This window comes from Actinomadura opuntiae, assembly GCF_030283205.1.
Taxonomy (GTDB): Bacteria; Actinomycetota; Actinomycetes; order Streptosporangiales; family Streptosporangiaceae; genus Spirillospora.
The window spans coordinates 341,262-454,112 of record NZ_JASNWF010000003.1; the positions used below are offsets into that span (position 1 = coordinate 341,262).

The 112,851-nt window shown below is 71.8% G+C and carries 104 protein-coding genes and 3 pseudogenes (2 of these 107 running past the window's edge); 49 read left to right on the top strand and 58 right to left on the bottom strand.

Translation table 11 applies throughout. The features are described 5' to 3' along the window. The 5 genes from lanL to QP089_RS07915 form a co-directional block, all read left to right on the top strand. Positions 1-1,016: the 3' end of a class IV lanthionine synthetase LanL gene (gene lanL / locus QP089_RS07895; RefSeq protein WP_285910701.1), read on the top strand. It extends 1,789 nt beyond the left edge of the window; the window shows 1,016 of its 2,805 coding nt (coding positions 1,790-2,805); the start codon falls outside the window, past its left edge; its stop codon occupies positions 1,014-1,016. Next, positions 1,013-3,004 carry a S9 family peptidase gene (locus QP089_RS07900; protein ID WP_285910702.1) on the top strand — a complete coding sequence of 664 codons (1,992 nt, stop codon included), beginning with the start codon at positions 1,013-1,015 and terminating at the stop codon, positions 3,002-3,004. The genes lanL and QP089_RS07900 overlap by 4 nt, the downstream gene beginning before the upstream one ends. Next, the gene (locus QP089_RS07905; protein ID WP_285910703.1) at positions 2,982-3,140 is read left to right on the top strand and encodes a VenA family class IV lanthipeptide; all 159 of its coding nucleotides are present in this window, start codon (positions 2,982-2,984) and stop codon (positions 3,138-3,140) included. Before QP089_RS07900 ends, QP089_RS07905 begins: the two co-directional genes overlap by 23 nt. Before the next feature lie 146 nt (positions 3,141-3,286). Next, a complete protein-coding gene (locus QP089_RS07910; RefSeq protein ID WP_285910704.1) occupies positions 3,287-5,113 on the top strand; it encodes an ATP-binding cassette domain-containing protein in 1,827 nt (608 codons plus the stop codon). Further along, positions 5,110-6,837 carry an ATP-binding cassette domain-containing protein gene (locus QP089_RS07915; RefSeq protein ID WP_285910705.1) on the top strand — a complete coding sequence of 576 codons (1,728 nt, stop codon included), beginning with the start codon at positions 5,110-5,112 and terminating at the stop codon, positions 6,835-6,837. The genes QP089_RS07910 and QP089_RS07915 overlap by 4 nt, the downstream gene beginning before the upstream one ends. 93 nt (positions 6,838-6,930) lie before the next feature. Here the strand turns inward: QP089_RS07915 and QP089_RS07920 are convergent, their stop codons facing one another. Next, positions 6,931-7,542, bottom strand: coding sequence for an ROK family protein (locus tag QP089_RS07920; RefSeq protein WP_285910706.1), 612 nt, complete (start codon positions 7,540-7,542; stop codon positions 6,931-6,933). On the opposite strand from QP089_RS07920, the gene QP089_RS07925 reads away from it, so the two are divergent. Continuing rightward, the gene (locus QP089_RS07925; protein ID WP_285910707.1) at positions 7,543-7,728 is read left to right on the top strand and encodes a hypothetical protein; all 186 of its coding nucleotides are present in this window, start codon (positions 7,543-7,545) and stop codon (positions 7,726-7,728) included. A gap of 214 nt (positions 7,729-7,942) precedes the next feature. Here QP089_RS07925 and QP089_RS07930 read toward each other — a convergent pair whose 3' ends face one another. The 3 genes from QP089_RS07930 to QP089_RS07940 all read right to left on the bottom strand — a co-directional run bounded on the left by QP089_RS07930 (position 7,943) and on the right by QP089_RS07940 (position 12,153). Continuing rightward, complete coding sequence (locus QP089_RS07930; RefSeq protein ID WP_285910709.1) at positions 7,943-8,797, bottom strand: SDR family oxidoreductase; 855 nt, start codon at positions 8,795-8,797, stop codon at positions 7,943-7,945. A gap of 98 nt (positions 8,798-8,895) precedes the next feature. Further along, positions 8,896-10,776 carry a class I SAM-dependent methyltransferase gene (locus tag QP089_RS07935; RefSeq protein ID WP_285910710.1) on the bottom strand — a complete coding sequence of 627 codons (1,881 nt, stop codon included), beginning with the start codon at positions 10,774-10,776 and terminating at the stop codon, positions 8,896-8,898. 171 nt (positions 10,777-10,947) lie between these two features. Continuing rightward, entirely contained in the window at positions 10,948-12,153 is a 1,206-nt protein-coding gene (locus QP089_RS07940; protein WP_512699675.1) for a PucR family transcriptional regulator, read from the bottom strand. A gap of 395 nt (positions 12,154-12,548) precedes the next feature. On the opposite strand from QP089_RS07940, the gene QP089_RS07945 reads away from it, so the two are divergent. Together QP089_RS07945 and QP089_RS07950 are read left to right on the top strand one after the other, a co-directional pair. Continuing rightward, on the top strand, positions 12,549-13,526 hold the full coding sequence (locus tag QP089_RS07945) for an alpha/beta hydrolase (RefSeq protein ID WP_285910712.1): 978 nt from the start codon (positions 12,549-12,551) through the stop codon (positions 13,524-13,526). Between the two features lie 12 nt (positions 13,527-13,538). Beyond that, on the top strand, positions 13,539-14,807 hold the full coding sequence (locus QP089_RS07950) for a PucR family transcriptional regulator (protein ID WP_285910713.1): 1,269 nt from the start codon (positions 13,539-13,541) through the stop codon (positions 14,805-14,807). 75 nt (positions 14,808-14,882) lie between these two features. Here the strand turns inward: QP089_RS07950 and QP089_RS07955 are convergent, their stop codons facing one another. The 3 genes from QP089_RS07955 to QP089_RS07965 form a co-directional block, all read right to left on the bottom strand. After that, on the bottom strand, positions 14,883-15,551 hold the full coding sequence (locus QP089_RS07955; protein ID WP_285910714.1) for a cutinase family protein: 669 nt from the start codon (positions 15,549-15,551) through the stop codon (positions 14,883-14,885). Between the two features lie 153 nt (positions 15,552-15,704). Then, positions 15,705-15,878, bottom strand: coding sequence for a hypothetical protein (locus QP089_RS07960; RefSeq protein ID WP_285910715.1), 174 nt, complete (start codon positions 15,876-15,878; stop codon positions 15,705-15,707). A gap of 1 nt (position 15,879) precedes the next feature. Next, a complete protein-coding gene (locus tag QP089_RS07965; protein WP_285910716.1) occupies positions 15,880-16,179 on the bottom strand; it encodes a hypothetical protein in 300 nt (99 codons plus the stop codon). Positions 16,180-16,349: 170 nt separating this feature from the next. Here QP089_RS07965 and QP089_RS07970 point away from each other — a divergent pair, with 170 nt between their 5' ends. Together QP089_RS07970 and QP089_RS48745 are read left to right on the top strand one after the other, a co-directional pair. Continuing rightward, a complete protein-coding gene (locus tag QP089_RS07970; RefSeq protein WP_285910717.1) occupies positions 16,350-16,490 on the top strand; it encodes a hypothetical protein in 141 nt (46 codons plus the stop codon). Continuing rightward, positions 16,490-17,305, top strand: a pseudogene (locus QP089_RS48745) (threonine synthase); the annotation flags it as partial. The gene QP089_RS07970 and the pseudogene QP089_RS48745, both read left to right, overlap by 1 nt. Positions 17,306-17,461: 156 nt before the next feature. Here QP089_RS48745 and QP089_RS48750 read toward each other — a convergent pair. The 4 genes and pseudogenes from QP089_RS48750 to QP089_RS07990 form a co-directional block, all read right to left on the bottom strand. After that, positions 17,462-18,444 (bottom strand): annotated as a pseudogene (locus QP089_RS48750) (amidohydrolase); the annotation flags it as partial. 187 nt (positions 18,445-18,631) lie between these two features. Next, complete coding sequence (locus QP089_RS07980) at positions 18,632-20,050, bottom strand: FAD/NAD(P)-binding protein (RefSeq protein ID WP_285910719.1); 1,419 nt, start codon at positions 20,048-20,050, stop codon at positions 18,632-18,634. Continuing rightward, positions 20,047-21,228, bottom strand: a complete 1,182-nt coding sequence (locus tag QP089_RS07985; protein WP_285910720.1) for an acyl-CoA dehydrogenase family protein — start codon at positions 21,226-21,228, stop codon at positions 20,047-20,049. Before QP089_RS07985 ends, QP089_RS07980 begins: the two co-directional genes overlap by 4 nt. 94 nt (positions 21,229-21,322) lie before the next feature. Further along, complete coding sequence (locus tag QP089_RS07990) at positions 21,323-22,120, bottom strand: IclR family transcriptional regulator (RefSeq protein WP_285910721.1); 798 nt, start codon at positions 22,118-22,120, stop codon at positions 21,323-21,325. A gap of 60 nt (positions 22,121-22,180) precedes the next feature. On the opposite strand from QP089_RS07990, the gene QP089_RS07995 reads away from it, so the two are divergent. From QP089_RS07995 to QP089_RS08025, 7 genes are read left to right on the top strand one after another with little or no spacing between them, the layout of a single operon-like run. Then, on the top strand, positions 22,181-23,197 hold the full coding sequence (locus QP089_RS07995; RefSeq protein WP_285910722.1) for an ABC transporter substrate-binding protein: 1,017 nt from the start codon (positions 22,181-22,183) through the stop codon (positions 23,195-23,197). Then, positions 23,194-24,195: an NrtA/SsuA/CpmA family ABC transporter substrate-binding protein gene (locus QP089_RS08000; RefSeq protein ID WP_285910723.1), complete on the top strand. Its 1,002-nt coding sequence runs from the start codon at positions 23,194-23,196 to the stop codon at positions 24,193-24,195. The genes QP089_RS07995 and QP089_RS08000 overlap by 4 nt, the downstream gene beginning before the upstream one ends. Then, positions 24,192-25,031: an ABC transporter permease gene (locus QP089_RS08005; RefSeq protein ID WP_285910724.1), complete on the top strand. Its 840-nt coding sequence runs from the start codon at positions 24,192-24,194 to the stop codon at positions 25,029-25,031. Before QP089_RS08000 ends, QP089_RS08005 begins: the two co-directional genes overlap by 4 nt. Further along, positions 25,028-25,804, top strand: a complete 777-nt coding sequence (locus QP089_RS08010; RefSeq protein ID WP_285910725.1) for an ABC transporter ATP-binding protein — start codon at positions 25,028-25,030, stop codon at positions 25,802-25,804. The genes QP089_RS08005 and QP089_RS08010 overlap by 4 nt, the downstream gene beginning before the upstream one ends. Further along, positions 25,801-26,619, top strand: coding sequence for an LLM class flavin-dependent oxidoreductase (locus QP089_RS08015; protein ID WP_285910726.1), 819 nt, complete (start codon positions 25,801-25,803; stop codon positions 26,617-26,619). Before QP089_RS08010 ends, QP089_RS08015 begins: the two co-directional genes overlap by 4 nt. Further along, positions 26,609-27,721, top strand: a complete 1,113-nt coding sequence (locus QP089_RS08020; RefSeq protein ID WP_285910727.1) for an LLM class flavin-dependent oxidoreductase — start codon at positions 26,609-26,611, stop codon at positions 27,719-27,721. The genes QP089_RS08015 and QP089_RS08020 overlap by 11 nt, the downstream gene beginning before the upstream one ends. Next, entirely contained in the window at positions 27,718-28,632 is a 915-nt protein-coding gene (locus QP089_RS08025) for an ABC transporter substrate-binding protein (protein WP_285910728.1), read from the top strand. Before QP089_RS08020 ends, QP089_RS08025 begins: the two co-directional genes overlap by 4 nt. A gap of 86 nt (positions 28,633-28,718) precedes the next feature. On the opposite strand, the gene QP089_RS08030 is transcribed toward QP089_RS08025, so the two are convergent. From QP089_RS08030 to QP089_RS08040, 3 genes are all read right to left on the bottom strand, one after another. Continuing rightward, the gene (locus QP089_RS08030; RefSeq protein ID WP_285910729.1) at positions 28,719-29,615 is read right to left on the bottom strand and encodes an RNA polymerase sigma-70 factor; all 897 of its coding nucleotides are present in this window, start codon (positions 29,613-29,615) and stop codon (positions 28,719-28,721) included. 49 nt (positions 29,616-29,664) lie between these two features. Continuing rightward, the gene (locus tag QP089_RS08035; protein WP_285910730.1) at positions 29,665-30,870 is read right to left on the bottom strand and encodes an NAD(P)/FAD-dependent oxidoreductase; all 1,206 of its coding nucleotides are present in this window, start codon (positions 30,868-30,870) and stop codon (positions 29,665-29,667) included. Between the two features lie 223 nt (positions 30,871-31,093). After that, positions 31,094-31,231, bottom strand: coding sequence for a hypothetical protein (locus QP089_RS08040; protein ID WP_285910731.1), 138 nt, complete (start codon positions 31,229-31,231; stop codon positions 31,094-31,096). Positions 31,232-31,417: 186 nt separating this feature from the next. On the opposite strand from QP089_RS08040, the gene QP089_RS08045 reads away from it, so the two are divergent. Further along, entirely contained in the window at positions 31,418-33,388 is a 1,971-nt protein-coding gene (locus QP089_RS08045; RefSeq protein WP_285910732.1) for a hypothetical protein, read from the top strand. A gap of 40 nt (positions 33,389-33,428) precedes the next feature. Here the strand turns inward: QP089_RS08045 and QP089_RS08050 are convergent, their stop codons facing one another. The 8 genes from QP089_RS08050 to QP089_RS08085 form a co-directional block, all read right to left on the bottom strand. Further along, a complete protein-coding gene (locus tag QP089_RS08050) occupies positions 33,429-34,343 on the bottom strand; it encodes an amidohydrolase family protein (RefSeq protein ID WP_285910733.1) in 915 nt (304 codons plus the stop codon). 154 nt (positions 34,344-34,497) lie between these two features. Next, positions 34,498-36,108, bottom strand: coding sequence for a beta-N-acetylhexosaminidase (locus QP089_RS08055; RefSeq protein ID WP_285910734.1), 1,611 nt, complete (start codon positions 36,106-36,108; stop codon positions 34,498-34,500). An 11-nt stretch (positions 36,109-36,119) separates the two neighbouring features. Then, on the bottom strand, positions 36,120-38,126 hold the full coding sequence (locus QP089_RS08060; RefSeq protein WP_285910735.1) for an NPCBM/NEW2 domain-containing protein: 2,007 nt from the start codon (positions 38,124-38,126) through the stop codon (positions 36,120-36,122). Between the two features lie 10 nt (positions 38,127-38,136). After that, entirely contained in the window at positions 38,137-39,684 is a 1,548-nt protein-coding gene (locus QP089_RS08065) for an alkaline phosphatase D family protein (protein ID WP_285910736.1), read from the bottom strand. A 12-nt stretch (positions 39,685-39,696) separates the two neighbouring features. Continuing rightward, entirely contained in the window at positions 39,697-41,007 is a 1,311-nt protein-coding gene (locus tag QP089_RS08070) for an ABC transporter substrate-binding protein (RefSeq protein ID WP_285910737.1), read from the bottom strand. 15 nt (positions 41,008-41,022) lie between these two features. Then, a complete protein-coding gene (locus QP089_RS08075; protein ID WP_285910738.1) occupies positions 41,023-41,832 on the bottom strand; it encodes a carbohydrate ABC transporter permease in 810 nt (269 codons plus the stop codon). A 9-nt stretch (positions 41,833-41,841) separates the two neighbouring features. Next, positions 41,842-42,897 (bottom strand): carbohydrate ABC transporter permease, encoded by a 1,056-nt coding sequence (locus tag QP089_RS08080; RefSeq protein WP_285910739.1) that lies wholly within the window; start codon positions 42,895-42,897, stop codon positions 41,842-41,844. Beyond that, positions 42,894-44,207: a glycoside hydrolase family 36 protein gene (locus QP089_RS08085; protein WP_285910740.1), complete on the bottom strand. Its 1,314-nt coding sequence runs from the start codon at positions 44,205-44,207 to the stop codon at positions 42,894-42,896. Before QP089_RS08085 ends, QP089_RS08080 begins: the two co-directional genes overlap by 4 nt. Positions 44,208-44,368: 161 nt before the next feature. On the opposite strand from QP089_RS08085, the gene QP089_RS08090 reads away from it, so the two are divergent. The 4 genes from QP089_RS08090 (at position 44,369) to QP089_RS08105 (ending at position 49,993) form a co-directional block, all read left to right on the top strand. Then, entirely contained in the window at positions 44,369-45,565 is a 1,197-nt protein-coding gene (locus QP089_RS08090) for an ROK family transcriptional regulator (protein ID WP_285910741.1), read from the top strand. Between the two features lie 252 nt (positions 45,566-45,817). After that, the gene (locus QP089_RS08095; protein WP_285910742.1) at positions 45,818-48,046 is read left to right on the top strand and encodes an MMPL family transporter; all 2,229 of its coding nucleotides are present in this window, start codon (positions 45,818-45,820) and stop codon (positions 48,044-48,046) included. Between the two features lie 7 nt (positions 48,047-48,053). Then, positions 48,054-49,304: a sensor histidine kinase gene (locus QP089_RS08100; protein WP_285910743.1), complete on the top strand. Its 1,251-nt coding sequence runs from the start codon at positions 48,054-48,056 to the stop codon at positions 49,302-49,304. Further along, entirely contained in the window at positions 49,301-49,993 is a 693-nt protein-coding gene (locus QP089_RS08105) for a response regulator transcription factor (protein ID WP_285910744.1), read from the top strand. The genes QP089_RS08100 and QP089_RS08105 overlap by 4 nt, the downstream gene beginning before the upstream one ends. Positions 49,994-50,046: 53 nt before the next feature. On the opposite strand, the gene QP089_RS08110 is transcribed toward QP089_RS08105, so the two are convergent. Continuing rightward, positions 50,047-51,789: an AfsR/SARP family transcriptional regulator gene (locus QP089_RS08110; protein WP_285910745.1), complete on the bottom strand. Its 1,743-nt coding sequence runs from the start codon at positions 51,787-51,789 to the stop codon at positions 50,047-50,049. A 173-nt stretch (positions 51,790-51,962) separates the two neighbouring features. On the opposite strand from QP089_RS08110, the gene QP089_RS08115 reads away from it, so the two are divergent. Further along, the gene (locus QP089_RS08115) at positions 51,963-52,730 is read left to right on the top strand and encodes a hypothetical protein (protein WP_285910746.1); all 768 of its coding nucleotides are present in this window, start codon (positions 51,963-51,965) and stop codon (positions 52,728-52,730) included. 70 nt (positions 52,731-52,800) lie between these two features. Here the strand turns inward: QP089_RS08115 and QP089_RS08120 are convergent, their stop codons facing one another. Next, positions 52,801-53,685, bottom strand: a complete 885-nt coding sequence (locus QP089_RS08120) for an alpha/beta fold hydrolase (RefSeq protein WP_285910747.1) — start codon at positions 53,683-53,685, stop codon at positions 52,801-52,803. Positions 53,686-53,787: 102 nt separating this feature from the next. Then, positions 53,788-54,336 (bottom strand): RBBP9/YdeN family alpha/beta hydrolase, encoded by a 549-nt coding sequence (locus tag QP089_RS08125; RefSeq protein WP_285910748.1) that lies wholly within the window; start codon positions 54,334-54,336, stop codon positions 53,788-53,790. Positions 54,337-54,459: 123 nt separating this feature from the next. Here QP089_RS08125 and QP089_RS08130 point away from each other — a divergent pair, with 123 nt between their 5' ends. Next, on the top strand, positions 54,460-54,915 hold the full coding sequence (locus tag QP089_RS08130; RefSeq protein WP_285910749.1) for an Lrp/AsnC family transcriptional regulator: 456 nt from the start codon (positions 54,460-54,462) through the stop codon (positions 54,913-54,915). 47 nt (positions 54,916-54,962) lie between these two features. Here QP089_RS08130 and QP089_RS08135 read toward each other — a convergent pair whose 3' ends face one another. Further along, positions 54,963-55,502, bottom strand: coding sequence for a TetR/AcrR family transcriptional regulator (locus tag QP089_RS08135; protein ID WP_285910750.1), 540 nt, complete (start codon positions 55,500-55,502; stop codon positions 54,963-54,965). 125 nt (positions 55,503-55,627) lie between these two features. On the opposite strand from QP089_RS08135, the gene QP089_RS08140 reads away from it, so the two are divergent. Together QP089_RS08140 and QP089_RS08145 are read left to right on the top strand one after the other, a co-directional pair. After that, a complete protein-coding gene (locus tag QP089_RS08140) occupies positions 55,628-56,509 on the top strand; it encodes an SDR family oxidoreductase (protein ID WP_285910751.1) in 882 nt (293 codons plus the stop codon). 157 nt (positions 56,510-56,666) lie between these two features. Beyond that, positions 56,667-56,879, top strand: a complete 213-nt coding sequence (locus tag QP089_RS08145) for a hypothetical protein (RefSeq protein WP_285910752.1) — start codon at positions 56,667-56,669, stop codon at positions 56,877-56,879. Positions 56,880-57,387: 508 nt separating this feature from the next. Here the strand turns inward: QP089_RS08145 and QP089_RS08150 are convergent. Next, a complete protein-coding gene (locus QP089_RS08150; protein ID WP_285910753.1) occupies positions 57,388-58,203 on the bottom strand; it encodes an alpha/beta fold hydrolase in 816 nt (271 codons plus the stop codon). Positions 58,204-58,298: 95 nt separating this feature from the next. Between QP089_RS08150 and QP089_RS08155 the strand changes: the two genes are divergently transcribed. After that, positions 58,299-59,252: a GlxA family transcriptional regulator gene (locus QP089_RS08155; protein WP_285910754.1), complete on the top strand. Its 954-nt coding sequence runs from the start codon at positions 58,299-58,301 to the stop codon at positions 59,250-59,252. 38 nt (positions 59,253-59,290) lie between these two features. Here QP089_RS08155 and QP089_RS08160 read toward each other — a convergent pair whose 3' ends face one another. From QP089_RS08160 to QP089_RS08205, 10 genes are all read right to left on the bottom strand, one after another. After that, positions 59,291-60,103: an adenylate/guanylate cyclase domain-containing protein gene (locus tag QP089_RS08160; protein ID WP_285910755.1), complete on the bottom strand. Its 813-nt coding sequence runs from the start codon at positions 60,101-60,103 to the stop codon at positions 59,291-59,293. Positions 60,104-60,230: 127 nt separating this feature from the next. Beyond that, on the bottom strand, positions 60,231-60,935 hold the full coding sequence (locus QP089_RS08165; protein WP_285910756.1) for a class I SAM-dependent methyltransferase: 705 nt from the start codon (positions 60,933-60,935) through the stop codon (positions 60,231-60,233). 66 nt (positions 60,936-61,001) lie between these two features. Then, entirely contained in the window at positions 61,002-62,051 is a 1,050-nt protein-coding gene (locus QP089_RS08170; protein ID WP_285910757.1) for an FAD-dependent monooxygenase, read from the bottom strand. Positions 62,052-62,100: 49 nt separating this feature from the next. Next, a complete protein-coding gene (locus QP089_RS08175; RefSeq protein WP_285910758.1) occupies positions 62,101-63,069 on the bottom strand; it encodes a fumarylacetoacetate hydrolase family protein in 969 nt (322 codons plus the stop codon). Between the two features lie 2 nt (positions 63,070-63,071). Further along, positions 63,072-64,001, bottom strand: coding sequence for a VOC family protein (locus tag QP089_RS08180; protein ID WP_285910759.1), 930 nt, complete (start codon positions 63,999-64,001; stop codon positions 63,072-63,074). A 4-nt stretch (positions 64,002-64,005) separates the two neighbouring features. Then, the gene (locus QP089_RS08185; RefSeq protein ID WP_285910760.1) at positions 64,006-64,278 is read right to left on the bottom strand and encodes a hypothetical protein; all 273 of its coding nucleotides are present in this window, start codon (positions 64,276-64,278) and stop codon (positions 64,006-64,008) included. 16 nt (positions 64,279-64,294) lie between these two features. Beyond that, positions 64,295-64,834 (bottom strand): aromatic-ring-hydroxylating dioxygenase subunit beta, encoded by a 540-nt coding sequence (locus QP089_RS08190; protein ID WP_285910761.1) that lies wholly within the window; start codon positions 64,832-64,834, stop codon positions 64,295-64,297. Further along, positions 64,831-66,213, bottom strand: coding sequence for an aromatic ring-hydroxylating oxygenase subunit alpha (locus QP089_RS08195; protein ID WP_285910762.1), 1,383 nt, complete (start codon positions 66,211-66,213; stop codon positions 64,831-64,833). Before QP089_RS08195 ends, QP089_RS08190 begins: the two co-directional genes overlap by 4 nt. Then, positions 66,210-67,478: an NAD(P)/FAD-dependent oxidoreductase gene (locus QP089_RS08200; RefSeq protein ID WP_285910763.1), complete on the bottom strand. Its 1,269-nt coding sequence runs from the start codon at positions 67,476-67,478 to the stop codon at positions 66,210-66,212. Before QP089_RS08200 ends, QP089_RS08195 begins: the two co-directional genes overlap by 4 nt. A gap of 13 nt (positions 67,479-67,491) precedes the next feature. Beyond that, positions 67,492-67,728 (bottom strand): ferredoxin, encoded by a 237-nt coding sequence (locus QP089_RS08205; RefSeq protein WP_285910764.1) that lies wholly within the window; start codon positions 67,726-67,728, stop codon positions 67,492-67,494. Between the two features lie 421 nt (positions 67,729-68,149). On the opposite strand from QP089_RS08205, the gene QP089_RS08210 reads away from it, so the two are divergent. From QP089_RS08210 to eno, 3 genes are read left to right on the top strand one after another with little or no spacing between them, the layout of a single operon-like run. Next, on the top strand, positions 68,150-69,082 hold the full coding sequence (locus tag QP089_RS08210) for a C-terminal binding protein (RefSeq protein ID WP_285910765.1): 933 nt from the start codon (positions 68,150-68,152) through the stop codon (positions 69,080-69,082). After that, a complete protein-coding gene (locus QP089_RS08215; RefSeq protein ID WP_285910766.1) occupies positions 69,079-70,077 on the top strand; it encodes a phosphotransferase in 999 nt (332 codons plus the stop codon). The genes QP089_RS08210 and QP089_RS08215 overlap by 4 nt, the downstream gene beginning before the upstream one ends. Then, entirely contained in the window at positions 70,074-71,414 is a 1,341-nt protein-coding gene (eno, locus tag QP089_RS08220) for a phosphopyruvate hydratase (RefSeq protein ID WP_285910767.1), read from the top strand. Before QP089_RS08215 ends, eno begins: the two co-directional genes overlap by 4 nt. Before the next feature lie 12 nt (positions 71,415-71,426). Here the strand turns inward: eno and QP089_RS08225 are convergent, their stop codons facing one another. Beyond that, a complete protein-coding gene (locus QP089_RS08225; protein ID WP_285910768.1) occupies positions 71,427-72,356 on the bottom strand; it encodes a LysR family transcriptional regulator in 930 nt (309 codons plus the stop codon). Between the two features lie 277 nt (positions 72,357-72,633). Between QP089_RS08225 and QP089_RS08230 the strand changes: the two genes are divergently transcribed. Next, the gene (locus tag QP089_RS08230) at positions 72,634-73,551 is read left to right on the top strand and encodes a PDR/VanB family oxidoreductase (RefSeq protein ID WP_285910769.1); all 918 of its coding nucleotides are present in this window, start codon (positions 72,634-72,636) and stop codon (positions 73,549-73,551) included. A 68-nt stretch (positions 73,552-73,619) separates the two neighbouring features. Then, on the top strand, positions 73,620-74,381 hold the full coding sequence (locus QP089_RS08235) for a S1 family peptidase (RefSeq protein WP_285910770.1): 762 nt from the start codon (positions 73,620-73,622) through the stop codon (positions 74,379-74,381). Positions 74,382-74,449: 68 nt separating this feature from the next. Here the strand turns inward: QP089_RS08235 and QP089_RS08240 are convergent, their stop codons facing one another. Together QP089_RS08240 and QP089_RS08245 are read right to left on the bottom strand one after the other, a co-directional pair. Then, positions 74,450-75,313, bottom strand: coding sequence for a thermonuclease family protein (locus QP089_RS08240; protein ID WP_285910771.1), 864 nt, complete (start codon positions 75,311-75,313; stop codon positions 74,450-74,452). A gap of 190 nt (positions 75,314-75,503) precedes the next feature. Then, positions 75,504-75,962: a winged helix-turn-helix transcriptional regulator gene (locus QP089_RS08245; RefSeq protein ID WP_285910772.1), complete on the bottom strand. Its 459-nt coding sequence runs from the start codon at positions 75,960-75,962 to the stop codon at positions 75,504-75,506. An 86-nt stretch (positions 75,963-76,048) separates the two neighbouring features. On the opposite strand from QP089_RS08245, the gene QP089_RS08250 reads away from it, so the two are divergent. Next, positions 76,049-77,317, top strand: a complete 1,269-nt coding sequence (locus QP089_RS08250) for an MFS transporter (RefSeq protein ID WP_285910773.1) — start codon at positions 76,049-76,051, stop codon at positions 77,315-77,317. A 139-nt stretch (positions 77,318-77,456) separates the two neighbouring features. Further along, on the top strand, positions 77,457-78,314 hold the full coding sequence (locus QP089_RS08255; protein WP_285910774.1) for an EamA family transporter: 858 nt from the start codon (positions 77,457-77,459) through the stop codon (positions 78,312-78,314). A 181-nt stretch (positions 78,315-78,495) separates the two neighbouring features. Here the strand turns inward: QP089_RS08255 and QP089_RS08260 are convergent, their stop codons facing one another. After that, complete coding sequence (locus QP089_RS08260; protein ID WP_285910775.1) at positions 78,496-78,966, bottom strand: SgcJ/EcaC family oxidoreductase; 471 nt, start codon at positions 78,964-78,966, stop codon at positions 78,496-78,498. Positions 78,967-79,427: 461 nt separating this feature from the next. Further along, positions 79,428-79,841, bottom strand: coding sequence for a winged helix-turn-helix transcriptional regulator (locus QP089_RS08265; protein ID WP_285910776.1), 414 nt, complete (start codon positions 79,839-79,841; stop codon positions 79,428-79,430). Positions 79,842-79,921: 80 nt separating this feature from the next. Here QP089_RS08265 and QP089_RS08270 point away from each other — a divergent pair, with 80 nt between their 5' ends. Both QP089_RS08270 and QP089_RS48755 read left to right on the top strand, forming a co-directional pair. Next, the gene (locus tag QP089_RS08270; RefSeq protein WP_285910778.1) at positions 79,922-80,383 is read left to right on the top strand and encodes a nuclear transport factor 2 family protein; all 462 of its coding nucleotides are present in this window, start codon (positions 79,922-79,924) and stop codon (positions 80,381-80,383) included. A 111-nt stretch (positions 80,384-80,494) separates the two neighbouring features. After that, positions 80,495-80,994, top strand: a pseudogene (locus tag QP089_RS48755) (DUF1349 domain-containing protein). A 21-nt stretch (positions 80,995-81,015) separates the two neighbouring features. Here QP089_RS48755 and QP089_RS08285 read toward each other — a convergent pair. Next, positions 81,016-81,384, bottom strand: a complete 369-nt coding sequence (locus QP089_RS08285; RefSeq protein WP_285910782.1) for an STAS domain-containing protein — start codon at positions 81,382-81,384, stop codon at positions 81,016-81,018. Positions 81,385-81,659: 275 nt separating this feature from the next. On the opposite strand from QP089_RS08285, the gene QP089_RS08290 reads away from it, so the two are divergent. Continuing rightward, complete coding sequence (locus QP089_RS08290) at positions 81,660-85,826, top strand: SpoIIE family protein phosphatase (RefSeq protein WP_285910784.1); 4,167 nt, start codon at positions 81,660-81,662, stop codon at positions 85,824-85,826. Further along, positions 85,823-86,137 (top strand): STAS domain-containing protein, encoded by a 315-nt coding sequence (locus QP089_RS08295; RefSeq protein ID WP_285910785.1) that lies wholly within the window; start codon positions 85,823-85,825, stop codon positions 86,135-86,137. Before QP089_RS08290 ends, QP089_RS08295 begins: the two co-directional genes overlap by 4 nt. A gap of 15 nt (positions 86,138-86,152) precedes the next feature. Here the strand turns inward: QP089_RS08295 and QP089_RS08300 are convergent, their stop codons facing one another. From QP089_RS08300 to QP089_RS08310, 3 genes are all read right to left on the bottom strand, one after another. Beyond that, the gene (locus tag QP089_RS08300) at positions 86,153-86,527 is read right to left on the bottom strand and encodes an STAS domain-containing protein (RefSeq protein WP_285910786.1); all 375 of its coding nucleotides are present in this window, start codon (positions 86,525-86,527) and stop codon (positions 86,153-86,155) included. Between the two features lie 66 nt (positions 86,528-86,593). Next, a complete protein-coding gene (locus QP089_RS08305) occupies positions 86,594-87,589 on the bottom strand; it encodes an anti-sigma factor RsbA family regulatory protein (RefSeq protein ID WP_285910787.1) in 996 nt (331 codons plus the stop codon). Continuing rightward, positions 87,586-87,915, bottom strand: a complete 330-nt coding sequence (locus QP089_RS08310) for an STAS domain-containing protein (RefSeq protein ID WP_285910788.1) — start codon at positions 87,913-87,915, stop codon at positions 87,586-87,588. The genes QP089_RS08305 and QP089_RS08310 overlap by 4 nt, the downstream gene beginning before the upstream one ends. 182 nt (positions 87,916-88,097) lie before the next feature. Between QP089_RS08310 and QP089_RS08315 the strand changes: the two genes are divergently transcribed. Then, on the top strand, positions 88,098-89,036 hold the full coding sequence (locus tag QP089_RS08315) for a sigma-70 family RNA polymerase sigma factor (RefSeq protein ID WP_285910789.1): 939 nt from the start codon (positions 88,098-88,100) through the stop codon (positions 89,034-89,036). 3 nt (positions 89,037-89,039) lie between these two features. Further along, positions 89,040-89,789 (top strand): alpha/beta fold hydrolase, encoded by a 750-nt coding sequence (locus tag QP089_RS08320; RefSeq protein ID WP_285910790.1) that lies wholly within the window; start codon positions 89,040-89,042, stop codon positions 89,787-89,789. Here the strand turns inward: QP089_RS08320 and QP089_RS08325 are convergent. Then, entirely contained in the window at positions 89,786-90,607 is an 822-nt protein-coding gene (locus tag QP089_RS08325; protein WP_285910791.1) for a hypothetical protein, read from the bottom strand. The genes QP089_RS08320 and QP089_RS08325 overlap by 4 nt on opposite strands. Before the next feature lie 183 nt (positions 90,608-90,790). On the opposite strand from QP089_RS08325, the gene QP089_RS08330 reads away from it, so the two are divergent. Together QP089_RS08330 and QP089_RS08335 are read left to right on the top strand one after the other, a co-directional pair. Beyond that, positions 90,791-91,588 (top strand): nuclease-related domain-containing protein, encoded by a 798-nt coding sequence (locus QP089_RS08330; protein ID WP_285910792.1) that lies wholly within the window; start codon positions 90,791-90,793, stop codon positions 91,586-91,588. A 99-nt stretch (positions 91,589-91,687) separates the two neighbouring features. Further along, positions 91,688-92,773: a lytic polysaccharide monooxygenase gene (locus QP089_RS08335; protein WP_285910793.1), complete on the top strand. Its 1,086-nt coding sequence runs from the start codon at positions 91,688-91,690 to the stop codon at positions 92,771-92,773. A gap of 14 nt (positions 92,774-92,787) precedes the next feature. On the opposite strand, the gene QP089_RS08340 is transcribed toward QP089_RS08335, so the two are convergent. The 3 genes from QP089_RS08340 to QP089_RS08350 form a co-directional block, all read right to left on the bottom strand. After that, positions 92,788-93,618, bottom strand: coding sequence for a hypothetical protein (locus QP089_RS08340; RefSeq protein ID WP_285910795.1), 831 nt, complete (start codon positions 93,616-93,618; stop codon positions 92,788-92,790). Then, the gene (locus tag QP089_RS08345) at positions 93,618-94,319 is read right to left on the bottom strand and encodes a SigE family RNA polymerase sigma factor (RefSeq protein ID WP_285910796.1); all 702 of its coding nucleotides are present in this window, start codon (positions 94,317-94,319) and stop codon (positions 93,618-93,620) included. The genes QP089_RS08340 and QP089_RS08345 overlap by 1 nt, the downstream gene beginning before the upstream one ends. Positions 94,320-94,694: 375 nt before the next feature. Next, entirely contained in the window at positions 94,695-97,349 is a 2,655-nt protein-coding gene (locus QP089_RS08350; protein ID WP_285910797.1) for a cellulose binding domain-containing protein, read from the bottom strand. A gap of 397 nt (positions 97,350-97,746) precedes the next feature. Here QP089_RS08350 and QP089_RS08355 point away from each other — a divergent pair, with 397 nt between their 5' ends. Continuing rightward, positions 97,747-99,177, top strand: coding sequence for a glycoside hydrolase family 10 protein (locus QP089_RS08355; RefSeq protein WP_285910798.1), 1,431 nt, complete (start codon positions 97,747-97,749; stop codon positions 99,175-99,177). 27 nt (positions 99,178-99,204) lie between these two features. On the opposite strand, the gene QP089_RS08360 is transcribed toward QP089_RS08355, so the two are convergent. Then, positions 99,205-100,599 carry an MFS transporter gene (locus QP089_RS08360; protein ID WP_285910799.1) on the bottom strand — a complete coding sequence of 465 codons (1,395 nt, stop codon included), beginning with the start codon at positions 100,597-100,599 and terminating at the stop codon, positions 99,205-99,207. A 90-nt stretch (positions 100,600-100,689) separates the two neighbouring features. Between QP089_RS08360 and QP089_RS08365 the strand changes: the two genes are divergently transcribed. After that, positions 100,690-101,268 (top strand): TetR/AcrR family transcriptional regulator, encoded by a 579-nt coding sequence (locus QP089_RS08365; RefSeq protein WP_285910800.1) that lies wholly within the window; start codon positions 100,690-100,692, stop codon positions 101,266-101,268. Between the two features lie 147 nt (positions 101,269-101,415). Beyond that, entirely contained in the window at positions 101,416-102,453 is a 1,038-nt protein-coding gene (locus QP089_RS08370; protein WP_285910801.1) for a hypothetical protein, read from the top strand. 206 nt (positions 102,454-102,659) lie between these two features. On the opposite strand, the gene QP089_RS08375 is transcribed toward QP089_RS08370, so the two are convergent. Beyond that, entirely contained in the window at positions 102,660-104,849 is a 2,190-nt protein-coding gene (locus QP089_RS08375) for an MMPL family transporter (RefSeq protein ID WP_285910802.1), read from the bottom strand. A gap of 10 nt (positions 104,850-104,859) precedes the next feature. Continuing rightward, complete coding sequence (locus tag QP089_RS08380) at positions 104,860-105,486, bottom strand: TetR/AcrR family transcriptional regulator (RefSeq protein WP_285910803.1); 627 nt, start codon at positions 105,484-105,486, stop codon at positions 104,860-104,862. 208 nt (positions 105,487-105,694) lie between these two features. On the opposite strand from QP089_RS08380, the gene QP089_RS08385 reads away from it, so the two are divergent. The 3 genes from QP089_RS08385 to QP089_RS08395 are packed head-to-tail and all read left to right on the top strand — an operon-like array spanning position 105,695 to position 108,079. Next, entirely contained in the window at positions 105,695-106,480 is a 786-nt protein-coding gene (locus tag QP089_RS08385) for an ABC transporter ATP-binding protein (protein ID WP_285910804.1), read from the top strand. A 9-nt stretch (positions 106,481-106,489) separates the two neighbouring features. Next, on the top strand, positions 106,490-107,251 hold the full coding sequence (locus QP089_RS08390; protein ID WP_285910805.1) for an ABC transporter permease: 762 nt from the start codon (positions 106,490-106,492) through the stop codon (positions 107,249-107,251). A 15-nt stretch (positions 107,252-107,266) separates the two neighbouring features. After that, entirely contained in the window at positions 107,267-108,079 is an 813-nt protein-coding gene (locus QP089_RS08395) for a helix-turn-helix domain-containing protein (RefSeq protein ID WP_285910806.1), read from the top strand. A 171-nt stretch (positions 108,080-108,250) separates the two neighbouring features. Here QP089_RS08395 and QP089_RS08400 read toward each other — a convergent pair whose 3' ends face one another. After that, positions 108,251-108,373, bottom strand: coding sequence for a hypothetical protein (locus QP089_RS08400; protein ID WP_285910807.1), 123 nt, complete (start codon positions 108,371-108,373; stop codon positions 108,251-108,253). Positions 108,374-108,551: 178 nt separating this feature from the next. Here QP089_RS08400 and QP089_RS08405 point away from each other — a divergent pair, with 178 nt between their 5' ends. Further along, on the top strand, positions 108,552-109,118 hold the full coding sequence (locus QP089_RS08405) for a G5 domain-containing protein (RefSeq protein WP_285910808.1): 567 nt from the start codon (positions 108,552-108,554) through the stop codon (positions 109,116-109,118). Positions 109,119-109,195: 77 nt separating this feature from the next. Here QP089_RS08405 and QP089_RS08410 read toward each other — a convergent pair whose 3' ends face one another. The 4 genes from QP089_RS08410 to ligA form a co-directional block, all read right to left on the bottom strand. Next, complete coding sequence (locus tag QP089_RS08410) at positions 109,196-109,942, bottom strand: hypothetical protein (RefSeq protein ID WP_285910809.1); 747 nt, start codon at positions 109,940-109,942, stop codon at positions 109,196-109,198. A gap of 11 nt (positions 109,943-109,953) precedes the next feature. Continuing rightward, positions 109,954-110,514, bottom strand: coding sequence for a papain-like cysteine protease family protein (locus QP089_RS08415; RefSeq protein ID WP_285910810.1), 561 nt, complete (start codon positions 110,512-110,514; stop codon positions 109,954-109,956). 163 nt (positions 110,515-110,677) lie between these two features. After that, positions 110,678-111,565 carry a helix-turn-helix domain-containing protein gene (locus QP089_RS08420; RefSeq protein ID WP_285910811.1) on the bottom strand — a complete coding sequence of 296 codons (888 nt, stop codon included), beginning with the start codon at positions 111,563-111,565 and terminating at the stop codon, positions 110,678-110,680. Between the two features lie 116 nt (positions 111,566-111,681). Further along, positions 111,682-112,851, bottom strand: partial view of an NAD-dependent DNA ligase LigA gene (gene ligA, locus QP089_RS08425; RefSeq protein ID WP_285910812.1) — the 3' portion only. 822 nt of this gene lie beyond the right edge of the window; the window shows 1,170 of its 1,992 coding nt (coding positions 823-1,992); its start codon lies beyond the right edge, outside the window — the gene reads right to left on this strand; the stop codon is at positions 111,682-111,684.

Consider the following 112,851-nt stretch of genomic DNA (forward strand, 5'->3'; position numbering starts at 1 on the left):
CCGCCACCGCGGCGCGCTGGATGCTGGACCGCCTGCGGGACGGCACCCGGCGGCCGTCCGGCCTGTACTTCGGGACGGCCGGAGCCGCGTGGGCGCTGCTCGACGCGGGCCTGGCGCTCGGCGACGACGGCCTGGTCGAGGACGCGGTCGCGGTGGCGGAGGCGCTCCCCGTCTCCGCTCCCGGACCCGACGTCACCCACGGCACCGCGGGCATCGGCCTGACCGCCCTGCACCTGTGGGCCCGGACGGGCCGGCCGCTGTTCGCCGAGCGCGCCCTGGCGGCCGCGGACGCGCTGGCCGCCTCGGTCGAGGAGGGCCCCGACGGGCTCGTCTGGCGGACGCCCGCGCACGTGGAGTCGAAGCTGGCGGGCAAGTCGTACTACGGGTTCGCGCACGGCATCGCGGGGGTCGGTTACTTCCTGCTCGCCTGCGCGGAGGCGACCGGGCGGGTCGAGCACCGCGAGTTGGCCGTCCGGGTCGGCGACAGCCTGCTGGACGCGGCGGTCGTCACGCCGCGGTCGGCGATGTGGGGCGCCGGGACCGGCGACCCGCCCACCGCGCCGTACTGGTGCCACGGCGCGTCCGGTATCGGGACGTTCCTGGTCCGGCTCGGCGCCGCCACCGGCGAAGCGCGGTTCCTGCAGGCGGCCGACCTGTCCGCCCGCGCGGTGACCGACCAGTCGTGGCGCGCGGTGCTCGGGCAGTGCCACGGCCTGGCGGGCAACGGCGACTTCCTGCTCGACATGGCCGACGTCATCGGCGACGCCCGGCACCGGGCCGCCGCCTGGCGGCTCGCCCGGATCATCGTCGCCAACCGCGCGCACCGCGACGGCCGGATCGTCCTGCCCGACGAGCGCGGGGACGTCTCGACGAGCTGGGGCGAGGGGCTGAGCGGGGTGCTGGCGTTCCTGGTCCGGCTGCGGTACGGCGCGGAGCGGCTCTGGATGGCCGACGGCGCGCCGGGGGCGGCCGAGGACGCGGTGGCCGGGACGGCCGTGCGGGGGTCCGCCCCGTGAACGGGACCGCGAACGGCACCGCGGGCGGCACCGCGGACAGCACTGCGGACGTGGCCGTGCCCGCCCTTCCGGGGATCCCGAGCCGGTTCGGGCTCGCCTTCTCCGCGAGCGGCCGGTGGGCCGCCTGCCTGAGCGCCGTCGACGACCACGTGACGCTGGAGCGGTGGAACCTCGCCCGCGCCGTGCCGTCCCGGCGGGTGTTCGGCGGCGGGAGCGTCGCCTCCGGACCCGGCCGCCGCGAGCCCGTCGACCGGCACAGCCGCCCGCTGCCGCTGGACGACGGCCGGCTCCTCGTCGTCCGTCCCGAGGTCGACGCCGACGGGACGCCCATCGGCCACGGGACGGTGGTGGCGGCGCAGGCCGGGCACGGCGGCACGACCGTCGGGCGGTCGTGGTGGGTCCCGTCGATGCTCTCCGGGTACGCGCTGGCGAGCCCGGGCAGCCCGCAGACCGTCGTCCTGGTGACCCTGGAGGACGAGCACCGGTCGCGGATCTGGGAGCTGTCGCTCGCGAGCGGGAGGCTCGAACCGGTCATGGCGGTCCCCGGCACGCTGTCGGGCGGCGTCTGGCTCGACGCCGGGCGCACGCTGTTCCTCGACCAGGCGGCCGCGGACCACCGCGCCGACGGGATCGCCGTCGACCTGCGCGAACGCTCCTGGCGGCGGGTCTGGTCGGTGGCGGCCACGACGGCGGACCGGATCGTCGCCTGCGACCGCCGCTCGGGGACGCTCGCGGTGACCACCGGCCTGCCCGGCGCCCAGTGGACCGGCTCACTGCGGATCGGGCTGTGGTCGCCCGGCGGCGGGCGCGTCCGGTTCCCCGCCGCGCTCAACCGGCCCGGCGGCGGCATGGTCCCGCTGACCTTCGACGGCACCGGCGCGCACCTGCTGGTGAGCGAGGTGTCGGGCGCGGTGTCCCGGCTCCTGGTGCACACCCGGGCGGACGACCGCGTCGCACCGGTGACCGTCCCGCCCGGGACGGTCGGACCGCCCGCCTCGTGGACGGGCGACCGCATCCACCTGCGGTTCTCGGCGCCGCACCTGCCGCCGACGCTGGCGACGGCGCACCGTCCGCCGCTCGCGGGCTGGGCGCCGGTGCGGCGGGCGCCCGACGTCGCGGCGGACTGGTGGCACGCCGAGCTGGTCGAGCTGCCGGGCCCGGCGGGGCCGATCGAGGCGATCGTCTACGGCGGCCCCCGCTGGCGCGAGCGGCGGCACCTGGTGCTGGCGCTGCACGGCGGCCCGCTGTCGGCATGGCGGTTCGAGTTCGACCCGCTCTTCCAGCACCTCGCCGCCGCCGGCATCGCGGTGGTGGCGCCCAACCAGCGCGGCAGCACCGGCTACGGCGAGCGGCACCTGCGCGCGGTCATCGGCGACTGGGGCGGCCCCGACCTGGAGGACGTCGTCCACCTGGCGCGCGGCATCGCCCTCCCCCGGCGGGACGCCGGGCTGCCGGAGCCGGTCGTGCTCGGCGGCAGCTACGGCGCCTACCTGGCGCTGCTGGCCGCCTGCCACAGCCCTGGCCTGTGGTCCGGCTGCGCGGCGCTCGCGCCGTTCACCTCCGCCGACGACCTGTACCGCGACGCGCCCGGCCCCGTCCGGGACCGGGTCGCACGGCTCACCCGGCCGGGCGGCGGCACGGAACCCGACGGCGGCACGGAACCCGGCGGCGGCACGCCGGACGCGGGACGCGACGTCCTGCGCGCGTGCGCCGCGCTCACGGCGCCGCTGCTGCTGGCGCACGGGACCCGCGACGAGGTCATCCCCGTCGCGCACTCCCGGGCGCTGCGGCGGCGCCTCCTCGAACTCGGCAGGACCGAAGGAGCCGGCCTCGACTACCTCGAGGTCGACGACGGGCACACCGCCGTCGTCCAGGCGTGCTCCCCGGTCCTCCGGACAGCGGTGGTCCGCTTCTGCCTCGCGGCGGGCGGACCGTGGGGGCGACCAGGGAAAGGAGGTGAATGGAATGGAGAACATCTTCGAGGGTGACCTCGTGGCGGAGCTTCAGGAGCTGCCCGAGACCGACCCGATCGAGATCGAGGGCGTTCAGCTGGGCGGCACGTGCGCGTGCGTCGGCCTGCTGACCCTTCTGAACTCCGTGTGCGTCGGCGTCTCGTGCGCGTGATGCCCGGCACCCACCGCGGGCCCGGGCGCCTGAGGTGACCCAGGTCCGCAGACACCGGTCACGGGCCGGCCGCAAGGCCGGTCCGTGACCGGACCCACTTGCCACTGTAACCCGGCGGCGGCCGAACGCGAACGGAGCCGACGAGCGTGCCCGATCCCGAGCCAGAGCCCGCCGGCGGCGGCGGTCCCCCGCTCCTCGCCGGAGCATCCGGCGCGCCCGCGGCGCTGCGTCGGGACGGCAGGCGGCTGCTGCGCGCGGCGGCCCGCCGCTTCCGCGCGCTCCTCGTCCTGCTGGCGGCGGCCACGGTCGTCCGCGTCGCGGCGATGCTCGCGACCCCGGTCATGCTCGGCCGGGCGATCGACGCCGTCCGCTCGGGCCGGGGCCTCGGCGCCGCCATCGCCGGCCTCGCCGTGGTCCTGCTCACCGCCGCCCTCGCCGACGCCGCCGAGGAGCTGGCGGGCACCTACTGCGGCAGCCGCATCACCGCGTGGCTCCGGCACTGCCTGATCGAGCGGGTTCTGGAGCTCGGCGCGCCCGGACGGCGCCGCTTCCCCGCCGGGGACGTGCTGTCCCGGCTCACCGAGAGCGCGGGCGGACCGGCCGCGTTCCCGACCCTGCTGCTGTCGAGCGCGGCGGCGCTGGCGACCACGGCCGGCGCGGTCGTCGCCCTCGGCCTGATCGACTGGACGCTCGCGCTGGTCTTCGCGCTCGGGACGCCCCCGGCCGTCCTCGCGCTGCGGATGTTCGTCGCCAAGGCCGGCGCGCCGTTCGCCGACTACCAGCGCCACCAGGCGGAGATCGGCACGCGGCTGCTCGACGCCCGGCAGGGCGCCCGCACCGTCCGGGCGTCCGGCACCAGCGCCCGCGAGGTCCGGCGGATCCTGCGGCCGCTGCCGCTGCTGGGCGCGGCCGGGCGCCTGACCTGGGACGCGCAGGGGCAGGTGGGCTGGCGGCTGTCGCTGCTCGCACCGCTGCTGCAGATCATGGTGGTCGGCGTCGCCGGGGTCCGCCTCGCGACCGGCGACGTCACCGCCGGTGAACTGGTCGCCGCCGCGTCCTACACGTCCATGGCGGTCGGCGCGGCGGCGCTCTTCGACACCTTCGTCGCGCTGCTGAACTGCGAGGTCGCCGCCGGACGCGTCGCGGAGATCCTCGACGCCGAGCCGGCCGTCCGGCGGCCGGCGCGGCCCGTCCCGCTGCCGGACGGCCCGGGCGCGCTGCGGCTGCGCGGGGTCACCGTCCGGGTCGACGGCCGGACGGTGCTCGACCGCCTCGACCTCGCGGTGCCGCCCCGGACCGCCGTCGCGGTCGTCGGGACGTCCGGGTCGGGCAAGAGCGTGCTGGTGGCGGCCATCGCACGGCTCGCCGACCCGGACGAGGGCCGCGTCGAGCTCGACGGCGTGGACGTCGCGGACGTCGCGCTCCCGGAGCTGCGGCGCGCCGTCGCCTACGCCTTCGAGCGTCCCGCGCTGCTCGGCGCGACCGTCCACGACATGATCGCCTACGCGCGGCCCGGCGCCACCCGCGCCGAGGTGCGCCGCGCCGCGCGGACCGCGGCGGCCGACCAGTTCGTCCGGGCGCTGCCCGCCGGGTACGACACCCCGCTCGCCGAGGCGCCGATGTCGGGCGGCGAGCTGCAGCGGCTCGGGCTGGCCCGCGCGGCGCTGGCGGACGCGCGGCTGCTCGTCCTCGACGACGCCACCAGCAGCCTCGACACCGCGACGGAGATGCGGGTGACGCGGGCGCTGCGGGAGGTCCTGGCGGGACGCACCAGCCTGGTGGTGGCGCGCCGTCCCGCGACCGCCGCCCGCGCGGACCTCGTCGCCTGGCTCGACGCCGGGCGGATCCGCGCGCTCGCGCCCCACGGCGAGCTGTGGGCCGACCCCCGGTACCGCGCGGTGTTCGCCGCCGAGCCCGGCGAGCCGCCCGGCGCCCCGGCGCCGTGCGCCGCCGCACCGGGGCCCGCCCGGTGACCGCCGCGCCCGCCGCCCGGCTCCTCCACCGCCACCTGCGCGGGCAGTGGCCCGCGATGCGGCGCCTGGCCCTGTGGTCGGCGGTCGAGAGCCTGCCGTCGTTCGCGTCCGGGCTGCTGCTCGCCCGCGCCATCGACGACGGCTTCCTCGCCCGGCGACCGCTCACCGGGCTGGGTTGGCTGGCCGCCCTCGCCGTCCTGCAGGCGCTCGGTGCGCTCGGCACGCGGCGGATCTACCCGTGGCTCGCCGCCACCGTCGAACCTCTCCGCGACTCCCTCGTCGGTGCCGTCGTCACCGGCGCGCTGCGCCGCACGATCGACCGTTCGGCCGACCCCGCGTCCGGCGCCGCCGGTGCCGGGATCTCGCAGGTCACCGAGCAGGCGGAGGCCGTCCGGGCGCTGCTGGGGACGGCGCTGCGCAACGTCCGGCAGATGCTCGCGGCCGGCATCGCCGCACTGCTCGGGTTGACCCTGCTCGCCCCGCTCCCTGCCCTCACCGCCGCGCTGTCGGTGGCGCTCGCGCTGGCGGTGTTCGGTGGCCTCCTCGGCGTACAGATTCGCCGCTACCGGACGGTCGTGCGGGACGCCGAACGCATCGGCGAGACGGCGACCGAGATCGTGGAGGGCGTCCGCGACGTCGTGGCGTGCGCCGCCGAGCCGCGCGCCGCGAAGACCGTCGGCGAGGCGATCGACGCGCAGGCCGGGGCCCTGCGGGCCTTCGCCCGGTCCCGGCTCGTCCGGCTGCCCGTGCTGGCGCTCGGGGTGCACCTGCCGCTGCTCGCGCTGCTCGCCCTGTCGCCGCGGCTCGTCGAGGACCACCGGCTCACGACCGGCCAGGTGGCGGGCGGGGTGAGTTACCTGGTCACCGGGCTCCAGCCGGCGATGGTGCTGCTGGTCGACGCGGGCGGGACGCTGCTGCTCAGCCTGGCCGTGGTCCTCGGCCGGCTCGCCGAGGTCTGCGCGGAACCGGTCCGCACGTCCCGCCGCGCGGCACCGGTCACCGCCACGTCCTATGACCTGGAGACCGAGCATGTGACGTTCGCGTACTCCGCCTCGGCCGCGCCCGTCCTCGCCGACCTGTCCCTGCACATCCCGGAGGGCACCCACCTGGCCGTGGTCGGGCCGAGCGGTACGGGCAAGTCGACGCTCGCCGACGTCCTCGCCGGACTCGTCCGGCCCCAGCGGGGCAGCGTCACGCTCGGCAAGGTGCCGCTGCCCGACCTGGACGAGGCGCAGCTCCGCTCGGCCGTCACGCTCGTCCCGCAGGAGAGCTACGTCTTCGCCGGAAGCCTGCGGGAGAACCTCACGTACCTGCGCCCGGACGCCGCCACCGCCGACATCGACGAGGCCGTGGACGCCATCGGCCTGACCGCGACGGTGGACCGGCTCGGCGGCTACGAGGCCGCCGTCCCACCCGGCGGCGGTTCGCTGTCGCAGGGCGAACGCCAGCTCGTGACGCTCGTCCGCGCCTACCTGTCCGCGGCGCCCGTGACGATCCTCGACGAGGCGACCTGCCACCTGCACCCCGCCGCCGAGGCCCGCGCGGAACGCGCGCTGGCCGGGCGCGGCGGCACGCTCATCGTCATCGCGCACCGCATCAGCTCCGCGCAGCGGGCCCAGCGCGTCCTCCTGCTGGACGGCTCGGCCCCGCAGCTCGGCACCCACGGCTCCCTGCTCGCCCTCAGCCCTCTGTACGCCGAACTGGTGGGCCACTGGCAGACCTGACGAGCCCGGCGGAACGGCGACGCCCGCGCGCAGCGCGCCACAGAGGGCGTTGCCGATCACCACCGCGGCGGAGCCATTGGCTTGGCCGATCCATCATTGGCTTTCATCACCCATGCCTATAGTTGGCGCATGTCCGTCGATCGCCTGCTGGTCAACCTCGACCTGAACCTGCTCGTCACGCTGGACGTGCTGCTGCGCGAGCGCAACGTCACGCGGGCGGCGGAGCAGCTCGGATGCAGGGGCCCCATAGCGGGCGGAGAAGCGGTCGCGGATCGGGTAGCGGTCCCAGCCCGGCATGATGGGCGGCACCACCGGAAGGCCGCTGCGGAACTCCACCGGTCCGGGCACGCCGACGCCGATCGCCCAGATCGGCGCCGCGGCGGCGCCGATCAGCTCGTCGGCCAGCTTCTCGGCCAGGGAGAGCACCGGTTCGGGGCCGTCGGCGACGTCGATGGCCTGCTGGCGGGTGGCGAGCAGCGTGCCGCTGAGGTCGGCGAGCCCGACGACCAGCTCGGTCGCCGCGATGTCGACGCCCAGGATCCGGCCGCGGTCCCCGCGCAGCCGCAGCTGCCGGGACGCGCGGCCGCCCGATGACGGGCCGAGCCCCGCCCCCTCGACGAGGCCGGCGGTCTCCAGTTCGGCGACGCGCTGGGCGACCACACTGCGGCCGAGGCCGACGCGTTCGACGAGCATCGGCTGGGTCATGTGGGGACCGCTGCGCACGGAATGGGCGCGCACTGGACCTGTGCGTGCCCACGGCCCGGAGACGACGAGATCTCCGACTTCGTCGGCTCCGCCGCGTTCGACACCGCGCTCACCCGCGCCGAAACGCTCCTGCATGTCACCACGCACGCCTCCGAACTGGACCGGACCCGCCGTCATCGCCGGTGACCTCTGGCGGCGTCCCGGAGTGACGCTGCACGAACGGGTGCCGTGATACCGCGCGCATCGCGGCCTCTACCCGCGAATCGGCGGCTGCTCAGCGAATAAGGCCCGTCGCGTCGAGCGGGGACGCGGCTTTGATGCGTGAGAGTTGTCGGCCCGAGGCGTCGGCGAGCCCTTCCCGATCGGACACGAGCGAGTGAGGCCGGGACGGGTCTGCGGCTCAGGTGAAGGCGGCGCGATGGTCGCGGACGAACTGCTCGAAGCTCGTCGGCTCGCGGCCGGTGAGATCGCGGACCGTCGTGGTGACGGTCTCCGCGCCGCCGTTCCGGTAGGCGCGGCTCACTTCGATCAAAGCGTCGGCGTAGTACTCGGGCAGGCCGCGCTCCAACATGGCGGCCCGGGCGTCGGAGTCGGAGAGCCCGACGAAGCGGACCGGCCTGTCCAGGAGGCGTGAGAGCACCTCGGCGGCGTCGTCGTAAGTCAGTGCCTCCGGGCCCGTGAGGGCGTAGACGCGGCCGTCGTGGCCGTCGGTGGTGAGCACGTGGGCGGCGACCCGGGCGATGTCGCGGACGTCGACGAAGCTGATGGGGGCATGGGCGCGGGGCTGGGCGAACCGGCCGGTCGTCCTGATCGAAGCGGCGAACTGCCGAGTGAAATTCTGCATGTAGAAGTTCGGCCGCAGGAAGGTGTAGCCGAGGCCGGAGGCCTGGAGCGCCAACTCTGCGGGCCGGTGGAGGGCGGCGATCGGCGTCAGTTCCTCGTCGGCCCGCCAGACCGACAGCTTGACGACCCGAGGAACCCCCGCAACCGCCGCGGCCTCGATCAGGTTGAGCTCTTGGCGGGTCTGGTCAGGGCCCATCGCACCGACCAGGAACACCGTCTCGACGCCTTGCAGCGCGGACGGGAGCGTCGCGGGCTCGCCCAGGTCGATCCGGACGGCGTCGCGACCGGCGCCGACCGCGCGATCCACGTCGCGCTGCGCGCGGTACGCGGCCCGGACACGATGCCCGTCGGCGCACAGCGTCTCCAGAAGAGCCGAGCCTACGGTGCCGCTTCCGCCCGTCACCAAGATCATGGCGGCATGCTAGCCACACCCCCTGACATCGGCGGATCATCCCAAACGATCTGGTTCCCCAACGGTCGGGATGCCCGTGCTCTTCCGCGGCGGCACGGTCATTCGTCGGTGTTGGGCAGTCGCTGGGCGAGGATTCGGTAGGTGTTGGAGCGCTCGCTTCGTCGGATGATCGGGTGGATGAGCTGGTCGGCCATCGCCGCGGCGAGCATGAGGGGGCCGGCGGCGAGGTAGACGGCGGTGCGCGCGGCGACGCGGGTCCGCCGCCAGCGGGGGTCGCGCCAGGGCTTGGCCGGGTCCGGCACGATCCGGTGCACCAGCAAGTGAACGATCATGAACAGGTCGATCGGCTGGTGGGCGGCGCCGCGCTGCACGGCGACGGGACGGAACCCCAGCTCGGCGAGCATCATCGAGAGATTGCCGAGGGGGACGAGGTTCAGGTGCTGCGGCTGGAACCAGGCGTGCCACCAGCGGCCCGCGAGCCGCGCGATGGCCCATTGCGGATCGGGCACCTCGATGAGAAGGTGACCGCCCGGTTCGAGCACCCGCGCGGCGGCGTCCAGTTCCCGGCGCGGTGCGGTGGTGTGTTCCAGGTAGTGGTGCATGCTGACGACGTCGTACGCGCCGGTGAGCTTGTCGGCCAGTTCCGGGAACGTGCCGACGTGGCCGGTGTCGATCCACCCGCGGCGTTCGGCCTCCCTGATGCCGTCGTTGAGGTCCAGCGCGTCGAAGCGGGTCTGCGGCCACACGTCTCTGGCGGCGTTGCAGAAGTGGCCGTGTCCGCCGCCGACGTCGAGCCAGCTCCTCGGGGCCGCGTGGCCGCGCAGCATCCTGGCGCGGTCGCGGTAGATCGGGGCCGCGAGCCGGAAGGCGCGCTCGACCTCGGCCGCGCCGGACCCGTCGTAGTAGTCCCGGTAATAGAAGGCGAGCCCATCGGCGTTCAGCCTGGGGTTCTGGAAGACGTGCCCGCAGGCGCGGCACCTGTGGAGGTGGAAGACGCCCGGCCGGTGGTGCTGGTGGTCGCCGCTGGACAGGAATCCGCGCAGGTCGGTGCCGCCGCAGCAGGGGCAGGTGCCGGTGGGCCGGTCGAAGAAGCGCGCCAGTCCCATGCCGAGCTCGTCGGCGTACTCCCGGCGGAGTCGCGGCAGATCGGGGTCCGGCGGTTCTGGCGCGGTGGCGACGCGCAGCCATCGTACGAGCGCTCCGAAAGGGCCGGTGAGCGCGGACCGCGCGAGGTCGTCAGGCTGTAGTGGCGTGCCCAACGTGACGATGTAGGGACGCGCGCACACCGCGGCCAGCAGGATCGCGGCACGTATGGCGGCGCGCCGGCGTCCGCTTGCATACAGGCCGGGACGTCGGTCCTGCGCGTGTCCGGTCGCGACCGAACCGGCGAGCCAGGTCCCCAGCAAGCAGAGGCAGAGGATGTTTCCCGCCAGGTAGACGGGCAGGTCCGCGATCCACCGGCGGCGCAGGATCAGCCTGCGCTCGCCGGGCGTCCACGGCACCGGCGACGGCCCTGGGACGACCGCGACGTCCGTGGTGACCGGCGCGTAGCACTTCAGCCGGACGGCGAGCTCGTCCATTTCGACCGGGGACAGCCCGGTCAGCCGTCTGACGCCCGCTCGCTCGAGGACCTCGACGTCGACGAGCATGGCGTATCCAGCTCCGATGCCTCGGGCGAGACGCGCGGTCCGGTACGAACGGGGATGCAGGCGGCGAACCAGCTCCAGGGCACGGGCGGTGTCGAGCCCGTCCGGCACCAGTTCTAGCACGGCCAGTCCGTGGTCGTCGGCGTACGCGCTGGCGGCGCGCTTGGTCGCCTCGTCGAGTCGCGTTCCGGCCGCGGTGACGAAGCGATGCCGGGCGTCCACCGGCCGGTCGGCGGACGGCAGCGCAGGGAGCCCGGCCGCCCGGCTCCGCCGCCAGAGCGCGTCGACGACGAACCCTGCCGGGATCAGCAGCGAAACCGGTCGCATCTGCATGGTGCTCCTCCTTGGGGCGGCGGGGGCTGGGGCGCCCGCTGCCGCCTCGACGTCGCGGTGGTCAGCGATCCTCATCGCGCCCGGAGGCTGCGGCCATGTCACCCGTGCCAAAGTGGACGCTCATAACGGCTCACCCGGGTGAGCGGACATCGTCCCCGCGAACGGCGGGGATCAGGCCGGTGGCCTGTCCTTGGAGAAATGCAGAAAGGCGTTCAGCGCCAGCATCATGTCGAGGCGGTTGTCGGGACGGACGAGGTCGTCGCCATAGAGCTTCTGGATGGTGCGAATCCGGTAGCGCACGGTCTGCGGGTGAACGTGCATTCGCTCTGCCGTGGTGATCGCGTTCTCGCCGCAGCTGAGAAAGGTCAGCAGCGTCGACGCCAGCGTCTCCCGGCGCCGGGCGGGAAGGTCCAGCAGCGGGCGCAGATGCCGAGTCGAGGCGGCATGGACCAGGTCCTCGCATTGTGAGGCGGCGAGTACCGAGAGGTGCTCCACGCATCGCACGACGCCCCGCGGGGAAAGCACGCCGCGTCGCATGAGCCGGGCCGCCTCCCGAGCCCAGTGCAGAGAGACGGCGCCCTGGTTCAACGGGACGGTGGGCCCCATCACCCCGGGATGCCCGCGGAAGAGCGCCGACAGCAACCGCTCCTGTCCGGGGCCGTCCGGATCGGGCACCACCAGGTACGGTTCCGGGCCGTCCCAGTCCGCGAGAACCGCCGGCGATGTGACGCGGGAGGCCGTCACCGGTGACGCGAGCAGCGCGACGACGCCGATGGTGCGCGGTGGTTCCCAGTCCGCCGCGCGGGCCAGGGTGATGAGCGCTTCCCGGCTGGTGGGCGGATCGGCGACGAGCAGGTCGCGCAGCCGGTTGCGGTGGCGCTCGCGCTCGGTCGCCATTTCCCCCTGAGCGGCGGCGTACCCTTCGGCGGCGGCGTTGACGGCCTTTTCCAGCAGGAGGAAAAGCGAGTCGGTGAGCAGAGCCAGCGTCTCGCTGGTCCATTCGAGCCGGTAGGCCTGCCTGATGAACCGCCTGCAGGCGACCTGGCTGCCCAGCCGCATGGCGGCCTGCAGGCTGTCCAGGTTGCGGCCGTTGCGGGCCTCATGCGCGCCCAACCGCCTGTACGTGACGGTGAGGATGCCGATGTCCGCCGCCGTCCCGCCCAAGGAGTCGACGAACTGCCCGACCGTCGCGGAAATGTTGCGGCGCAGCCGACGGCCGTAGTCGCTGTCGGGCGGCTGCGCGTACTCGGGCACATGCAGCCGGATCTCTCGAACGACCTCGTCCACGACCGAGTCCGTATGGGGCCGGAGCAGGTCGCCGAGACCGTCATTCGAACGGCTCCGGTGAGAAATGAAGTGGGGCTTTCGGGCCGGCATCCTCCTTGTCGGCACGAGCGTCCTCCCATTGTCGAAGCCCCCGCCTGACTGTCTGACTTTGTCAGTGTCATCAGGGCCGCGATCCGGTCAAGGCGGACGCCCGATCTCTGTGCGACCGCACCGCCGCCTTGGGCGCGAGCACCGGCATCGTCGCCGGTCTCATCGACGTGACGCGAGAACGGACGTGTTGACCGACTCGTGGCCTCGAACAATTCGACCGCTACTGATCAAAATGATAAGGAAAAAATCTGATCTTGTCATCGGCGTGCAAGGGCGGAACCGTACCGGCGACCTAATGTTCCGTAACGCGAAAAGCGCGAGTCTGGAGGCCGATGATGCTGGGTGTGCGGTCCATGGTCTTCCCGGTCGCGGCGGCCATGGCGATCATCTCGGCCATGACCGGACCCGGGGACACGGCCGCGCCGCCGCCCGCATCCGAGGCCGGGGCGGCGCTCTCGGCCCCGGTCCCGGCCGACGACGGGGCCAGGATCGTCGCCACGGACCGGCTGGACGAACGCACCTTCGACGTCACGGTGTCGTCGCCGGCCCTGGCGAAGAAGAGCAAGGTGCGCGTGCTCGTTCCGAAGGAATGGTCGCCCGACGCCAATCGGCGGTGGCCCGTCGTCTACGCCTACCACGGTGGTCGGGACACCTACGTCTCCTGGACCCGGAGCACCGATATCGAGGAGGTCTCCGCCCGCTACGACGTCATGGTGGTGATGCCCGAGTCCGACGACGGCGCCTTCACGGATTGGTGGAACTACGGCAAGGGCGGTCCGCCGAAGTGGGAGACCTTCCATACCGCGGAAGTGCTGCAACTGATGGAGCGCAACTACCGAGCCGGACGGGACCGCGCCGCCATGGGCATTTCCTCCGGGGCCTACGGCGCGATGATCTACGCGGCGCGCCATCCCGGCATGTTCCGGTACGTCGCGTCGGCGAGCGGAATCCTGCACCTGACCAGGCCGGGAATTCCGTGGGTGACGCTCTTCGTACAGGGTTTCCTCACCGACAGCGGCGACCCGTTCCGGGTCCTGGGCGTCCCCGGGGTGGACGAGGATAACTGGAGGGCGCATGATCCCTACGTGCTCGCCGCGAACCTGAGAGGCACCGGACTGTACGTCTCCAGCGGCACCACCGGCCTTCCCGGCCCTGCGGACCGTCCGGAGCCCGGGCAGGAGCACTCGGTCCAGGTGCAGGAGGTCTTCTGCGGAATGACGTCGATCGACTTCCTCCGGCGGCTGCGCGAATTGAACGTCCCGGTCACCGCGCACGTATATGGCGATGGATGGCACAACTGGGAGATGTGGGAACTCGAGATGCGCCGGTTCTGGCCCCTGATGATGGCAAGGCTCGGTGTCCAACGGCGGTGAGATGTGACCACCATGCCCAGCACCTTTGAGGAACGGCAGCACACCGTCGTCCAGAGCGCGGTTCGGGCACTGCACGACCGGCTTCCCGAACTGACCGACCGGCTCGTCCTCCGGCTTCAGGAAGCGGAGGGGCCGGACGGGCGGCGGGCCTTCGGCAGCCGGGCGTTCCGCGAGTCGGCGCGTTCCGGCCTGCAATCGGCGCTCGAGGCCATCGCCACTCGCGGCATGGAGCGTCCGGACATCTCCTTCGCGCGGCGCATCGGACGCCGATATGCCGAAGCCGGCCTGCCGCTGGAGACGGTCCTGCGCACCTACCGGCTGGCCGGCGGCCTCCTGTGGGAGTGCATGGCGGACGTGGTCACCGAGCGGTATCCGGACGACCTGGCGGTGCTCGTGTCCGGAGCCCGCCGAGCCCTGGCCATGATCGACCAGCTGTCGGACTCGATCACCGAGTCCTACCACCAGACCTGGCGCGACATGCGCAAGGCCGAGGTGGAGACCGCCCTGGAGACCCTCGACGACCTTCTGGACGGGCACGAGGACGACACCGACCGCGTCCGTTCGGTCGGTGCGCTGCTGGGCCTTCCCGAGCACGGGCGCTACGTGGTCGTCGCCGCGAATGCACGCACCGATCCGGTCCCGCCCGACGAAGTGGTGGGAACACGAGTGATCTGGCGGTCCCGCCCCGGCGCTCTGCTCGGTGTCGCCCTCCTCGACGCCGCCGGTATCGACGACCTCGCCGCCGGCCTGCGCCCGCTGATCCGCCGGCCCGCCGGGATCGGGCTACCGGTCGACCGCCTCGCGGACCTGGGAAGGGCACGCTGGCTGGCCGACCTCGCCCGCTCGGTCGCCGCCGCGGAGGACTGCGGCGAGACAATGGGGACCGCTCCTGAACCCGGCTCCCGGCCGCGCGATGCGAACCGGCTCGTGCGCCTGGACGAGCGCCTGCCGGCCGCGTTCATGGCCGCCCAGCCCGAACTCGCCCGCCATCTGCGCGACACCGTGGTGGGGCCGCTCCTCGATCTCGATCGCGGCGAACGCGAGTCGCTCATGCGGACCGTGGCTGCATGGCTGGACTGCCATGGGTCGACGGCGCGCGCGGCCCAGCGGCTCTTCTGCCACCGCAACACCGTGCTCGGCCGGCTCCGCCGGATTCAGCGGTTGACCGGACGAAGGCTCGACCATCCGCGCGAGGCCACGGAACTCGTCCTGGCCCTGGAAGCGGTCAGGGTTTTGCAGGCGCCGGGCGCAATTCCCGAACACGGAGCGAACGGCCATTAGCGGACCGGCCGCCCGCCGCCGTCTCGACCGCGATTCGCGCGGCGACTCGTCGGCGACGGGCGGAGGCGGAAACGGTCAGACCTTCCCGGCCGCGAACGAGGCGGCCTGGGCGGCGTTGTTGCCGTAACTCAGGTGTGCGGTGATGTCGATGCCGTTCCCGCAGATCGGGTCGCCGGTGGCGCAGGTGTCGAGAGTGCGGCCGGCGTACGTTCCGGTCACCTTCCGGCCGATGGCCCGGATCGGGTTGCCGAACAGCAGGACGGCGGCGACGCGGGGCTCGGCGGAGGCGGGGATGGTGGCGGTGATGGGTCCGCCGACCAGCGCGCCGTCGCTGCTGACCCCGATCGAGTTGTCGACGACGTTGGCTCCCTGCGAGTAGCCGACCAGGATGAACTTCTGGTTCGGGCAGGACGCCGCCTGGCTCTTGATGTGGTTGACGAGGTCGGTGTTGCCCTTGGACGCCGACCCGATGCTGAGGTCGGCGGGGTAGTTGACCGGGTACCCCATGAACGACCTGAAGGCGATCTTGTTCTTGAGCGCGGCGTAGACGGGGTCACCGACGATCCAGCCCAGGGTTCCGGGCTCGCCGGTGCCACGGGCGACGACCACGTCGATGTCGGTGCACGCCGCGGAGGCGGGAGCGGCGGTCACGGCCGCGGTCGCGGCGGCGCCGGACGCGACGCAGGCCAGGACCGCGAGCTTGGCGACCAGACGCGACGGGACGGTGGGGCGGGAAAGGCGCATGAGGGGCCCTTTCTGAGGCGGTTCCTCGCGGCCGTGGCGATCGCCGCGAGATGTGCTGGCGATGATCAGCCTTGGCGGGGACCCCGAAAATGCGCCTTCGTCCAAAGATCCGGCCGTCCACCGCTCACCCGGATGACTAGTGGACGGCAGGAATCAGCTCACCTCGCGCCGCTTCTTCCATTCGGCGACGACGGCCTCGACGTGTTTGCGGATGTCGTCGCTGCGGTCCGCGCTGCCGTTGACGTCACGGCACGCCTGGCCGTACTCGTCCCACAGGGCGTCGTCGGCGAGGCGGAACCTTCGTTGCGGGCTGCCCGGTGTAGGCATGTCAGCCGCCCAGCTTCACGACCAGCGAGCGCAGGTGGGGTGTCGCGGCGTTCTCCTGACCGCGCTTCACCCACGCTGCGATGTGTTCGCTGACCAGCTCGGCGAGAGCCGCGCGCTCGTCGTCGCTGAGCTCGACCGTGGTCGTGGTGTCGGTCCGGCAGTCGTAGGCCGCGAAGAGGATGTCCCCGACTGCCTGCTCGGCCAGGGAGGGCTTGCGGTTGCGCTGGGCATGCCAAGCGGCACTGTTGTTGACGACGCCCCAACCGTGCAGGGCTTCGTAGTTGGTGAGTTCGAGCCTCATGGGGCCGGCACCTCTCGCTGCAGGGGTGTGGCCACACCCTATGCAAGCACTCTACGCAGGTGTGGCCACGTGACCGGCCGGACGACACGGGGCGGCAGTGATCAAACCACTAATTCCTACTAGGCTGGTGGGGATAGAGGGACGGTCGCGGACGTCGGGAGGAGCGGGGCATGGCTTTCAGCCACCTTTCCCATCTGGAGTGCGGTTGGTGCGGGATCGAGCGGGACGCCGGCGTCCTGCAGAACCTGTGCCCCGACTGCGGGAAGCCGCTGCTCGCCACGGCGAGCGCGTCGGCCTGCCCGGGCTGCTGATGAAGGACGAGGGGCTGCTGCCGTCCGGCTCGTTCAAGGCCCGCGGTGCGGCCGTCGGGGTGTCGCGGGCGGCCGAGCTCGGCGTCGAGCGGTTCGCGATGCCCACCAACGGCAACGCCGGCGCCGCCTGGGCCCTGTACGGCGCCCGGGCCGGGCTGACCGCCACGGTCGTGATGCCGGTCGACGCCCCGGAGATCACGCGGCGCGAATGCGCGGCGTCCGGCGCGGACCTGCACCTGGTCGACGGCCTGATCAGTGACGCCGGGCGCATCGTCAGCGAGCTGGTCGCGGCGTCCGGGGACCGGGTGTTCGACGCCTCGACGCTCAAGGAGCCCTACCGCATCGAGGGCAAGAAGACCATGGGCCTGGAGATCGTCGAGCAGCTGGGCTGGACGCCGCCCGACGTGATCCTCTACCCGACGGGCGGCGGCGTGGGGTTGATCGGGATCCGCAAGGCCCTGACGGAGCTGCGCGAGCTGGGCTGGATCTCCGGACCGTTCCCGCGCCTGGTGGCGGTGCAGGCGGAGGGCTGCGCCCCGGTCGTCGAAGCCTTCGAGCGGGGTGAGCGGGTGACGCGTCCCTGGGAGAAGGCGAGCACGGTGGCGTTCGGCATCAACGTGCCCAAGCCCTTGGGCGACTTCCTCATCCTCGACGCGCTGGCGGAGACGTCCGGCACGGCGGTCGCCGTGACCGACGCCGAACTGCTGGCCGAACTCGCCGAGGTCACCGCGCTGGAGGGCGCGTTCGTCTGCCCCGAGGGCGCCGCCGCCTTCGCCGCCGCGCGCAAGCTGCGCGCCTCGGGCTGGCTGGGCGAGGACGAGCGCGTCGTCGTCCTCAACACCGGTGCCGGGCTGAAGTACCCCGAGGCCCGAGTCGACGACCGCGTACGTCGCCGTCCCACGGCGCTCCTGCACGTCCCGCATCAGCAGGGTGGCGTCGTCGCTCGCCCCGAACCGGTGGTCCTCGTGCACGGCGGACACCGAGGGCAGCGAGCGGGCCGCGCCGGCGACGGCCCGCACCGCTGCCGGATCGCAGACGGCGGTCGTGGCGGCGCCGATCCGCTCGATGTCCACCGCCACCTCACCGGACGCTCCCGCAGCGGCCAGCACGTTGCGGGCGCGCCGCTCCAGTTCGTCGCAGACGTCGCCGTCCGAGGCGCGCAGCTCAAGCGCCATCTCGGCACGCCCGGCCACGATGTTGGGCGCGGTGCCCGCACGCAGGACCCCGACGTTCACCCGGGTGTCGGCGGACGCGAAGCGGGGCAGCGCGTGCAGCGCCACCGTCGCCTGCGCCGCGGCGAGCAGGGCGTTGCGTCCCTCCTCCGGGGCGGCGGCCGCATGCGACTGGCGCCCGGTGAAGACCGCCCGCAGCTTCGCGTTGGCGAAGAAGCCGTGCGTGCCGGCGGCGACCTCGCCGACCGGCAGGCCCAGCCCCAGATGCAGCGCGTACAGCCGGTCGACGCCCGCGAGGACTCCCGCGTCCAGCATCGCGCGGGCGCCTCGCCCGCCCTCCTCGGCGGCTGGAACAGCAGCCGGACCCGCCCGGCGATCCGGCCGGACGAGAGCCGGCGCGCCAGTTCGAGACCGACCGCGATATGGCCGTCGTGGCCGCAGGCGTGCATCGCCCCGGGCGCCAGCGAGGCGAACCCGTCCCGCGCGGGAGCGTGCTCGGGCGCCGACGACTCCGTGAGCGGCAGCGCGTCGATGTCCACGCGCAGCGCGACCGTGGGGCCGGGCGCCTCGCCTTCGATGTCGGCGACCACCGCCGTGTGCCCGTCCCGGACGGGTGCGAGATCCTCCTCGCCGGCGCCCCAGGCTCGGGCGCGGGCGGCGGCCGCGTCCAGCTCGTCCCGGCCGGGCAGGCCGGGACGCGGGAGAGGTCGATCGCGTCGCGCCCGGTCCGCACGCGCAGCCCGAGCCGCCGCAGCTCCGCCGCGATGGCGGCCGACGTCCACAGCTCGGTGAACGCCGTCTCCGGGCGCGCGTGGAACAGGCGGCGCCGATCGACGAGATCCGCGCTCACCGGTGCCCGATCGACCGGGAGCGCGGATCGTGCTGGGCTTCGCGGACCGACGACATGATCATGCAACTTAGTCGGGTTTTCCGATATGTCAAGTAGGGAAACTTCGACCGGGCGGCGCGCTACGTCGGGATCGCCTGGTTCTCCCTGCTGGACGCGCGGTGAGCGGAACGGCCGAGGAGGGCCAGACGGTCGGCGAGGACGGCCGCCTGGGCGCGGATCTCCGGGATGGCCGTGGTCTCGTAGCGGACTCCGCGCAGGGGCGGTCCGAGGGTGAACACGTTGGGGTGGGGACGGCCCGCCGCGTCGCGGACGGCGCCGCCGGCGTCGGCGTCCAGCCCGAGGCCGAGAGGTCCGGGGCGGGCGATCCCCGCGCTGACGAGGCCGGACAGGAACGTGTCGGTCGCAGGGCCGGCCGCGGGCCCCGTGCCGTTGACCAGCCAGCCGACGTTCACCTCCGCGGCTTCGCCGTCGCTGGCGATCCTCACGGCGAGCCGGTGTTCCGCGTCGGTTCGGACCTCGTCGATGCGGCCGCGCAGGACGCGCAGGCGTCCGGCGGCGCGCAGAGCGTCGATCCGGGCGGCCGAGGCGGGCGGGATCCGGTGGCGGTGCACCTCCCAATGCCGGGCGACGAGATCGAGGAAGCGCCGCCGGTCGGCTTCCGAAAGCCGTCCCCACAAGGCCGGGACGTGCGGCCGGACGGCGTCGACGAAGCCGTGCCACTCCCCGCCGTTGCCGCGGACGGCGAGCCTGCTCCAGCGCAGCAGCTCGCGCAGGCTCATCGGTTCGGCCGGCAGCACGATCCCGGCCTCGGGCGGGCGCGGCGGCGGATGGTGCGGCCGGGGCAGCAACCCGTGCCGGGAAACGGCATGAACGACGCGGTCCGGATCCTGGCCGGTGAGGCTGATGGCCAGGTCGACCATCGTCAGTCCGGTGCCGACGATCAGGACGGGCGCGTCGTCGTCAATGACGTCCAGTGCCCCGCGTCGCCACGGGTCGGCGATGTAGCGGTGCGCCGGCGGTTGCCAGAGCAGGCGGCTCGGTGCCTGGTTGCCGACGGCCAGCACGACCGCGTCGGCCAGGTGGGAAGTGCCGTCGGCCAGGTGGAGTTTCCAGCCTCCGGTCAGGGGTTCCGCCTCGAGGGCGAGCACGGTGCCGGTCAGCTCGGTCAGATGGCCCGGCCGCGCCCGAGCCGAGGCATCGAGCAGGTTCCGCAGGTAGCGGCCGTACAGGGGGCGCGGGAGGAAGTCCTCTCCCGACGCCTCGATTCCTTGCGAGCACGTCCAGTCCAAGAGGTGGCCCGGGTCGTCCTGGACACCGCTCATGTTCGCCGCGCGGGCGTTCAGCAGGTGGTTCGAATCCTGGGTGGAGTACGCCTGGCCCCGGCCGTGCAGCCCGTCCCTGTCGATGAGGAGCAGGCGCGGTACCGCGCCGGCGCGACGCAGGAGATGCGCGGCCAGCAGCGTCGCACTCGCTCCCCCGCCGACCACCGCGACCAGTGGCTTGCCTTCGCTGCGATCGACGCGGTGGGGCAGGGTCACGGTGCGGCCTTCCTTTCGGGAGGGAACTCGCCGGTCAGGAACTCCCGGCCGACCTCGGTCTGCCGGTAGGCCACCGGGTCGTCGAGGGCGCGGGCGTAGCGCCAGAACCGGGCCAGGCCCGGGCTCGACCGGGCCGAGCCGGGACCGGCGAGCTCGAAGACGCGGGAGGCGACCGCCAGCGCGGCCTGGACGGCGGCGATCTTCGCGGTGGCGACCAGCACCGCCGGCGCGCCGCACCCCCGCCCGGACGGCTCCGCGCCGTCCGCCCCGTGCAGGGCCGGGCTCAGCTCCTCGACGGCCTGATCCGCCAGCGCCCGCGCCGCGCGCACCTGCGCCAGCAGGCCGCCGTAGGCGCCGGACAGGTAGGCGTCGCCGCCGTTCCGCCTCGCCTGCCCGAGCGGCCAGGGCCGGGTCCTGGCGACCGCGTGCGCGCGGGCGGCGTTCAGGGCTCCTTCGGCGATGCCGACGTAGAGCTGCGCGAACATCAGCTGGATGGCGGGCGCGATCAGCGCGGCCGATGCGGCGCGGGCACCGGGCGGCCGGCCGATGACGTCGTCCTCGTTCACGGCGGCCCCGGCGAAGCGGACCTCTGCGTCCCCGGCCCGCACGACACCGGGGCCGGCCGGATCGACCAGGACCATCAGCGGCTCCCCGGTGCCGGTGCGGGTGGCACCGACGGAGAGGCGGTCGGCGAGGACGGCGCCGGGTGCGAGCGCGGTCGCGCCGTCCAGGTGGAGGCCGCCGCGCGGGCCCGTCACCAGCGTCGGCGCGGTCTCGCGCGGGTCGGGCGCGCCGCCCAGGAGCCATGCCCCGGCCGCCGCGCGCGGCCAGACCCGCTCGCGGGCCTCCTCCGCGCCGAGGAGAGCGGGCGTCCAGGTCAGCAGGTAGTGGTGTCCGAGCAGCAGCCCGATGTCGCCGTTGACGGCGGCGACCTCGCGCACGACCTGGTAGGCGGTGCGCCAGCAGGCTCCGCCGCCGCCGTGGTGCGCGGGGATCGGCAGCGTGAGCAGCCCGGCCCGCCGCAGGGCCTCGGCGGCGCGCGCCTGCGGGCGGCCGGCGTACCGGCCGTCCGGGTCGTCCACGTCCGGGCCGGCGGCGGTGGTCCGGGCCAGCGCGAGCCAGTCGGCGTGGTCGCGCGGGGATGCCCGCCGCGCTGGCTGGTCGCATGTGGTGGTCACGGTCGTCTCCCAAGGGCCGGGCCGCATCCGGCGGACGCGGGGAGTGTAGGCGCGCGTCCGACAAAAAGTCAATTAAAGCAGTAGGAAATACCGGTTATTGGCGGCCGGGCCCGGGCCCCTGCCCCGGCCAGCCGCGCCGTTCGTCCGGCGGCAGCAGCAGCACCTCCATCGCCCGCGCGCAGGACTGGGCGTGCGCCAGGAACCACGGGACCCGCGCGTCCGAGACGACCTCGGGCGTCGAGCGCAGCGCGAGCGCGTAGCGGGCGTGGCCGGCCCGGTCCAGCAGCGGGACGGCGAGGGTGCGCACGCCCTCGGCGGACTCGCCGTCGTTCATCGCGTGCCCGGCGGCGCGGACCCGCTCGACCTCCGCGCGCAGCTCGTCCACGTCCGCGATGGTCCGGCCGGTGAGCGGGCGCAGCGGCGCCAGCCCGGCCAGGTCGTCGGCGCCGGGCCGGGGCCAGGCGAGCAGCACCTTGCCGAGCGCGGTGGAGTGCAGCGGGCGGCGCAGCCCGACGCCGTCCTCGGTGCGCCGCACGGTGCCGCCGGCGAGCAGCAGCGCGTGGTCGCCGCTGCGGATCGCGAGGTCGGCCGTCGTCCCGGTGACGCGGGCCAGGTGCTCCAGTTCCGGCGCGACCCGGTGCAGGCCCTGCTGGTGGAACGACAGCAGGCCCAGCTCGGTCAGCGCCGGGCCGATGCGGTAGCGGGCGGCCGGGTCGCGGACGAGGAACTCCGCGCCCGCGAGGGTCTGCGCGAGCCGGTGCGCGGTCGAGGTGCTGAGGCCGAGGCGGCGGGCGAGGGCGGACGCGGTCGGCGGCGGGCCGCCGTCGCGGAAGCAGAGCAGGAGGTCCAGCGCGCGCCACACCGCCTGCCCGCCGGCGGGAGTTTCTGCCATGTTTCCCACCCTATGGGATCTATATTGAGTTGGTAGGTTTTGTTGGCAATACTCGCCGCCATGGCCGACACCCGTCCCCGGGACCTGTGGTTCACCCGCTGTCCCGTCCCCACTGCCACCGGCATCGCCGCAGACCAGGGCTGGCTCGCGGCGGAGTTCGCCGCCGACGGCATCGCCGTGCGCTCGCTCCAGGACGCGGGCGCCGGAGCCGTCCGCGGCGAGCACTTCCGCCACCGGCTTCCCACGCTCGTCCGCGAGGGCGGCAACGTCCCCGCGCTGTGGGCCCGCTCCACCGGCGCGCCGACCCGCCTGGTCGGCCTCACCTGGTTCGAGGAGCGGCAGGTCGTGCTGGCCCGCCCGGGCGCGGGCGTGCACGGCCCGCACGACCTCAAGGGCCGCCGCCTCGCCGTCCCGCGCCGCTCCATCGAGATCGACTTCTGGCGCGCGATGGCGCTGCGCGGCTTCGACGGCGCGCTCCGCCAGGCCGGGCTGACCCTCGCCGACGCCGAGCTCGTCGACCTCGACGGCGACGCCCTCCCCGGGCAATGGGAGGCCGAGCTCGCGGCGCTGCGCGACGGCCGCGTCGACGCCGTGTACACCAAGGGCTCGGTCGCCGTGGAGACCGCCGCCCGCTACGGCGCGAAGGTCGCGATCGACCTCGACGCCCTGCCTGACCGCCGGTGGCGGGTCAACAACGGGACGCCGCGTCCGATCACCGTCGACCAGCGGCTGCTCGACGACCAACCCGACCTGGTCGTCCGGTTCCTCGCCGTACTGCTCGGCGCCGCCGACTGGGCCCGCGACCATCCCGGCGACCTCGCCCGCATCCTGCGGGACGAGACCGGCTCGGGCGCCGAGGGCGTCGCCCGCGCCTACGGCGACGGCTTCCACCGCGACCTGCACGCCGGTCTCGGCGCCGACCGCCTCGCGCTGCTGGCCGAGCAGGAGGAGTTCCTGCGCCGGCACGGCTTCCACGACGCCCCGGTGGACGTGTCCGCCTGGGCCGATCCCGCACCCCTCGCCGCCGCGCGCGACCTCGTCCCGCGGCTCGCCTTCGTCGCACAGGAGCATCCATGAAGCGTTTCCCCGCCCTTCCGGCCCTGGCCGCCGGCGCCCTCGCGGTCCTGCTCGCCGCCACGGGCTGCGGCGGCTCGGACGCGGACGCGTCCGGCGGCGGGACGATCACCATCCGCGTCCCCGACCCGGGCAACTCCGGGGTGCTCGCCGCCGGGAAGAAGGACGGCAGCCTGGCCAAGGCGCTGTCGGCCGTGCACGCGAAGGTCGCGTGGACGGGCAGCGCCGGGCCGTTCGCGCCCGCCGCGCAGGAGCTGAACGCCGGCGAACTGGACTTCGCGCAGGGCTCGATCACCTCCGCGATCGCCGCGCTCGCCCAGAAGCCCGGCTTCAAGCTGTTCGCCCAGATCGCCCCCGACAAGATCGGCGAGGGGATCCTGGTCCGCAAGGACTCCCCGATCCGGACGCCCCGCGACCTGGTCGGCAAGTCGGTCGCGGTGAACAAGGGCGGGACCGCCGAGTACCTGCTGCTCAAGGCGCTCGCCGCGTCCGGGATCAAGCCGGACCAGGTGAAGCGCGTCTACCTCAACCCCGCGCAGACCGCCCCCGTCTTCAACTCCGGGAAGGTCGACGCGTGGGCGGTCTGGGCGACGTACTCGCTCCCCGAGATGGCCGCGACCAGCGCGCGCTTCCTGGTGAACGGCGGGCAGATCGGGTCGCAGAACTACTCGGTGTGGGCCGTCCGGACGAAGCTCGCCGACGCGCACCCCGAGGTCGTCAAGGCGTTCTACCAGTACCTCCACGACCGCGGGCAGGACCAGATCAAGAACCCCGGCGCCTACGTCAACGTGTTCACCAAGGCGGGGCCGCAGGCCGTCAGCGGCGCCGCCGAGCGGCTCACCGTGCAGAACCTCGCGCAGGGCGCGACCGCCGGGCCCATCGGGGCGGCCGACCTCACCGGATTCGCGAGCGTCGCGCAGTTCTTCGCCGACCAGAAGATCACCCCGGTGAAGGTGGACGTCAAGCCGTACGTCGTGACGCTGCCCGGGAGCGGGACATGACCGCCGCCCCTGCCGAGACAGCCGCGTATGCCGATCTCGTCGTCCCGCGCCCGCGCATCCCGAGGCCGCGGCGCCGCGGCGTGACCGTCGCGCTGCGCACCCTCGGCCCGCTCGCGCTGCTCGGCGGCTGGTGGCTGGCGTCCGCGACCGGGGTGCTCAGCCCCGACGTACTCGCCTCGCCCGCGACGGTCGCGGACGCGGCCCGCGAGCTGTGGACGGACGGCCAGCTCACCGACGCGCTGCGCGTCTCGCTGACCCGCGCGGTGCTCGGCCTGGCGTGCGGGCTCGCCGCCGGGCTGCTGCTCGGCGTCGTCACCGGCTTCTCCCGCCTCGGTGAGGAACTGCTGGACTCGCCGCTGCAACTGCTCCGCGCGCTGCCGTTCCTGTCGCTCGTCCCGCTGTTCATGGTGTGGTTCGGGATCGGCGAATCGGCCCGCGTCATCCTCATCGCCGTCGCCACCACGTTCCCGATGTACGTCTCGACCGCGGGCGGCGTCCGGAACGTGGACCGGCGGCTGCTGGAGGCGATGCGCACGTTCGGCCTCGGCGGGTGGCGGCTCGTCCGCGAGGTCGTGCTGCCGGGCGCGCTGCCCTCGCTGCTCGCCGGGTTCCGGCTGTCGATGACGCTCAGCGTGATCGCGCTGATCGCCGCCGAGGAGATCAACTCCACGTCCGGGATCGGCTACCTGATGACGCAGGCGCAGAGCTTCTCGCGCACCGACATCCTGTCGGTCTGCGTGCTGGTGTACGGGCTGCTCGGGCTGGCCGCCGACCTGCTCGCGCGCGGCGCCGAGCGGCTGCTGATGCCGTGGCGGGCGAAGGAGGCGGCGCGATGAGCACCGGCACGATGAGCACCGCCGTGCACTTGCGGGGCTTGCGCCGGGTCTTCGGGGCCCGCGCCGTCCTGGACGGGGTGGACCTCGACATCGAACGCGGCGAGTTCGTCGCGCTCCTCGGCGCCAGCGGCACCGGCAAGACGACGCTGCTGCGGATCCTCGGCGCCCTCGACCGGCCAGACGGCGGCACCGTCCTGGTGCCCGAGGCCCGCACGATCGTCTTCCAGGAACCGCGGCTGGTGCCGTCGAAGCGCGTCCTGGGCAACGTCGTCGTCGGGCTGCCGCGCGGCGCCGCCATGCAGGAGAAGGGGAGGCGGGCGCTCGCGGAGGTCGGCCTCGCCGACCACGCGCGGGCGTGGCCGCACACGCTGTCCGGTGGCGAGGCGCAGCGGGTCGCGCTGGCGCGGGCACTGGTCCGGGAACCGGAACTGCTGCTGCTAGACGAGCCGTTCGCCGCGCTCGACGCGCTGACCCGGCTGCGGATGCAGGACCTCGTCGACGACCTGGTCCGCACCCACCGTCCGGCGGTGCTGCTGGTCACCCACGACGTGGACGAGGCGATCCGGCTGGCCGACCGGGTCGCGGTGCTGAAGGACGGCCGGCTGGTCACCGACGAGCGGGTGGCGGCACGGCGTCCCCGCGACGCCGCCGATCCCGCGTTCACCGCGCTGCGCCGCCGGCTGCTGGCCGACCTCGGCGTCCGGCTCACCGGCCCCGAGCCGGAGTCCGAGAAGGAGAAGGCCGGACGGCCGCCGGAAGGAGCGATACGTTGACCCGCTTGCATGTCGTGGCGCCCACTCGCGCGCCCGGACGGGCGGTGCTGCCCGATTTCGTCACCGACGTGCGGCCTCGCACCGTCGAGCCCGAGCATCGCGCGGTGGGCCGGGCCGCTGAGTTGGGCGGGCTGGACGGCGTGCTCGTCCCGTTCGACCCGGGCGGCCACGACCCGCTGGTCCTCGCGGCGGCGGTGCTGCGCGACACCCGGCACATCCAGGTGGCGGCCGAGTTCCATCCGGCGATCGCGACGCCCGTCTACGCGGCGAAGCTGTCGGCGTCCTTGCAGCGCTACACCGGCGGGCGGCTCGCGTGGCGGCTCGCCGTCGACCTCTCCCCCGACGTCGCCCGCGCGCACGGCGACTACCTGGAGGGCCCGGCCCGCTACGCCCGCGCCGACGAGTTCCTGACCATCGCGAAGGGCGTGTGGGGCGAGCGGCCGTACACCTTCGAGGGCGAGCACTTCCAGGTGCTCGACGGCGGTTTCCCCGGCTCACGGGTGCCGCGCCCGTTCCCGCGCGTGTACCTGTCCGGGACGTCGCCGGAGGCCCTCGCCCTGTCCGCCAAGCACGCCGACGCGCATCTCATCGGCCCCGACGACGACCCCGGCCTCGTCCCGGACGGCGTCGACCCGGCGCTGCGCCTGCGCGTCGACGCCGAAGACGAGAACGCGCTCGCCGACGAGATCCTGCGCCGCGCCGACGAGGGCGTCGCCGAGTTCTTCGTGGAGCCGGCGGCGACGCCCGCCACCGCGTACTGGCTGGCGCAGCGCGTCCTGCCCCTGCTGCGGAAGGAGACCGAACGTGCCGGTTGACATCTACTGGCGCATCGCGATGGAGGGCGACGCGCCCGCGCTGCGGCTCGGCGACATCACCCGCGGCGGCTTCGGCCCGTACCTGCCCGGCAGCCTCGGCCCCGGCCTGCGCGACGCCGCGCCGGACGGGTACGGCCCCCTCGACTACATGGCGGAGGTGGCGCGGGCGACCGAGCGGTCCGGGTTCGTCGGCGGGCTGATGCCGTCCTTCCCCGAGACCGACGACCCGTGGGCGGCCGCCGCCGCGCTGGCCGGGGAGACCACCGCCTACCGGTTCATGATCGCCTTCCAGCCGGGATTCCTGCATCCCGTCCAGGCTGCGCGGATGTCGGCGTCGTTGCAGGCGGCGACGGGCGGACGCGTCGTCTACAACATCATCTCGGGCGGCGGCGGGCCGCAGCAGCTGTGGTGGGGCGACAAGGTCGACCACGACGACCGGTACGCCCGCACGTCGGAGTTCCTCGACGTGCTGAAGGGCGTGTGGGACGGCCCGTTCGACCACGAGGGCCGCTTCTACCGGGTCGAGGGCGCGGCGCTCCCGCCGGAGCTGCGCGGGCAGCCGTTCCCGGAGATCTACTTCTCCGGCTCGTCGCCCGCCGCGATCGCCGCCGCGGGCCGCCACGCCGACCACTACCTGTCCTGGCTGGAGCCGTTCGACGCGCTCGCCGCGAAGTTCGACCTCGTCCGCGAGCACAGCGACACTCCCCCGAAGTTCGCGGTCCGCGTGGACGTCCTCGCCCGCGAGACGGAGGAGGAGGCGTGGGAGGAGGTGCGCCGGGGCTGGGCGCGGATCGGCGAAGCGCAGCGCACCCCCGACGCGAGCGAGTCCGTCGGCTGGCAGCGGGGACGCGAGTTCACCGCCGGCGCCGGCTCCGACCACCGCGACCTCGAAGTGCAGCCCAACGTGTGGGGCGGCTTCAACCGGCTCCGGCCCGGGCCGCTGTTCGGGCTCGTCGGCGACTACCACCAGGTCGCCGCGCGGCTCGACGAGCTGATCGACCTCGGCGTGGACGCCTTCATCCTCGCGGGCGTCCCCCACCTCGAAGAGGCCCAGCGCGTGGGCCGCCACGTCCTGCCCCTCCTGAAAGGAAAGACATCATGACCCTGCGCGTCGGCTACTTCCCGCAGAACAACTCGCTGTGGGTACTGCGGCACCGCGGCATCCTCGAACGGGCCGTCCCGGACGTGGAGTGGGTCGACCTGCGGTCGCTGCCCGCCGGGGACCGTCCCGCGCCGACCGAGGGCCTCCCGTCCGGGCACGGCGACCACCTGTTCGACGGCGGCTATGACTTCATCGGCACCGGGTCCACGCCGCCCGTCACGGCGCAGGCGAAGGGGCACGACGTCGTCTACGTGGCGATCTCCGGGCCGCGCGTGGAGAACGGCCGGATCGTCGTCCCGGACGACTCGCCGATCGCCGGCCCCGCCGACCTCAAGGGCCAGCGCGTCGCGCTCGGCCACGGCTCCTGGCAGACCACGCTGCTGCTGCTCGCCCTGGAAAAAGCGGGCTTGACCTGGAGCGACATCGAACCCGTGGACGCCTACGGCAACGCGGCCGACCTGTTCCTGAACGGCGAGGTCGACGCCTGGGTGGGCTCCTACCCCTACCTCACCGACGTCGAGCGGCGCCGTCCCGTCCGGACGGTCATCGAGACGCCGGGCCTGTTCAGCCACCGCTCGCTCTGGTTCACCAGCCGGACGTTCGCCACCGAGCGGCGCGACGAGCTAGCCGCGATCGTCGCCGCGCTCAAGGAGTCGGACGCCTGGATCGAGGCGAACCCGCGCGAGGCCGCGGCGCTGTTCGCCGCCGACGACGGCGGCGACGTCGGCGCCTGGGAGCACGCGCTGCGCACCCGTCCGTGGGGCCTGCACCCGGTGGACGATGGGTTCGTCGCCGAGCAGCAGCACGCCGCCGACCTCTTCCACGCCAACGGCCTCATCCCGCGGCCGGTCACGGTCGCCGACGCGGTCCTGCCCGAGATCAACGAGCTGGTGTCCGCGCCCGCGTCCTGAACGACGCCGGTACTTCGGCCGCCAAGGCGGAGTCGACGGCCGCGGCCCCGCCCCTTGCCCGGGGCGGGGCCGCGGCCGTGCCGGTCTCAGTTCAGGGTGAACGGTGTGGCGGCGGCGATGTGGGCGAGCTTGTCGGGGTTGCGGACGAAGTAGATGCCGGTGACGAAACCCTCCTCGAGGCAGATCGCCATGACGCTGTCGATCTCGCCGTCGAGGCGCAGGAGGAGCGCCGGATCGCCGTTGACGGTGGTGGGCTCGCCGGTCAGCGCGCCTTCCTTGTCGCCGAGGCTGGCGAGGAGGAGGCGGGCCACCTTCGCCAGGCCCGTGACGGGCCGCAGCGCGGCGCTCCTGACGCCGCCGCCGTCGCTGATCAGGACGACGTCGGGGGCGAGCACGTCCAGCACACCTTGCAGGTCGCCGGTCTCCACGGCGTGCTGGAACGACGCGAGGGCGGCCTCGGCCTGGCGCGAGGAGACCACTTCGCGAGGCCGGCGGGCGTCGACGTGCTTGCGGGAGCGGTGCGCGATCTGGCGGACCGCGGCGGGGGTCTTGCCGACCGCCTCCGCGATCTCGTCGTAGTCGACGTCGAAGACCTCGCGCAGGACGAACACGGCCCGCTCGGTCGGCGAGAGGGTCTCCAGGACGAGCATCATCGCCATCGACAGGCTCTCGGCGAGCTCGGCGCTCTCGGCGACGTCCGGCGCGGTGAGCAGCGGCTCGGGCAGCCACGGGCCGACGTAGGACTCCTTGCGGCGCCGCAGGACCCGCAGCCGGTCGAGCGCCCGCCGGGTCGCGACGCGCACGAGGAACGCGCGCTGGTCGCGGACCTGCTCCAGGTCGACCTCGGCCCAGCGCAGCCAGGTCTCCTGCAGGACGTCCTCGGCGTCGGCCGCCGAGCCGAGGATCTCGTAGGCGACGGTGAAGAGCAGGTTGCGGTGGGCGACGAAGGCCTCGGTGGCCGGGTCCGCGGCGTGGTCTTGCATCTTCGAATCCTTCCATGGTGCGGCGCCGGGGCCGCCCGTGCTCCAGTGGCTACGCGACGTGCGCGACCTGGGCGCGCTGCTCCGCGGCCTGGACGCGCTGCTGCCGGGTGTCGTCCTTGGCCTTCAGGACGCGTGCGCCGGGCTTGCGCGCCTCGTCGGTGAGCTGCTTGACGGTGTGGGAGACGACGAACTCCTTCAGGCGCGCGCCCGGACGGCCGCCGACGTAGAACCGGATGGCGGTGTCGTCCTTGCGGGCGAACTGGAAGATGCCGGCGCCGCGGCCGAGGCTGACGCACAGCCCGGCGAAGCCGATGCTGATGGCTTCGGGCCGTCCGCCCTCGATCCGGCGGAGCACGGCGTCGGCGGCGTGCGGGCCGAGCTGGACGGCGGACTGGCAGCCCATCCGGTAGGGCAGGCCCGAGGGCGAGGCCGCGTCCCCGGCGGCGACGATGCGGTCGTCGTCGACGCTGGTCAGGGTCTCGTCGGTGAGGAGGCGGCCCGCCTCGTCGGTGCTGAGGCCGCTGCTGGCGGCCAGGTCGGGAACGCCGAAGCCGGCGGCCCAGATGGTCAGGTGGCCGCGCACCTCGCGGCCGTCGGCGAGGTGCACGGCGTCGGCCGCCACGAACTCCACCCGGGTGCCGGGGCCTTCGAGGACGGTCACGCCGAGGGCCGCCAGCCGCTTGGCGACGAAGCGGCGGCCGTTCGGGTGGAGGTAGGGGCCGAGCTGCCCTCCGCAGACGAGGGTGACGGGACGGCCCGCCTCGGCGAGCTCGGCCGCGGTCTCGATGCCGGTGGCCCCGCCGCCGACGACCGTCAGCGCCGCGGTGGCGGGCGCGGCGGCCACGGTCCGGCGCAGCCGCTCGGCCTCCTCCAGGGTGGCGATCGGGTAGGCGAACTCGTCCGCGCCGGGCACCTCGGGCGCGCCGCTGCGGCTGCCCACCGCGTAGATCAGGTGGTCGTATCCGAGGGTGGCGCCGCCGGCCAGCGAGACGGTGCGCGCCTCCCGGTCGATCCCGGTCGCGGTGTCGACCACGAGCTTGACGCGTTCGCTCAGGACGTCCTTGTAGTCGACGACCGCGTCGTCGGACCCCACCACCAGCTGGTGCAGGCGGATGCGCTCGACGAAGGCCGGACGCGGGTTGACCAGGGTCACGTCCACGTCGTCCCGGCTGGTCAGGCGGTTGGCCGCGAGAACTCCGGCGTATCCCCCGCCGATCACGATGACGTCCGTCCGGCCGCCGCTGTGCTTCGTCATGATCTCTCCTCCGTTCGCTCGGGATTCGCCCACTAGGCGTCCGGCGAAGGGAGCTTGTGACAAGAAGTGGCCCAGATCACATCCGGCGCCGGGTCGTCCCCAACAACTGCGGGTCGTTGTCGTGATCCGCCCCAGGGACGGAGCCGACGGAGCCTTCTCGACATCCGCCGGCCCCCGATTCTCAGATTTTCTCCGTCTGCCGCCGCCCGCCTTTCACGTACCGTCAGCGGAGGTAGTGGTCGAGCAGCCATGTCGTGATCGCGCGGGCGGCGCCGGTCAGGGCGCCGCGCACAGCGGCGGACGCCAGCAGGAGTCGTTCAGTACGCGTCAGACCGGACGCGGGTGCGGCTGAGGACGTCATCGCTTTGGCCTCCCTGGTCGTTTCCTCGTTCAGTGGACCTGACCCCATTAACCGGGTGAATCGGCGCCGATCCCACCGATTTCGGATCCGGATGGTGGCGTGGTGGTTACGCTCGTGGTCAGGTGTAGATCCGGCTTGGTACGAGTCGGATCCGTCATCGGGCGACAGGGGGGCGAGGGAGGCACGGTGCCCAAGCCGTTTCGTCCCGCGGCCGGTGCGCACGTGTCCTCCCAAGTGCTCGCGGAGCTTGCGCGGCTGTGGGACCAGGCCGTCCACCACGTCGGTCGGCAGGGTGCGCAGGTGACACAGGACCGGCTGGCCGCCGAATCGGGCGTTGCGAAGACGACGGTGAACTCTTGGGCGACCGGCAAGTCCCTCCCCCGGGACGTGGACCAGCTGGCCAAGGTCGGTGGCGTCCTGGCCGCCTGGGCCAGGGAGAAACAGGTCACCCACCGAGAGTGGTCGCAGTTGCTGGCGGCTGACCAGGAGGCCCGCGCCGGCTTGTCCGCCGCCGCGGCGGGCGACCGCGATAAAGGTGTGGGACGGCCCTTGAGCGAGGTGACCGACCCCTTCGCGTTGGAGGTGCACCGGCCGATCACCCCGGAGAGGGCGGACGATCTGCCGCCGCTTCCGCCGTACGTACAGCGGGCGCATGATGCCCGGTTGGCCCAGGTGGTGGCCCAGGCCGTTGCGGGGCAGAGCGGGATGGCGGTGCTGGTGGCCGGGTCGTCGGCGGGCAAGACCCGGGCCTTGTGGGAGGCCCTCGCTCTGCTTCGGGAGGCGGACGGGTGGCGGCTGTGGCACCCCTTCGATCCCACCCGGCCCGAGGCGGCGGTGGCGGAGCTGGACCGGGTCGGATCGTTCACGGTGGTGTGGCTGAACGAGACCCAGGAGTACCTGGGCGCGTCCGGTGACGGCGGGGAGCGGGTCGCGGCCAAGCTGCGCAGCCTGCTGACCGACCCGGCCAGGGCGCCGGTGCTGGTTTTGGGCACGTTGTGGCCCGAGCACCATGCGGCGCTCGTCCAGCAGTCCACCTCGCAGGTGGCCCGGGTGCTGGACGGCGCAGTGATCGAGTTGCCCGAGACCTTCACCGGCGCCGACCTGGACGCGGTGGCGCGGGCGGCCGGGCACGACGCGCGGCTGGCCGCTGCCGTCGAGCATGCCGAGGACGGTCACATCACCCAGTACCTGGCCGGTGTTCCCGCACTACTGGAGCGTTACCGAACCGCTCCCGCATCGGCCAGAGCCTTGATGCACGCGGCAATGGAACTTCGGCTGCTCGGCCACGGCCCCGCTTTGCCTCGCGCCCTCCTGGCGGCGGCCGCACCCGCCTACCTCACCGATACCCAATGGGATCTAGCCGGTGAAGACTGGTTCGAGGCGGCCTTGGCCTACGCGTCCGTTCCTTGCAAAGGTGTCCGCGGGCCGCTGACCCTTGCCCGCCCCAGGTCCGGCCGACCGGACTCTGAGCAGCCGACCTATCGTCTGGCCGACTCCCTCGTACAGATCGCAAAATCCATCCGTCCAGAGGTCCGGGCTCCAATCCACCAGGACGCACTTCTCAGCGCCATCCTCACCCACGCCTCCCCAGCCAACCTGACCCGGATCGCACATGCGACACCGGAGGAAGGCGACTACTTCAAGAGGATTTATCTGCGGACGGACCGGGCCGCCGACGCGGTCGCATGGCTGATGGCGCGCGTGGGCGCCCGTTACGGCCTCCAGTCGATGTGGATCGCCAAAGAGCTGCTGAGGGAAGGCCGGATCTGGGAAGGGCTCTGCTGGGAGCAGCGGATATCCGAACTCGCCGGCCCCGCCGGAAATTTCCGGGACACGCTGCAGATCATGTCTCGGAAAGGCCGGACGGAGGAGGTCCTGGCCTGGTTGAGAACACGCGCCGCATCAGGCCGAAGTGACGCCTTGGAGCTCATGGGTTTCATCCTGCGCGACGCGGGGCGCTTCGACGAAGCGATCACCTGGTACCGGCGCGCCGAGGCCGAGACCCATAGTCCTGAAGCCGAATTCTGGCTGCTCATGCTCTTGCTCGGTCAGGGGCGGACCGACGAGGCGTACGCGGTGCTGCACCCCCGTATCCAGGCCGGCGACCCCGAAGCTCTGGCGATCGCCGAAAGATACGGGCTTATCCAGAGCGATTGAGCAACGGTGAATGGGCCGGACCGCGCGCTCGGCCGCCGCGTCAGTTCCCCGCCTCCCGGAGCAGGCGCAGGGCGTTGTCTCTGTACACCTTTTTCAGCACGTCGTCGGGTAGGTCGAGTGCGGATATGGCCCAGCGTCCCTGGGGCGGGATCTCCTCGTCGGGGGCGTACGGAAAGTGCTCGTCGGCGGTCTCCAGGAAGCGGTAGTGCGTGGGGTACGACGACGCCGAGAGCGGGAACGCGTCGGTGCCGAACAGGACGCGGTCCGGGTGGCGGGTGAACAGGGTCCGGGCCGCGCGCGGGCGGCGGCCCAGTTCGGCGAGCCGGCCGGCGATGTCGATGTGGAAGTTCGGATGCTCGTCCAGCATGCGCGAGACCCATCGGAGGTCCTCGGCGTAGCAGCCGACGTGCGCGCCGATGAAGACGGTGCGCGGGTGGGCGGCGACGAGGCCCTCCAGGGCGTCCATCAGCCGGAGGAAGGAAGGGACGCCGGGGCGGTCGAACTGCCAGTCCGGATGGGCCAGCAGTTCTTCGAGCCGCTCGTTGTGCCGGTCGGCGGAGGCGAAGAACGCCACCGGATCGGCGGTGTGGATCAGCACGGGCAGGCCGAGTTCGCCCGCGGCGGCGAAGACGGGGGCGAGGCGCGGATCGTCCGGCAGGACCAGGCGGCCGTCGGGGCCGGTGTACTTCAGGCCCAGCGTCTTCCAGACCTTCAGTCCGCGGGCGCCGCGCGCGTGCGAGTCCCGCAGTCCGGCCACGAGCCGGTCGACGCCGTCGCGCTCGCGCAGCAACTCCCAGTCGAGCTGGCAGAACGTGAGGAACCGGCCCGGGTGGGCGCGGTCGTAGCGGTCGAGGTTGGCCGACAGCTCCTCGCCCCACATGCCGTCGAGGTTCACGATGGCGGCCACGTCGTGCTCGTCCATGAGGGCGAGCAGCCGGCCCACGTCCGGTGCCATCCATCCACCGTCTCCGGTGAGCCAGCGGCCGAGGTGGTTGTGGACGTCGACGCATCGGTACCGCGGCCGCGGGACGTGGCTCCCGGGGATGGCGACGCTCGGACGCGGCGCATAGTCGGCCAGCCTCAGATCGTGGAGATCGGGCATGGCCGCCTCAGCGGCCTTCGCGGAGCGGGCGGGTCCATTCGGAGACCTTCGCCTGCCAGGCGTCGTCCTCCTCGGGACGTCCGGCCACGCCGGGCCGCCGCTGCCAGGGCCGCGGTCCCGTTTCGGGACGGTACTCCACGCCGAGTGCGGTGAGGCGGTCCAGGTGGGCGTCGAGCCGCCGCCGGAAGCCGGCCGGGTCCCGGTCCTGGGTGCTCCACACGGTTTCGGCGAAGGCGGCGAGCCGGGGAAAGGCCATGTAGTCGAGCTGCCGCGGCGAGTCGATGAGTTCGGTCCACAGGCAGCACTGGGCGCCGAGGACGTGCCGGGCCGCACGGTCGCCCGCGAGCGCGGACGGGATCGGCTCGAAGGCGTAGACGTCGTCGACGGTGAGCACGGTGCCGAACGGCACCGGTTCCTGGTCGCCGGGCGCCTGGCGGTAGTCCAGGTAGACGGAGGTGTTGGGGCAGGGGACGACGTCGTGGCCGCTCTTGGCGGCGACCACGGTCGCGTGGTCGTCCCGCCAGGAGGTGATGACGGCGTGCTCGGGCGCGCCCCGTCCCTCCAGGATCTCGTCCCAGCCGACCGTGCGCCGGCCTTGGGCGGCGAGGTGGCCGGCGACCCGGCCGATGATCCAGCTCTGCAGCTCCGCCTCGTCGCGCAGGCCGAGCTCGCGGATCCGGCGCTGCGCGGCCGGGCTCGCCCGCCACTGGTCCTTGCGGCACTCGTCGCCGCCGATGCTGATGTAGGGGCTCGGGAACAGCTCCACGACCTCGTCCAGGACGTTCTGGAAGAACGCGATCGTGTGCTCCTCGGCGTTGAGCACGTTCGGGCCGACGCCCCACGTCGTGGCGACGTCGAGGGGGGTGTCGAGGTTGCCGAGCTCGGGGTGGGCGGCGATCGCGGCCTGGGTGTGGCCCGGCAGGTCGATCTCCGGGACGACGGTGATGTGCCGCCGGGCGGCGTAGGCGACGATCTCGCGGACGTCGTCCTGGCTGTAGTAGCCGCCGTGGGGACGGCCGTCGCCGGGACCGTCCCACCCGACCTGGCTCTCCCGGCGCCACGCCCCGACCTCGGTCAGCCGCGGATAGCGCCTGATCTCCAGCCGCCAGCCCTGGTCGTCGGTGAGATGCAGGTGGAGGACGTTCAGCTTGTGCACGGCCATCAGGTCGATGAAGCGCAGCAGGTCGGCCTTGGGGAGGAAGTTGCGGGCGACGTCGAGGAGGCAGCCGCGCCAGGCGAAGCGCGGCCGGTCCTCGATCAGGACGTGGGGCAGCGGGAGGCTCCCGCCGGCGGACGCCTTCCGGTACGACTCGGGCGGGAGGAGCTGCCGGAGGGTCTGCGCGCCGTAGAACGCGCCCGCGGCGTCGGCGGCCTCGACGAGCGCGCCGTCGGCCCCGACGCTCAGCCGGTACGCCTCCGCCGGCATCTCCCGGACCGCGAGGGCGATCCCGCCCGGACGCGGCCCCGGCGGCAGCTCGCCGCCGGTGACGGGGCTCAGCTCGCCGCGCAGCCAGGCGGCGACCTCGGCGAACGCGGGGTCCGCGGTCAGAGTGGTGTGCCGGTCGAGGACGAGCCGGCCCGGGCGGGTGTCGAGACGCACCGGTTTCGGGATGACCATCGATGCCCCCGTCAGTCGCAGGTGATCTTCGCGTCGGCGAAGTCGGTGTGATCGAAATAGGCGTTGTCGCCGCCGTTGGTGGCGACCAGCCGGACGTACCCGGCGCCCTTGACGGACGCGGTGACCTTCCGGGGTGGGCTGTCGCCGGTGAGGACACCGGTGCGGGCGGCCAGCTCCCCGTCGGCCCACACCTGGAAGTCCGCCGAGCCGCGGACGGCCCCGGGCGCGTCGACCTCGTCGTCGATCCCGGCGAAGAACTCGACGGTCGTGCAGCGTCCGGCCGTGTAGTAGCCGATCTCGGCGGGGGCCTGCGCGCCGAGGCCCTTGGCGTACCGGACGCCGCCGATGGTGAGGGGCCGCCCGTCGCCGGCGGCGGCGTTGCCGCCGCTCATGTCCTTCTCGACCGGGCCGAGGTGGTTCACCATCGTCGCCCACGGCACGTCGCTGAGGTAGCTCGTGCCGGAGCCGGGGGCCGTCGCCACACGCACGACCGCGCTCCCGTCGAGCCCGTCCTTCCACCGGTCGGAGGTGACCTTCCCGGTCAGGGGATAGTCCCGTTGCGCGGCCCCGGAGGGCGGGGTGATCGACCATCGGGTGGTGAACGTCGCGCCCGGGGCCAGCCTCCCGGCCGTGGCCGGGGACACCGCCTTCGCCTTCCAGCCGTCGGGCACGGTCAGCGAGACCGCGACGTCGCGCACCGAAGCGGTGCCCCCGGTGTTGGTCACCCGCGTCACCAGGGAGTTGTCCTTGCCCGGCTCGACGGTGGTGGGCCGGGTGGCGCCGAGGACGGTGGCGGGGTCGATCTCGTAGGTCGGCAACGGCGCGGCCGAATCGTGCCGCGTGCTGACGCGGTACATGACGGTGCCGTGCGCGGGCACCGCCGCGGAGATGTCCCCGGTGGTGCTCCAGACGGCCCCGGTCCACAGGTCTTCCAGGCGGTACCGGGACGCGGCGGGCAGTTTCAGCTCGCTCGCGGTGGTGGAGATCGTCTTCGCCCGGTCGCTCTCGTTGTAGAGGGCGACGGCCGTGTCGCCGCCCGTCAGTGGTCGGGACAGGACGTGGTACCAGCCGTCGGTGCGGGTGAACACGGCGGGCCGTCCGAGCCCGTCCTGGTCGACCGCGACCACTCGCGGGTTGGCGACGACCGCGGCGGGTGCCTTGGCCGGGTCGGCCTGGAGGATCAGCGGGGCGGCGGCCATCGCCCACAGGCTGACCTGCGTGCGGTACTCGGTGTCGGTCATGCCGCCGAGGCCCGCCTGCAGCAGGTCCGGGTCGGCGTAGCTGCGCGGACCGGCGTACTGCAGGCGCAGCATCGCGGTCTCCCAGATGCCGAGCATGCTCGCGTAGGAGTCCGTGATCGGTTTGGTGACGACGTTCGTCCGCCAGGTGGTGGCGAGCTGCCCGCCCCACAGCCACGGGACGCTGTTGCCGTCCTCGTTGTTCATGGCGAACGCGATCCCGTCGCCGAGCGCCTCCCGCATGCGCGGGTAGAGCTTCTGGGCGATGCCCTCGGAGTTCTGCCCGGGGAAATCGGCGGTCGGGATCGAGCAGTAGTCGTACTTGACGTAGTCGACGCCCCATCCCTTGACGAGCGCGCCGTCGTCGGCCTCGTGTCCGTAGGAGCCGGGGCCGCCGCCGGCACAGGTCTTGGTGCCCGCGGACAGGTTGAGGCCGAACTTCAAACCCTCGGCGTGGACGGCGTCGACCAGCGCCTTCATCCCGGCCGGGAAGCGGCCGGTGTCGGCGGCCAGCCGTCCGGAGGAGTCGCGCTTCCCGGCCTCCCAGCAGTCGTCGATGATCACGTAGCGGTAGCCGGCGGCCTTCAGCGCCGCCAGGCCGGCGGCCGCCTGGCGCACCGAGGCGTCGGCGACCGAGCAGCCGAGGGCCCGGCTGCTCCAGCCCATCGGCGGAGCGTCGACGGCGGGCGGCGCCGCCGAACGGGCCATCGCGCCGGACTGCGGCACGGTGGACATGGCGAGGAGCACCGCCGCGAGGGCGGCGGTCACGCGTCTGCGCATGATCGTCCTGTCAGGCCGGGTGGAGGCTCGGGTCGCCCGGCTCGATCGCGAACGAGCCGGAGGTGTAGGCGAGCGCGTAGGGCTGGGTCACGACGGGAAGCGACCGGAAGTCGACCTTCATCTCGCGACCGGATATGACGCTGCGGACATAGCCCCGCCGCCCGTTGAAGAACTTGACGTGCGGGTTCTCGGCCAGCAGCTGCGCGGTGTTCGGGTACTCGTCCAGTCCGTTGCCCGCGGACGTGACCGAGGTGCTCACGAGTTCGACCGCCACGGACTTCGACTCGGGGTCCTGGTGGTCGCGCTTGACCTCGCCGGCCCAGTGCGAATGCACGTCACCGGTGAGGACGACCCCGTTGCGCTTGTTGTCGTCGATCGCCGCGGCCACGCGGTTGCGGCTGGCGGTGTAGCCGTCCCAGCCCTCGTTGGAGTAGCCCTTCGCTTCGCCGTTCGTCCAGTCCATCTCCATGAAGAAGACCTGCTGGGCCAGCAGGTCCCAGGTGGCGTCGGAGTCCTTCAGCTGACCGGCGAGCCAGGTCTCCTGGTCCTGGCCGAGGATGGTGCGGTTCGGAGCGAGGCGTTCGGTGCAGTCGGCGCCGATCGTCCCGGACTTGCCGCCGTTGCAGGCGTAGATGTCCCGGTACTGGCGGGTGTCGAGCAGGTGGAGGTTGGCGACCGATCCCCACCGCACCGTCCGGTATAGGTGGAGCGCCGCACCGACGGGCTTCTGCGCGCGGCGCAGCGGCATGTTCTCGTAGAACGCCTGGAACGCGGCGGCCCGCCTCGGCAGGAACGGCGGGTCGGGCTGCTCGGGCACGTCGCCCGCCCAGGCGTTCTCGACGTCGTGGTCGTCGAAGACGGTGACCCACGGCGCGACCGCGTGCGCGAGCTGCAGTTCCGGGTCGGTCTTGTGCTGGGTGTGCCGCAGCCGGTAGCCGGCGAGGTCGAAGCACTCGCCGCCCGCCTGGTCCCGCACCGGGTACTTGTAGTCGCCGTACTCGTAGATGTAGTCGCCCAGGAAGGCGATCAGGTCCGGATGGTCCTCCGCCATCCTCCGGTAGGCCGTGAACCAGCCGATCTGGTAGTCGGCGCAGGAGGTGAAGGAGAGGTTGAGGTCGCGGCCGCTCGTGCCGGGCGCCGGCGTGGTGAGCGTCCGCCCGACCGGTGACACCTGGCCCGCGGCCTTGAACCGGTAGAAGTACTCGGCGCCGGGCCGCAGGCCGCGGAGCTCGACGTGCACGCTGTGCGCGGACTCGGGGCGCGCCACCTGCGCGCCCCGCTGGACGACCTTGCGGAACCGCTCGTCCTCGGCGACCTGCCATTCGACGGGGACGGGCCGGTGCGGCATGCCGCCGAGGCCGTCGGGGGCGAGCGGGTCGGTGGCGAGACGGGTCCACAGGACGACGCCGTCGGGGGCCGGTTCGCCGGAGGCGACGCCGAGCCGGAACACCTCGCCCAGCGGGGCGCGGCGGGCCGCCGCGCGCACGGGTGGGACACCCAGTGCGGCGGCGATGCCCAGGCTCGCGCCCCCGGCGAGAAGGGAACGCCGGGTGATCATGAGGCTCCTCGACTACTTGACCAGCGCGTCGCCGTCGCGGACGGCCTGGTCGGCGGCCTGCTGCGGGGTGAGCTTGCCGAGGTACATGTCGTTGAAGGTCTGGTTGAGCTTGTTCTCGAACGCGGTGAAGCCGGTCGTGACGGGCAGGTTGAACGTGGCGCCCCGCGACTCCTCCAGGAAGGGCGAGACGTCCAGGCCCTTCTGCTTCCAGTAGTCGAGGTAGCCCTGGGACAGGCCGTTCAGCGCGGGGAAGACGTAGCCGCCGTCCGCCATGATCTTCTGCGCCTCGGGGCCGCCGAGGTAGCGGGCCAGCTTCATCGCGGCCTCCCTGTGCGGGCTCCTGGCGTAGACGGCCTCGGAGAGCCCGTTGATGTTCACCACGCGTCCGGCCGGGCCCGCGGGCATCGACGCGACGCCGATCTTGAAGTCGGCGCCGGGGGCGACGAACGGCAGCAGCGCGTTGTTGGCGGGGAACATCGCCACCCGGCCCTGCTTGAACATCTCGTTGATCTTGTCGCTGGGCGGGTTGGTCTGCGCGGCGGGCGGCGCCACGTGGTACTTGTTCACCAGGTCGACGCCGAACTGCAGGGCCTGCACCGAGGCGGCGTCGTTGAAGGCGTACTTGCCGAACGGCCTGTCGACCAGCTTGCCGCCGTTGGAGCTCACCCAGTTCATCCACTGGGTCTGGTAGTGGTTCCAGGACGCGAAGCCGTACTGCTTCACCTTGCCGGCGTCGAATCCCGGCTGGTCGGGGTGCTTGCCGTTGTCGTCGACCGTCAGCTTGCGGGCGGTCTCCAGCAGGGTGCCCGAACCGTCGGGCGCCCAGGTGAGCTTGTCCGGCATCGTGACGCCGGCCTTCTTGAACAGGTCCTGGTTGTAGAGGAGCCCGACGATGCCGAAGTCCTTCGGCACGCCGTACAGCTTGCCCTTGTAGGTGTAGGACTGCACGACGTTGGCGTTGTACTTCGTGGTGTCGAGCTTGAGGGTGCTCAGGTCGGCCAGGATCCCCTTGGTGACGAACTCGGGGAACTGGGAGGTCTGCATCCAGAAGACGTCCGGCGCCGTGCCGGCGACCGCGTCGGCGGTCATCTTGGTCCAGTACTGGTCGTACGGGAGCTGTTCGAGTTTCACGTGGACGTCGGGGTTGGCCTTCTCGAACGCGGCCATCACCTTCTGGTAGCCGACCTTCTGCTGGTCGTCCCAGAGCCGGTAGGTGAGCGTGACGGAGCCTCCGGAGTCGCCGGAACCGCCGCAGGCCGTCGCGGTGGAGACGAGCGCGGCGCCGAGCACGGCCGCGATCGCGCGGATTCGGGGGGATGTCATTGCGGCTGACCTCTTCTACTTGAGGCCGGTGAGGACCACCGAGCGGACGATGTATCTCTGGAAGGCGACGAACACCGCGACCATGGGCACCAGGGCGATCAGGGCGGCGGCGGTCATCTGGTTGGGGTCGACGCCGATGGCGCCCTTCAGCCCGGCGATCCCCACGGTGACGACCCTGGTGTCGTCACCGCTGGTGATGATCAGCGGCCACATGAAGTTGTTCCAGGACGAGATGACGGTGATGATCGCGAGGGTGCCCAGGGCGGGGCGCGACAGCGGGAGGACGATGCGCAGCAGGATGGTGAGCGGCCCCGCCCCGTCGATGCGCGCCGCGTCCTCCAGCCCGGCGGGCAGGGCGCGGAAGAACTGCCGCATCAGGAAGATCCCGTACGGCGTGCCGAGCAGGTACGGCGCCAGCAGCCCCAGCCAGGTGTTGACCAGGTGCAGCTCGCGCATGATCAGGAAGAGCGGGATCATGGTGACCGCGCTGGGCACCATCATCGTGGCCACGTACAGCCAGAACAGCACGTCGCGGCCGCGGAACCGCAGCCGCGCGAACGCGTAGGCGGCGAAGGTGGTGAACACCAGCTGTCCGGCGGTCAGCGCGGCCGTCATCAGCACCGTGTTGCCGAGGTAGCCGGCGAACCCGGAGTGCATCACCCGGTCGAGGTTGGCGAAGGTGGGCGGCAGCCCGGGCTCCCACGGGTCGGTGCGGCTGAGCTGCCGCGGCGTCTTCAGCGCGGTCAGCGCCACCAGGAGGTAGGGGAAGACGGAGACGAAGGCGCCGGCGACCAGCGTGGCGTAGAGCGCGGTGCGCTTGACCATGATCCCTCCTCAGCTCAGGTCGTAGGTGGTGCGCTTGGCGAAGAACCGGACCTGGGCGAGCGTCACCGCGAGGATGAGCAGGAACAGCAGCGCGGCCAGCGTCGAGGCGTAGCCGAAGTCGAACTGCCGGAAGGCCGTCTCGTAGATCCTGAAGTTGAGGACCTCGGTGCTGCCGCTCGGCCCGCCGTCGGTCATCGCGTAGACCGTGTCGAAGATCTGGAACGCGCCCACCAGGTTCGTCACGGTGACGAAGAACGTCGTCGGGTTCAGCAGCGGCAGGGTGATCTGGAAGAACCGCTGGACCGGGTTCGCGCCGTCGGTGGCCGCCGCGTCGTACAGCTCCTGCGGGATGCCCTGCAGCCCGGCCAGGAAGAACAGCATGGTGTAGCCGCTGTACTGCCAGACGTTGACGAGCGCGACGGACGGCAGCGCCCACGAGGGGTCGGTCAGCCAGTCCGGCCCGCTCACGCCGGCGACGCCGAGCAGCTTGTTCAGCGCGCCGTCCCGCGGGTCGAAGATCCACGTCCACACCAGGCCCATCACGATCGGCGTGGCCATCCACGGCACGACGAACAGCGCGCGGTAGAACGCCACGCCCTTGACCCGCTGGTTGAGCAGCAGGGCCAGCAGCAGGCCGAGGACGGTCTGCACCGGGATGCTCAGCAGGACGAACAGGACCGTCACCCAGACCGAGTGCCAGGTCCCGCCGTCCCCGGCGAGCCGCCGGTAGTTCGCCAGGCCGGCGAAGGACGGGCTGGACAGCAGCTCCCAGTGGAACAGGCTCAGCCCGAGCACGATCAGCAGGGGCAGCAGCAGGAAGGCGAACACCCCGAACAGGCTCGGAGCGACGAACAGGTAGGCGTACCAGTTCCTGTGCCGCAGGCGCCGGACACGGCGCGGAGCGGGCGCCGCACCGTTCCCGGTTTCGGGCTCGGTGGCGGGCTCGGTAGCGGTGGCGCGGTCGGGGTCGGGGTCGGTGGCGCGGTCGGGGCCGGCGGCGCGGTCGGGTGCGGTGGCGCCCGGCGGGCCGGCCTGTTCCGGCAGACGGTTCGCGCTGCTCGTCACGACGGCTCCGTCCGCGTCGGGACCATCAGCCGCCGGGTCGTCTCCAGGCCCCAGGCGTCCAGCGCGGCGATCGGGTCGCCGGATCCGCGCAGCCCACCACCGGCCTCGATGTGCTCGGCCCACTGCTCGCGCGCCTCGACCTCCGGCCGGGCCATGATGCAGTCGGGGTCGTTGACCCACCAGCGGGCGTGCAGGAACTCGCGCGCGGCGCCGGTGAGCCGGGCGCCGAGCTGCGACGGCTGGCTGAGGTCGCCCGCCTTCGGCAGCACGCGGGGCGCGGTGTCCGGGCTGACGCGCATGATGTCGGCCAGGCCGATGCTCGGCAGCATGGGCGCGCCGCAGGCGTGCAGCGCGGCGTCCGGGCCGATGGCCGTGCGGATCAGTTCGAGGCCGCGGCGGTAGGCGGCGATCGGGCCGACGTCCTCGTGCCGCCGTCCGGGCAGCGCCCCCGCGTAGAGGTAGTCGAGCTTGAAGTGGCTCAGGCCCAGCGCCCGGAACCGCGTGAAGACCTCGGCCAGGTGGGCGGCGGCGTCGGGATGCGTGACGTCGAGGACGGCGAGGTCCTGGTCCCACATCACGCCCGCGTGCGCGTCGCCGACAAGCCAGTCGGGGTGGTCGCGGAAAACGCGGCTCTGCCGGCCGACTAGGAAGGGCGCCACCCAGATGCCTGCGCGCCGGCCGGTCTCCAGGACGGCGCCGACGGCCCGTTCCAGCGACCCGAACCCGGGGCGCGGCTCCAGCCAGTCGCCGATCTCGGCCTCGTAGCCGTCGTCGATGAGGAACATGTCGGCGTCGATGCCGTGCCGGTCGGCGAGGGCGAGGTTGGCGAGGACGTCGGCGTCGGTGACCTTGTCCCAGTAGCCGTACCAGGAGCACCACATCGGCGGCACGGCCGGGAAGCGGTCCGGGGCGTGGCCCTCGGCGATGCTCTCCGCCCACCACCGCAGCGCGGTGTCGAGGCCGCCGTCGATCTCGTGGCGCGTGACGGGCCCGTCGGCGGACACGACCAGCCGGCCGCCGGCCTCGCGGGCCCGGATGGAGGGCACCTCGTGCGGGCCGGGGCCCGAGAAGACCGAGACCGGGCCGCCGTCACCGGGATCGACCGCCAGCAGCCCCTCGCCCTGGAACGTCCCGGCCGGAACGGGCGTCTCCGGGCGGTAGCAGATGGTCTGCACGTTGTCGTCGGCGGGCCGCGGCGGCGTCTCGCCCGGCCGGTGGGCGCCGGTCGGGCTCCAGGACTGCCAGCCGAACTCGAACACCCGCGTCCGGGGCGAGAGACCGGTGATCTCTCCGACATCGGTGAACGGCATCGGATGCTCTCACTTCCAGGAGAGTTATACAGGAGACCATCATTAGTACACTGGCCACCGATAGATGGCAATGGGTCGGTTGTGCGACGGTCGGGTGCTGCCTAGGCTGACAGGGTGAGTTGTTGACGAGCTCGCCCCCCTGTTTCGAAGGGAACCTTCTGATGTCGACGATGCCGCCGATGGGCGGCGACCTGTCCCGGTTGCGGCAGCTCAACGCGCTGACCGTGATCAAGACGCTGCGCGGAGCCGAGGCGGCGACCCTGTCCGCGCTGGCCGAGCGCACCGGGCTGTCGCGGCCGTCCACCAAGGAGGTCATCGACGAGCTGAGCGCCATGGGATGGGTGGAGGAGGTCCCCCCGGCGCCCGGCACGATGGGCCGGCCGGCCCGGCGCTACCGGTTCCGCGCGGACGGCGGGCACCTCATGGGCATCGACGTCGGCGCGTACCACATCCGCGCCGCCCTCGCCGATCTCGACGGCAACGTCCTCGCCGAGACGCGCCGCCCGGCGCACCCCGACGCGCCGATCGAGGACCGGCTGGCCGCGATACGACAGGCCGCCGCCGCCTGCCTCGGCCTGGGCGGGCTGACGATGACCGACCTGTGGACGGTGGCGGTCGGCACCACCGGCCTCGTCGACTCCGACGGCCGCGTCATCATGTCGGCGTCCATCCCGGCCTGGCGGGACCTCGATCTCGAGGGCCTGCTCGGCGAGATGTTCCCCTGCCGGGTGCTGGTCGAGAACGACAGCCGCCTGGCCGCCCTCGCCGAGACCAGGCGGGGCGTCGCCCGCGACGCCAGGGACGTGGTGTTCCTGCACATCGGGCGCCGCATGGGCACCGGTCTGATCATCGACGGCAGGCTGCACCGCGGCTTCGGGGCGGCCGCCGGCGAGATCGTCATGCTCCCCGAGGCGGGCTGGAGGGACGGGCCCGAGGACCTCAACAACGCCGCGGTCGTCCCCGAGGGCTTACCGCCCGAGGACGCCGCCGGGTTCACGCTGGCCGCCGCGCGCAACGGCGATCCGACGGCGCTGGAGGCCGTCGGGCGCTTCGCCGACAAGCTCGCGGTCGGCACCGCCGCGGCGGTCCTGCTCCTCGATCCGGAGATCGTGGTGCTCGGCGGGGGCTTCTCCCGCTCCGCCGACGTGCTGCTGCCGCCCCTGCGCATCCGCCTCGAACGGGTCTGCCTGCGCATGCCGAAGCTCAGCGGTTCCACGCTCGGCGACGAGTGCGTCGTGCTCGGCGCCATCGACTACGCCATCGAGCACCTCGATCAGCTCTTCTTCGCCCCCGACGCCCCCGCCCTGCGCCCGCCGGTGCGTCCCGCGACCTCGCCGGCGAGCCCCGACCCCGCCTGAACCTCCGCATCGGGAAGACCACCGGCCGGGGCATCGAGCCCGACACGGTCCCGGCTGCGGCCCAGGTCAGGCCCGTCGAGGCCCAAGCCCGCCCAGTGCGTCGGCACCAGGGCGCGCGTGCGGCTGGTCCGGGCGCACCAGGCGAAGACGGCGGCACGGGACGATGCCCGGCGGGGGTGCCCGAGGGAAGTGTTGGAGGCGCGCGGATTCCGCGCGTTCCCCTTCCCTAGCGGTGTCTGGAGTGATCAGCAGGTGGCGACATTTCTCTACCGGGTCGGACGGTGGGCCTTCCGGCGGCGCCGGCTCGTGATCGGTTTGTGGCTCGGCGTCCTGGTGCTCGCCGGGGTCGCCGCCGCCACGGCGCCGGCCGGGCAGGACGAGGACCTCTCCATGCCCGGCACCGAGTCGCAGAAGGCGTTCGACCTGCTGGACGAGCGCTTCCCCCAGAGCAACGCCCAGGGAGCCGAGGCCCGCCTGGTGTTCCAGGCCCCGGACGGCCAGCGCGTGACGGCCGGCAAGAACAAGGCGGCCGTCGAGGAGACGCTCGGCTCGCTGGACGGGGGCGCTCAGGTCGCGTCGGCCACCGACCCCTACAAGACCGGCGCCGTCAGCAAGGACGGCACCATCGCCTACTCCACGATCACCTACACCGCGGACGCCGTCGACCTGACCGAGCCGACGAAGAGCGCCCTCGAGGACGCCGCGGGCAAGGCCCGGGACGCGGGGCTGACCGTGGAGATCGGCGGCTCGGCCCTGGACGCGGAGGAGGCGCCGGGCGGTACGACCGAGATGATCGGCGTGGTGGTGGCGGCGGTGGTGCTGGTCCTCGCCCTCGGGTCGCTGGTCGCGGCCGGACTGTCGCTGCTGACCGCCTTCTGGGGCGTGGCCATCGCCTTCGGCCTGGTCACCGCGCTTGCCGTTCCGCTGGGCCTGACGTCCACGGTCGCCATCCTGGCGCTGATGCTGGGGCTGGCGGTCGGGATCGACTACGCGCTCTTCATCACCTCCCGCTTCCGCGACGAGCGCGCCCGGGGCGGCGATCCTGAGGAGGCCGCCGGCCGGGCGGTGGGCACGGCCGGGTCCGCCGTCGTCTTCGCCGGCGCGACCGTCTTCATCGCCCTGGTCGGGCTGGGGGTCGTCGGGATCCCCGAACTGACGAAGATGGGCATGGCCGGCGCGGGCGCCGTGGCCCTCGCCGTCCTCGTCGCGCTGACCCTCGTCCCCGCGCTGTTCGGCTTCTTCGGCCGGCGGGTACTGTCGCGCGCCGTCCGCAAGGCGGGTCGAACGGGCGGCGAGCCCCCGGCGGCCCGTCGGCCCGGGCTCGCCACCCGCTGGGCGCGGTTCGTGCTGCGCCGGCCGGTGACCGTGCTGCTGGTCGCCGGGATCGGTCTCGGCGCCGTCGCCGTGCCGGCGCTCAGCCTCGAACTCGGGCTGCCCGGAGACGAGTCCAAGTCGGTGGAGACCACCCAGCGCCGCGCCTACGACCTGCTGTCGGAAGGGTTCGGCCCCGGCTTCAACGGCCCGTTGACCGTGGTCGTGGACATGTCGAAGTCCGCGGACCCGCAGGCCGCCGCCGACCGGGTCGCCGAGACCGTGCGGGGCGTGGACGGGGTCGCGTCGGTCGGTGATCCGGTTCTCAGCCGGACCAAGGACACGGCCGTCCTCACCGCCGTCCCGCGGACCGCGCCGGCCAGCGAGAAGACCAAGGACCTGGTGCACGCGATCCGGGAAGAGGTCTCCGGCGTCGAAACACAGACGGGCGCCGAGATCCTGGTGACCGGTACCACTGCGCTGAACATCGACATCTCCGAAGCGATGTCCGACGCCCTCCTCCCCTACCTGACCGTGGTCATCGGCCTGGCCGTGCTCCTCCTCATGGTGGTCTTCCGCTCGGTCCTGGTCCCGGTCAAGGCCGCGCTCGGCTTCCTGCTGTCGGTGGGCGCCGCCTTCGGAGTCCTCGTCGCGGTCTTCCAGTGGGGCTGGGCGGCGGACCTGATCGGCATCGAACAGACCGGGCCGGTGATGTCGCTGATGCCGATCCTCATCATCGGGATCGTGTTCGGCCTCGCCATGGACTACGAGGTCTTCCTCCTCACCCGGATGCGGGAGGCCTACGTCCACGGCGCGTCCCCCGGCGAGGCGATCGTCGGCGGTTTCCGGCACAGCGGACGCGTGGTGGCCGCGGCGGCGATCATCATGATCAGCGTGTTCACCGGGTTCATCGGGATGAGCAACCCGACCATCCAGACGATGGGCCTCGGTTTGGCCTCCGCCGTCGCCTTCGACGCCTTCGTCGTCCGGATGGCGATCGCGCCCGCCGTCCTGGCACTGCTCGGCCACCGGGCCTGGTGGCTGCCGCGTAGCCTGAACCGTGTGCTGCCGAACGTGGACATCGAGGGCGAGGCATTGAGCAGGCGCGCCCCGGCCTCCGCGACCGTCCCGGACATGGCGGTGCCGCCGGTCCCCGTCGACGGGCGCTGAGCCGGCCATGACGAACCTGGGCGGCGGTGGCCCGCGACCGCGCGGCATGTGGTGGCGCGAAGGAGCGATCACGGCGATCGCGTTCGCGTTCTGCCTGCTCGGCGGCGCGCTGGAGGTCGACGACAAGTCGCTGTCACCACCGCCCGCCGCCGCCTATCTCATCGCCGTGGTGTCCTGTGCCGTGCTGCCGGCGCGGCACCGGGCGCCGCTGGCCGCCATGGCGGCCACGACCGCGTGCGGCATGCTGGTGCCGCCCCTGGACCTCCTGCTGAGCCCGCCCATCGTGGCCCCCGCCATGATCGTCGCGTACTCGCTCGCCGTGCGCACCGAACGGCGCGCGGCGAGCGCGGCGCTGCTCGTCTCGGCGGCGCTGCTGGTCGCCTCCAATCTCGTGGTCGCGTTCGGCGCCCTCTCCTGGCAGGACGTCAGCAGGATGGTGACGGTGGCCGCGTTCCCGCTGGTGGCGGGCATACTCGGGCACGCGACGCAGAACCGGCGGGCCTACCTGGCGGCCATGGAGGAGCGGGCCCGGCGGGCCGAGAAGAGCCGCGACAGCGAGGCGCGCCGGAGGGTGGCCGAGGAGCGGGTCCGCATCGCCCGGGAACTGCACGACCTCGTCGCCCACCAGATCACCCTCGCGAACGCCCAGGCCACGGTCGCCTCCCACCTCTTCGACATCCGCCCGGAGCAGACCCGCAAGAGCCTGAGGGAGCTCGTCGAGACCACCGGCCACGCGCTCGACGACCTGCGGGCGACGGTCGGCCTGCTGCGCCAGACCGGGGACGCGGCCGCGCCCGCCGAACCGGCGCCCGGGCTGTCCCGGCTTCCCACGCTCCTCGAATCCTTCCGCCGCGCGGGACTGGAGGTGTCGGTGCACCAGGAGGGCACGGCCAGGCCGCTGCCGCCGGGATTGGACCTCACCGCCTACCGCATCGTCCAGGAGGCCCTGACCAACGTGACCAAGCATGCCGGTACCGGCAGCGCCCGAGTGCGCCTCGCCTGGAACCGCGACCGCGTGACCATCACCGTCGCCGACGACGGAGGGGGCGCCCGTACGGCGTCGGCCGCCTCCGCGGTGCCCGACCGTCCGCCCGGTTACGGCCTGATCGGGATGCGTGAACGTGCCGCCGCGGTCGGCGGGCACCTCTCCGCGGGCAGGCGCCCGGAGGGCGGTTTCCTCGTCTCCACCGAGCTGCCCCTCCCGCCCGCCAAGGACACGCCGCGGACGGCCGGCGGAGAGGCCGGGGACGCGCCGTGACGCTCCGCGTGCTGCTCGCCGACGACCAGGCCCTGCTGCGCGGTGCCTTCCGGATGCTTCTCGACACCGCCGACGACATCACCGTGGTCGGCGAGGCCGCCGACGGCCGGGAGGCGGTGCGGCTCACCCGGGAGCTGCGCCCGGACGTGGTGATCATGGACATCCGCATGCCCGAGGTGGACGGCCTCACCGCGACCGCGGAGATCTGCGCGGACCCGGACCTGCGCGGCAGCCGCATCCTGATCCTCACCACGTACGAGACCGACGAGTACGTCGCCCAGGCGCTGCGCGCGGGCGCCGGCGGCTTCATCGGCAAGGGCATCGGGGCCGAGGACCTGCTGGACGCCGTGCGCACGATCGCCGACGGCGACACCCTGCTGTCCCCCGCCGCGACCCGTGCCCTGGTCGCCCGTTTCCTGGCCACACCGGACGTCACCCCGCCGCACCACGCCGAACGGCTCGCCACGCTCACCCCGCGCGAACGGGAGATGGTGGCCCTGGTCGCGACGGGCCTGTCCAACCAGGAGATCGCCGAGCGGGTGTTCCTCAGCCCCTTCACCGTCCGCGCCCACGTGCAACGCGCCATGACGAAGCTGGACGCCCGCGACCGGGCGCAGCTCGTCGTCATCGCCTACCAGACGGGCCTGGCCCACGCCGCCCCCGACGGCGACACCGACCACCTGCCGTAGTTGCACCCGAGACCAGCGTCGACACCGTTTCGGTCGCCACGGGCAGGACGGTGTTACGGGTTCGGCTCGGCCACGGGCATGGCGACGAGAACCTCGTTCAGGGCGCGGACGACCGGGGCGGGCAGCAGGCCCTGAACGATGAGGTCCTCGGGTGACGCGAAGCGGCGCGACTGCCGCGCCGTCACGATCAGCTTCGCGTGGTACGGGTCGACGCCCGGCAGGGATTCGAGGACGTGTTCCGGAACGGTGTTGACGTCCACCAGTCCCCCGTCGTCGAAGTCGCGAGGGAGGTCGGGGCGTCCGATGCCGAGTTCGCGGGCCATCGCCGGATGGTGCCGGAGCAGTGAACGCGCCTGCTCCCGGCATGTGCGGCGCTCGATGTAGTCGACCATCGCCGGGGCGGGGGGCTGCGGCGCGGCGGCCGGACGGCCCGGCCCGGCCGCGTCGGCGGTCAGGACGGCGACGTGGACCGCACCGCCGAACATGGTGACGAGCCACGCGCCCATCGCCACGCCGTCCAGCGCCGACACCGCGTCGGCGTCCTCGCTGGTGACGATCGCGAGGAAGACCGTGATCAGGAGGAGGTAGCCGGCCGCGGCCGCCCCGAGGGGCGCGCTCCGGCGCCGTCCCGCGAAGTAGGCGATCAGCGCCCAGGTGCAGATCCCGAACGTGACGACCGGGACGGCGCTCGCCACGAGCCGCAGCGGCCACGGGTGCCGGCGCGCCGGGCGGTGCACGGCGACGGCGCCGCCGTCGGGCGCCGGGACCGCCCAGCCCAGTTGGGGTGGTGCGGCCGGGATTGCGTCATCGGCCCACTGGGCGGCCGTGGCCGGTCCGGACAATCCCGCAAGGCCCGCCAGCTCCACATCTGCCGAGTCCTGCGTCTGTATCGGCGCCGCTGCGGCTGCCACGGGAATCACGTTCATATCGGACGCGGGGAGTTCCTTCGCATCCGGTGGGGCGAAGGCGTGCGGGACGACTTCGGGTGCGCGATCGCGCGGAACGGGCCCGGGAGGGAGATCACCGCGCAGGATGCTCAGGTGGAGGTGCTGTAAGCGTTCGCCGGGCTCGACCCCGAACTCCTCGGTGAGGAAGGTGCGGGCGTCTCGGTAGGCGGCCAGTGCCTCGGCCTGCCTGCCGGACCGGTAGAGGGCGAGCATCAGCAGAAAGCGCAGCCCCTCCCTGAGGGGAAAGTCCGTGACGAGCCGGTTCAGTTCCGGGACGAGTTCGGCGTGCCGTCCGAGGTCGAGGTCGATCTCGGCGGCGGCCTCGGCCGCCGCGGCGCGCTCGTCGGCGAGGCGTTCGCGTGCCGCCTCGAAGAAACGGCCCTGGATGTCGTGCAGGGCTTGGCCGTGCCAGAGGCCGAGCGCTTCGCACAGCAGTGCCCCCGCCTTTTCGATCTGACCCTGCGCGCGGACGGCCTTCGCCTCCCGGACGTCGTTGCGGAAGACCTCCGCGTCGAGAGCCCCGGGAGCGACATGGAGCGAATATCCGGCGCTCGTCAGGACGAGGAGGCGGCTCGGGGCACGCGGCGAACGGTCCGGTTCCAGCACGCGGCGCAGCCCCGCGACGTACTTCTGGACGACGTTCGCCCCGTTGTCGGGCGGCTCCTCACCCCAGACGGCGTCCACGATGGCCTTGGTCGAGACCGACCGGTTGGGTTCCAGCAGGAGGACGGCCAGCACCGCGCGCTGCTTGCCCGGCCCGAGGTCGAGTTCCTCCTCGCCCCGCCAGGCGCGGAGCCGCCCGAGGATTTCGAAACGCGGTGCCTGGACGGAAAGGGGATCGGCGGCCATGGACACCCCTCTTCTCACTCTCCCCTGCGGCCGTCCGCAGCGGTGGCGCAGCGGGGCCGCAGTCGTCCGGCAGTGCGTGCGGGGTAAGCCGAAGCATAACGACAGAGTTCTGGCATCGGCATTCCTCAGGCTGCTCGGTGAGACCTTTCGACCGACCTGAAAGAGGGGGACCGATGCGCATCCACAGTGTGCCGGTGCTGGTGATCGCGGCCGCGCTCGCGTTCATGCCCGTGACCGCCTGCGGACCGAGCGGGGACGACGGGGCGAAGAGGACGTCCGGAACGGCGAGCCCCGCGGCCACGGCCCGCACCGCCGCGCCGTCGCCCGCTCCGAGCGCGAACGGGGTGGAGAAGCTGCCTGCCACCGAGATCCTGAGCCGTGCCCGCAAGGCAATGGTGGCGGCGCGGAACGTCCGGCTGCACGGGACGTTCCAGGATGAGGGCAAGGCCATGGCGCTGGACTTCCGCTACGCGGGCCCGAAGCGCGCCGTCGGCGACGTGACGATGGGCGGCCAGCGGATCAGCCTCGTCCGCATCGGCCGGTCCATCTACCTCAAGGGCGACGACGCGTTCCTGAGGTCGGTCGGGGGCAAGGGAGCCGTCCAGCTGCTGGCCGGCAAGTACCTGAGGACGACCTCGAAGGACGAGGGCTTCGCCGAGCTGGCCGCGTTCAGCGACCCGGCGAAGTTCTTCCCGGAGCTGCTCACTCCCGACGGCACGGTGTCCAAGGGGAAGCAGGAGGTGATCGCGGGGACGCCCGCCATCGCGCTGGAGGACGGGACCGGGGGGAAGCTGTACGTGGCGACGCGGGGCGAGCCCCACGTCCTGCGCCTCGACGGCGGCCCGGGGAACCGCCTGGACTTCGACGGCTACGGCACGGCGGTCGCGATCACGACTCCGCCCGCCGCGCAGGTCGTCGACATCTCAGAACTGAAGCACTGACCCCGGGAACGCCCAGGCCCCGGCCGCACGCGAAACGCGGCCGGGGCCATGCCCCTGCGGGCGGCGGTGCTCAACCGCCGCCCGCAGGGACGAGGCCGTCGAGAAAGGTTCCGATCGCGACGGCGAGCTCGGCGGGTGCCTCCTCCGCCATGTGGTGACCGGAGTCGATGGGATGGCCGCGCAAGTCGGGTGCCCAGGCGCGCCAGATCTCGCGCGGGTCGCCGTACAGGTCCTCCAGATCGTCCTTCCGCGACCACAGGACGAGCGTGGGGCACTGGACGCGGCGTCCCGCCGCCCGGTCGGCCTCGTCGTGGCGCCGGTCGATGCCGAGTCCCGCCCGGTAGTCCTCCAGCATCCCGTGGACGGTCTCCGGATCGTGCAGCGCGTTCTGCAGGTCGGCCCACGCCTCGGGGGCCATGTGCTCCTCCGTCACGGTGTACCAGGCGTCCGGGTCGGCGTTGATGATCCGCTCGGCGGGCTTGTCGGACTGCCCGAAGAAGAACCAGTGCCACCAGGCGGCCGCGAACCGGGCGTCGCAGCGCTCCAGATGCTCGACGACGGGCAGGCCGTCCATCGCCACCAGCGCGGTGGCCTTCTCCGGGTGGTCCATCGCCGTCCGGAACGCCGCGAGGGCGCCACGGTCGTGGCCGGCCACCGCGAACCGGTCATGTCCGAGCGTGCGCATGAGCTCGACGAAGTCGCGCGCCATCGCGCGTTTGGCGTAGGGCGCGTGCTCGGCGTCCGTCGTCGGCTTCGACGACTCTCCGTATCCCCGCAGGTCCGGGCAGACGACGGTGTAGCGCTCGGCCAGGAGGGGCGCGACCTTGTGCCAGGTCGCGTGCGTCCGCGGATGCCCGTGCAACAGCAGCACGGCCGGACCTGCGCCGCCGTGCCGGACGCGCAGCTCGACCTCTCCCACATCGATCCGATCCAGCGTGAATCCATCGAAGAACATGGCCGCGCACTACCCGTGCACGCCCAGGGAAATCCCGCCGACATAGCCACCGAGACGGTTGCCCCGTGCAGACGCACCCGCGCTTCCCTACGCGGTGGTTGATCACTGGCGGGTCAGCGAGTCCAGTAGCTCGCGGCCCTGCTGCCACGAGCCCAGGCCGCTGGCGGAGTTGATGTGTCCGCATGCACCGGCCAGGTGCCATCGCGCCTCCCACTTCGCCGCGAAGCCTGCTGCTGCCTCTGGCGTGCAGTACGGGTCGTTGGCGCTGCCCACCACCAGGGCCGGGCACGGCAACGGCCGCGCCGACACGTCGACGAAGGTCACGGCCGCCTGGCGTGGGAACGCCGGCCCGTGCGGGTCAGGCGGCGCGACCAGGAATGCGCCGCCCACCGGGCTGGAAGGGTTCCTGTTCAGCCAGGTGGACGCAGCCCAGCAGCCCAAACTGTGGGCGACGAGCACAACGCGGCCGTGCCGCCGGGAAGCATCGTCGTAGGCCTCCTGGACGGCACCGACCCAGTCCTCCAGATCGGGGGCGGCCCAGGAGGCCGGGGCGATCCTCACCGCCGAGGCGCCCCACTGCCGCTCCCACAAGGTCTGCCAGTGCTGCCCGTCCGAGCCGTCGATGCCCGGGATGATGACGTACGCGACCACTGCTCACCACCGTTTCACTCGTCGCTCCCTAGGATCACGGGAGCGCCTGGCGAAGATTCTGTTGGATGCATCAGGGCCGCGGCGGTGACGCAAGTGATCTCAAAGAAGATGGTGCGGACGACAATGGAACCACTCGACCACATAGACCGGGACATACTCGCCCTGCTCCAGACCGACGGCCGGCTGACCGGCGCGGAGATCGGCCGCCGGGTCGGCCTCTCGCAGCCCGCAGCCAGCGCGCGCATCCAACGGCTGGAGAAGAAGGGCGTCATCACCGGCTACCGGGCCGTGGTCGACCCGCTGGCCCTCGGCCTGAACATTCACGCGGTCATCAGGCTGCGCACCACGCACGCCCAGCTCTCACGCGCCCTGGACTTCGCGTCCCGAACCCCCGAGATCGCCTCCACCCTCCGCGTCACCGGAGAGGACTGCCTCATCTTCGACGTCCACTGCCCGCAGGCAGGACGACTCGAAGAAGTCGTCGACGCACTCGCCCGTTACGGCCCCGTCATCACGTCCCTCGTGCTCCACGCCTACCCCCCGAAGCCGCTGACCGACGCCGCATCAACAACGTCATGACCCGCCGCCCATCCAGGCACGCGGCCCGAACAAAGCAGAGCGCACCATCAGCCCAGCGACGCGGTCGCCTCGCGTAGGTCTTCCAAGGCTGCCAGCGCGTGAGGCGCGAGCCCTTCAGCGTCGTCACGATCACCTTCGCACCACCGGGCGTAGCCCCGCTTGAACGCGAGGACTCCCAGCTCGCCCGCGAGATCCGCGGTCGGCTCCGGGACGCCGCGGGCGACGAGCGCGTCTGTCATGGCGGCAGCGAGACCGACGCTCTTGAGGGCGTCGCGTTCCTGAAGTTCGGTGCTGGCTGCCACGGCGGCTTCGAGGCGGGGGCCGAGTTCACGGTTCGCCGGGCCCATGGCGCTCGATGCGCGCTCGAGACCGGCCGCCACCGCCTGGAGCGGGGTGGCACTCGCCGGCGCCTCGGCGATGCCGTCGGCCAGCAGCCTGCTGAGCGTCTCCTGACCGGCGACCAGGATCTCGCGCTTGTCGGAGAAGTGCCGGAAGAAGGTGCTCTTGGTGACGCCGGCGCGCTCGGCGATCTGCGTCACGGTGGTGGCGTCGTAGCCCTGCTCGGTGAACAGGTCGACGGCCGCCACGATCAGTCGCTGGGGCGCTCCCGGTTGCCATCTGGCCATGGGACCAGGATAGGTGATGGGACTGTTGTCCCGTCACCGTGTAGGGTCGGTGATGGGACAAAGGTCCCATCACTGAGGGGAGACCCATGCACGTCTTCATCACCGGCGGCACCGGCACCATCGGCTCCGCCGTCGTCTCCGAACTGCTCGGCAACGGCCACACCGTCCTTGCACTGGCCCGCTCGGACGGCTCCGCGAAGGCCCTTGAAAGCGCCGGCGCCGAGGCGCTGCGAGGAGATCTGGCGGACCTCGACGTCCTGCGATCGGGCGCCGCACAGTGCGACGGCGTGATCAGCCTGGCGTTCGGACGCGACTACAGCAGCCCGGACGCGCTCGCGCAGGCCATCACCGAGGAGAGCGCCGCTCTCGCCGCACTCGGGCAGGAACTCCTTGGAAGCGACCGCCCGATCGTCACCGTCTCGGGCACGCCCTGGGTGCCGGGACGCGCCTCCACCGAGGCCGATCCGCTGCCGACCGACGGGCCGGTGGGCGGTCGGGGCCGTTCGGTCACGGCGCTACTGGATCTCGCCTCGCGCGGTCTGCGCAGCATGGCCGTTCGCATGCCGCGCACGGTCCACAACGAGGGCCAAGGCGGATTCGCCGGCTTGTTGGTCGAAGCAGCGCGCCGCACCGGGGTGTCCGGATACCCGGGCGACGGCGCCCAGCGCTGGCCGGCCGTGCACGCGCTCGACGCGGCGGTCTTGTTCCGTCTGGTCCTTGAGTCGGCACCGGCCGGGACGTCCTGGCACGCCGTCGCCGACGAGGGCGACGCGGTACGGGACATCGCGACGGTCATCGGCCGGCGACTCGGCCTGCCGGTCGAGCAGGTTCCGCAGGAGACCTTCGGCCCGTTCGGCCCGATCTTCGCCATGGACCAGCCGTCGTCCAGCGCCCACACCCGCGACGCCCTCGGCTGGCAGCCCACCCACCCCAGCCTCCTCGAGGACCTGGAGAACATCCAGCCCTGACGCACGAGGACTGTCGTCGGTTGGACTCTCAAGACGGTGAGCTCACGATCAACTCACCCGATTGAGGTTGGGGGCTGGCCTTGACGGACGTAGGCCCGCGGCTGCTTCTGCTGGCCGCGAGCCTACGTTCTGATAATCAGTCGATACTCTGCTTCGCATGAACCCAGAGGAAGCGGACGCCAAGGTCGAACTCGCCGAGACGAGGTACCTGAAGGCCAAGAAGGAAGTAGACGCCCTCCTCGAAGACCTCTTCAGCGCCTACGCCGACGCCGCCAACGCCGGCCGCACCGCCGACCAGCTGGCCAAACCCGAAACCTTCACCGCCGACTACATCCAGAAGAAGCTTAGCGAACGCGGCATCAAAGCTTGAAGGAAGTTCGAAAGCCGCGCAGCAACTAGAGGGCATCCAATGACCGAATTGCGGTCACCTACACCTCTGACAGAGGGCGCTATGTCATGGTGTCCGGCATGAGAACCCTTCCTCTCTGGATCGGCGGTGCTCTCCTGGCCGCCGGGCTCATCATCGGATTCGCCCCCTTGAAGAGCAGCGGGAATTCCTGCGGATCGGCTTACGCCCCCGATAGTTCCAGCGGGGTCCTTCAACCGTCTGGCGATTGCGACGCAGTGACGTCGTTGGCACGCGCCCCGGCGCTCGCGTTCACGGCTGTGGGCGGAACGATCCTCGTGATCGGATTGGTTCTCGTCCCGGATCGGACTGGGCCGGAAGAGGACCCCGTGCCGGACCGTCCGGCTGGACAGTCACACCGGCACGCCGGCGATGACGAAAGCGTGCAGACCAACGAAGCAACCAGTTAAGTGTTGCCAGTCCTGCGGTGCCGTGGATCGGCCGGGTGCCACCTTCTACCGCCGCGACCCCTCTATGGCGTGAAGAAGTCGATGAGGGCGCGGGCTATCTGGTCGGGGGCGTTCTCCGTGGGGATGTGGTCGGCTTCCGGGATTCGGATGAGCGTGGTTTGCGGGATCTCCGAGGCGAATTTCTCGGCGTACTGCACCTTCTCGAAGCCGTCGTCCTCACCCCAGATCAGCAGCTTGGGAATGGTCGACCGTTGTAGCGCGGGGACGAGGTCAAGGGTGTAGCGACTGTCGGCCGCGCCCGCCATGGCCCGCCAGGAGCGGCGGACCCGTGGATCGTTCCACGGGTCCACGTATTCGGCGATCAGCTGCTCGGTGGCGGCACCGGCCAGCGCCGCCGCCACGGCCTTCCGGCGGGCGGTGAGGAGGTCGTCGGCGGTGGTCGCCGCGGCGGCCTCCGGCTCCCGGAACCGGGCCACGTGGGGCGCCGGCCAGGAGTCGTAGAGGACCGAGTTGACCAGGGCCAGCCGGCGTATCTCCATCCGATCGTGGGCGAGGAGATGCTGGGCGATGGCGCCGCCGATGTCGTGCCCTGCCACGGCGATCGGCCCGGAGATCCTCAGCGCGGACGCGAAGCGCACCACCCAATCCGCGAGGGCCGGGACCGTGGCCGTTTCCAGGGTGAGCTCGCCTCCCGAGCGCCCCAGTCCGGGGAGGTCGACCGCGATGGGCCGAAGCCCCGCCTCCGCGAGGCGGCCCAGCACCGGGAGCCACACCCGGCTCCAGTACGTTCCGTGCAGCAGCAGCACGACCGGGCCGTCCTGCCCTGCGGTCAGGTAGCTGGCCGTCTCGCCGTCGACCTGGACCGCGGTCCTCAGCACGCCCCTTCCAGTGGTTCCACTCATGGGACCACTGTGACCGGGGTCGGCCCTCGAGGCCGAGAGTCCGAAAAGACATCTATGGGTATGTTCCTGCCATGGACCGTCATCGGGTGGTGGCCCTGCTCAACCCGCCCCAGTCACCCTTCGAACTCGCCTGTGCCGCCGAGGTGTTCGGCACCGTCCGGCAGGACGCGCCGGCTCCCTACACCTTCCGGATCTGCGCCGAGCGCGCCGGTCCTCTGCGGACCACCGTCGGCTACACGATGCTCGTCGACGCGGGTCTTGAGGCCCTGCAGGAGGCGGACACCGTGATCATTCCCGGGTGGCAGCCGGCCGGCGCACCGGCGCCGCCGGCCGTCGTCGAGGCACTGCGGGACGCCCATCAGCGCGGGGCGAGGGTCGTCGCCATCTGCACGGCGGCCTTCGTCCTCGCCCAGGCCGGACTGCTCGACGGCCGCCGCGCCACCACGCACTGGCGCCACACCGCCCAACTCGCGGCCGCCTTCCCCAAGGTGCAGGTGGACCCGGACGTGCTTTACGTCGACCACGGCGACGTCGCGACCAGCGCCGGAACCGGTGCGGGCATCGACCTGTGCCTGCACCTGGTGCGTTCCGACCACGGCGCGGCATACGCCGCCCAGATCGCCCGGAACATGGTGCTGCCGCCGCACCGGGAGGGCAGCCAACTCCAGTACGCCGCGCAGCCCGCTCCGTCCAGGCCGGACGAGTCGTTGGCGCCGACGCTGGAGTGGGCCACCACGCAGCTCGACGCCCGGCTGACCGTCGACCGGCTCGCCGAACGCGCCGGGCTGTCCAGCCGGACTCTCGCACGGCGGTTCACCGAGCAGCTCGGCACCAGCCCGGGACGGTGGCTGCTCGGCCAGCGCCTCGACGCGGCACGGGTGCTGCTGGAACAGACCGACCTTCCGGTGGAGGCCATCGCCACCCGCGTCGGACTCGCCTCGGCGGTCAATCTGCGCCGCCGCTTCCGAGATCACCTCGGCACCACCCCCGGCGCCTACCGACGAACCTTCAGCGAGACCCGGTAGCCGAAGCTCGAGTCGGCACGCCGCGCGGGGACGGTTGATCAGGCAGGGTCGGGCTGGCGCGCCGGCGGCTGGACGGGGTGGAGCGTGTGTTCGCCGTTGAGCCCCTTGAGCGTGACCTGGCGCGGTCGTGAGAGCCGGAACCGCGCCGGGTCGGGCAGGGCGCCGAGGGTCTCGTCGCTGATGAGGATCTCGCCGCCGTCGGCCTGTGCCGCGACGCGGGCGGCCATGGCCACGGCGCGGCCGAAGTAGTCGCCGTCGCGGGAGACCGCTTCGCCGCGGTGCACGCCGATGCGCACGGTGACGCGTGCGGTGCGGGACACCTTGCGGCGCCGTCGGCCGAGCACGTTCTGGATCGCGACGGCCGCGCCGATCGCCTCCTCGGGATCGCTGAACGCGATCATGAAGCCGTCGCCCTGGGACTTGACGACGTGGCCCCCGCGCGCGGTGACCTGCCTGCGGACGAGGCGGTCGTGCGCCTTGAGGATCCGCACCCACGCCTTGTCGCCGAGCTTCTCGTTCAACGACGTGGAGTCGACGATGTCGGTGAACATGAAGGTGATGGTGCCGTCGGCGCCGGTGACGCGGACGAGTTCCGCCCGATCCTCCGCGGCCCATCTGGCCAGGTCGTCGAGGGAGCTCATCAGCATCCCGCCGACCCCGTGCCGCCGCAACCGTGACGCGGTGCTCACCGCGGCCTTGACCGCCCGGTGCGTTCCCTGCAGGAGGCCGGAGTCGGGACGCGGCCGGGTCGAGGCGCGCAACTGTTCGTACCGGCGGCGCTCGCGTACCAGCAGCACCGACAGCACGGTCACAGCCGCCAGAGCGATGACGGCCACCGCTGATGTGACCAACAGCCAGACGATGATGACAGCTCCCTCTTCTGGCCGGACCGAGAGGCACGGCGAGGCCGGAGACGATGCTCTACCGGACAGTAACTTACTGCGAGTAGAGCGGAAGCGCGAGCATCCCGGACGCGCCCTAGCTCTCCGAGCCCGTGGCCGGCGGCGGTACCTCGACGACGAAGAAGAGGAAGCAGGGCCTGGACGAAAGGCCATGGAAGTCGTCGGGGAACAGTTCACGGGCGGCCGGGTCGGGTTGCGGCTCGCTGATGGCGGAAAGGCGGAAACCGGCGGCGGCGAAGGCATCGGTCATCGCATGCAACGGCTTGCGCCAGAACCTCATCGGGATGGCTTGCCCGCTGAACGACCATTTGAAGGTGTAACTGGTGGTCGCGAAATAATCGGGCCGAGGATCCTGGAAGGTGTAGGCCACGAAAGGATGGTCCACCGACGCGATCAGCCTGCCGCCGGGCCTGAGCACCCGCCGCAACTCGGACAGCGCCGGCCCCCAGTCCTCCAGGTAGTGCAGCACCAGCGACGCGACCACGTCGTCGAACGCACCGTCGTCGAACGGCAGCCGGTCGTTCAGGTCGACCAGGTGCAGGACCGCGTCGTCGCCGAGTCGCCGCCGCGCCAACGCCAGCATCCCGGCGCTGGCGTCGATACCGGTGACGGCCGCACCGCGGTCGCGCAGTGCGGCCGACAGGGCACCCGAGCCGCAACCGGCGTCCAGGATTTGACGGCCGGCCACGTCTCCGGCGAGGGCCAGCATTGCGGGCCGCTCGTAGTACGCGTTTACGAGGCTGTTCTCGTTCTCCGCCGAGTACGCCTCGGCGAAGTTCACATGATCCGCCGGACGGCTCCTATGGACGGTCGCTCATGGCGACGGCGATGCGGCCCATGAGGCCGGCTATGTCGGCGTCCGGTCCCGGGTGCATCTCCCAGCGGGCGATCTGGACGGATCCTTCGACGACGGTCCGGGCCCGGTCGAAGCGGCGTTCCATGAACGCGTCGAACAGCGCCTGGTCCACCGTGCCTCGGTCGCGGAGCAGTTCGGAGAACACCAGGGCGTCCTCCAGGCACTGGGCCGCGCCCTGGGCGAGGGTCGGGGGCAGGCGTGCGCGGCGTCCCCCATGATGATCACGTTGCCCCGGTTCCAGGGGCGCTCGACCAGGAGCGACTCGAACCACGTGTAGTGGATGGGGGCGGAGCCGGTGATGTCCTGCTTGATGTCGTCCCAGGGACCGCCGTAAGGCTCGGCGAGTTCGCGCATGGCGGTGGCGTACTCGGCGGGCGAGAGGGACGTCCTGTCCTGGGCCTCCTCCAGCAGGTAGGCATAGATGGTGTCCTCGCTGGTGGGGCAGTAGCCGGCGAGGTAGCAGGGTCCGCCGAGGACGAACTCGGTGCGCTCGATGCTCTTGGGACGGCGGGCGTGCACCCGCCAGGCCCCGATCCCGACCGGCTGCGGAACGGTGTCGATGCCCAGCATCGCGCGGACGGATGAGTTGATGCCGTCCGCGCCGACCACCAGGTCGTAGTCGCCGGTGGTGCCGTCGGAGAAGCGGACCGGGTCGACCGAGGTCACCGTGGTGCCGAGCATGAGGCGCGCACCGGCGCGTTCGGCGGCGTCGACCAGGATCGCGCACAGGTCCGGACGGAACATGCCGAGGGTGGCGGGCAGGTCGGGCCCGCCTGACTTGATGTCGTCGTGCTCGGCGAGGAGCCTGCCGTCGACCGCGCGTATGGCGACCGAGTCGAAGGCGTAGCCCTTGGACCGGACCTCGTCCCAAACGCCCAGTTCGCGCAGGACGCGCAGCGCGTTGCCCTGCAGCGTGATGCCCGAGCCGAGCACGCTCCACTCCGGACGGCGTTCGGCCACGTCGACCGTCATCCCGGCGCGCGCGAGCAGGGCCGCCAGGCTCGTTCCGGTGATGCCGCCGCCGACGATGAGAACTCTCATGATGCCTCGCTGTTCGCTGACGAAAGGGGTGGGAGAGGCGAGGGGCCGGTCAGGCGGTCACGCAGCGGTTGCGCTGGGCGCCGACGCCGGTGGTGGCCGCCTCGATGACATCGCCCGGGCGGAGGAAGCGGTTCCAGTGCCCGCCGTTGCCGCGCGGGCTTCCGGTGAGGATCAGATCGCCGGGGAACAGGGGAACCGACGCCGATGCCTCGGACACCAGGCGCGCCACGTCGTGGACCATGTCCGCCGGGGTGTCGTCCTGCATGACCTGCCCGTTCAGCGACATGGTGAGCCGCAGGCCAGCGGGGTCGCCGAGCACATGGGCCGGGACGATGAAGGGGCCGGTCGGCAGGAACGTCGGCTGGTTCTTGGCCCGCAACCAGTCTCCGCCGAGTGCGCGGTGCTCGGGCGAGAACTGCCAGTCACGCGCGCTGATGTCGTTGCAGACGGTATAGGCGGCGACGTAGTCGAGCGCCTCCTCGACGGGCACGTGCCGTGCTGGACGGCCGATCACCGCGGTGAGTTCGACTTCCCAGTCCGGCTGGGACGTGCCCTGCGGCAGGACGACGTCGTCATAGGGACCGCACATGGCGGCGGGAAGCCCGATGAACAGGAAAGGACGTCCTTCCGCCATCCGCCGGATCTCGACCCGGGCCGCCTCGGCCGCTTCACTCTCGGCCATTCCCTCGGCCGTGAATTTCGCGGAGGCCATCTCGAAAAGATGGGCCCGGTAATTGGCGCCGGCCTGGATGATCTGCCGTGGCTTCAACGGCGGGAGCACACGCAACGTCGAAAGGTCGAGCCATCCGTCCTCATCGCCGGACGTGCCCGAGAGTTCGCCGAGCCTGGGGAGCACGGAGTCCCATTGTTCGAGGAGCCCGCGCACGGTGACGGGATGGCCGCCGAGGATCTCGTCGTCCAAGGGCCGCACCCGCTCCCCCGCGACCAGGCCGGCGAACTCGTCGCCGCCCTCGGTCGCGAAGGTGCCCAGCGCGAACCAGGCGTCCTCCTGCGGCACCGTCAGCTCTCCTTGTAGGGGCGGACGGTCTCGTTGGGCTGCATGGTGAAGTGATGGCCCCACATCTCGGGCCTCTTGCCCTTGCGGAAGTCCACGTACTCCACGGATCGCGGGTCGGACTCCTTGATGGGCAGCCCGTCCCAGCCGTATTCGATGAAGAACCCGGCCGGAGTGTGGATGTAGTAGGACACGGTCTGGTCACCGACATGGCGTCCCAGCTTCATCAGCATGTCGGTGTTCTCGTCTCCCCCGAGCACGTCGTAGTACGAGTAGCCGACGTCGTCCAGCGACCGGCATTCGATGTAGACGTGGTGCAGCCCGAGCATGCCCGGCATTTCCAGGAAGGCCACGTTGTGGTGGCGCGGGTTGGCCCGCAGGAACCACATCTCTCCGAGCGGCTCGTTGAGCCGGACGATGTCGCTGGGCTTGAATCCCAGGACGTCGATGTGGAAGTCCACCGCCTTGCGCACGTCCGGGACGACGAACACGATGTGCCCGAGACCCTGCTCACCGGTGACGAAACCCTGATGGGGCCGCGGCGGATCCCAGACCTTGTAGTCGGCGGACTGGTAGCAGTACGCCTCGTACGGCTGCCCGAAGGGATCCTCGAAGGTCACCAGGTCCAGCACGCCACGCGATTCGGCGAGCTCGCGCGAAGCCCGCTGCGGATTGGCTCCGGCCTTTTCGAGCTTGGCGACCAGCGATTCCAGGTCCCTGTGGGACAGGACCTCCCAGCCGACATAGGCGAGTTCGTGCTGGTCACCGGGGTGGATCGACAGGCGGTAGTCGAAGTCGTCCAGCTTGACCCGGACGGCGCCGTCGTCACCGTCGGGGCCCAGCATGCAGGCGAACACCTCGGGCGCCCACGTACGCCACTGCTCATAGGAAGGCGACCTGACGCCGACGTACCCCAGCTTGGCGATCTCTTGCATTTCTTCACCCTTCTTTTTCGGTCGAGATGGGCTGGCCGTCTCCGGAGCGTTCCTCGTCCAGCGAGGCGACCAGATGCGACAGTTCCTCCGGCGTGAAGCACGTCAAGGCGTCGAGCACGACGGGATCCAGCAGGACCCGCCGGCGGCGTTTCGGCGACTCCAACAGCAGCCGCTCGCCGTTGCCGGTCAACACTCGGGTGAACGTGATGAAGGCGAACTCGTTCGACACGCTCTGGACCGGTCCGAGCGATCGCTGTTCGTCGTCGCTGGTGCTCACTGTTCAGTTGCCCCTTTCAGAACAGGAACGACAGAACCGCTCCGGGAAGTACGGCGTGGTTGAGGTACACGGTGCGCTGGGCAAGCCGGAAGTCATCGCCTTCCTTGCGCAGGACGTCGTGGCGCTCGCCCGCCCACAGTTCCGGGGTGAAACGGAGGCGCTCCCGGTGGAGGTGAAAGGCACTACGGACGTTGACATGCGCCTCATCGGCGCCAGGAGTGACCACGATCCCCGTGACGACGCGCCGTAGCCGCGACGGCGGGTCCTCGGCCCAGGCGTGCTCGCCGTCGAGCCGGTCGATGCGCATTTTCAGGGTGAACCAGTTGTCGTACATGTGGTACGAACCGTCGGGGTAGTCCGGGAGGTTGCTGGTGAATTCGCGTGGAACGAGCACCGGTACCTGATAGACGACGTCCTGAGCAAGGAGGTCGTGCCATTCGTGGAGCCGGCGCATGTCGTCCAAGAGCATCGACTCGTAGTCCAACCAGGAGCGCACGGCCGTTTCGGTCTCCGGCGAGACCCGGGCTCGGTCCGTCCGGTGTGCGGGCGTCGTCATCGGTCCTCCTCGCACCGGTCCGGGCCGGCCGAGCCGACGTCGGCCGCGTTCATCTGGTCGAGCCAGTGGCGCTGGAAGGCGCGAATGTTTCCCTCGGTGAAGGCGGAGTCGTAGGATTCGCCCGGTCCTGGATGGTCCTCGATGGGACCGCCCCTGCTCATGCCGGGTAGACCGGCCTGATAGTTGAGCCCCATTTCGCGGTCGCGGGCGAACCGGCTGCGGCCGACGCGGGAGGGCGCGTTCCAGAGAGTGAAGTCGTCCTGTTCGAGGATGCCGGGGGCGTTGAGGACGAAAAGGCCGTCCCGGTACGACTTCGTCCTATATTCTTCGGGCTCGGCCACGTGGAACACGAGCCATGACAGAACCTCGGTCTTGGTCGCACCGCGCGGCTGGTACAGCCGCAGTTGGGTGTGGACCATGACCTGCTGGGAGACGGGGTCGAAGGAGAACCCGCGGAAGAAGCCGAAATTGGGAAAGACCAGCCCGGCCAGCGGCATGCGTTCCGCGTTGAACCGCTGCTGATCGGCCGTCAGTTCCCCCTGGTCGAACAGATCCCATACCTGCTTCGGGTATCCCCACGGCGCTTCGACCGGCAGGCCGCTGCGTTCGAGATTCCATGCGAAGGTCGCATGCCCCTTCCCGGGGCTGAACATCGAGTACATCTCCTGCTCGCGCAGCAGCTGCTTGGAGATCCCGAGGTCTTCGAGGCTCTTGTGGGTGTGCGCCACGTGCAGCGCGTCACCGCAGTAGTTCTCGGCGCCCGTCTTCCAGTTCGCTTCCAGGAGGGCGCGCTCCGGCTCGCCCATGACGATCATGCCCCGCGAGTCCAGGCCGAACACGGCCTCCAGGTACCAGGCCATGTCGCCCAGGTATTCGTCGAAAGGCGGGGCGGCGGGGTCGGGGCTGGCAAAGACCAGGCCCCATTTCACCGCGACATGCGGGGCCGCGAGCAGTCCCCAATTGGCGGTGTCGAGATTCTTGTACACCAGCGTCTTCCGCGGCGCCGACGCCCAGGTCCCGTCATTGCGGTAGGTCCAGCCGTGGTAGGGGCAGCGAAAATGGGAGCTGTTGCCCTTGGCGCCGCGGCAGACGGGCGCGCCCCGGTGACGGCAGGCGTTGTAGAGCACGTGGATCCGGCCGTCCTCGTCGCGGGTGACGATGACCTCGTCCTCGCCGAGGTGGCGCAGCACGTAGTCGCCGGGTTCGGCGATCTCGCTCTCGTGCGCTACGAACAGCCAGGACTTGGCGAAGACGCGGTCCAGTTCGGCCTGGTAGACGGCGTCGTCGGCGAACGCCTCGACGGGGAAGGTGCCATGGGCCGCGCCGGAGGCCGCCGTGGCCAGTACGGCTTGGACCCGGTCGGACGAGGTGAGCGTCATGTGCTCTCCAAGGGGTGGTGGGAATTCTCGGTGGCGCGCCGGTGCGGCGGGCCGGTGAGCAGGTGGAGTGCGGTGGCCGGGTCGGCGCGTCCCGCCACCTGCCGTGCGAGCCGTGCCGACCAGCCGGCGGCCCCGATCGTGAGCGCCCCGGTCAGGGCGCCGTCACGGGAGTACAGCGCCGCGAGGCGCGCGCCGTCCCGGTGGACGGCGTGGACCGTGTCGCCCGGCTGCAGATGACCGTGGAACTGGATCTTCGTGCCCGCCTGGTCGGACCAGAAGTAGGGGACGAACGCGGCGGACGCGGCGCCGTCCCCGCAGATCGCCGCCGCGATGACCTCGGCGTGCCGCAGCGCCGCCTGGCGGTGCTCCACGCGCATCGAACGGCCGAACAGGGGGTTGTGCCAGCGGCAGACGTCCCCGGCGGCGAACACCCGCGGGTCCGACACCGATCGGCAGGCGGCGTCGCAGACCACGCCGTCGCTGATGTCCAGTCCGCTGTCGCGCAGCCAGGAGGTCGCGGGGGCCGCGCCCGCTCCCACGACGAGGAGGTCCGTGTCGATCACCGTCGCGTCGTCGAGGACGATGCGTTCCACCCGGCCGTCGCCTTCGACCGCGACGACCGTGCGACCGGTGCGCATGTCGATGCCCTGCTGCCGGTGGATCGCTGCCACGGCGCGGCCGACCTGTTCCCCGAACCGGTGCAACGGGGTGGGTGCGCCTTCCACGACGATCGGGGTGCGTCCCAGCGTGGCGGCGGCGGTGGCGACCTCCAGCCCGATGAAGCCGCCGCCGAGCATCACCGGACGTCTCGCCCGCCGCAGAGCCGCGTGCAAGGCCACGGCGTCGTCCCATGTGCGCAGTGCCACGATCCCGGCCAGCGGCGGCAGGGACGAGGGCCGGCGTGGCGCCGCTCCGGTGGCCAGGACCACCCGGTCGAACGCTTCCGCCGTGCCGTCTTCGAGGAGGACGCGGCCACCGTCGAGGTCGAGGCCGCATGCCCGAACGCCCAAGCGCGTCCGCACGCCAAGGTCGACCAACTCGCCGTCGCCCGCCAGCGCGATGGCGGCCGCGCTGGCATCGGAGACGGCATCTCCGAGCAGGATCTGCTTGGACAACGGCGGCCTGTCATACGGGTGGCGGGCCTCCGCACCGATCAGGACCAACTCGCCCCTGTGCCCGGCCAGGCGCAGGGCCCGCACCGCACTGAGCCCGGCCAGGGACGCTCCGACCACGACGACACGGGACGCTGCGCCGTCCGTCGACACGTGCGGCATTCGACTAGGCGATCGTGATCGCGCGTTCGGGGCAGCCGCGCACCGCGGCGTTCACGGCGGCCTCCTGACCCTCGGGCCGCTCGGTGCGCAGGACGGCCAGTCCGCTCTCGTCGTCGATGTCGAAGATCTCCGGCGCTTCCAGCGCGCACACGCCATGGCCGGCGCACTTGCCGAAATCGACTTCTATCTGCATCCCGTCTCCCAGATTCCCGGTCAGGTGCAATTCTTTGCGGACGCCCATTCACGGTCCTTCTCCGGCGACGGCTCGGCGACGAGGAGAAGACCGGAATGTTTCCAACGTGTATACGAGGCGATGCTAGGAGCAGAGCCGCTCCGTTGAGAAATTGATGTGGTTGATGGCAGGTATCCGGTAGCGAATACCCGTAAGGGCTGGTCGGCCGCCTGCCCGCAAGCGAGCATGGGAGCACTACGGGCCTCGCCATGCCCGGCGAGGCGGCCTCTGCGACCCGCGCGTTCTCGGGGCGCAGGCCGGAGATTTGTCTTTATGGATGAGGAGTACAGCTCGCCATGTCCTGTCGCCACACCCTGATCCGTCGGCGCCGCCGCCCCGATTTGGTGGCCGAGCGTTTCCGGGCGCGGTCGTGACCGCGGGACAGCGGCCGGTCGTCTTGGTCACCGATTACGCATGGCCGGATCTGGAGGTGGAGAGGGAGATTCTGGATGCCGAGCTGCTGGTGGCGGAGACCGGCGAGGAGGACGAGCTGATCGCCCTGGCGCCACGAGCCGACGCGATCCTCACCTGCTGGAAACCGGTGACCGCGGCCGTACTGGACGCCGCGCCCCGCTGCCGTACCGTCGCCCGGTACGGCGTCGGGCTGGACAACATCGACGTCGGCCGCGCCACCGAGCTGGGCATGGTCGTCACCAACGTCCCCGACTTCTGCGCCGACGAGGTCGCCGACTCCACTCTCCTGCTGCTGCTCGCTCTGGCACGTCGGCTGGGTCCGCTGGCGGCGGACGTGCGGGCGGGCGGTTGGGACAACCGGGCCGGCGGAGTTCCCGTACGACTGCGCGGCAAGGTGATGGGCCTGGTCGGCCTCGGGAACATCGCCCGGCACGTCGTCCCGCGCGTCCAGGCCCTCGGCATGGAGGTGCTCGCCTATCGCCGCAGCGGCCGTGCGTCGGACGTGCCGCCGGGCGTGCGCGTGACCGCGAATCTCGGCGAACTCCTCGCCCAGGCCGACGCGGTGTCGCTGCACTGCCCGCTGACGCCACAGACCAGGGGCCTCATCGGCAAGGACGAGCTGGCGACGATGAAGGACACCGCCTTCCTGATCAACACGTCGCGCGGCGGGATCGTCGATACCGACGCCCTGGTCAGCGCGCTGGACGGCGGGGTGATCGCAGGGGCGGGCCTCGATGTCACCGATCCCGAGCCGCTGCCCGCGGGGCATCCGCTCCGCGATCACCCGCTCGCCGTGATCACCCCGCATGCGAGCTTCTACTCCGACGGCTCCACCGCCGAGCTGGCGTCGAAGGCGGCCCGCAACGTGGCGGCCATCCTGCGCGGTGAACGTCCGGCCTCGGTGGTCAACCCCGAGGTCTACCGGGCGGACATGCGGAGGCGGGCATGACGGTTCCGCTGTCCGCGCAGGCCCGCCGGATCCTTCACCACCTCGTCCAGCGGAAACTGGTCCCGGACGGGGCGGAGGTGTCGGCGACGCCGCTGACCGGAGGCGTCTCCAACGATGTCTTCGCCGTCAGCGGCCCCGGCGTCGACCTCGTGGTCAAGGAGGCGCTGCCCGTCCTGCGCGTGGAAAGCGAATGGCGCGCCGACACAGGACGCATCGGCATCGAGGCGCAGGCGCTCCGGCTGGCGCACACCCTCACGCCGCAGGCCGTGCCGGCCGTCGTCGACTTCAATGACGGTGTCCTCGCCATCGAACGTGCGCCGCGCAGCTGGACGAACTGGAAGGACGACCTGCTGTCGGGCGTGGTCGACCCTGACATCGCCCGCGAACTCGGATCGGTCCTCGGCACCTGGCAGAGCCGCACGGCCGGGGACCGGAGGCCGATGGCCGACTTCGGCGACCGCACCGTCTTCACGCAGCTGCGATCCGAGCCCTTCCATGGGCAGGTGGCGCTGCGGCATCCCGATCTGGCGCCCATCGTCGAGGCCACCGTCGCCGCCATGTTCGCCGCCCGGGACTGCCTGGTCCATGGCGATTTCAGCCCGAAGAACATGCTGGTCTCCGAACGGCGGGTGTGGGTGCTGGACTGGGAGGTCGCCCATGTCGGCGACGCCACCTTCGACCCGGCGTTCCTCCTCACCCACCTGCTGCTCAAGAGCGTCCACGACCGCGCGTCGGCCGGCGCGCACGCGGAACTGGCGTCGCTGTTCCTCGAGGCGCTGACCGCGCGGACGGCGGGGGCGGTCGTCCATGATCCCGGGCAGCTCACCCGGCAGGTCGGCTGCCTGCTGCTCGCCCGCGTGGACGGCAAGAGCCCCGCCGGTTACCTCACTGAGGACGAGCGGCCGCGCGTGCGCGAACTCGGCCGCTCGCTGCTCACCCGCCCCGTCCCCGACCACGTCAACGGCGTGCTGAACGCCTGGGAGACCCTCACATGACCACCGCGACCACGATCAGCTCACTGCTCGCTTGGGAGGCTCTGGACTCGCGTGGCAAACCCACCGTCGGCTGCGAAGTCACGCTCGCCGGCGGCGCGCGGGGCAGCGCGACGGTCCCGTCCGGCGCGTCCACCGGGACGCACGAGGCCGTGGAGCTGCGGGACGGTGATCCCAGCCGGTATGCCGGGAACGGTGTCCGGAAGGCCGTCGCCAACGTCAACGGCGAGATCGCCGACCGTGTGCGCGGCCTCGATGCGGCCGACCAGCGCGGGCTCGACGCTGCGCTCCGCGAGCTGGACGGTGCCCCTGGCCTCGCTCGTCTCGGTGCCAACGCGGCGCTCGCCGTGTCCGTGGCCGCGGCGGTCGCGGCGGCGCAGGCCACCGGCGTCCCGTTGTGGCGGCACGCCGCCCGCATGGCGGGGCGCGACGACGCGGTCCCGCTGCTGCCGCTGCCGATGGTGAACATCATCTCCGGTGGTGCGCACGCAGGACGCTCCATCGACGTCCAGGACTTCCTCGTCGTCCCGTTGGGAGCGGGCTCGTTCGCCGAGGCGATCGAATGGGCCGCACGGGTGCGGGCGGGCACCGCGCAGGTATTGCAGGACAGCGGGCTTCCGGTGGCCCTCGTCGCGGACGAGGGCGGTCTCGGGCCGATCCTGCCCACCAACCGGCGCGCCCTGGAACTGCTCTGCGAAGGCATCGAACGAGCAGGACTGCGTCTGGACGACGGTGACGGAACCGGAGTGGGCATCGCCATCGACATCGCCGCCACCCAGTTCCTCGCCCAGGACGGCAAATACGTGCTCGCCGCCGAACAGCGCCGTCTCACCAGCCAGGAACTGGTGGAGGAACTGGCCCAGTGGTGCGCGGAGTTCCCGATCGTGTCGCTGGAGGACGCCCTCGCCGAGGACGACTGGGACGGCTGGACGGCGGCGACTCCCAAGCTGACCGTCAACAAGGCTGGGCGGCGCGTGCAGCTGCTCGGCGACGACTTCTTCGTCACCAACGCCGAACGGCTGGAACGCGGCATCGGCACCGGTGCAGCCAACGCCGTCCTGGTCAAGCCGAACCAGGCGGGCACCCTCTCCGATGCCCTGACCGTGGTGAAGCGCGCCCACGAGGCCGGCTACACCACCGTGCTGTCGGCCCGTTCCGGCGAGACCGAGGACACCTGGCTCGCCGACCTGGCGGCCGGTTGGCACACCGGCCAGATCAAGGTCGGCTCCACCACCCGTTCCGAACGGACCGCGAAGTGGAACCGTCTGCTGCGCTTGGAAAGCGAACCGGGCACGTCGGCCCGCTACGCCGGCGCGGCCGGAATCACCAAGCCCCTGTAGGCGGACGTGGGCTCATTCGTCGCCGGCGACATGGTCTTGGGCAACGGCGAAGAGCTGCTCGCGCAGCCACACGTGCCCCGGGTCGCCGTCCCGGCGGGCGTGCCAGTAGGCCAGTTGGCGGAGGGGGCGCAGCGGCGACTCCAGGAGCAGCACGACGAGCTCGGCCGCCTCGGCCACGCGCAGCGCCAGCCGCTCGGGGATGATGGTGATCAGCGGCGTCCCCGTGATCATGAACGGCATCGCGACGAAGCTGCTCGCGCCCGCCTCGACGTTGCGGGTGATCCCGAGGCCGTCGAGGTCCTCCTCGACGATGCTCATCCGCTCGCCGGGCACGTAGGCCAGGTAGGGCCAGTCGGCGAGGCCCGCGGCCGTCAGCCGGCCGGCGGCGGCCAGCGGGTGCTCCCGCCACACGGCTCCCACGAACCGGTCCTCGATCACCGTCGCGCTGGAGCAGTCCGGCAGGTCACCGGGGCCCACCAGCCGGTCCGGGATCACGGCGACGTCGATCTCGTCGCGCTGCAGGTCGGAGAGGTAGCCGAAGGACGGCGGGCTCAGATCGACGCGCAGCCGGGACGCCTGCGCACCGAGCCGGGCGAGCAGCGGCCGGACCAGCATGATCCCGACGTAGTCGCTGGCCACCATCGAGAAGGTGCGGGCGTCGGCGGACGGGTCGAACTCCGGAGGCCGCAGGACCGACTGCTCGACGGTCGCCAGCACCTCGCGCACCGGCCCCGCCAGCGCCTCGGCCCGAGGCGTCGGGACCAGGACGCGACCCTGCTTGACCAGCAGAGGATCGTTCAGGGCCTTGCGCAGCCGGGCGAGCGCCGTGCTGACGGCGGGCTGGGACAGATGCAGCCGTTCGGCGGCCCGGGTGACGTTCTGCTCGCGCAGCAGGGTGTCCAGGACGAGCAGCAGATTGAGGTCGAAGCCGCTCAACTCCATTGTCGTCCTCCTTGGCGGGCACCATCGTGCCTGGTCAGCCGTGGCCGACACAGCGTAGCCAGAGAGACGGCACCCGACACGGCATGCCGCCCGACAATGGGAAATCCGGATGATTGGCATCAACGATCGTGATGGCCCACGGCATTCGGATGCGGGATATCCGACCCTAGGCTCACCGGTGATGAATGAGACGTCGATACCTTCCGGCCGGCCGCATCGGTCTCCTTACGGCCGCGGCCACCACCTCCGGCGGGCGTCGCACAGCGGCGGACGCCTTGTGGTTCGCGGCAAGGAACGTCTCAGCGACAACGTCGTCCTGCTGCGCTTGGGCGACCCGGAAGGCCGGCCGCTGCCGGGCTGGTCCCCCGGCTCCCACATCGACGTCGTGCTACCGAATGGCCTGGTGCGGCCGTACTCGCTGTGCGGCGACACCACCGACCGGGACGAGTGGCGGCTCCTCATCGGGCGCGAAACGGAGTCGCGCGGCGGCTCGGCATTCGTCCACGACCGGCTGGACCGCGGCGACCATCTCGACTACCTGGGCCCCCGCTGCCGGTTCCGGCTCCGCGGCGCCGGCCGTTACCTGTTCCTCGCCGGCGGGCTCGGCATCGCCCCGCTGATCCCGATGGCGCGCCTCGTCGCGGCCTCCCACCTCCCATGGTCCATGGTCGTCGTCGGCCCCGAGGCCGACGTCGCGCCCATCACCGCGATGCTCACCGACCTGCTCCCCCGCATCACCCTGCTGCCGACGGGCGAGGACGCCCGGCCGGACCTCACCGCACCACTGACGGGCCTCGACCCCGGAACCGCGATCTACGCGTGCGGCTCGGACCGGTTCGTCGATGCGGTCGAGCAGATCAGCAGCCGGTCTGGGCTCACCGTGAACCGGCAGCTCTTCACTGCGGGCACGCCACGAGGAGGCGATGACAAGCCCGTTGAGCTGGTCCTCGCCCGGTCGGGCTTGACCTTCACGGTGCAGGCCGGAACATCGCTGGCCACCGGCCTCCGGCAACTGGGCGTGCGGGTGCCGGTGTCCTGCGGCGCCGGGATCTGCGGGGCATGCCTGGTGAAGGTGGTGGCCGGCGTCCCCGACCACCGCGACCGGCTGCTGAGCACTGAGCAGCGCGGACGTGGCGACTCGATTCTGACCTGCGTGTCGCGTGCGCACACACCCCGTCTCGTCCTGGACCTCTGAGCTCCCCGCGTTGTCCCATCATTCGGAACTTTTCGGCCCAACGGTGGATCTCACCGCAAGAACGGCCCATGCCCCGACGTGAGGAGCAGTTCCGGATGATGCGGCGAGTTCGTGTGGTGGCGCTGACCGCCTTGCTGCTGGTGACAGGATCGGTGATGGCGTCCGTGCCGGCCTTCGCCGTCATCGGCGGGTCCAAGAGCACCTATGGTCCGTGGGCGGTGCGCATCCTCGTGGACGGCAAGCCGGAGTGCACCGGGACCGCGATCACATCCCAATGGATCATCAGCGCCTCGCACTGCTTCTTCGAGCAGGCGCAGCCGATCGCCGACCGGCGGATCTCGTTCCGGGTCGGCAGCCTCGACATGCGGAAGGGCACCACGGTGCGCCCGGTGCCCGGCCGACGTGCGGGTAGCGCGCACGCCGACATGATGCTCATTAAGGTCCCACCGATGAAGGTCCGTACGGCGCGGTTGGCCACGACCGGCGTCCACGTCGCCCAAGTGGTGCGGCAGTACGGGTGGGGCGCCACCTGCACCGGGGACGAGAACGCCTGCCAGTCCCCCGTGCTCAAGCAGTCCACCCTGCGGGTCCTGCGGCCGACCGATCCCCGGTGCATCGGCTACACCGCACCGGGCGGCTCGGACTTCTGCATGGTGAAGGTGTCCGGAATTCCCGCCGGCGGCGACTCCGGCGGCCCGGTGATGAGCATCGGCCCACGCGGCACCGAGACCCTTCTCGGCGTCTTCGACGGCTCCGACCGCGAGAGTTTCGCCCAGGCCGGAGAGATCTCACAACAACTCGCCTGGATCCGCGCGGTCATCCGGCACTAGACGGCGTCGAGACGGCGTCGGTTCGCCTGCCGTCGCCCCGGCGCCGCGCGGCCACAGCGGCGCCGGGTTCAGCCTTCGATGAAGATCAGGTCGGTGATGGGTCTGGTGAGCCGGACGGTGTCGCCGGTGACCTCGACGACGGTGTCGAATCCGGTCGCATGGGCGTCGGAGATGACGTACAGCCGGTCGTTGAGGGTGGCCAGGTACGTCTTGAAGTTGGCGAGCGAAGGGTCGCCCGGCGCGAGCGCGTAGTACTCGGCGAGGCGGCGGAACAGCTTGGGCATGATGACCAGCCGCTCGGACAGGTCCTCCTGAGCGTGGATGCTCGCGCCGCTGGTGGTGGCGTCGGGCCCCCAGATCCCCGTCTTGGCCGCGCGGGCGGATTCGGCGGCTTCGGTCAGTGTGGCGCGCAGGTCCGGGTAGAGCTTGCTGTAGAACGTCGGGTACGCCAGCCCGTCGGCCAGCAGCCGGTGGTTCACGCTGGTCTTCAGCAGCGCGGAGTCGGTGAACACCGGCTCCAGGTCGGGCCGGTCGGTGTCGCCGGCGAAGGCGAACGCGACGGGGCGGCCGTACTTGTCGCCGAACCGGGTCAGGATGTACCCGGGCGTGGCGTCCGGGGTCGCGCTGGTGACGACCTCACCGTCGCGCACCACGTCGCTGAACCCGATCAGCTCGAGGAGCCGGGCGCCGGCGGCATGCGCGAATTCGAGCGGCTGGTGCAGGGTGTGGCCGCCGTGCCCGGGCGGCGTGTAGTGGGTCTCCAGCGCGTCGATCGCGTCCAGCCGCAGCTGGGCCGCGCCGCTCGCGCCCAGCCGCACGTTCAGGTGCAGCCGGGTGAACGCGTCCGGGGTGCTCGGGTAGAAGTGCACGGAGTCCCCGTCGGGCTGACTGCGCACGATCCGGTACTGGCCTTTGATCAGATAAAGCGACACCGCGCTCTCCTCACAGCCGACGACCTCGTACCCAGAGTCAAGCAGTGATCAGCCGACTACGCACGGACTCTAGCCAAGGTCGGCCACGATGAGGCTGGTCTTCGGCCGCCGGTTGCCACCGCGCTCCCCAGCGCGTCCTGGCTGAGCTCAGGCGACCGGCTCCGCTGATCGAGCCACATCGTTCTGCCTTCTATCCGACCTTCCGCACCTTGGTGGTGTCGGCGTCGAGAAGGGTGCCGTCTACGCTCGCCGGCGCAATTTGCGGCACCCGGACGCCATGCTGGTCGACGAGGGTGGAGTGGGGCTCGCCGGGGGCGAAGGCGTGGCGCTCTCCCCACTGCCGCAGGGTGAGGACGACGGGGAAGAGGTCGCGGCCGGCGTCGGTGAGCACGTATTCCTGCCGACGGCCGGACGGCGCGGTGCGCTGGGCGAGGAGGCCGTGAGCGGTGAGCTTGCGCAGGCGGTCGGTGAGGATGTTGCGGGCGATGCCGGTGCGTCGCTGGAACTCGGTGAACGACCGCGCCCCGTCCATCGCGTCGCGGATGACGAGGAGGCTCCACCTGTCGCCGACGAGGTCGAGCGTGCGGGCGACGGGGCAGTGGGGGTCGGTCCAGCCGGGGTCCGGGGCGCGCATGGCGGTGCGCGACATGACACCTCCCGATCGGTTGCGGATTGAAACCATTATGCCGTACGGTCGATTTGGTTGCAATCTGCTACTAATTGAGGTGGTGTGCGATGGACGCGTGGCGACGGGCGCTGCTCGCGGCGGTGTGCGGTGTCGCGGTGGCGAGCATTTACGCCGCGCAGCCGGTTCTGGCGCCGATGGGACGTGATCTCGGCGTGTCGGCGGAGCTCACCGGATGGATCGTCGCGGCCGGCCAGGTCGGCTATCTCGCAGGGCTGGTGCTCCTGGTGCCGCTTGGCGATGTGGTCGACAGGCGCCGGCTCATCGCCGCGCACCTGGCACTCACCGCGGTCGGCATGACCCTGACGGCCTCGGCGTCGACCGCCTGGACGGCGTTCGCGGGGCTCGCGACGGCCGGAGTGTTCGCGGTCGTCGTGCAGACGACGGTGGCCTACGCCGCGTCGGTCTCGCCGCCCGCCGAACGCGGGCGGAACATCGGCGTGGTGACCTCGGGCGTCGTGGTCGGCATCCTGGGCGCGCGGGTCGTCACCGGCGTGATCGCCGAGGTGTGGAGCTGGCGGAGCATCTATGCCGTGCTCGCGGTGCTGTCCCTCGCACTCGCGGTCCTCGTCCTCGTGGCACTGCCGTCGGAGGAGCGCCCGAACCGACCCGCGGAACACCGGCGGGCCCTCGTCTCCCTCGGTGGACTGTTCGGGCAGCGCGTCTTCCTGACGCGCGGGCTCATCGCGTTCTTCTTGTTCGCGTCGTTCGGAACCCTGTGGAGTGGACTGTCCCTACCCCTGGCGGACTCGCCGTGGCGACTGAGCGAAAGCCGGATCGGACTCTTCGGCATAGCCGGACTCGCCGGCGCACTCGGCGCGGCGCGCGCGGGGCGGTGGGCGGACGCAGGACGGGCGGCCCCGGTCACCGGGCTCGCGCTGACCCTGCTCATCCTCTCGTGGGCAGCGATCGCGCAGCTGCCATGGTCACTGGGGCTCCTCATCGCCGGAATCGTCGCCCTCGACTTCGCGGTCCAGGCCGTGCATGTGAGCAACCAGCACCTGCTCACCGCCGCGCATCCGGATCGCCCCAGCAGCGTCATCGGCGGTTACATGGTCTTCTACTCGCTCGGCTCCGCCCTCGGCGCAGCAGCCACCACCGCGACCTTCACGGCCTACGGCTGGGCGGGCTCCAGTCTCCTCGGGGCCGGATTCGCAGCCTGCGCGCTTGCCGTCTGGACGACCGGCAAGCGACGCCCCCGACCGGCATCGCATCCCGCCCGCCCAGAGCATCGAGGCCGTGGCCGTCAATCCCGTGACGCCTACCACGCAACCGAAGCCGACAGTGCAGTCGCTAGGATCAAGGGAGTTTGCGTCTAGGGTTCCGCCGGTCGCCTGTGAGCAGATGACAATGAGGGCGGTCGGGGCTGGACCGAGCGGCGCCAGGGTCGCTGACCCGCAACTGACGGGATAAAAGCCACGAGGTCTCCATTGAGCACGCTCAAAAGGAGCCTCCCAGGTGAACACCGTCCCCGGTTCCGGCCTTCAGCCGCCGGTCATCATCGCCGTGCTCGGATCGGCGCTGTTGCATGCCTGCTGGAACGCCATCGCCCATGGCATCAAGGACCAGCTGGTCGCCTTCGCCCTGATCGGCGCCGGCGGCTTGCTGCCGGCCATTCCGCTGCTGGTCTGGGCGGCGCCGCCCGCGGCGGCGTGCCGGCCCTATCTCGCGGTCTCCGCCGTTCTGCAGATCGCCTACAGCCTCCTGCTCATGCAGTCCTACAAGGTCGGCGAATTCGGCCAGGTCTACCCGCTGGCCCGGGGCACCTCACCACTGCTGGTCGCCGGGTTCGCGACGGCGTTCGTCGGCGAGCACCTGTCACTGCCGCAGATGACCGGCGTGGTGCTGATCCCGGTGGGGCTGGGCAGTCTGGCCCTTGTCGGCGGGCGTCCCAGCCGCCCGGCTCTCCTGGCCGCCGTGGGCACCGGACTGGCGATCGCCGCCTACACCGTCGTCGACGGCTTCGGGGCCCGGCTGTCCAGTAGCGCCCTCGCCTACATCGCCTGGCTGAAGCTACTGCAGGGAGCCGGTGTCCTCCTGGCCGCGGCGGCGAGCCGCCGCGGCGCGCTGATCGGGCAGGCACGGCGGGTATGGCGGATCGGACTGACGGGCGGCATCCTGAGCGCCGCCGCCTATGGCCTGGTGCTCTGGGCCCAGACACGCGGTGCGCTCGCCCCGATCGCAGCGCTCCGCGAGACCAGCATCATCATCGGCGCGATCCTGGGAACCCTCCTCTTCCACGAACCCTTCGGCCGCTCACGCATCACCGCGACCGTGTTCGTCGCGACCGGGATCATCCTCCTCAACCTCCCGTGACCCAAGCCGTCGGCCAGTCGCCACCGCCTGGTGTCGGATGAACCGGACGCGCGCGGCCTGCCGGACTGGTCGCGGTGCCCGATCGACTCGAAGACCCATGCGGACGCCTGGCCGCCGTCTTCACCTCGGTAGGTCGTCACGTCGACGACGGCGCGGACGACAGGCGGAACGCGACCCAGGGTCAGTGCTCGTCTCGGTGAGGTGTGTCCGCTGGTTCGGCCGGGGCGGGGCAGCTGTGGTAGGCCTCGATCAGCCAACGGCCGTCCTTCTTGGAAAGCGTCCACGTCGCCGCCTCCCACCGTTCGGCCGGAGTCTCGGTCTCGTTCGGAAACGTCGTGGCACTTCTGGTGACGACGATCGCCACGTTCTCGCCGAGGAACCGGACGCTCTGCACGGTATGGATGCGCTCCGAGCCCTTCAGCGGATCGGCGAATGCCGCCCCCATCGCGGCTTGGACTTCGGCCCGGTCCCGCAGGTGCACGCCGGGCAGGATCACCGTCGCGCCTTCCGCGTACCACCGGGTGAAGGCGTCCGCGTCACCGTCCGCCCACGCCTTGGACGTCTCCTCGAACACGGCGGCCACGGCGCGCTCCTCAGTCTCCACGCTCGAATTGCCGTCAGGCGTCACCGAGTGCGTACGAACAGTGCTCATGATGTCCTCCAGATGCCGGGGCCGATTCCCTACCTCTATTGACTCGGACATAGAGCCGAACGGACCGGTGACGCGGCCCCGCGGAGGTCGCCGAGGCGGGTGAGGGTCGACCCGACCTGGTGGCTACGCAGCAGTACGTGCGCTCGGCGCCGGTCGTGCGTGGCGGTGAGGTCTCCCGGCGAGCGCAGGGGCGGGCCGCGGTCAGGGGCTGTCGCTGCTCTCCGCCGGCCCGGATGATCAGCGTGCGTCTGCGCTCTCGGAGGCTGTGGGAGCGGTTCGCGTGGCGACCGAGTATGTCTGCCGGTCGTGGGTTGTGTGGCGACCGGGCTGCTTTGTTCGCGGTGGGTGTCGGCTGGGTCCGGGTGGGCGTCCAGTGCGGGGGCCGCTCCCCTACTTAGCGGGGCTCTGTTCGTACCGTTTGGGGTTGGGTCAGCGACGTCCTCGGCCCGCAACGGGGGCTGCTACGGCGTTGCTGCGGGATGCAACGGGTCGTCAGCTCCTTCTTGCTTGCGGTCGTAGGCCTCCTGGGCTGCGACGATTCCGGGGCCGTGGCGTTGGAACCAGGTGGAGAGGGTCTGGAGCGACTGCCAGAGTTCCTGTCCGCTGTCGGTGAGGGCGTACTCGACCTTGGGCGGCACGGTCGGGTGCGTGGTGCGGCTGAGCAGGCCGTCCCGTTCCAGCTGGCGCAGGTTCAGCGCGAGCATGCGCCGGCTGATGCCCGTCAGGGAGCGTTCTAGTTCGGTGAAACGCACCGGTCCGTGTTCTGCGGCGGCCAGGATGCCGATGCTCCATTTGCCGGCGACGCGGTCGAGGACCGCCGCGACGGGGCATGCCCGGACGACCTGCGCTGTCACATCGGTGTGACGCTGTTCCATGAAAGTGCCTTCTTCCGGGCCGGTCCGTGCTCGCCGATCATTGCCTCTGCATCCGTCCGCGACCTCCGAGAAGGATCCCCATGCAGCAGACAGTGAGCAACGACGACCGGATCGGCCTGCTGGCGGACCGTGCCGCCGTCATCGACGTGGTCACCCTGTACGCCACCGCCCTGGACGTCAAGGACTGGGCGGCGCTCGCATCGCTGTTCACCCCGGACGCTACCTGGGAGTTCGTCGGAGGCGCCGAGCGGCTGACGGGACCTGAGGCGATCACGTCCCGGATCAGCGCGGTTCTGCGGCCGTTGCAGGTCACCCAGCACCTTCTCGGCAACCATGTGGTGCGGCTGAACGGCGACACCGCCGAGCACACCTGCTATTTCCAGGCGCAGCACGTCCGCCGCGACGGCGAGAAGTATCTCGGTGCCGGACGCTACGACGACCGCTTGGTGCGGACGCCCGAAGGCTGGCGCTTCACCTATCGAAGGCTGACCAGCATGTGGAACGAGGGCAACGTGTCGGTGATCGCACCGGAACAGCCATGACGGAGTTCCGGGAAGCCGGCCGCAGCGTGGGCTGTGGAGAGGAATCTCGACCACGCTGTCCCCAACCTCGACTGGGCCGGGGCGACGGCCTCGGCGGTCCCGCGCATCGACATGTTCATCGACCCCGGGTCCGGGCCCGACGGCGAGCCGACGCTCAACGCGGCGACCTTGCTCGGCGTCCCTCCGGACGGTGACTTCCGGTTCAGCGCCCGCGTCACCGTCGACTTCGCCGCAACCTACGACGCGGGCGTGCTCCTGCTGTGGATCGACGAGCGCCGCTGGGGCAAGCTCTGCTTCGAGTACTCCCCCGGCGGCGAGCCGATGATCGTCTCGGTGGTCACCCGCGGCGTCTCCGACGATGCCAACGCCTTCACCGTCGAGGGCGGGACGGTGTGGCTACGGATTTCCCGGATCGGCCGCGCCTACGCCTACCACGCCTCCCTGGACGGCAGGCCTGGCGGATGATCCGCTTGTTCACCGTGGGCGGCACGACGGCGTCCGCCGCGATCGGCTTCGAGGCGCAGTCGCCGACCGGAGACGGGTGCCGGGTCACGTTCGACGACATCCGCTTCACCGCCGAAAGCCTGAGCGACCCGCGCGACGGATCGTGACCCCGGATCCGGCTCCAGGGCTCAGGTTCGGGTCGGGTGGGTGAAGACTTCGATGGCCTGGTGGACGCTGGGGTAAATGGAGAGAAAGCGGTCGAGTCCGAGAATGGCGAGCATGTCCGCCAGGTTGGGGGTGACCGCCGCCAGGCCGAAGGGCGCCTTGGCGGCATCGGTGTCGCGGTAGGCGTCGATCAGTACGGAGATGCCGGTGGAGTCGCAGTAGGCCAGCCTGGACAGGTCGATGATCAGACCGTGGGCGGGAGACGCGAGCGCCCGGTCGATCGCCCGGCCGAGTTCGGGGGCGGTGTGGTGGTCGAGGTCACCGGCCACGGCGACCACATGGAACCCTTCGGAGGTGACGTGGTGGGAGACGGCGAGGGTGCGGTCGTTCATGATCTCTTTCGTAGCCGGTGGTAGGGACGGGGAGGTGGCGCACGATCGAGGCGTCATCAGCATGGTTCGGCAGTCCCCGGCAGGCGGCGCTTTAAGCCCGTCGCGGGCCGTCGGCCAGCGGCGACCCCCGGGTTTGCCCTGCACGGCGCCCGCCGACCGGGGCAGGATGTCGTCCGGCACCGCGTCCCCTCGCCGGTCCGGACCGCTGGCATGATGTCCGCTGGTGGAATGGCCGACCGACGCTACGAATCACGTCCACAACGGAAGGGCGTCCGATGGCGCATGACGCAGGGGATGCGGGCGGGCCGCCGGCGGGGGTGTTCGGCGCCGACGGCGAGGTCGGCCGCGATCTGGCCGCCGTCGACTGGGCGGCGACGCCCCTCGGTCCGCCGGACGGGTGGCCGCAGAGCCTGCGGACGGCGGTCAGCATCCTGCTGTCGTCGCGGTTCTCGATGTGGATGGCGTGGGGCCCGGAGCTGACGTTCTTCTGCAACGCCGCCTACCGGCACGACACCCTCGGCCGCAAGTACCCCTGGGCGCTGGGCCGTCCGGCGCGCGAGGTGTGGGCGGAGATCTGGGACGACATCGGCCCGCGCATCGACACCGTCCTGACCACCGGCCAGGCGACCTGGGACGAGGCGCTGCTGCTGTTCCTGGAGCGGGCCGGATACACCGAGGAGACCTACCACACCTTCTCCTACAGTCCGCTGCACGACGACGACGGCGCCGTGGTGGGCATGCTGTGCGTGGTCAGCGAGGAGACCCAGCGGGTCATCGGGCAGCGGCGGATGGCGACGCTGCGGGATCTGGGCTCTGACCCCAGCGTGATCCGCACCGAGCAGGAGACGCTCGCGTTCACCGGCCGGCAGCTCGGCCACAACCTGCAGGATCTCCCGTTCACGCTGGCCTACCTGTTCGAGGACGGCGTCACGAGGCTGGCGGCCGCGACCGGCATCCCGTCCGAGCACCCGGCGGTCCCTGCGACGCTGCCGGTCGACGACGCGGCGGGGCTCTGGCCGGCGGCTGCGCTTGCGGGCGGGGAGCCGGTGCTGGTCGACCTGGACGGACCCGATTTCGAGGGGCTGCCGACCGGCGCCTGGTCCGAGCCGCCCGTCCAGGCCCTGGTGGTGCCGCTGCTGCAGCAGGGCGACGCGCCGCTGGGGTTCCTGGTGGCCGCGCTGAACCGGTACCGGGCACTGGACGACGACTACCGCGGCTTCATCGAGCTGGCCGCCGGGCACGTCGCGGCCGGGATCGCCTCCGCCCGCAGTTACCAGGCCCAGCAGCAGCGGGCCGAGGAACTGGCCGAGCTGGACCGCGCGAAGACCACCTTCTTCTCCAACATCAGCCACGAGTTCCGCACCCCGCTCACGCTGATCATGGGTCCGGTGCAGGAGCTGCGGACCGCGCTCGCCGAAGGCGACCAGCGGGCGCGCGAGGACGTGGAGGTGATCCACCGCAACGGGCTGCGGCTGAGCAAGCTGGTCAACACGCTGCTGGACTTCTCCCGCATCGAGGCGGGCCGGATGCAGGCCCGCTACGAACCGGTCGATCTGGCGGCCGTCACCGCCGAGCTGGCCAGCGTCTTCCGCTCGGCCGTCGAACGGGCCGGGCTTCGCTTCGAGGTCGACTGCCGCGCCGTCGACGACCTCGTCCACATCGACCTCGGCATGTGGGAGAAGGTGATCCTCAACCTGCTGTCCAACGCACTGAAGTTCACCTTCGACGGTTCCATCGCCGTCACCGTCGGCCGCGAGGACGGGTGCGCGGTGGTCACGGTCGCCGACACGGGCATCGGTATCGCGGCGGAGGAGATGCCGCGGCTGTTCGAGCGGTTCCACCGGATCGAGACCGCGCGGTCGCGCTCCAACGAAGGCAGCGGGATCGGGCTCGCGCTGGTCAAGGAACTCGTCGGCCTGCACGGCGGCACCATCACCGCCGACAGCGTCCAGGACGAGGGCACCCGCTTCACCATCCGGCTGCCGTTCGGTTCGGCGCACCTGCCCGCCGAGGCGGTCACGTCCGCCACCGGCGCCGGCGCCGCCTCCGCCACCGCGGACCCGTACGTGCAGGAGGCCCTGCGCTGGCTGCCCGAACAACGAGCGGCCGAGGACGACCCGGCCGAATTCGGCACTGCACCGTCCGCCGCGGAGACCGCCGAGACCCCCGCGGGCCAGCTTCCCCCGGCGCGCGTCCTGGTGGCCGACGACAACGCCGACATGCGCGGGTACCTCACCCGGATCCTCACCGGGGCCGGTTACCAAGTGAGCGCCGTCAACGACGGGCGGCAGGCCCTGGCGGCGACCCGGAGCGACGCCCCGGACCTGGTCGTCAGCGATGTGATGATGCCGCGCCTGGACGGCCTGTCGCTGGTGGCGGCGCTGCGGACCGATCCGCGCACCGCCTCGGTGCCGGTCCTGCTGCTGTCGGCGCGGGCCGGACAGGAGGCCTCGATCGAGGGCCTGCGGGCCGGCGCCGACGACTACCTGGTCAAGCCGTTCGCGGCCGCCGAGCTGCTGGCGCGGGTGCGCGCCAACGTGGAGCTGGCGCGGCTGCGCAACCACCATGCCCGCTGGCGCACCGCGCTGGTCGACTCGCTGCAGGAGGCGTTCTTCGTCTGCGACGAGGACGGCGCCGTCATCGAGATCAACGCCGCGTTCACCGACATCCTCGGCTTCGGCCCGGAGGACCTGCCGTACCGTCCGATCCATCCGTGGTGGCCGGACGCCCGCACCGACCCCGAGGCCCACCGCCAGTTCGCCGACGCCTTCGCCGACCTGCTCGACCAGAGCCACGGCACCTACACGATCCCCGTGTCGCATCGCGACGGGCATCGGCTGTGGATCAACACCGCCTTCAACCAGGTCGACGATCCCGCCACCGGGAACCGCATCATCGTCGGCACGTTCCGCGACGTCACCGCCGAGCACTACGCGATCCAGCGCGAGTCGGCGCTCGCCGCCCTCAACGCGCGCCTGGCGGAGAGCACGAGCGTTCCCGGCGCCCTGGCCGCCGCGCTGGACGAGCTACAGGGCCTCTGGCGCGCCCGCCGCGTCGTGGCGGCCGTCTTCGAACGCGACGAACCCGCCGTGACCTCGACCGGCACCGCGACGACCTGGGAAGGGACGGACGAGGAGCACCGCGCGATGCTCACCGGCCTGCGGCGGCGGCCCCTGCTCACCTCCACCGCCGTCGCGGGCGGTGCCGGGATCGCGCTGGAGCATCCCGACGGCCCCCTGGCGCTGTGGATCGACCTGGGCGACGGCCGCCCGTTCAGCAACGAGGACCACATGCTGCTGGCGCTGCTGGCCGGGAGCCTGGCGCAGGGGCTGGCCCGCGTCCACCAGATCGATCAGCAGCGGCAGACCGCGCTCGCGCTGCAGCGGGCGATCCTCGGCCCGTCGCAGCTGCCGCCCGGCTTCGCCGTCCGCTACGAACCGGCCACCCGGCCCTTGGAGGTCGGCGGCGACTGGTACGACACCATCGCGCTGCCCGACGGCCGCACCGGGATCGTCGTCGGCGACTGCGTCGGCCGCGGCCTGCCCGCCGCCGCCGTCATGGGGCAGCTGCGCAGCGCGTGCCGGGCGCTGCTGCTGCAGGACGCCAGCCCCGCGCAGACCCTCACCGCCCTGGACCGCTTCGCCGAACTCATCCCAGGCGCGCGCTGCACCACCGTCTTCTGCGCCGTCCTGGATCCCGCGACCGGCCGGCTCACCTACTCCAGCGCCGGGCACCCGCCCGGCATCCTCGCCCACCCCGACGGCACCACCGAGCTGCTGGACGAAGGCCGGTCCACCCCGCTCGCGATCTTCACCGGGCACGGCGAGCGCCCCCAGGCCCGCTGCACGCTGCCGCCCCGCTCGACGCTGCTGCTGTACACCGACGGGCTGGTCGAGCGCCGCCGCCGTCCCCTCACCGCCGGGATCGAGCAGGCCGGCAGCGCCGTCCAGGACGGCCGGACCGCGCCGGTGGAGGAGCTGGCCTCCGACCTGATGGCCCGGCTCGCCCCCGCCGACGGCTACGACGACGACGTGGCGCTGCTGCTGTACCGGCAGCCGGCGCCGCTGGAGGTGTCCTTCCCCGCCGAGTCCGCGCAGCTGGCGCCCGTCCGCAACGCCCTGCGGGACTGGCTGACCCGCTGCGCCCTCCCCCCGCAGCAGGCCCAGAGGATCCTGGTGGCCGCCGGGGAGGCCGTCGCCAACGCCATCGAGCACGGCCACCGCGACAACCCCGGCTCCACGGTCCGGCTCCGCGCCGCCGCCACCGCCGAGGACCTGCGGCTGTCGATCATCGACACCGGCACCTGGAAGAACCCGCGGCCGCACGGCGACGGCCGGCGCGGCCGCGGCCTCACCCTCATGCGGGCGCTCATGCAGCAGGTGAGGCTGCACCGGGCCGACACCGGAACCACCGTCGAGATGCGGACGAGGATCACCCCATGAGCACGCCCCTGACCCTCACCGGCACCGAGCGCCCCGACGGCACACCGGTCCTGACGGCCGCCGGCGAGATCGACATGAGCAACACCGGCGCCTTCGCCGACGCCCTCGCCGCGACGCCCGGACGCGTCGTCGTCGACCTGACCGCCGTCGGCTACCTCGACAGCGCGGCGCTGACCGTCCTGTTCGACCACGCCGGACGCATCGAGATCGTCGCCGCGCCGCTGCTGATCCCCGTCCTGACCATCTCCGGGCTCGGCGACGTCGCCACCGTCCACGAGTCGGCGACCGGCGCCCCGGCCCCCGCTGAGTGAGGGCGGGGACCCGCCTCAGCGGCCGCGGACGCCGTTGCCGTGGCCGGGCGGGGACGCCAGCGCGTCGGCGACGGTGGGGTGGATGGTCAGCCGCTGATCGACATGGGTGATCTGCAGGACGTACAGCACCTCCTGGCCCAGCGGCCCGGCCAGCACGGCGCTGCCCTCGCGGCCCTCGGCGGCCAGGTAGAACCGGAGCAGCAGGCTGAGGCCCGTCGAGTCCAGGAACCGCAGGCCGCTCAGGTCCAGCACCACGTGCTCCCCGTGCTCGCGGCGCAGCGCCCGCATCCGCTGCTCGGCCTGCTGGACGGTGTCCACCGCCAGGTACCCGGCCAATGCGATCACGGCACGGCCGTCCTCGGCGCGGCCGGTCACCTCGCACTCAGCCATGCGGCGTCTTCCTCTCCATGAATGGGTCGCCCGCTCCCCGGACGGCGGGCGGGGGCGGGTGGTGGTTCAGCGGGCGAAGTAGGTGCGGACGGTGGTGCCGTCCGGCCCGGTGTGCACGCGGACGAGGTCGGCGAGCTGGTTGACCAGCAGCAGGCCGCGGCCGCCCAGCGTGTCGGGCGTGACGGGCCGGCGGCCGGCGAGCGGGTCGGTCAGGTGCCCGCTGTCGCTGATCTCGACGACCAGGTGCGTCGCGTCGTGCCAGAGGCGCAGGACGCCGGCGCCGCCGCCGTGCCGGATGGAGTTGGCGGTCAGCTCGCTGACGACCAGCTCGACGTCCAGGACGGTCTTGTCCGGCAGGCCCGCCGCGGCGGCGTACCGCGTGACCAGCGCCCTCGGGACGTCCAGGTTGTCGATGTCGAACGGCAGCTGCCGCAGGTCCGTCGGCTGCTCCGGGGCGGGCAGGGGCTCGTTGTGATCGTCCATCACCATGCCGGGTGCGTAGCTGCGGCTGGGACGTGCGCCGTCGCCGTCGATGAGGACCGGGTGGGTCCGTGCGGCCTCGTCCACCACGCTCCGGTCCAGGCCGTCGACGTCGTAGGGGCACAGGATCGACACGGCGCGGCCGGCGAAGGCCGGGTTGATCAGCGCCTCGTGCTGGGCGCACGCGGGGTACTCGACGGGAGTCCGGGACGGCCAGATCGGCTCGCCGATGATGCGGACCCGCCGGTCGGGATGGCGGTCGGCGAACTCGCGCAGGACGCCGGGGATGATCCGGCCGGGGTTGCGCCCGGCGGCGGTCATGTCCAGCCACCGCACCAGCTCGGCGGCCGCGCCGGCCTCGGCGGCCAGCGCGTCGCGCAGCGGCCCCAGCCTCCAGGAGGGGACCGCGACCGCGACCGGCTCGTCCGCCGCGAGGCCCTCGGCCAGGAACGGCACGGTCCCGGCCAGGTACTCGTCCTGCCCGCGGTAGAACAGGGCGGGGTGCCAGAACGGCTCGTCGGCCGTGGAGCCCGCCGGTCCGCCGTACGCGGGGCCCGGCGCCCCGGTCTGCGTCCCGGTCATGCCTGTACCTCGAATCCGTTCGTCTGCTGGACCTCCAGCCCCGCGAGCCGCGGCCACAGCACCTGCAGGATACGGCCCAGCGCCGGAGGCGGGTCATAGAGGATCACCCGGCCGTCGGGTGCCAGCCGCTGCGTCACCGCCGCCACCGCGCCCGCGCCCGCGGCGTCCACGCTGGTCAGCCCGGCCAGGTGCAGATGCACCTCGGGCTCCCCGCTCGGCAGGTCCGCCAGCGCGGACTCCCAGACGTGCCGGGTCAGCACGTTGACCTCGCCGGACGCCCGCACGCCGAGCGGCCCGGCGAGCGGCTCCACCTGCAACCCACCCATGCCTCGGGGGCTCCTTATCCGGTCCGGCCGCGCCTGCGCGGCGCGCCGGATGATGCTATTTGCCCTATGACAAACACCAAGGATACCGATCCCGGTGACCACCGGGGACCGCTCCCGGACCGCACGCAGCGCTCATGTGCCACCGCCGGGTCATCGGATGAGACGACGTCTACTGTGGCCGGATGGGGTTCGAGGATCGGCTGGAAGCGCACCGGGTCGAGCTGACCGCCTACTGCTACCGGATGCTCGCGTGCGCCGCCGAGGCCGAGGACGCCGTTCAGGAGACCTTCATACGCGCCTGGACGAACGCCGACCGGTTCGACGAGGGCAGGGCCCGCCTGCACACCTGGCTGTATCGGATCGCCACCAACGTCTGCATCGACATGTCCCGCGCCGTCCAGCGGCGCGCGCTTGCGATGGATCTCAACCCGGCCCCGTCCGCCGGGGGTGCCCTCGGAGCGCCGCTGGACGCCGGCGCGTTCGTATGGCCGGTCCCTGACCGGCTCGTGCTGCCTTCCGACGCCGACCCGGCCGAGCTGGCCGTCCAACGCGAAAGCATCAGGCTGGCGTTCGTCGCCGCCCTGCAGTGCCTGCCGCCGCGTCAGCGGGCGGTCCTCATCCTGCGCGAGGTGTTGAGGTGGTCGGCGGACGAGACGGCAGCGCTGCTCGACAGCAGCCCGGCCGCGGTCAACAGCGCCTTGCAACGCGCGCGGGCGACCATGTCCGAGCGGCGCGGGCCGGGCGGGAGCGGCAAGATCGACGAGGACCTGCTCGACCGGTACGTCAAGGCGTTCACCTCTTATGACGTCGACGGCCTGGTGGCACTGCTCCACCGGGACGCCACCATGTCGATGCCGCCGTTCGCATGGTGGCTCGGCGGCCGGGAGGCGATCCGCGCGGCCCTGCTCGGCGCGGGCGGGGTGTGCGCCGACGATCAGCTGGTCCGCACGGCGGCCAACGGCTCGGCCGCCCTCGCGCAGTACCGGGACGGGCGGGCTTTCGGCCTGATCATCGTCGAGTTCCGGGACGGACTGATCGCTGCCCTCACCACCTACCTCGACCCTTCGCTGTTCCCGATGTTCGACCTGCCGATGACTCCTGAGCCGCCGTCCCGTATGTAGTGCATGACCGAAATCGTTCACATGTGGCATGACGAGCGCGGCGCGGGCGCCCCGGTGGTGCTGCTGCACGGCGGGATGACCGACGGCCGCTGCTTCACCGGCAACCTCGACGGCCTCGCCGACACCTTCCGCGTCTACCTGCCCGACCGGCGCGGCCACGGCCGCACGCCCGACGCCCCCGGCCCGATCACCATCGACGCCATGGCGCGCGACACGATCGCGTTCCTGGACCGGGTGGTCGGCGGCCCGGCCCGCCTGGTGGGCTACAGCGCCGGCGGCACCGTGGCGCTGCGGGCGGCGATGCTCCGTCCTGACCTGGTCGAACGCCTCGTCCTGATCAGCACGGCCCACGACCTGGACGGGCTGATCTTCAAACCGTCCGCGGAAGGGCCGGTGCCCGCCGAGATCGTCGACGCCTACGCCGAGGTCTCCCCGGACGGCCGCGACCACTTCCCGATCGTCCTCCGCAAGATCGTGGACGCGGCCGCGACCGAGCCGGCCCCGGACCCGTCCGACCTGCGCGAGGTGACGGCCCGCACCCTCGTCCTGGCCGGCGACGACGACCTGGTCACGCTCGACCACACGGTGGCGCTCTACCGGGCGCTGCCCGCCGCCGAGCTGGCCATCCTGCCGAACGCCAGCCACCTGCTGCTGATGGAGCACCCCGAAACGGTGCGTGCCTTGGTCCGAACGTTCCTGAGCACCGACGCCGCCCCGACGTACATGCCCATCTCCCGCGCAGGCCGCAGCTAGACAGCCTCTTCGGCGCCGGGCGGCGTGTCAGTTGGGTGACGGTCGTTCTCGGCGCCGCTGTCCTGCTCGGTTCCGACCCGCAGGACCGCCACGAGCATGAGCACGAACACCGTCAACGACATGACCAGTCCCACAATGCAGACGATCATCGCGAATGCTTCGGTGACGAGCGAACTGGTACCGATCTCGTCGGAGGAGGTGCCGTTGAGATGTCGGTAGAGGAGTACCAAGGGAATACCGAAAGCCACAGCGGCCAGCGGAGAGACCGTGAGCGTGATCGGTATGCGTGCGCTCTTGGTCGACAGCGCGTCCGGGCGGTGCGCGAGCAGTTCCCGGGCGATCAGCGGACCCTCAGCGGCGTATCCGTCGATCCGGATTCGCAAACCGTCGGCCAACCGGATCGAGCAGCGAAAGTTCCATCCGAGCGTGCGGATCAGCCCGTCGAGAGGCGTCACAGCCGGGGTGTCGGCGGCCTCCGGATTGGTGCGCAGGACGGCGATCTCGTCCCAACTCCACCCCCGCCAATCGGTGGCGGTGCGGCGAGCGAAACCGTTCTCGTACAGTTCGAAGGTCTCGCTGCGGCCGTGTCGCACCGCGCGAAGCAGTTGCACCGCGGCGATCGGCAGGCCGACCAACGTCGCGATCAGCGCGAAGGCCAGAAGCCTCGCGATGACCAGGTCCGGGACGGCGATCAGGAAGGCCATCGAGAGCCCGCCGAGGACGCCCACCGCCAGCGCCGTGCCTCCGGTGCGCCGGTAACGACCGGTCTCGACCGGATGAGTGCTGAGCAGCCGTCCCAGCCGATCCCTTTGAGCCACCGAGGTCTCCCTTCCGAGCGCAGGTAGGTCGGACCGTCGTTCGCACAGCGCTCCACCACGATCTCATCGGCAGCCCCGAAATGAAATCAGATGGGGAAGACCCGGGTGCGGTGCTCCGAAAAGCCGTTTCACTTCGTTCTGCTTGTCACTTGAATGACGCATTCATGGCGGTATCGTGTAGCGATGCGGATCGAGGTGCTGTCCAACCATCCCGCGACTCAACTCCGCGACACCGAGGCCGCACTCGCCCGCACGCAGAACCGGATCGCCGGGCATGCCCGGGCGGTGGACGACCTCCGTCGGCGCCAGCGGGCCTCACGCCGGTGGTGGCAGTTGGGCAAGCGCCTCCGGCACGCCCGTGAACTCCAGGCGCTGCTGCAGGCCGCTCCCTCGGTGAATCCCGCCGAGTTGCACAAGCGGGCGCAGCAGCAGGCCGGTGTCGACGCGGAGGAGCAGGTCACGTCCGATCTGCAAACCTTCCTGCTCGGAGACTGGACGCTGTTCCGCGGCTACGCCAACCGGCGCGGCGAGGTCGACCACCTGCTGGTGGGCCCGTGCGGGGTCTGGGCGATCGAGGTGAAGGGACGAGGCGTCCGGGTCCACGTCACCGGTGACGACTGGCGGTTCGAGAAGTTCGACCGCTACGGAAACCTCGTCGAGTCGGGCGTATTGGCCGACCGCCGGGGTCGCAGCTGGGGGCGGCAGGTCTCCGAAATCGCCGGTGAGCTCGAGAAATTCCTGCGCTCGCGTGGAACACCCGTCCCGGTGCACACCGCGGTCGTCGTCATGCACGATCGAGCTGAAATCGGCACCTGCCGGAGGCTGGGCGTCGACGCCGTCAGCGTCGGGACCTTCTACCTTCTGGAACAGATCTACCAGACGCCCGACGACCTGGACGGCGAAACCCAGGACAAGATCGTCAAGCTGGTCCGGCGAGATCACCAATTCCACGCCCGCCGGCGACCCGGCCGACGCGCCTAATGTTTGGAAGGGTGTGGAAGACCTGTTCACCCTTGTGTGCGGGCGGGTTAGCGTCCGGTCGACGGCCGATCCGGAGGCCGAACGGACCTGGGAGGACGCGTGAGCACCCGGCGACGCATGACCCTGGCCTCGGGGACGGCGGCGGTCCTCGCCGCGACGGTCGCCCTGGCGCCGCCCGCCGCGGCCCACGGCGCCATGATGGTGCCGGGCAGCCGCACGTACCTGTGCTGGAAGGACGGACTGACCCCGACCGGCGAGATCAGGCCGCAGAACCCGGCGTGCGCGGCGGCGGTGGCGCAGAGCGGCACCACCTCCCTGTACAACTGGTTCGCGGTGCTGCGCTCGGACGGCGCGGGCCGCACCCGCGGCTTCGTCCCGGACGGGAAGCTGTGCAGCGCCGCCGCCACCGTCTACGACTTCAGCGGCTACGACCTGGCGCGCGACGACTGGCCGGTCACCCATCTCACCTCCGGTGCCGACCTGGACTTCCGGTTCAACAAGTGGGCCGCGCACCCGGGCACGTTCCGCACCTACATCACCAAGGACGGCTGGGACCCGACCAGCCCGCTGACCTGGGACGACCTGGAGGACCAGCCGTTCTACTCCGTCACCGACCCGCCGAGCGTCGGCTCGCCGGGCAGCGAGTCGGCGTACTACTACTGGACGGCGAAGCTCCCGTCCGGCAAGAGCGGGCGGCACCTGATCTACACGGTGTGGCAGCGGTCCGACAGCAACGAGACGTTCTACGGCTGCTCGGACGTGGTGTTCGACGGGGGCCACGGCGAGGTGACCGGAGTCGGCGGTGGGACCACGTCGCCTCCGCCGACCAGCCCGCCGCCGACCAGCCCGCCGCCGACCAGCCCGCCGCCGACGCAGCCCGGCATGGTGTGCACCGCCGCATACCGGACGGTCAGCACCTGGAGCGGCGGCTACCAGGGCGAGATGACGGTGAAGAACTCCGGCACGGTGCCGATGAACGGCTGGGCGGTGCACTGGACGTTCGCCGGCGGCGAGACGGTCGACCAGCTGTGGAGCGGCTCGTTCACCCAGACGGGAGCCGACGTCGAGGTCAAGAACGCGGGGTGGAACGGTGCGCTGCAGCCCGGAGCGTCCACCACGTTCGGCTTCGTCGCCAAGACTCCCGGATCCGCGGCCGCCCTTTCGCCGCACTGCATGACGTCCTGAACGGAGGCGGGCGATCAGAAGTGGCCGGTGAGGGTCGCCGCGCCGGCCTTGAGGGTGAAGGTGTCGTGCCGCGGGTCATGTCCGGCGGCCCTGTTGTACTGGGCCGCCAGAACGTAGGAGCCGGGCCGCACCGTGCGGCCGGGCAGCAGCGTCCAGCCGTAGACCAGCGTGTTCCCGGATGTCTCCGTCGTGCTGTTGAAGTCTCCGTTGGGCAGTGACAACCACGAGCCGGTCGGGGCGACCTTCTTGGTCCGCGCCACCCGGATCGTCACGGACAGCTCGTGCAGCGGCCGCCGCACTTTCAGCGTCAGGTTGTTCTGCGCCCAGTAGGCCGTGCTGCGCGCATCGAGCGTCCCGGCCGCCGCCACCTCGCCGTCCTTGGGGGTTCTGGCGGGAGAGGACGGTGACGAACCGCGGCTCGGACTCATGCGTTCCTGCACGGCCGGGCCGGACCGCTCGGTCGACACGGCGGCCGGCGTCTCGACGACGTGCCGTGCGGCGGGCGGCCCCGGCGCGCCGCCGGGGCTCGCGAGCCGCCAGGTCACCGCCGACACGGCGCCCGCCACCGCCATGGTCGCCGCCGCGGCGGTCAGCACCCGCGGCCAGGATCGCGGCCGCGGGTCCTCGGGGAACGGCGTGCCGGGCTCGTCCGGGACGGCCGGCGCGCCCGGCTCGTCCATGCCGGCCTGCATTCCCGCCCGCACGCGCTCCCAGATGCGCTTGTCATCGGGCTGCCGTGCGCGCGCGGCGGCCCGGAGCCGGGCGGCCAGTTCCGCATGCCTCTGCGCGGTCGGCTTCGCGTGCTTCCGCGCGCTCGGCCGCGTCCGCTCGCCCCGCCGTCGCATCACTCCCCCACCCGCGGCCCGTCGGCGCCGGAGAACACCACCGGCCGTCCCCGCAGCTCCCGTTCGAGCTGCCTCATCCCCTTGGAGGTCTGGCTCTTCACCGTGCCCACCGAGATCCCCAGCGCCCTGGCGGTCTCCTGCTCCGACAGGTCGAACGCGAAGCGCAGCACCACGCAGGCCCGCTTGCGCAGGGGCAGCCGCTGCAGCGCGGCGCGGACGTCCACCACCGCCGGCACGTCGGGGCCGTCGGTGCGCTGCTCCTCCCCCGGGGCGAGTATGGCGAGCTTGCCGCGCTCGCGGATGAGCGTCCGGATCCGGCTGTTGCACAGGTTCACCAGGATGCGGCGCACGTAGGCGGCCGGCTGGTCGGCCGCGCGGACCCGGTCCCACCGGGTCCAGGCGGCGACGAAGGCGTCGGCGGTGAGGTCGTCGGCGGCGTCGGCGTCCCCCAGCAGCAGGAACGCCAACCGGGCGAGCTCGCGGTGGTGCCGCTCGAAGAAGCGGCGGAACTCGGCGTGGGCGGCAGCGTCGGACGCGTTCACCGCGGCCGGTTCCCCCGGCGCCTCCGCACCGTCCGCGCTCCCGGCATCGGGGTCGCCGGGATCGGAGCGGTCGCCGTCGCGCCCGGGGTCGGAGGAGCGGCCGGGGGCCCCGCGCGCGGCGGCCGGCCCGGTCGTGATCTCCCCGGTGGTGCTCGGCATGATCCGGATCGGCTCCTCGGTGGTCGGACCGGTGCGGGCCGCGGCAGGCGTCGTCCGGCAGGGCCCGTCGGCCGGGAGCGGCTGCCGGAGCCCTGCCGGAGCCCTGCCGGACATGCGGTAGTCGCCTGACGCACGCGAAAGGTTGCCGGACTCGGGGCACGAATGTGGGAACGCTCCCATCCGCGCGGAACTTTGTTCGGCGGGACGGCAACCTTTGGAGGGGTGCGAAGCGACGGTAAGGCGAACCGGGATGCCGGGGCCGCGCGTAATGGGAGCCAAAGCGGCCCCGGCGTCGCGTCAATGCCGTCCCGGTCCACAGCCGAACGGCACGGCGGCGGGCGGCGCGGGCACGGACGGTCCGTGCCCGCGCCGACGTCACCCGCCGGAGCAGGACAGGCCGAGGTCCTCGGGGACGCCGCTGCCGACGAACCCGAACGTGGTGGTGGCTCCGGCCGGCAGCGTCCCGTTCCATGACTCGTTGGCCGCGGTGACCGAGGCGCCCTGCTGCGTCACCTTGGCGCTCCAGGACTGCGTGACGGTCTGGCCGCCGCCGAACCTCCAGGCGACCTTCCACGCCGCCATCGCCGCCGTGCCGGTGTTCTTGACGGTGACGTCGTCCTGGAAACCGTCCTGCCACGTGCCGGTCGTCTTGACGGACGCCGAGCAGGAGGCACCGGACGAGGGCGGCGGTGAGGTCGGCGGCGGGCTCGTCGGAGTGGTGCCGGACGTGTCGCCGTACACGATGCCCCGGCCGTTGGTGCCCAGGTAGATGCGGCCGTAGACGCGGGGATCGCCGGTCAGCGCCTCCCCCATGTTCCCGTACTGGTGCTGGTCGTCGTTGATACGGACCCAGTTCCCGCCCGCGTCGTCCGACCGGAAGAGCCCGCTGGCCCCGGCGTCGGTACCGGCGAGGTAGAGAGCCGGATAGCTCGCGCCCGGCGCCGCCTTGCCGAACCCGACGTTCACCGCTTGGGAGACACCTGCGACCTTGGTGAAGCTCGCGCCGGAGTTCGTCGAGTGGAACAGTCCGGTGTCGCCGGCGAGCCAGACGTCGCCCTCCTTGCCCGGCACCGCCTTGAAATGGACGCCGCTGGACGGCAGCCCGGACGCCGCCGTTGCCGAGAAGCTCTTCCCGCCGTCGGTGCTGACGTAGAACCTCCCGCCCGAGAACGCGTAGAAGGTGTCCGCGTCCACCCGGTCGGACTCGACGATCGCGTTGGCGGGCACACCGGACGACTGCGTCCAGCTCGTTCCGAATCCCGCGGAGTACACGACCGGCTGTCCGCCGTCGCCGGGCGCCCACACGAACCGCGAGCCGTCCGCCGACGCCGCGACCGTGCCGCCGTGGTTCACGCCGCTGGGCTCGGTGCCCTGGAACCAGTTCGCGCCGTCGTCGGTGGAGAACGCCACGTGGCTGTCGCCGGGACGGTCGGAATCGGTGAAGTCGCCCGCCCGCACGATGACGTCCGGATTCCCCTCGGCGTAGTCGAGGCCGGTCGTGCTGGTGAACACCGGACGGGTGAAGATCGACGGCGGGACGGCGCCCAGGTCGGTGTGCCGGAACCCGCCGACGTCGCCGAGCCCGCTGAGCAGCGGCGCGCCGGACGGCGGGCTGATCAGGTCGAGCACCGCGGTCTCCTCCAGGCCGTCCACCATCGGCCTGATCGTGACCTTGCCGCCGGCGTCCCACCGGGTGAGGTCCTCGGTCCCGTAGAGCGTCGCGCCGGTCCCGTACATGAGCCGGTCGGAGTCGAACGGGTCGATCTCCACCGACTCGTTCATCCAGCCGAGCTTGGGGGACGGCTCGGGCGGCTGCGGGTTCGCGCCGAACGTCAGCCACGGCACCGCGGAGATGTCCTGGGTGTAGCGCAGGCTGCGGTCGGGGTAGCTCGTCCAGTCCCAGATCCGGGACCAGGTGGCGCCGCCGTCGGTGCTCCGCCACATGATCATGTCGGGCCACCAGGACACCTGCGTGGCGACCATCAGCGTCCCGGGGTGCTGCCGGTCGACGGTCAGGCCGCTGTAACCGAAATAGTCGTCGGAACTGCTTGAGGGGACGGGACTGATCCGCGTCCAGGCGCCCGACCGCGTGTCGAGTTTCCACACGTCGCCCTTGGCGCCGTTGTACGGGCCGGCCGTGTCGCTGGTGGCGATGTACAGGGTGTGGCTCGCGGCGTCCAGCACGCCTTTGTGCGCGATATAGCCGGTGGGCTGGCCGGGCACGCGCTCCCACGTCGCACCCGCGTCGGTGCTGCGGTAGACGGTGTTCTCCTTGTCCGCGACCCCGGCATAGATCGTCTTCGTGGGGGCGCCCGCCGTCCCGGTGCTCTCGTCGAACGTCACCCAGACGACGCCGGGCCGGGCGCTGCCGTAGCCGTTGGGGTCGCTCGGGTCGTCGGCGTAGTCGCCGGGGTTGGGGAAGCTCGTCACCTTCGACCAGGTGACGCCCTGGTCGGTACTGCGCCACAGCCCGTTGCCCTCGGGCGTGCCCAGGTAGAGGACCTTGTCGTCGTTCGGGTCGACGGCCAGCCGCTCGCCCATGCCGCGGCCCGGCATGTTGCCGCCGAGCTTGAACGGAAGCTGCGTCGCCTGCCACGTCCTGCCCCGGTCGGACGAGCGCAGCACCGCACCGTCGTGCGGGTCCCAGCTGTTGGTGTACATGCCGACCGCCGCGTACACCCGGTCCGCGTCCACGGGGTCGGCGGCCAGGCTGATGACGCCGTTGTAGCCCCAGTTGTCCGCGCCGACCCAGTCGAGCAGCGGGGTCCACCGCTTGGACGACTGGTCCCAGCGGTAGGCGCCGCCGATGTCGGTACGGGCGTAGACGAGGTTCTTCTCCTTGCGGCTGAACACGATGCCGGGAACGAAGCCGCCACCGCCGATCCGCACGTTCTTCCAGGTGTAGGCCCCCGTTGCCGGCTCTGCCGCGGCCGCCGGGACGGCGGGCGCCGGGGCGATGGCCACGGCCGTCGCCAGGGCGGTGGCCAGCGCGAGCGCGGCCGCTCCGGCACCGATGAATGGTCTTCGCATGGGGCGCCCTCCTTGTGGTCCCGGTGGCCACGAGGGTGATCGAAGCGCTTCGACAGGTCAATGTTCCGGCCCTCTCCGCGGCCGTCTTTCATGGCCCGACCTCGTCGACCTGGCAGAACGCGCCTGCGCCGATGAAAACCCGGAAGCCGGGGGGTCTGCCCGCCCCAGGGGCATGCGGGGCGGGCAGAGGGATCCGCTTGGGGAGGGTTGGGTTGGATCGTCCCCGGCTTGCGGTCCCGCCTGCACGTCGTCCGGGAGGTACGGAAGGTTGCCGCGAGGCCGGCCGATCCCGTAACCGTGGAAGGCGTGAGAACACCCTTCACGGCGGTGAGGCCCGCGAGTACGGTCGAGGACGCCTTATGGGAGCGCTTCCACACCTCGTCAGGAAGGCGACCCGATGAGCAAGCCCCCCGCGTACCGTCTCGCTCTCGCCGCCTGCGCGCTGCTCGCCGGCGTCGGCACGGTCTCCGCCACCGTCCACGGCGCCGTCACCGCCCGCGCCGCCGAACCGACGCTCGGACAGTTCGCCGCGGCAAAGGGCCGCTACTTCGGCTCCGCCACCGACAATCCCGAACTGAGCGACAGCGCGTACACCGCCATTCTGGGAAGCGAATTCGGCGCCATCACGCCCGGCAACGCGATGAAGTGGGACACCACCGAACCCCAGCGCGGGCAATTCGACTTCACCAAGGGCGATGCCGTCGTCGCCTTCGCCCGCAGCCACGGTCAAAAGGTGCGCGGCCACACGCTCGTGTGGCACAACCAGCTCCCCGGCTGGGTCAGCAACGGCGGGTTCTCGGCCGCCGAGCTGCGCTCGATCATGCTGAATCACATCACGACCGAGGTCGCCCATTACAAGGGCCAGGTGGTCCACTGGGACGTGGTCAACGAGGCGTTCAACGACGACGGCACGTTCCGCAACAGCGTCTTCTACACCACCCTCGGGCAGAGCTATATCGCCGACGCGTTCCGCGCCGCCCGCGCCGCCGATCCCGACGCCAAGCTCTACATCAACGACTACAACACCGACGGGCTCGGTGCGAAGAGCGACGCCATGTACAACCTCGTCAAGTCGCTGAAGCAACAGGGCGTGCCCATCGACGGCGTCGGCTTCCAAGGACACCTCGCCCTGCAGTACGGGTTCCCCAGCGGCCTGCAGCAGAACCTTCAGCGGTTCGCCGACCTCGGCGTGGACGTGGCCATTACAGAACTGGACGTCCGCATGCAATTGCCCGCCGACTCCACCAAGCTCGCCACCCAGGCGACGTGGTACTCCGACGTGACGAAGGCGTGCCTCGCCGTCTCCCGCTGCGCGGGCATCACGATCTGGGACTACACCGACAAGTACTCCTGGATTCCGAGCGTGTTCCCCGGCGAGGGCGCCGCGCTGCCGTGGGACGAGAACCTGCAGCCCAAGCCCGCCTACGCCGCGATCCGCACGGCCCTCGGCGGCTCCGGCGGGGACACTCCGCCTCCGGCCGCCGCCTGCAAGGTCGCCTACGCCGTCACCAGCCAGTGGAACGCCGGCTTCACCGCCGCGGTCACCATCACCAACAGCGGAACGACCCCGATCAACGGCTGGACCCTGGGCTTCTCCTTCGCCGGCGACCAGAAGGTCACGCAGGGCTGGAACGCCGCCTGGTCGCAGTCCGGCCGCGACGTCACCGCCCGGAACGCCTCGTGGAACGCCGGGATCGCACCCGGCACGTCCCTGTCGATTGGCTTCAACGGCTCCTACACCGGCGCCAACACCGCCCCCGCGCAATTCACCCTGAACGGTGCGGCTTGCACGGCGCAGTCCTCGGCGTCGCCCTCATCCGCCCACTAATCCCCAAGGCTGGACGCCGGGCTCCGATCAGACGGCGTTAGGCCGGCCGGGTGTCAGAACGGCCGCGATGAGCGCGGCTACTGCCGCGACCACCGACGCGAGGACGAAGCCGTCGGTGAAGCCGGAGACGGTGTCGCCGACGATGCTCGCCGCCGCGACGCTGGAAATGACCGCGGCGCCGATCGAGGCGCCGAATTCGTGGAAGGTGCTGACGATTCCGGAGGCGATACCGGCTTCGTGCGGGGCCACCTGTCCGAGCGCGGTCGCCGACGCGACGACGAAGATGGCGCCGGTGCCCGCGCCCGCTATCGCCGTCCCGATCACAACGGTCGCGGGATGCATCGACAGCGCGGGCACCGCCATGCCGACGGCGGTGGTGAGCAGCCCGGCCACGCCGAGCCGGCGCGCGCCCGCCTTGGCGATCGCCCGTCCGGTGAGATTGGCGCCCAGCATCGTCGCCCCCGCGACCGGAAGGAACAGCAGGCCGGTGCGCAGAGCGCCGTACCCCTGGCCGTGCTGGAAGTAGAACGTGCCGAGGAAGAACACCGCGATCATCAGGGCCGTCGCCATGGCGATGAGGAACGTGCCGGTGGCGACCGGCCGCCGCACCAGCAGCGCGATGTCCATCATCGGCGACTTGGCGGCCTTCTGCCTGATCACGAACGCCAGGTAGCCGATGGCCGCCGCCAGCACGAGCCCGCCCGTCGCGGCGGTGACCCACCCGTGGTCCCCGGCGCGGTTGACCGCGTAGATCAGCACGCTCGACGAGGCGGTGACCAGCACCGCTCCGAGCACGTCCAGCCGGGGACGCGGGGCGGCCGCGTGCTGCCGCGGCAGCATCCGGGCGAGCGACACGAGGATCACCAGCCCGATGGGGACGTTCACGAAGAAGACCCACGGCCAGCCCGGACCCGCGGTGAGCAGGCCGCCCAGCAGCACGCCGAGAGCCGCGCCGCCGCCGCCGAGCGCGGACCAGACGCCCAGCGCCTTGTTCCGCTCCTCGCCGTCGAACAGGCTCACCACCAGCGACAACGCCGATGGAGACAGCATCGCCGCGCCCACGCCCTGCGCGATGCGCCCGCCCAGCAGGACGCCCGCCGATCCGGCGAGCCCGGTGGTGAGCGACGCCGCCGTGAAGACCAGCAGCCCGGCGAGGACGACGCGCTTGGCGCCGAGCAGGTCGGCGGCACGCCCGCCCAGCAGCATCAGGCCGCCGAAGGCGAGGGTGTACGCGCTGACCGTCCAGGTCACGGCCTGGCGGCTCAGTCCGAGATCGGTCTCGATGTGCGGCAAGGCGATGGCCACGACGGTGACGTCCAGGATCAGCATCAGCTGGGCCACGCCGAGGAAGCCGAGGATGCGCCATCGCAGCGGATGCGGCGTCCCGGCCTGCGCCGACGTGCCCGGGATCTGTTGGGCCATCGAGGACCCCTCCCTATAACTCGTATGTGCAAGTACGACTTATAGCGGGAAGCGTAACACGTATATTCCAGTACGAGTTAGGATGGTGGCATGGCTCCCACCACCGGTCCGCGACGCCGTGCGGACGCCGAGCGCAGCATCGCCCGCATCGTCGCCGCGGCCCGCGAGAGGCTCAGCATCGATCCCAACGCGGGGATCGACGACATCGCCAAGGCCGCCGGCGTGGGCCGGATGACGCTCTACGGCCACTTCCGCACCCGGGCCGACCTGGTGGAGGCCGCCCTGGCCGACGCGTTGCGAGCCGGCGACGAGGTCCTGTCAGCCCTCGACCTCACGGGCGATCCGCACGAGGCTCTCAGCAGGCTGCTCCACTCCAGTTGGAAACTCGTCGCCGAGTCCGCAGCGCTCCTGACGGCCGCTCAGGCCGTCCTTCCTGCCGAACGCATCCGCGAGCAGCACACCGCCCCCGCGCAGCGGATGGAAGATCTCATCAGGCGCGGCCAGGACGAAGGGGCGTTCCGCACCGACCTGCCGATCACCTGGCTGGTCAACGTCATCCACTACGTCCTGCAAGGCGCCGCCGAGGAGAACCGCGCCGGACGCCTCAAGCCCGAGGAAACCGGCCAGGTCGTGACCGCAACAGTGCAGTCGATCCTGACCCGCCACTAACGCCTGCGAAGGCGCGGATCAGATAGACGTCGGGGTGTCGGTGCTGGGTGACGGCTTGATCACTCTGGTGGGCGGAGTCCTTACGAAGATCGAACGTGTGGGGTCGTGATCTGGTGCGGACCCGACGAAGATCATTGACTTGGGCCCATGAACGCATCCCCTTCCGTTTCCTCCGTTCACCGGGCCGGCCGCCGCGCCGTCGGCGCGGTGCTGCCCCTCGCCGTGGCCGCCGTGGTGTTCGCTCCGCTGCGGGCTTCGGCCGCCGAGGTGGCGGTCGAGTCCACGACCGTGTCGCCGTCCAGGATCACCTCCGGCGAGGAGGCGATCCAGACGGTCACCCTGGCCGAGCCGGCTCCGGCCGGCGGTGTCACCGTCGACCTGCTGGACGGCAACGAGTACGAGGACCTGACCTACTGGCAGTCGACCAAGCACAAGGTCACGGTGCCCGCCGGGCAGCGCCGCGTCAGCTTCCCGATCCGGGTGCAGTCCGCGACCAGCTCCGGGACCGTGACCCGGCTGACCGCCGGTGTCGGCGGCTCCGTCGCGGAGACGTCCGTCACCGTCGACCCGATCGACGGGCGCGTGCAGGACGTCACCGACTTCACGGTGGACAAGCGCATCGCGGTGGAGGGCAGCAAGTTCACCGGCACGGTGCGGATCAAGTCTCCGGCACCGATCGGCGGGCTGGCCGTCGACCTGCGCAAGACCCCCTACGAGAGCGCGGCCGTCTCGTTCCCGTACTACGTCGTCGTGCCCGCCGGCGCGACCAGCGCGACCTTCGCCATCGACTCCACGGCCTACGACCGGCCGCGTTTCGCGACCGTCATGGCCGCGCTGAGCACCGCCAGGCAGTTCAACGGCCTCATCGGTGTGCCCAAGAAGTTCTCCATCGGCGTCCTCGGGCCCGTGCGGCACCACCCCGGGAACGTGCAGAACTTCGGGGCGGTGGGCCTGGGCGACATCTGGCACCCGTTCGGCGCCCGGATCAACCTGACCAGTGACACGCCCGGCGTCACCGCGCAGCTCAGCGTCCCCGCCGACGGCAGCATCCCGGCCACCCAGGCCGGCGCCCAGTTCAGCATCTACGTCGCCGACTCGGTCCCGGTCGGCACCAAGGTGAAGCTCACCGCGTCCTGGGTGCTCGGTCCCGCCCCGGTCAGCACGGAGTTCACCGTCGAGGACTAGCCGCAGAGCAGGCGTCCCAAGCACCGACGGCCGCAGCGAGGACGTGGCTGCGCCCGTCATTCCGGTCGGCAGGTCGTGGGGTACTCTCCCCGCGCGAGCGGGGATGATCCGTACCCGCGGCCTGCCGACCGGAGCTACGAGTTCCACCAACCGGCACCCGCATCTGGTGGGACGTCGCGGTCCTGCGCCGTGCCGACGTCTGCCGGCTAGTCGGTGGGCGCGGTGATGGGGTCGCGGTGGTGTTCGGCGGCTTCGGCGTGGGGGCGTTGCAGGGTGGCGCCTTCGATGTCGAGGTTGGGGAGGAGCCGGTTCAGCCATCGCGGCAGCCACCAGGCGCCGTGGCCGGTCAGTGCGAGGACGGCCGGGACGAGCGTCATCCGGACGAGGAAGGCGTCGGCCAGGATCCCGGCGGCCAGGCCGAGGGCGATGGGTTTGAGGGTGAGGTCGTCGGTGGTGACGAAGCCGGCGAAGACCGCGAACATGATCAGTGCGGCCGCGGTGATGACCCGGGTGGTGTGCCGGGAGCCGGTCAGTACGGCCTCGCGCGGACGTCCGGTATGGACGTGTTCCTCGCGGATCCGCGATACCAGGAAGACCTGGTAGTCCATGGCCAGGCCGAACAGCACGGCGATCACGACGATGGGCATGAAGCTGAAGACCGGTCCGGTGGTGGCCACGCCGAACAGGTCGGCGAGCCAGCCCCACTGGAAGACGGCGACGACCGCGCCGAACGCCGCGCCGGCTGAGAGCAGGAATCCGGCCGCGGCCTTGACCGGGACGAGGATCGACCGGAAGACCAGCAGCAACAGCAGCAGCGAGAACCCGACCACGATGGCGGTGAAGGGTGGCAGCGAGTCGCGGAGCCGGTCGGAGACGTCGATGGCGGCGGGCGTCGAGCCGGTGACCAGGATCTGGGCGCCGGTGGCCGCGCCGAGGGCGGGAGTGCGGGAGCGGATGTCGCGGACGAGCCGCTGGGTCGCCTTGGTGCGCGGGCCCTGCTCGGGGACGAGGTTGAGGACCGCGGTACGGCCATCGGTGCCGGGTTCGGGATCGCTGATCGACACGACGCCGGGCAGGTCGAGTCCGCCCGCGACGCGGGCAGCGGCTCGTACCGGGTCGCCCTCGCGGGTTCGTACGAGGACCAGCAGCCGGCCGTTGTTGCCGGGGCCGAAAGCGTCGGACAGCAGGTCGTAGGCCTTGCGCTGCGTGGAGGATGGGTCGGCGGTGCCGTTGTCGGGCATCGCCAGATTGAGCCGCAGCGCCGGGAGCGCCATCGCCCCCAGGGCCAGCAGGACGACCGGGACGGTGAGCAGCGGACGGCGGGTGACCAGCCGGGCCCAACGCAGACCGCCGGCGCCGGCGCGTTCCGGACGGGCGGCGCGCGAGCGCGGCCTGGGGCGCAGGCGGTCGCCAGCGAGGCCGAGCAGGGCGGGCACCAGGGTGATCGCGGCGGCCACCGCCATCAGGACGGTCAGCGCGGCGGCCAGGCCCATGACGGTCAGGAAGGGGATGCCGACCACGGACAGCCCGGCCAGCGCGACGATCACCGTGAGCCCGGCGAAGACGACGGCGCCGCCGGCGGTCGCGACGGCCCGCGCCGCCGATTCCTCGGCCGCCATCCCGTCGGCGAGTTGGGTGCGGTGCCGGGAGCCGATGAACAGCGCGTAGTCGATGCCGACGGCCAGGCCGACCATCAGCGCCAGGCTCGGGGCGGTGTCGGAGACGGTCGCGACGTTGGAGATCAGCATCAGGCCGAGCAGCCCGATCGCCAACCCGGTGATGGCGGTCAGCAGTGTCAGCCCGGCCGCCAGCAACGAGCCGAACGTGAGGACGAGCACGATCACGGCGACGACGACGCCGATCACCTCGCCGATGCCCACGTGCATGCCCGCGGTGCTGTAGACGGTCCCGCCGACCTCGGCGCGCAGGTCGTCCGAGCGGGCCGCGGCGGCGATGTCCTCCAGAGCGGTGACGCTGGCGTCCTCCAGCGCGTCCCGCTTGATCGGATACAGCACCTGGGCGAGCGCGGTGCGCCGGTCGGCGGAGATCTTCTTGGTCTTGAACGGGTCGGTGGCCTCGGCGACCTGCGGCGCCGCGGCCGCTTGCCGTACCGCCTTCTGGATGCGGGCGCGGTGGGCCGGGTCGTCGACGGTCGCGCCGGGCGGGGCGGCGAACACCAGTTGCGCGGTCACCCCGGTCGCCTCCGGAAGGGAACGTTCCAGCAGATCGATGCCCTGCTGGGACTGCGAGCCGGGGATGGTGGCCTCGCTGTCCAGATGGGAGCCGAAGGCGGCGAAGCCGCCCCCGATCAGGAACAGCAGCACCAGCCATCCGGCCAGAAAGCGCAGGCGGTGACGGAACGCGGTCCGGCCGAGCCGGTAGAGCAGGGTCGCCAAGGGGGGCCTCTCAGGCGTGCGCGGTCGGGGGGAGCAGTGCGGTCAGCACGGCGGTGAACGCTCGTTTGATGACGTCGGCGGTGACGGCCTCGGGGTCGGCGAGGTGCTCGTTCACCAGGCCGTTGGTGAGGCAGTGCAGGATCAGCCCGGCCAGCTCGGCCGGAACGGGCGCGGTGGTGCCGGTGCGGTCGGTCACCTCGGCGATGGAGCGGGCGGCGGTTTCGCGCTGCGCGCGGCGCATCGGGGTCAGGACGGCGCGGGTCTGCTCGTCGCGGGCGGCGCGGGCGGCGAACTCCAACCCGAGCTGGCCGTGCCCGGTGTCGGTGACGATCCGGGCGGTGATCAGTTCGGCGACCCGTTCGATCACCGCGCCGGCGTCCTCGGCGCCGGCGATCTCGGCGGTCACGGCGGCCAGCTCGTCCTGCGCTCCCTGGCCGAGGACGGCGCCGAACAGCTCCTGCTTGCCGCCGAAGTTGGAGTAGACGGCGCCCTTGGTGAACCCGGCGGCGTGGGCGATGTCCTCGATCCGTGCGTCGGCGTAGCCGCGTTCGGTGAACACCCGCACCGCCTCGGCCAGCAGCCGCCGCCGCACCTCCTCGCGCGGCACCCGCCTCGCGGGCCCTGGGTTGTCGGTCATGAGCCGACCGTAGCATACCCAAAGTATTCAGTACTTTCGGTACTGAAAGTCAGAGGCCCGCTCGGAGGCGGCTTGACCTTGACGCTGGGTCAACCCTCCATCCTTCTGCCAGGAGCGCCCCGCGGAGGGGCGGAGTCGCTCCGTGAAGGAGGCAGATGATGACCACGCTCATCGAACGAGCAGCAGCAAGAGGCAGGAGGATTCGCTCATGACGTCGCGATCGGCCGCCGAGCCGGCGATCCGCGTGCAGGGCCTGACGAAGTCGTACGGGAAGCTGGAAGTGCTGCGCGGCGTCGACCTCGACGTGGCGCGCGGCGGCATCTTCGCCTTGCTCGGCTCGAACGGGGCGGGCAAGACCACGGTCGTGAAGATCCTGTCGACGCTGCTCAAGGCCGATGGCGGGACGGCGACCGTCAACGGCTTCGACGTCTCGGCGCAGGCGGCCCGTGTGCGGGAGTCCATCAGCCTCACCGGGCAGTTCGCGGCCGTCGACGAGATCCTCAGCGGACGGGAGAACCTGGCGCTGGTCGCCCGGCTGCGGCATCTCCGCGACCCCGGCGGCATCGCGGACGACCTGCTGAAACGGTTCTCGATGACCGACGCCGGCGCGCGCAGGGTGGCGACGTACTCCGGCGGCATGCGCCGGCGCCTGGACATCGCGATGAGCCTGATCGGGAATCCGCCGGTGATCTTCCTGGACGAGCCGACGACCGGGCTCGATCCCGAAGCGCGGCTCGAGGTGTGGCGGGCCGTCAAGGACCTCGCGGGGCAGGGCACGGCGATCCTGCTGACCACGCAGTACCTGGACGAGGCCGAGCACCTCGCCGACCGGATCGCGGTCCTGCACCAGGGGCGGATCCTCGTCAACGGCACCCTCGCCGAGCTCAGGCGACTCCTCCCGCCGGCCAAGGTCGAGTACGTCGAGAAGCAGCCGACCCTCGAAGAGGTCTTCCTCGCGATCACCGGCACCGAGACCACCGGCACGAAGAACTAGGGAACAGTGATGACCGCGCATTTCTTCGGCGACACCGTCTCGCTCACGGGACGGACCCTGCGCCACGTCACCCGCAGCCCGGACACCATCATCACGACCGCGGTCATGCCGATCGCCATGATGCTGATGTTCGTCTACGTGTTCGGCGGCGCGATCGACACGGGCTCGGGTTCGTACGTGGACTACATGCTGCCCGGCATCCTGCTCATCACGATCGCGTCGGGCATCTCCTATACCGCGTTCCGGCTCTTCACGGACATGAAGAGCGGGATCTTCGAGCGCTTCCAGTCCATGCCGATCGCCCGGACGGGCGTACTGTGGGCGCACGTGCTGACCTCGCTGATCGCGAACCTGATCTCGCTGGTGATCGTCGTGGGCGTCGCGCTGCTCATGGGCTTCCGCTCGGGGGCCGGAGTGCCGGAATGGCTCGGGGTCGCCGGCCTGCTGGTGCTGTTCACCCTGGCGCTGACCTGGATCGCCGTGATCGCGGGCTTCTCCGCGCCGTCGGTCGAGGCCGCGGGCGCGTTCTCCTACCCGCTGATCTTCCTGCCGTTCGTCAGCTCGGCGTTCGTGCCCACCGGGACGATGCCCGGCCCGGTGCGCTGGTTCGCCGAGAACCAGCCGGTGACGTCGATCGTCAACACGATCCGCGCCCTGCTCGCCGGGCGGCCGGCCGGCGACGACGTCTGGACGGCCCTCGCCTGGTGCGCCGGCATCCTCGTCGTGGCGTACGTCCTCGCGATGGGCGCCTACCGCCGGAAGATCGCCTGAGGCGGCCCGGGACCCATGCTCACCATCAGCCGGCTGGCCGCGTACGCGGGAGTGACCGTGCGGGCGGTACGCCACTACCACCGGATCGGGCTGCTGCCGGAGCCCGAGCGCGACCAGTCCGGTTACCGGGTCTACGACGCCTTCGCGGTCGCGCGGCTGATCCGGATCCGCACCCTGGCGGACGCCGGTGTGCCGCTCGCCCGGGTGCAGGAGCTCCTGGACGCCGGCCCGGAGGAGTTCGCCCGGGACGTCAAGGAGATCGACAAGAGCCTGCGCGCCGAGATCCGGCGGCTGCAGGACACCCGCGAGCGGCTCGCCAGGCTCGCCGCCGGGGAGCATCTGGCGCTCCCGCCGAGCGTCGTCGGCTACCTCGACCGACTGCGCGGCATCGGCGTCGCCGAGCGGTACATCGAGCTGGAGCGGGACAGCTGGATCGTGATCGCCGCCCAGGTCCCGCACCTGATCGACTCCATCATCGCCAGGAAGCACGAGGACCTGGACGACCCCGACATGGTGCGGCTCTACCGCCTCGTCAACGACGCGCTCGACTGGCCGGCCGACGACCCGCGGATCGTCGAGATCGCCGACATCGTGGAGCGCATGATGATCCGCGCCGTGGAGTCCGGCGAGACGGGGGCCGGCAACGGCGACGACCCCTTCGTCGACCTGCTGGACGCGACCATGATCGAGTCCTCGCCGAACGCCCAGCGAGTGATCAGGATCCTGGAGGAACGGGGCTGGCGGGGCTGGACCCGCATCGAGCGAGTCCCCGCCGACAGGCTCAATCCCGGCACATCGACCGACCCGGGCGCGGCCCGTCCCGAGTGAGTTCGCCCAGTGCAGACGCCGGGCCGGTCCCCGCCCGCCGGTGGCCGGGGTCACGTCGGGACGGGTGGCGAGCCACACCTGTGTCTGATGTGTCTCACCCGTCTACCTCAGCAGTTCCATGCACCGGTCCGGCTCCACCGGCCTGCGGCGGCTGGCCGACGGCACCGCTTCCTACAGCGACAGCAGAGCCAGGTTGCGGGCATGGACGACCACGTCGTGCCCGTCGTCGGCCAACGCACCGGCCTTGTCGTACCCGAGCCCGGTGGACGCCCCGGTCACCAGAACCAGCGCCATATCGGTCCTCTCCCCCTTGAATGGTTCCCTTAAGCGGCCCATGCGCACGTGTACTGGCAGGGCACCTCGCATCGACTCCGTGATTTCCCGGCACTTGGACGGAATCGTGGCCTGAGCCGGGCGAAACTCTTGACCGGCCGTGTCAGCGGGAAGCATGCTTCGGCCCTACGGAGGACGAATGCGATACTTCACCCTGGTTGCTCTGGCCGTTTGCGGCCTGCTGACGCTCAACGCCTGCAAGACGGACCCCTCGCCTTCGGCGGCCGCTTCGCCGATATCCAGCGCGGCGGCTTCCGCTTCCCCGGCGGCGTCCACTGCCGCGACGCCTACGGCTTCGAGCACGAAAAAGACGGTCACCGTGACCCGGAAGATTCCCTTTGGCACTACGAAGGTGCGCGATTCGTCCCTCGCCAAGGGAACCACCAAGGTGAAGAGGCGCGGCGTCACGGGAATTAAGAAGCTCACCTATGAGGTGACCCTCACCGACGGTGTGCAGACCCGTAAGAAACTGATCCGCCAAAAGGTCACCAAAGCTCCGGTCGAGAAGGTCATTGCCGTTGGCACTCGGCAGGCGTCGCGGTGCGACCCGAACTACAGCGGCGCGTGCGTGCCCATCGCGAGCGACGTCGACTGCGCCGGCGGCAGCGGCAACGGCCCCGGCTACGTCCAGGGCCCCGTCCGCGTGGTCGGCAGCGACATCTACGATCTGGACCGCGACGGCGACGGCATCGGCTGCGACACCTGACGCGCGTGCCCCGCTCGACGAGTTGGTCGCCGAGCGGGGCCTCTGTCGACGCCGGGGAGCGCGACTGCTCGTGGCGGTCAGTGTCGGGCGACGCGGCGAATGACCAGCGCACCGCCGCCGGCGGCGAGGGTCAGGGCGCCGAGAATGGCGGGCAGCCGGTTTTCGCCGGAGTCGCCGTGGTGCGCGGGGGCGTAGCCGCCCGCCATTCCCTGCCGGTCGTAGGCCGAGCCGGGCATGCGGTCGCCGTAGCGCTTGCCGACCGACCGCTGGTAGGAAGCCAGCGAGACGGACGGCGCGCCGGTCGCCTGCCGTGCCTCGGCGTTGAGGGGGCGGACCCGGCCGTCCCGCAGCGCGTACCAGGCGTTGATCTGCGGCTCGCGGAACACCGTGCCGCCGTTGCGGGCGTAGGTCTCCTCGTCCGCGCCGGAGGCGATGTTGGCCAGCCGCCAGGTTCCGGCTTTGTGGACGGTCCACACCGACGCGTGCTGCCCGTCGGCCGAGACCGCCTCGGTGGCGAGGAACGACAGCCGCGCAACGGTGTCCGAGGCGCCGGTGACGAAGCCCGGGTTGAGGTCGTAGACCGGCACGGTGGAGCCGGTCAGCCTGGGCGCCATCTGCGCCGCCGCGGCGGCGCCGACCTTCCCGGTCTTCCCCCGGCCGGCGAAGAAGCGGGCGAGGGTCGGGGACGCCGCGGCGGCGGCCTGCCGGGCGGCGGCCACGTCGGCGGCGGACGGCGGGGTGGGAGCGGGGGACGCGGCGTGCGCCGGCGCCGCGGCGGCGACCACGATGGCGCCGCCGAGCGCGAGACCCGTGAACAGTTTCACTTCGCGCCTCCTCATGCGCCGATGTAGTCGAGGGAGTGGGTCCAGAAGAAGCTGTCGTTGCTGACGTAGTAGTCGTAGGACGACCAGTTGTAGCGGTAGCTCGACGGCCAGGGATTGCCCCAATAGACCATGTCGGAGCTGTCGTCGTAGCCGTACAGGACCTCCATGTGCCCGCCGCCGCTCGTCCATTGGATACGGGCTATCACGGGCCGCCGCGCGTCTATCTCGCGGGTGACGGCCCAGTAGTAGAGGTGGCCGTCCACGTAATTGCCGGGACTGATTCCGATCTTGCGGAACGCCGTCTGGTCGTTGGCGAGCGTGGCCTGGCTGTTGGGGCAGGATGAATTGACCGAGCGGCCGAAGGCGAGGTTGCAGAACTGGTTCTGGCTGTAGTTCTTGCCCATGAAGGCGGCCACGGTGTTGCCGGACGCGGCCCAGCACCAGTTGGACATCTCCTGCGCCTGCATCGAGATGTCGAGTCGCAGGGCGGCCGCGTCGGCGGTGCCGGGCACGGCCGCGATGGCGAGCGCCAGCGCGCAGAAGGCGGCGTGCCGGCCGAAACGCACATGCATGACAGCGAACTCCTCGGGGGGTGGATTCGGGGGCCTTCGGACGTCCGCGGAACGTCAAAAGAATGGTCGACCCGCAACAAATCCGAGGCAACCCCCTCGGCGCCGGAGACGTTTCAACGTATACGCCGCCATAAATTGAACGGACCGCCCGGCAGGGGCCTCCTCAGTCCCATTCCCAGCGGATGCCGTGCACTCCGGGCCGCACCTCCATCACGGCCACGTGGACGGCGCGCCAGCCGGACAGCCGCAGCTCCTCCATGTCCGCCGCGGGCGTCACAGTGTTCGGCTGCCACACACGCAGGCAGCGGGCCGGGAGAGCGTCCGGCTCGAAATGGACGTGCAGCAGGTACATGTGCATGGGGTGGCGGAACCACCGCTGGTAGAAGGTCGCCTCGGGGCCGCCGCGGCTGTAGCCGAACTCGTAGTCGACCATGTACGTCTCGCCGCGCCGCAGCGGGTAATCGAACAGCAGCTCGGCGGCGGTGACCCCGGTGTCCGGGTCGGTGCGCACCTGGCCGAGGCGGCAGTGGGACGCCCGCCGGATGTCGGGCAGCATCTCCTTCTCGCAGTAGTACACGGCCACGTGCCGGTCGACGCCGTCGGTGCGCGCCTGGAACACCACCCGCGTGCGCACCGACCGCTCGTCCCGGTCGGCGCCGACGCGGACGGTCTCGTCGCAGCTCAGCCAGCGCAGCTGACCGTCCACGGGATTGCGGATCTGGCCGAGCAGCCGGTCGACGCTGGCGTGCACCTGGCTGACGTCGCGGTACGACAGCGCGCCGGGCACGTTGTGGGCCCACCGTCCGCGCGGGCGGCGCGGCCCCAGCAGCGCGGTCAGCGAGTCGGGCGGGACCTCGAGGATCTCTTCGAGCGCCCGGACGGCGGACAGCGACCGGGACCGCTCCGGACGGCACCGGCCTCGCTGCCAGTTGCTGAGGCTCGCGACGCTGACGTGGATCCCGCGTTCGGCGAGCCTGACATGGAGCCGTTCCAGGCCCAGCCCGCGCGCCTGGATCGCCGTCCGCAACGCGCCGTCGAACGAATCCGCCATCGCCGGATCCTCCTGAGGGGAGCACCTGCCCGACGACTGGGGATCGTCGAGGGCCAGGAGTCATCAGGAACGTACTGACTCGGTGTCCAAGAGTCCAGAAGGGCGGTCCGGGGCGGTCAGACGACGCCGGCTTCGGCCAGCCAGCGCCAGAGTTCGTCCTGGTGGACGACCGTGACGCCGAGCTTCTCGGCCTTGCCGGTCTTCGCGGCGCCGACGTTGTCGCCGGCGAGGAGGTAGTCGGTGCTGGCCGAGACCGACGAGGCGGTCGTCGCGGCCGCCTGCTCGACCAGGCGCGTGACGTCCGGCCGGCTGATCTTCGCGCCGGAGCGCGGGTCGGTGAACGCACCGGTGATCACGACCGACTTCCCCTTGAGCGGCGAGTCGCCCGCGGCCGCCGCGTCGACCGGCCGGTCCTCGTCCAGGACGTCGAGGTCAACGCCGCGCTCGCGCAGCGCCGCGATCTCCTCCTGGACGTCCGCGCGGGCGAAGAAGGCGACGATGCTCTCGGCGGCCTTCGGTCCGATGTCGCGGATCGCCACCAGGTCGTCGACCGACGCCGCCGCGACGTCCTCGATGCGCTCGTAGCCGGCCAGGCACAGGCGCTTGGCCGTGCCCTCGGACGCCATCGGGATCGCCAGCCCGATCAGCGCACGCCGCAGCCCCATGCCCTTCGAGGACGCGATCGAGTCGACCATGTTCCTGGCGCTGACCTCGCCCATCCGCTCGTAGCCGAGCAGCCGGTCGGCCGTCAGGTCGTAGAAGTCGCTGCGGCGTTTGAGCACCCCGTCCTCGGCGAGCTTCTCGATCCAGACGTCGCCGACGCCCTCCATGTCGGCCGCCTGGCGCGACGCCCAGTGCATCAGGCGGCGCGTCGCCTGCGCCGGGCACTGCAGGTTCAGGCACCAGCGCTCCTCGCCGGTGCCGCGGACCTCCAGCTCCGAACCGCACGACGGGCAGTGCGCCGGCGGGACGATCTCGATCTCGCTCCCGTCGCGCCGCTCCGGCAACGAGCGGCCCGCGAACGGGATCACGTCGCCGCGCCGCACGACCGCGACCGTGTCGCCGATCCGCAGGTCGCGTTCGCGGATCAGCCGCGGGTTGTGCAGGGTGATGTTCTCCACCGTCACGCCGCCGACGAACACCGGCGCGACCTTCGCGCGCGGCGGGACGCGGCCGATCTTGCCGACCGGCCACTCGACCGACAGCAGCGTCGTCAGCTTCTCCTCCGGCGGGTACTTGAACGCGATCGCCCCGCGCGGCTCGGCGCTGTTGAAGCCCGCCGCGTC

Coding starts and splice junctions, on each gene's coding strand:
- QP089_RS08265 (WP_285910776.1), bottom strand. CDS start 79,841: ATGGAACAGCGTCACACCGATGTGACAGCGCAGGTCGTCCGGGCATGC.
- QP089_RS08385 (WP_285910804.1), top strand. CDS start 105,695: ATGACGTCGCGATCGGCCGCCGAGCCGGCGATCCGCGTGCAGGGCCTG.
- QP089_RS08155 (WP_285910754.1), top strand. CDS start 58,299: ATGGACCGTCATCGGGTGGTGGCCCTGCTCAACCCGCCCCAGTCACCC.
- QP089_RS08290 (WP_285910784.1), top strand. CDS start 81,660: ATGGCGCATGACGCAGGGGATGCGGGCGGGCCGCCGGCGGGGGTGTTC.
- QP089_RS08355 (WP_285910798.1), top strand. CDS start 97,747: ATGAGCAAGCCCCCCGCGTACCGTCTCGCTCTCGCCGCCTGCGCGCTG.
- QP089_RS08065 (WP_285910736.1), bottom strand. CDS start 39,684: ATGATCACCCGGCGTTCCCTTCTCGCCGGGGGCGCGAGCCTGGGCATC.
- QP089_RS08305 (WP_285910787.1), bottom strand. CDS start 87,589: ATGACCGGGACGCAGACCGGGGCGCCGGGCCCCGCGTACGGCGGACCG.
- QP089_RS08370 (WP_285910801.1), top strand. CDS start 101,416: ATGAACGCATCCCCTTCCGTTTCCTCCGTTCACCGGGCCGGCCGCCGC.
- QP089_RS08320 (WP_285910790.1), top strand. CDS start 89,040: ATGACCGAAATCGTTCACATGTGGCATGACGAGCGCGGCGCGGGCGCC.
- QP089_RS08115 (WP_285910746.1), top strand. CDS start 51,963: ATGCGCATCCACAGTGTGCCGGTGCTGGTGATCGCGGCCGCGCTCGCG.
- QP089_RS08365 (WP_285910800.1), top strand. CDS start 100,690: ATGGCTCCCACCACCGGTCCGCGACGCCGTGCGGACGCCGAGCGCAGC.
- QP089_RS08400 (WP_285910807.1), bottom strand. CDS start 108,373: ATGGCGCTGGTTCTGGTGACCGGGGCGTCCACCGGGCTCGGGTACGAC.
- QP089_RS07920 (WP_285910706.1), bottom strand. CDS start 7,542: ATGACCCAGCCGATGCTCGTCGAACGCGTCGGCCTCGGCCGCAGTGTG.
- QP089_RS08380 (WP_285910803.1), bottom strand. CDS start 105,486: ATGACCGACAACCCAGGGCCCGCGAGGCGGGTGCCGCGCGAGGAGGTG.
- QP089_RS07950 (WP_285910713.1), top strand. CDS start 13,539: ATGCCCAGCACCTTTGAGGAACGGCAGCACACCGTCGTCCAGAGCGCG.
- QP089_RS08260 (WP_285910775.1), bottom strand. CDS start 78,966: ATGAGCACTGTTCGTACGCACTCGGTGACGCCTGACGGCAATTCGAGC.
- QP089_RS08345 (WP_285910796.1), bottom strand. CDS start 94,319: ATGCCGAGCACCACCGGGGAGATCACGACCGGGCCGGCCGCCGCGCGC.
- QP089_RS07905 (WP_285910703.1), top strand. CDS start 2,982: ATGGAGAACATCTTCGAGGGTGACCTCGTGGCGGAGCTTCAGGAGCTG.
- QP089_RS08025 (WP_285910728.1), top strand. CDS start 27,718: ATGACCCTGCGCGTCGGCTACTTCCCGCAGAACAACTCGCTGTGGGTA.
- QP089_RS08085 (WP_285910740.1), bottom strand. CDS start 44,207: ATGCCGTTCACCGATGTCGGAGAGATCACCGGTCTCTCGCCCCGGACG.
- QP089_RS08190 (WP_285910761.1), bottom strand. CDS start 64,834: ATGACGACGCCCGCACACCGGACGGACCGAGCCCGGGTCTCGCCGGAG.
- QP089_RS08250 (WP_285910773.1), top strand. CDS start 76,049: ATGGACGCGTGGCGACGGGCGCTGCTCGCGGCGGTGTGCGGTGTCGCG.
- QP089_RS08035 (WP_285910730.1), bottom strand. CDS start 30,870: ATGACGAAGCACAGCGGCGGCCGGACGGACGTCATCGTGATCGGCGGG.
- QP089_RS07945 (WP_285910712.1), top strand. CDS start 12,549: ATGACCGGACCCGGGGACACGGCCGCGCCGCCGCCCGCATCCGAGGCC.
- QP089_RS08040 (WP_285910731.1), bottom strand. CDS start 31,231: ATGACGTCCTCAGCCGCACCCGCGTCCGGTCTGACGCGTACTGAACGA.
- QP089_RS08360 (WP_285910799.1), bottom strand. CDS start 100,599: ATGGCCCAACAGATCCCGGGCACGTCGGCGCAGGCCGGGACGCCGCAT.
- QP089_RS08195 (WP_285910762.1), bottom strand. CDS start 66,213: ATGACGCTCACCTCGTCCGACCGGGTCCAAGCCGTACTGGCCACGGCG.
- QP089_RS07995 (WP_285910722.1), top strand. CDS start 22,181: ATGGCCGACACCCGTCCCCGGGACCTGTGGTTCACCCGCTGTCCCGTC.
- QP089_RS08330 (WP_285910792.1), top strand. CDS start 90,791: ATGCGGATCGAGGTGCTGTCCAACCATCCCGCGACTCAACTCCGCGAC.
- QP089_RS08070 (WP_285910737.1), bottom strand. CDS start 41,007: ATGACATCCCCCCGAATCCGCGCGATCGCGGCCGTGCTCGGCGCCGCG.
- QP089_RS08415 (WP_285910810.1), bottom strand. CDS start 110,514: ATGCATGTGCGTTTCGGCCGGCACGCCGCCTTCTGCGCGCTGGCGCTC.
- QP089_RS07955 (WP_285910714.1), bottom strand. CDS start 15,551: ATGCGCCTTTCCCGCCCCACCGTCCCGTCGCGTCTGGTCGCCAAGCTC.
- QP089_RS07930 (WP_285910709.1), bottom strand. CDS start 8,797: ATGATCTTGGTGACGGGCGGAAGCGGCACCGTAGGCTCGGCTCTTCTG.
- QP089_RS08010 (WP_285910725.1), top strand. CDS start 25,028: ATGAGCACCGGCACGATGAGCACCGCCGTGCACTTGCGGGGCTTGCGC.
- QP089_RS08140 (WP_285910751.1), top strand. CDS start 55,628: ATGCACGTCTTCATCACCGGCGGCACCGGCACCATCGGCTCCGCCGTC.
- QP089_RS08180 (WP_285910759.1), bottom strand. CDS start 64,001: ATGCAAGAGATCGCCAAGCTGGGGTACGTCGGCGTCAGGTCGCCTTCC.
- QP089_RS08130 (WP_285910749.1), top strand. CDS start 54,460: ATGGAACCACTCGACCACATAGACCGGGACATACTCGCCCTGCTCCAG.
- QP089_RS07965 (WP_285910716.1), bottom strand. CDS start 16,179: ATGAGGCTCGAACTCACCAACTACGAAGCCCTGCACGGTTGGGGCGTC.
- QP089_RS08270 (WP_285910778.1), top strand. CDS start 79,922: ATGCAGCAGACAGTGAGCAACGACGACCGGATCGGCCTGCTGGCGGAC.
- QP089_RS08340 (WP_285910795.1), bottom strand. CDS start 93,618: ATGCGACGGCGGGGCGAGCGGACGCGGCCGAGCGCGCGGAAGCACGCG.
- QP089_RS08000 (WP_285910723.1), top strand. CDS start 23,194: ATGAAGCGTTTCCCCGCCCTTCCGGCCCTGGCCGCCGGCGCCCTCGCG.
- QP089_RS08050 (WP_285910733.1), bottom strand. CDS start 34,343: ATGGCACCGGACGTGGGCCGGCTGCTCGCCCTCATGGACGAGCACGAC.
- QP089_RS08055 (WP_285910734.1), bottom strand. CDS start 36,108: ATGGTCATCCCGAAACCGGTGCGTCTCGACACCCGCCCGGGCCGGCTC.
- QP089_RS08245 (WP_285910772.1), bottom strand. CDS start 75,962: ATGTCGCGCACCGCCATGCGCGCCCCGGACCCCGGCTGGACCGACCCC.
- QP089_RS07960 (WP_285910715.1), bottom strand. CDS start 15,878: ATGCCTACACCGGGCAGCCCGCAACGAAGGTTCCGCCTCGCCGACGAC.
- QP089_RS07935 (WP_285910710.1), bottom strand. CDS start 10,776: ATGCAGATGCGACCGGTTTCGCTGCTGATCCCGGCAGGGTTCGTCGTC.
- QP089_RS08090 (WP_285910741.1), top strand. CDS start 44,369: ATGTCGACGATGCCGCCGATGGGCGGCGACCTGTCCCGGTTGCGGCAG.
- QP089_RS08350 (WP_285910797.1), bottom strand. CDS start 97,349: ATGCGAAGACCATTCATCGGTGCCGGAGCGGCCGCGCTCGCGCTGGCC.
- QP089_RS08145 (WP_285910752.1), top strand. CDS start 56,667: ATGAACCCAGAGGAAGCGGACGCCAAGGTCGAACTCGCCGAGACGAGG.
- eno (WP_285910767.1), top strand. CDS start 70,074: ATGACCACCGCGACCACGATCAGCTCACTGCTCGCTTGGGAGGCTCTG.
- QP089_RS08300 (WP_285910786.1), bottom strand. CDS start 86,527: ATGGCTGAGTGCGAGGTGACCGGCCGCGCCGAGGACGGCCGTGCCGTG.
- QP089_RS08215 (WP_285910766.1), top strand. CDS start 69,079: ATGACGGTTCCGCTGTCCGCGCAGGCCCGCCGGATCCTTCACCACCTC.
- QP089_RS08170 (WP_285910757.1), bottom strand. CDS start 62,051: ATGAGAGTTCTCATCGTCGGCGGCGGCATCACCGGAACGAGCCTGGCG.
- QP089_RS08005 (WP_285910724.1), top strand. CDS start 24,192: ATGACCGCCGCCCCTGCCGAGACAGCCGCGTATGCCGATCTCGTCGTC.
- QP089_RS08120 (WP_285910747.1), bottom strand. CDS start 53,685: ATGTTCTTCGATGGATTCACGCTGGATCGGATCGATGTGGGAGAGGTC.
- QP089_RS08315 (WP_285910789.1), top strand. CDS start 88,098: ATGGGGTTCGAGGATCGGCTGGAAGCGCACCGGGTCGAGCTGACCGCC.
- QP089_RS08030 (WP_285910729.1), bottom strand. CDS start 29,615: ATGCAAGACCACGCCGCGGACCCGGCCACCGAGGCCTTCGTCGCCCAC.
- QP089_RS08285 (WP_285910782.1), bottom strand. CDS start 81,384: ATGAACGACCGCACCCTCGCCGTCTCCCACCACGTCACCTCCGAAGGG.
- QP089_RS08390 (WP_285910805.1), top strand. CDS start 106,490: ATGACCGCGCATTTCTTCGGCGACACCGTCTCGCTCACGGGACGGACC.
- QP089_RS08075 (WP_285910738.1), bottom strand. CDS start 41,832: ATGGTCAAGCGCACCGCGCTCTACGCCACGCTGGTCGCCGGCGCCTTC.
- QP089_RS07990 (WP_285910721.1), bottom strand. CDS start 22,120: ATGGCAGAAACTCCCGCCGGCGGGCAGGCGGTGTGGCGCGCGCTGGAC.
- QP089_RS08310 (WP_285910788.1), bottom strand. CDS start 87,915: ATGGGTGGGTTGCAGGTGGAGCCGCTCGCCGGGCCGCTCGGCGTGCGG.
- QP089_RS08235 (WP_285910770.1), top strand. CDS start 73,620: ATGCCCCGACGTGAGGAGCAGTTCCGGATGATGCGGCGAGTTCGTGTG.
- QP089_RS08225 (WP_285910768.1), bottom strand. CDS start 72,356: ATGGAGTTGAGCGGCTTCGACCTCAATCTGCTGCTCGTCCTGGACACC.
- QP089_RS08100 (WP_285910743.1), top strand. CDS start 48,054: ATGACGAACCTGGGCGGCGGTGGCCCGCGACCGCGCGGCATGTGGTGG.
- QP089_RS07970 (WP_285910717.1), top strand. CDS start 16,350: ATGGCTTTCAGCCACCTTTCCCATCTGGAGTGCGGTTGGTGCGGGATC.
- QP089_RS08060 (WP_285910735.1), bottom strand. CDS start 38,126: ATGCGCAGACGCGTGACCGCCGCCCTCGCGGCGGTGCTCCTCGCCATG.
- QP089_RS08110 (WP_285910745.1), bottom strand. CDS start 51,789: ATGGCCGCCGATCCCCTTTCCGTCCAGGCACCGCGTTTCGAAATCCTC.
- QP089_RS07940 (WP_512699675.1), bottom strand. CDS start 12,153: ATGCCGGCCCGAAAGCCCCACTTCATTTCTCACCGGAGCCGTTCGAAT.
- QP089_RS08295 (WP_285910785.1), top strand. CDS start 85,823: ATGAGCACGCCCCTGACCCTCACCGGCACCGAGCGCCCCGACGGCACA.
- QP089_RS08420 (WP_285910811.1), bottom strand. CDS start 111,565: ATGGCGGATTCGTTCGACGGCGCGTTGCGGACGGCGATCCAGGCGCGC.
- QP089_RS08395 (WP_285910806.1), top strand. CDS start 107,267: ATGCTCACCATCAGCCGGCTGGCCGCGTACGCGGGAGTGACCGTGCGG.
- QP089_RS08205 (WP_285910764.1), bottom strand. CDS start 67,728: ATGGGCGTCCGCAAAGAATTGCACCTGACCGGGAATCTGGGAGACGGG.
- QP089_RS08405 (WP_285910808.1), top strand. CDS start 108,552: ATGCGATACTTCACCCTGGTTGCTCTGGCCGTTTGCGGCCTGCTGACG.